The organism is Streptomyces aculeolatus, from assembly GCF_020400605.1.
Lineage (GTDB): Bacteria > Actinomycetota > Actinomycetes > Streptomycetales > Streptomycetaceae > Streptomyces > Streptomyces aculeolatus.
In genome coordinates this window covers 56,301-169,925 of sequence record NZ_JAINRD010000012.1, presented here as the reverse complement: position 1 = coordinate 169,925, position 113,625 = coordinate 56,301, and the positions used below count along the sequence as shown (strand labels likewise).

General features: G+C 71.8%; 104 protein-coding genes, 1 tRNA gene and 3 pseudogenes (2 of these 108 running past the window's edge). 66 read left to right on the top strand and 42 right to left on the bottom strand.

The window, feature by feature from the left end:
• From LG396_RS21110 to LG396_RS21095, 4 genes are all read right to left on the bottom strand, one after another.
• Positions 1-372, bottom strand: the beginning of a protein-coding gene (locus LG396_RS21110; RefSeq protein ID WP_225795934.1) for a TIGR03086 family metal-binding protein. Its footprint begins 669 nt before the window's first position; 372 of the gene's 1,041 nt are visible here — the first part of the coding sequence; its start codon is at positions 370-372; its stop codon lies beyond the left edge, outside the window.
• Positions 369-773, bottom strand: a complete 405-nt coding sequence (locus LG396_RS21105) for an ArsR/SmtB family transcription factor (RefSeq protein WP_225795933.1) — start codon at positions 771-773, stop codon at positions 369-371. Before LG396_RS21105 ends, LG396_RS21110 begins: the two co-directional genes overlap by 4 nt.
• Before the next feature lie 142 nt (positions 774-915).
• A complete protein-coding gene (locus tag LG396_RS21100) occupies positions 916-1,326 on the bottom strand; it encodes a thiol-disulfide oxidoreductase DCC family protein (protein WP_225795932.1) in 411 nt (136 codons plus the stop codon).
• Positions 1,304-2,659 (bottom strand): methyltransferase, encoded by a 1,356-nt coding sequence (locus LG396_RS21095; RefSeq protein ID WP_372483542.1) that lies wholly within the window; start codon positions 2,657-2,659, stop codon positions 1,304-1,306. The genes LG396_RS21100 and LG396_RS21095 overlap by 23 nt, the downstream gene beginning before the upstream one ends.
• A 213-nt stretch (positions 2,660-2,872) precedes the next feature.
• On the opposite strand from LG396_RS21095, the gene LG396_RS21090 reads away from it, so the two are divergent.
• The 3 genes from LG396_RS21090 (at position 2,873) to LG396_RS21080 (ending at position 5,914) form a co-directional block, all read left to right on the top strand.
• Entirely contained in the window at positions 2,873-3,175 is a 303-nt protein-coding gene (locus tag LG396_RS21090; RefSeq protein ID WP_037754226.1) for a hypothetical protein, read from the top strand.
• Between the two features lie 160 nt (positions 3,176-3,335).
• Positions 3,336-5,360 (top strand): alpha/beta fold hydrolase, encoded by a 2,025-nt coding sequence (locus LG396_RS21085; protein WP_225795930.1) that lies wholly within the window; start codon positions 3,336-3,338, stop codon positions 5,358-5,360.
• Positions 5,357-5,914: a hypothetical protein gene (locus LG396_RS21080; protein ID WP_100298860.1), complete on the top strand. Its 558-nt coding sequence runs from the start codon at positions 5,357-5,359 to the stop codon at positions 5,912-5,914. Before LG396_RS21085 ends, LG396_RS21080 begins: the two co-directional genes overlap by 4 nt.
• A 56-nt stretch (positions 5,915-5,970) precedes the next feature.
• Here LG396_RS21080 and LG396_RS21075 read toward each other — a convergent pair whose 3' ends face one another.
• A complete protein-coding gene (locus tag LG396_RS21075; RefSeq protein ID WP_225795929.1) occupies positions 5,971-6,645 on the bottom strand; it encodes a helix-turn-helix transcriptional regulator in 675 nt (224 codons plus the stop codon).
• A gap of 421 nt (positions 6,646-7,066) precedes the next feature.
• Between LG396_RS21075 and LG396_RS21070 the strand changes: the two genes are divergently transcribed.
• The gene (locus LG396_RS21070) at positions 7,067-8,686 is read left to right on the top strand and encodes an amidase (protein WP_225795928.1); all 1,620 of its coding nucleotides are present in this window, start codon (positions 7,067-7,069) and stop codon (positions 8,684-8,686) included.
• A gap of 120 nt (positions 8,687-8,806) precedes the next feature.
• Here LG396_RS21070 and hemC read toward each other — a convergent pair whose 3' ends face one another.
• From hemC to LG396_RS21055, 3 genes are all read right to left on the bottom strand, one after another.
• Positions 8,807-9,739: a hydroxymethylbilane synthase gene (gene hemC, locus LG396_RS21065; RefSeq protein ID WP_026276125.1), complete on the bottom strand. Its 933-nt coding sequence runs from the start codon at positions 9,737-9,739 to the stop codon at positions 8,807-8,809.
• 212 nt (positions 9,740-9,951) lie between these two features.
• The gene (locus LG396_RS21060) at positions 9,952-11,829 is read right to left on the bottom strand and encodes a CocE/NonD family hydrolase (RefSeq protein ID WP_037754214.1); all 1,878 of its coding nucleotides are present in this window, start codon (positions 11,827-11,829) and stop codon (positions 9,952-9,954) included.
• Positions 11,830-12,012: 183 nt separating this feature from the next.
• Positions 12,013-12,990: an ABC transporter permease gene (locus LG396_RS21055; protein ID WP_225795927.1), complete on the bottom strand. Its 978-nt coding sequence runs from the start codon at positions 12,988-12,990 to the stop codon at positions 12,013-12,015.
• Positions 12,991-13,096: 106 nt separating this feature from the next.
• Between LG396_RS21055 and LG396_RS21050 the strand changes: the two genes are divergently transcribed.
• Entirely contained in the window at positions 13,097-13,711 is a 615-nt protein-coding gene (locus tag LG396_RS21050) for a TetR/AcrR family transcriptional regulator (RefSeq protein WP_100298854.1), read from the top strand.
• Between the two features lie 40 nt (positions 13,712-13,751).
• Here LG396_RS21050 and LG396_RS21045 read toward each other — a convergent pair whose 3' ends face one another.
• The 6 genes from LG396_RS21045 to LG396_RS21020 form a co-directional block, all read right to left on the bottom strand.
• Positions 13,752-14,882, bottom strand: coding sequence for a serine hydrolase domain-containing protein (locus LG396_RS21045; RefSeq protein WP_225795926.1), 1,131 nt, complete (start codon positions 14,880-14,882; stop codon positions 13,752-13,754).
• Between the two features lie 216 nt (positions 14,883-15,098).
• Positions 15,099-15,545 carry an SPW repeat protein gene (locus LG396_RS21040; protein WP_018835210.1) on the bottom strand — a complete coding sequence of 149 codons (447 nt, stop codon included), beginning with the start codon at positions 15,543-15,545 and terminating at the stop codon, positions 15,099-15,101.
• A 99-nt stretch (positions 15,546-15,644) separates the two neighbouring features.
• A complete protein-coding gene (locus LG396_RS21035; RefSeq protein ID WP_037754195.1) occupies positions 15,645-16,316 on the bottom strand; it encodes a DNA alkylation repair protein in 672 nt (223 codons plus the stop codon).
• Positions 16,317-16,347: 31 nt separating this feature from the next.
• Positions 16,348-18,357 carry a sulfatase gene (locus tag LG396_RS21030; RefSeq protein ID WP_225795925.1) on the bottom strand — a complete coding sequence of 670 codons (2,010 nt, stop codon included), beginning with the start codon at positions 18,355-18,357 and terminating at the stop codon, positions 16,348-16,350.
• A 145-nt stretch (positions 18,358-18,502) separates the two neighbouring features.
• Positions 18,503-19,252, bottom strand: a complete 750-nt coding sequence (locus LG396_RS21025; protein ID WP_225795924.1) for a class I SAM-dependent methyltransferase — start codon at positions 19,250-19,252, stop codon at positions 18,503-18,505.
• A 10-nt stretch (positions 19,253-19,262) separates the two neighbouring features.
• A complete protein-coding gene (locus LG396_RS21020) occupies positions 19,263-20,216 on the bottom strand; it encodes a class I SAM-dependent methyltransferase (protein WP_225795923.1) in 954 nt (317 codons plus the stop codon).
• Between the two features lie 171 nt (positions 20,217-20,387).
• On the opposite strand from LG396_RS21020, the gene LG396_RS21015 reads away from it, so the two are divergent.
• Positions 20,388-21,848: an aminotransferase class V-fold PLP-dependent enzyme gene (locus LG396_RS21015; protein ID WP_225795922.1), complete on the top strand. Its 1,461-nt coding sequence runs from the start codon at positions 20,388-20,390 to the stop codon at positions 21,846-21,848.
• A gap of 28 nt (positions 21,849-21,876) precedes the next feature.
• Here the strand turns inward: LG396_RS21015 and LG396_RS21010 are convergent, their stop codons facing one another.
• From LG396_RS21010 to LG396_RS21000, 3 genes are all read right to left on the bottom strand, one after another.
• On the bottom strand, positions 21,877-23,724 hold the full coding sequence (locus LG396_RS21010) for an ATP-binding cassette domain-containing protein (protein ID WP_225795971.1): 1,848 nt from the start codon (positions 23,722-23,724) through the stop codon (positions 21,877-21,879).
• 148 nt (positions 23,725-23,872) lie between these two features.
• Positions 23,873-25,525: an ABC-F family ATP-binding cassette domain-containing protein gene (locus tag LG396_RS21005; RefSeq protein WP_225795970.1), complete on the bottom strand. Its 1,653-nt coding sequence runs from the start codon at positions 25,523-25,525 to the stop codon at positions 23,873-23,875.
• 150 nt (positions 25,526-25,675) lie between these two features.
• A complete protein-coding gene (locus LG396_RS21000; protein ID WP_225795921.1) occupies positions 25,676-26,242 on the bottom strand; it encodes a GNAT family N-acetyltransferase in 567 nt (188 codons plus the stop codon).
• 123 nt (positions 26,243-26,365) lie between these two features.
• Here LG396_RS21000 and LG396_RS20995 point away from each other — a divergent pair, with 123 nt between their 5' ends.
• Positions 26,366-26,779: a hypothetical protein gene (locus LG396_RS20995; RefSeq protein WP_225795920.1), complete on the top strand. Its 414-nt coding sequence runs from the start codon at positions 26,366-26,368 to the stop codon at positions 26,777-26,779.
• A gap of 25 nt (positions 26,780-26,804) precedes the next feature.
• Here LG396_RS20995 and LG396_RS20990 read toward each other — a convergent pair whose 3' ends face one another.
• Positions 26,805-27,893 (bottom strand): MerR family transcriptional regulator, encoded by a 1,089-nt coding sequence (locus tag LG396_RS20990; protein ID WP_225795969.1) that lies wholly within the window; start codon positions 27,891-27,893, stop codon positions 26,805-26,807.
• Positions 27,894-27,938: 45 nt separating this feature from the next.
• Positions 27,939-28,910 (bottom strand): helix-turn-helix domain-containing protein, encoded by a 972-nt coding sequence (locus LG396_RS20985; protein WP_225795919.1) that lies wholly within the window; start codon positions 28,908-28,910, stop codon positions 27,939-27,941.
• Between the two features lie 100 nt (positions 28,911-29,010).
• On the opposite strand from LG396_RS20985, the gene LG396_RS20980 reads away from it, so the two are divergent.
• The 8 genes from LG396_RS20980 to LG396_RS20945 all read left to right on the top strand — a co-directional run bounded on the left by LG396_RS20980 (position 29,011) and on the right by LG396_RS20945 (position 36,889).
• Positions 29,011-30,066: a saccharopine dehydrogenase NADP-binding domain-containing protein gene (locus LG396_RS20980; RefSeq protein ID WP_225795918.1), complete on the top strand. Its 1,056-nt coding sequence runs from the start codon at positions 29,011-29,013 to the stop codon at positions 30,064-30,066.
• A 46-nt stretch (positions 30,067-30,112) separates the two neighbouring features.
• Positions 30,113-30,904 carry an SAM-dependent methyltransferase gene (locus LG396_RS20975; protein WP_130457207.1) on the top strand — a complete coding sequence of 264 codons (792 nt, stop codon included), beginning with the start codon at positions 30,113-30,115 and terminating at the stop codon, positions 30,902-30,904.
• A gap of 268 nt (positions 30,905-31,172) precedes the next feature.
• Positions 31,173-31,775 carry a carbonic anhydrase gene (locus LG396_RS20970; protein WP_018835222.1) on the top strand — a complete coding sequence of 201 codons (603 nt, stop codon included), beginning with the start codon at positions 31,173-31,175 and terminating at the stop codon, positions 31,773-31,775.
• A 148-nt stretch (positions 31,776-31,923) separates the two neighbouring features.
• Positions 31,924-33,666 carry a SulP family inorganic anion transporter gene (locus LG396_RS20965; protein ID WP_263979397.1) on the top strand — a complete coding sequence of 581 codons (1,743 nt, stop codon included), beginning with the start codon at positions 31,924-31,926 and terminating at the stop codon, positions 33,664-33,666.
• 16 nt (positions 33,667-33,682) lie between these two features.
• Positions 33,683-33,991 carry a hypothetical protein gene (locus tag LG396_RS20960; protein ID WP_225795916.1) on the top strand — a complete coding sequence of 103 codons (309 nt, stop codon included), beginning with the start codon at positions 33,683-33,685 and terminating at the stop codon, positions 33,989-33,991.
• Positions 33,992-34,269: 278 nt separating this feature from the next.
• Positions 34,270-34,662, top strand: coding sequence for a hypothetical protein (locus LG396_RS20955; RefSeq protein ID WP_225795915.1), 393 nt, complete (start codon positions 34,270-34,272; stop codon positions 34,660-34,662).
• Between the two features lie 48 nt (positions 34,663-34,710).
• Positions 34,711-36,288 carry a sensor histidine kinase gene (locus LG396_RS20950; RefSeq protein WP_225795914.1) on the top strand — a complete coding sequence of 526 codons (1,578 nt, stop codon included), beginning with the start codon at positions 34,711-34,713 and terminating at the stop codon, positions 36,286-36,288.
• Complete coding sequence (locus tag LG396_RS20945) at positions 36,191-36,889, top strand: response regulator transcription factor (protein ID WP_018835226.1); 699 nt, start codon at positions 36,191-36,193, stop codon at positions 36,887-36,889. Before LG396_RS20950 ends, LG396_RS20945 begins: the two co-directional genes overlap by 98 nt.
• Before the next feature lie 139 nt (positions 36,890-37,028).
• Here LG396_RS20945 and LG396_RS20940 read toward each other — a convergent pair whose 3' ends face one another.
• The 3 genes from LG396_RS20940 to LG396_RS20930 form a co-directional block, all read right to left on the bottom strand.
• A complete protein-coding gene (locus tag LG396_RS20940; RefSeq protein ID WP_018835227.1) occupies positions 37,029-37,775 on the bottom strand; it encodes a peptidoglycan recognition protein family protein in 747 nt (248 codons plus the stop codon).
• Complete coding sequence (locus LG396_RS20935; protein WP_225795913.1) at positions 37,772-38,002, bottom strand: hypothetical protein; 231 nt, start codon at positions 38,000-38,002, stop codon at positions 37,772-37,774. Before LG396_RS20935 ends, LG396_RS20940 begins: the two co-directional genes overlap by 4 nt.
• Positions 38,003-38,155: 153 nt before the next feature.
• Positions 38,156-38,713, bottom strand: a complete 558-nt coding sequence (locus LG396_RS20930) for a carboxymuconolactone decarboxylase family protein (protein WP_225795912.1) — start codon at positions 38,711-38,713, stop codon at positions 38,156-38,158.
• Positions 38,714-38,781: 68 nt separating this feature from the next.
• On the opposite strand from LG396_RS20930, the gene LG396_RS20925 reads away from it, so the two are divergent.
• Complete coding sequence (locus tag LG396_RS20925) at positions 38,782-39,129, top strand: winged helix-turn-helix transcriptional regulator (protein ID WP_037754135.1); 348 nt, start codon at positions 38,782-38,784, stop codon at positions 39,127-39,129.
• Positions 39,130-39,171: 42 nt separating this feature from the next.
• Here LG396_RS20925 and LG396_RS20920 read toward each other — a convergent pair whose 3' ends face one another.
• Entirely contained in the window at positions 39,172-39,552 is a 381-nt protein-coding gene (locus LG396_RS20920) for an ArsR/SmtB family transcription factor (protein ID WP_225795911.1), read from the bottom strand.
• 98 nt (positions 39,553-39,650) lie between these two features.
• On the opposite strand from LG396_RS20920, the gene LG396_RS20915 reads away from it, so the two are divergent.
• Both LG396_RS20915 and LG396_RS20910 read left to right on the top strand, forming a co-directional pair.
• Complete coding sequence (locus LG396_RS20915) at positions 39,651-41,603, top strand: heavy metal translocating P-type ATPase (protein ID WP_225795910.1); 1,953 nt, start codon at positions 39,651-39,653, stop codon at positions 41,601-41,603.
• A 161-nt stretch (positions 41,604-41,764) separates the two neighbouring features.
• On the top strand, positions 41,765-42,202 hold the full coding sequence (locus LG396_RS20910) for an ArsR/SmtB family transcription factor (protein WP_225795909.1): 438 nt from the start codon (positions 41,765-41,767) through the stop codon (positions 42,200-42,202).
• 141 nt (positions 42,203-42,343) lie between these two features.
• On the opposite strand, the gene LG396_RS20905 is transcribed toward LG396_RS20910, so the two are convergent.
• The gene (locus tag LG396_RS20905; RefSeq protein WP_504968211.1) at positions 42,344-43,216 is read right to left on the bottom strand and encodes a ScoMcrA-related endonuclease; all 873 of its coding nucleotides are present in this window, start codon (positions 43,214-43,216) and stop codon (positions 42,344-42,346) included.
• A 316-nt stretch (positions 43,217-43,532) separates the two neighbouring features.
• On the opposite strand from LG396_RS20905, the gene LG396_RS20900 reads away from it, so the two are divergent.
• Positions 43,533-44,036, top strand: coding sequence for a hypothetical protein (locus LG396_RS20900; RefSeq protein WP_225795907.1), 504 nt, complete (start codon positions 43,533-43,535; stop codon positions 44,034-44,036).
• 7 nt (positions 44,037-44,043) lie between these two features.
• Here LG396_RS20900 and LG396_RS39765 read toward each other — a convergent pair.
• A pseudogene (locus LG396_RS39765) lies at positions 44,044-44,781 on the bottom strand (helix-turn-helix domain-containing protein).
• Positions 44,782-44,847: 66 nt separating this feature from the next.
• Between LG396_RS39765 and LG396_RS20885 the strand changes: the two are divergent.
• A complete protein-coding gene (locus tag LG396_RS20885; protein ID WP_225795905.1) occupies positions 44,848-45,339 on the top strand; it encodes an SMI1/KNR4 family protein in 492 nt (163 codons plus the stop codon).
• Between the two features lie 102 nt (positions 45,340-45,441).
• Here LG396_RS20885 and LG396_RS39340 read toward each other — a convergent pair whose 3' ends face one another.
• The 3 genes from LG396_RS39340 to LG396_RS20875 form a co-directional block, all read right to left on the bottom strand.
• Positions 45,442-45,570, bottom strand: coding sequence for a hypothetical protein (locus LG396_RS39340; protein WP_263979396.1), 129 nt, complete (start codon positions 45,568-45,570; stop codon positions 45,442-45,444).
• A 12-nt stretch (positions 45,571-45,582) separates the two neighbouring features.
• On the bottom strand, positions 45,583-46,440 hold the full coding sequence (locus tag LG396_RS20880; RefSeq protein ID WP_225795904.1) for a hypothetical protein: 858 nt from the start codon (positions 46,438-46,440) through the stop codon (positions 45,583-45,585).
• A gap of 120 nt (positions 46,441-46,560) precedes the next feature.
• Positions 46,561-47,223, bottom strand: a complete 663-nt coding sequence (locus tag LG396_RS20875; protein ID WP_225795903.1) for a DNA polymerase ligase N-terminal domain-containing protein — start codon at positions 47,221-47,223, stop codon at positions 46,561-46,563.
• 352 nt (positions 47,224-47,575) lie between these two features.
• Between LG396_RS20875 and LG396_RS20870 the strand changes: the two genes are divergently transcribed.
• The 3 genes and pseudogenes from LG396_RS20870 to LG396_RS20860 form a co-directional block, all read left to right on the top strand.
• Positions 47,576-48,775, top strand: coding sequence for a PP2C family protein-serine/threonine phosphatase (locus tag LG396_RS20870; protein WP_225795902.1), 1,200 nt, complete (start codon positions 47,576-47,578; stop codon positions 48,773-48,775).
• 253 nt (positions 48,776-49,028) lie between these two features.
• The gene (locus LG396_RS20865; protein WP_225795901.1) at positions 49,029-49,694 is read left to right on the top strand and encodes an HAD family hydrolase; all 666 of its coding nucleotides are present in this window, start codon (positions 49,029-49,031) and stop codon (positions 49,692-49,694) included.
• Between the two features lie 25 nt (positions 49,695-49,719).
• Positions 49,720-49,944: pseudogene (locus tag LG396_RS20860) on the top strand (cysteine hydrolase); the annotation flags it as partial.
• 99 nt (positions 49,945-50,043) lie between these two features.
• Here LG396_RS20860 and LG396_RS20855 read toward each other — a convergent pair.
• Positions 50,044-50,454, bottom strand: coding sequence for a DUF2795 domain-containing protein (locus LG396_RS20855; protein WP_018840133.1), 411 nt, complete (start codon positions 50,452-50,454; stop codon positions 50,044-50,046).
• A gap of 165 nt (positions 50,455-50,619) precedes the next feature.
• Here LG396_RS20855 and LG396_RS20850 point away from each other — a divergent pair, with 165 nt between their 5' ends.
• From LG396_RS20850 to LG396_RS20840, 3 genes are all read left to right on the top strand, one after another.
• A complete protein-coding gene (locus LG396_RS20850) occupies positions 50,620-51,612 on the top strand; it encodes an iron-containing redox enzyme family protein (protein ID WP_225795900.1) in 993 nt (330 codons plus the stop codon).
• Between the two features lie 101 nt (positions 51,613-51,713).
• Positions 51,714-51,917: a CDGSH iron-sulfur domain-containing protein gene (locus LG396_RS20845; RefSeq protein ID WP_018840131.1), complete on the top strand. Its 204-nt coding sequence runs from the start codon at positions 51,714-51,716 to the stop codon at positions 51,915-51,917.
• A gap of 36 nt (positions 51,918-51,953) precedes the next feature.
• Positions 51,954-52,298, top strand: coding sequence for a DUF8129 domain-containing protein (locus tag LG396_RS20840; protein ID WP_225795899.1), 345 nt, complete (start codon positions 51,954-51,956; stop codon positions 52,296-52,298).
• Between the two features lie 106 nt (positions 52,299-52,404).
• Here LG396_RS20840 and LG396_RS20835 read toward each other — a convergent pair whose 3' ends face one another.
• A complete protein-coding gene (locus tag LG396_RS20835) occupies positions 52,405-53,181 on the bottom strand; it encodes an IclR family transcriptional regulator (RefSeq protein ID WP_225795967.1) in 777 nt (258 codons plus the stop codon).
• A gap of 103 nt (positions 53,182-53,284) precedes the next feature.
• The gene (locus tag LG396_RS20830) at positions 53,285-54,094 is read right to left on the bottom strand and encodes a nucleoside phosphorylase (protein WP_225795898.1); all 810 of its coding nucleotides are present in this window, start codon (positions 54,092-54,094) and stop codon (positions 53,285-53,287) included.
• Positions 54,095-54,508: 414 nt separating this feature from the next.
• Here LG396_RS20830 and LG396_RS20825 point away from each other — a divergent pair, with 414 nt between their 5' ends.
• The 13 genes from LG396_RS20825 (at position 54,509) to LG396_RS20765 (ending at position 68,532) form a co-directional block, all read left to right on the top strand.
• The gene (locus LG396_RS20825; protein WP_018840127.1) at positions 54,509-55,258 is read left to right on the top strand and encodes an ABC transporter ATP-binding protein; all 750 of its coding nucleotides are present in this window, start codon (positions 54,509-54,511) and stop codon (positions 55,256-55,258) included.
• Complete coding sequence (locus LG396_RS39760) at positions 55,255-56,094, top strand: ABC transporter permease (RefSeq protein ID WP_225795897.1); 840 nt, start codon at positions 55,255-55,257, stop codon at positions 56,092-56,094. The genes LG396_RS20825 and LG396_RS39760 overlap by 4 nt, the downstream gene beginning before the upstream one ends.
• 33 nt (positions 56,095-56,127) lie before the next feature.
• Entirely contained in the window at positions 56,128-57,156 is a 1,029-nt protein-coding gene (locus LG396_RS20815; protein WP_100298819.1) for an ABC transporter substrate-binding protein, read from the top strand.
• On the top strand, positions 57,143-57,937 hold the full coding sequence (locus tag LG396_RS20810) for an ABC transporter permease (protein ID WP_018840124.1): 795 nt from the start codon (positions 57,143-57,145) through the stop codon (positions 57,935-57,937). Before LG396_RS20815 ends, LG396_RS20810 begins: the two co-directional genes overlap by 14 nt.
• A gap of 103 nt (positions 57,938-58,040) precedes the next feature.
• Positions 58,041-59,018 (top strand): dihydroorotate dehydrogenase, encoded by a 978-nt coding sequence (locus LG396_RS20805; RefSeq protein ID WP_225795896.1) that lies wholly within the window; start codon positions 58,041-58,043, stop codon positions 59,016-59,018.
• A 78-nt stretch (positions 59,019-59,096) separates the two neighbouring features.
• Positions 59,097-59,681: a hypothetical protein gene (locus tag LG396_RS20800; protein WP_037754041.1), complete on the top strand. Its 585-nt coding sequence runs from the start codon at positions 59,097-59,099 to the stop codon at positions 59,679-59,681.
• The gene (locus tag LG396_RS20795; protein ID WP_225795895.1) at positions 59,678-60,160 is read left to right on the top strand and encodes a hypothetical protein; all 483 of its coding nucleotides are present in this window, start codon (positions 59,678-59,680) and stop codon (positions 60,158-60,160) included. The genes LG396_RS20800 and LG396_RS20795 overlap by 4 nt, the downstream gene beginning before the upstream one ends.
• A complete protein-coding gene (locus tag LG396_RS20790; protein WP_225795894.1) occupies positions 60,157-61,455 on the top strand; it encodes a Zn-dependent hydrolase in 1,299 nt (432 codons plus the stop codon). Before LG396_RS20795 ends, LG396_RS20790 begins: the two co-directional genes overlap by 4 nt.
• The gene (locus LG396_RS20785) at positions 61,452-62,330 is read left to right on the top strand and encodes an iron-sulfur cluster-binding protein (protein WP_225795893.1); all 879 of its coding nucleotides are present in this window, start codon (positions 61,452-61,454) and stop codon (positions 62,328-62,330) included. Before LG396_RS20790 ends, LG396_RS20785 begins: the two co-directional genes overlap by 4 nt.
• Positions 62,327-63,676: a dihydroorotase gene (locus LG396_RS20780; protein ID WP_225795892.1), complete on the top strand. Its 1,350-nt coding sequence runs from the start codon at positions 62,327-62,329 to the stop codon at positions 63,674-63,676. The genes LG396_RS20785 and LG396_RS20780 overlap by 4 nt, the downstream gene beginning before the upstream one ends.
• A gap of 339 nt (positions 63,677-64,015) precedes the next feature.
• Positions 64,016-66,391, top strand: coding sequence for a family 20 glycosylhydrolase (locus tag LG396_RS20775; RefSeq protein WP_225795891.1), 2,376 nt, complete (start codon positions 64,016-64,018; stop codon positions 66,389-66,391).
• 84 nt (positions 66,392-66,475) lie between these two features.
• Positions 66,476-67,597: an IS630 family transposase gene (locus tag LG396_RS20770; protein ID WP_308190116.1), complete on the top strand. Its 1,122-nt coding sequence runs from the start codon at positions 66,476-66,478 to the stop codon at positions 67,595-67,597.
• Between the two features lie 47 nt (positions 67,598-67,644).
• Entirely contained in the window at positions 67,645-68,532 is an 888-nt protein-coding gene (locus LG396_RS20765; RefSeq protein ID WP_225795889.1) for an aminoglycoside phosphotransferase family protein, read from the top strand.
• 609 nt (positions 68,533-69,141) lie between these two features.
• On the opposite strand, the gene LG396_RS20760 is transcribed toward LG396_RS20765, so the two are convergent.
• Both LG396_RS20760 and LG396_RS20755 read right to left on the bottom strand, forming a co-directional pair.
• The gene (locus LG396_RS20760; RefSeq protein WP_225795888.1) at positions 69,142-71,295 is read right to left on the bottom strand and encodes an alpha-galactosidase; all 2,154 of its coding nucleotides are present in this window, start codon (positions 71,293-71,295) and stop codon (positions 69,142-69,144) included.
• Between the two features lie 35 nt (positions 71,296-71,330).
• Complete coding sequence (locus tag LG396_RS20755; protein WP_225795887.1) at positions 71,331-72,542, bottom strand: ROK family transcriptional regulator; 1,212 nt, start codon at positions 72,540-72,542, stop codon at positions 71,331-71,333.
• Positions 72,543-72,874: 332 nt separating this feature from the next.
• Between LG396_RS20755 and LG396_RS20750 the strand changes: the two genes are divergently transcribed.
• Together LG396_RS20750 and LG396_RS20745 are read left to right on the top strand one after the other, a co-directional pair.
• Positions 72,875-74,635 carry an alpha-L-fucosidase gene (locus LG396_RS20750; RefSeq protein WP_225795886.1) on the top strand — a complete coding sequence of 587 codons (1,761 nt, stop codon included), beginning with the start codon at positions 72,875-72,877 and terminating at the stop codon, positions 74,633-74,635.
• Positions 74,636-74,952: 317 nt separating this feature from the next.
• Complete coding sequence (locus tag LG396_RS20745; RefSeq protein WP_225795885.1) at positions 74,953-77,793, top strand: glycosyl hydrolase family 95 catalytic domain-containing protein; 2,841 nt, start codon at positions 74,953-74,955, stop codon at positions 77,791-77,793.
• A 249-nt stretch (positions 77,794-78,042) separates the two neighbouring features.
• Here the strand turns inward: LG396_RS20745 and LG396_RS20740 are convergent, their stop codons facing one another.
• From LG396_RS20740 to LG396_RS39755, 5 genes are all read right to left on the bottom strand, one after another.
• The gene (locus LG396_RS20740) at positions 78,043-80,406 is read right to left on the bottom strand and encodes an Ig domain-containing protein (RefSeq protein ID WP_225795884.1); all 2,364 of its coding nucleotides are present in this window, start codon (positions 80,404-80,406) and stop codon (positions 78,043-78,045) included.
• Between the two features lie 144 nt (positions 80,407-80,550).
• Positions 80,551-81,378, bottom strand: coding sequence for a carbohydrate ABC transporter permease (locus tag LG396_RS20735; protein WP_027742165.1), 828 nt, complete (start codon positions 81,376-81,378; stop codon positions 80,551-80,553).
• Positions 81,375-82,184: a carbohydrate ABC transporter permease gene (locus LG396_RS20730; protein ID WP_225795883.1), complete on the bottom strand. Its 810-nt coding sequence runs from the start codon at positions 82,182-82,184 to the stop codon at positions 81,375-81,377. Before LG396_RS20730 ends, LG396_RS20735 begins: the two co-directional genes overlap by 4 nt.
• Positions 82,185-82,369: 185 nt before the next feature.
• Entirely contained in the window at positions 82,370-83,653 is a 1,284-nt protein-coding gene (locus LG396_RS20725) for an ABC transporter substrate-binding protein (protein WP_225795882.1), read from the bottom strand.
• 563 nt (positions 83,654-84,216) lie between these two features.
• Positions 84,217-84,390, bottom strand: coding sequence for a hypothetical protein (locus LG396_RS39755; RefSeq protein WP_225795881.1), 174 nt, complete (start codon positions 84,388-84,390; stop codon positions 84,217-84,219).
• Between LG396_RS39755 and LG396_RS39750 the strand changes: the two are divergent.
• Positions 84,332-84,514 (top strand): annotated as a pseudogene (locus LG396_RS39750) (alpha-L-fucosidase); the annotation flags it as partial. The gene LG396_RS39755 and the pseudogene LG396_RS39750 sit on opposite strands and share 59 nt — an antisense overlap.
• 143 nt (positions 84,515-84,657) lie before the next feature.
• Here the strand turns inward: LG396_RS39750 and kilB are convergent.
• Positions 84,658-85,125, bottom strand: a complete 468-nt coding sequence (gene kilB, locus LG396_RS20710) for a plasmid transfer protein KilB (protein ID WP_225795880.1) — start codon at positions 85,123-85,125, stop codon at positions 84,658-84,660.
• 239 nt (positions 85,126-85,364) lie between these two features.
• A tRNA-Arg gene (locus LG396_RS20705) sits at positions 85,365-85,436 on the bottom strand.
• A gap of 163 nt (positions 85,437-85,599) precedes the next feature.
• On the opposite strand from LG396_RS20705, the gene LG396_RS20700 reads away from it, so the two are divergent.
• From LG396_RS20700 to LG396_RS20585, 24 genes are all read left to right on the top strand, one after another.
• Positions 85,600-86,052 (top strand): response regulator, encoded by a 453-nt coding sequence (locus LG396_RS20700; RefSeq protein ID WP_181785703.1) that lies wholly within the window; start codon positions 85,600-85,602, stop codon positions 86,050-86,052.
• Positions 86,053-86,115: 63 nt separating this feature from the next.
• A complete protein-coding gene (locus LG396_RS20695; RefSeq protein WP_225795879.1) occupies positions 86,116-87,132 on the top strand; it encodes a DALR anticodon-binding domain-containing protein in 1,017 nt (338 codons plus the stop codon).
• Positions 87,133-87,177: 45 nt separating this feature from the next.
• Positions 87,178-88,566 carry a diaminopimelate decarboxylase gene (gene lysA, locus LG396_RS20690; RefSeq protein WP_037754007.1) on the top strand — a complete coding sequence of 463 codons (1,389 nt, stop codon included), beginning with the start codon at positions 87,178-87,180 and terminating at the stop codon, positions 88,564-88,566.
• 133 nt (positions 88,567-88,699) lie between these two features.
• Positions 88,700-89,992, top strand: a complete 1,293-nt coding sequence (locus LG396_RS20685; protein ID WP_100298809.1) for a homoserine dehydrogenase — start codon at positions 88,700-88,702, stop codon at positions 89,990-89,992.
• Positions 89,993-90,028: 36 nt separating this feature from the next.
• On the top strand, positions 90,029-91,093 hold the full coding sequence (gene thrC / locus LG396_RS20680) for a threonine synthase (RefSeq protein WP_372483541.1): 1,065 nt from the start codon (positions 90,029-90,031) through the stop codon (positions 91,091-91,093).
• A gap of 496 nt (positions 91,094-91,589) precedes the next feature.
• Positions 91,590-92,564: a homoserine kinase gene (gene thrB, locus LG396_RS20675; protein WP_018840098.1), complete on the top strand. Its 975-nt coding sequence runs from the start codon at positions 91,590-91,592 to the stop codon at positions 92,562-92,564.
• A 557-nt stretch (positions 92,565-93,121) separates the two neighbouring features.
• Positions 93,122-95,143, top strand: coding sequence for a transcription termination factor Rho (gene rho, locus LG396_RS20670; RefSeq protein WP_225795877.1), 2,022 nt, complete (start codon positions 93,122-93,124; stop codon positions 95,141-95,143).
• A 208-nt stretch (positions 95,144-95,351) separates the two neighbouring features.
• Positions 95,352-96,500, top strand: coding sequence for an LCP family protein (locus LG396_RS20665; protein ID WP_225795876.1), 1,149 nt, complete (start codon positions 95,352-95,354; stop codon positions 96,498-96,500).
• A gap of 177 nt (positions 96,501-96,677) precedes the next feature.
• Positions 96,678-96,899: a 50S ribosomal protein L31 gene (rpmE, locus tag LG396_RS20660; protein WP_018840095.1), complete on the top strand. Its 222-nt coding sequence runs from the start codon at positions 96,678-96,680 to the stop codon at positions 96,897-96,899.
• A gap of 121 nt (positions 96,900-97,020) precedes the next feature.
• Positions 97,021-98,106, top strand: a complete 1,086-nt coding sequence (gene prfA / locus LG396_RS20655) for a peptide chain release factor 1 (protein WP_037753997.1) — start codon at positions 97,021-97,023, stop codon at positions 98,104-98,106.
• Between the two features lie 37 nt (positions 98,107-98,143).
• The gene (prmC, locus tag LG396_RS20650; protein WP_018840093.1) at positions 98,144-99,001 is read left to right on the top strand and encodes a peptide chain release factor N(5)-glutamine methyltransferase; all 858 of its coding nucleotides are present in this window, start codon (positions 98,144-98,146) and stop codon (positions 98,999-99,001) included.
• A gap of 13 nt (positions 99,002-99,014) precedes the next feature.
• The gene (locus LG396_RS20645) at positions 99,015-99,662 is read left to right on the top strand and encodes an L-threonylcarbamoyladenylate synthase (RefSeq protein ID WP_100298806.1); all 648 of its coding nucleotides are present in this window, start codon (positions 99,015-99,017) and stop codon (positions 99,660-99,662) included.
• Positions 99,659-100,291, top strand: a complete 633-nt coding sequence (locus LG396_RS20640; RefSeq protein ID WP_018840091.1) for an arsenate reductase/protein-tyrosine-phosphatase family protein — start codon at positions 99,659-99,661, stop codon at positions 100,289-100,291. Before LG396_RS20645 ends, LG396_RS20640 begins: the two co-directional genes overlap by 4 nt.
• 149 nt (positions 100,292-100,440) lie before the next feature.
• Positions 100,441-101,814, top strand: coding sequence for an MraY family glycosyltransferase (locus LG396_RS20635; RefSeq protein WP_225795875.1), 1,374 nt, complete (start codon positions 100,441-100,443; stop codon positions 101,812-101,814).
• A 257-nt stretch (positions 101,815-102,071) separates the two neighbouring features.
• Positions 102,072-102,521, top strand: coding sequence for a Cg1360 family ATP-synthase-associated protein (locus tag LG396_RS20630; RefSeq protein ID WP_225795874.1), 450 nt, complete (start codon positions 102,072-102,074; stop codon positions 102,519-102,521).
• A gap of 196 nt (positions 102,522-102,717) precedes the next feature.
• Positions 102,718-103,536, top strand: coding sequence for a F0F1 ATP synthase subunit A (gene atpB, locus LG396_RS20625; protein WP_026276656.1), 819 nt, complete (start codon positions 102,718-102,720; stop codon positions 103,534-103,536).
• An 80-nt stretch (positions 103,537-103,616) separates the two neighbouring features.
• Positions 103,617-103,859: an ATP synthase F0 subunit C gene (gene atpE / locus LG396_RS20620; RefSeq protein ID WP_026276655.1), complete on the top strand. Its 243-nt coding sequence runs from the start codon at positions 103,617-103,619 to the stop codon at positions 103,857-103,859.
• 29 nt (positions 103,860-103,888) lie between these two features.
• A complete protein-coding gene (locus LG396_RS20615; protein WP_018840086.1) occupies positions 103,889-104,455 on the top strand; it encodes a F0F1 ATP synthase subunit B in 567 nt (188 codons plus the stop codon).
• On the top strand, positions 104,452-105,267 hold the full coding sequence (locus LG396_RS20610) for a F0F1 ATP synthase subunit delta (RefSeq protein WP_018840085.1): 816 nt from the start codon (positions 104,452-104,454) through the stop codon (positions 105,265-105,267). The genes LG396_RS20615 and LG396_RS20610 overlap by 4 nt, the downstream gene beginning before the upstream one ends.
• 104 nt (positions 105,268-105,371) lie before the next feature.
• The gene (gene atpA, locus LG396_RS20605) at positions 105,372-106,943 is read left to right on the top strand and encodes a F0F1 ATP synthase subunit alpha (protein ID WP_018840084.1); all 1,572 of its coding nucleotides are present in this window, start codon (positions 105,372-105,374) and stop codon (positions 106,941-106,943) included.
• A 2-nt stretch (positions 106,944-106,945) separates the two neighbouring features.
• The gene (locus LG396_RS20600) at positions 106,946-107,887 is read left to right on the top strand and encodes a F0F1 ATP synthase subunit gamma (RefSeq protein ID WP_018840083.1); all 942 of its coding nucleotides are present in this window, start codon (positions 106,946-106,948) and stop codon (positions 107,885-107,887) included.
• Between the two features lie 2 nt (positions 107,888-107,889).
• Positions 107,890-109,341, top strand: coding sequence for a F0F1 ATP synthase subunit beta (atpD, locus tag LG396_RS20595; RefSeq protein WP_018840082.1), 1,452 nt, complete (start codon positions 107,890-107,892; stop codon positions 109,339-109,341).
• A gap of 110 nt (positions 109,342-109,451) precedes the next feature.
• Entirely contained in the window at positions 109,452-109,832 is a 381-nt protein-coding gene (locus tag LG396_RS20590; RefSeq protein WP_018840081.1) for a F0F1 ATP synthase subunit epsilon, read from the top strand.
• A gap of 36 nt (positions 109,833-109,868) precedes the next feature.
• Positions 109,869-110,309 (top strand): DUF2550 domain-containing protein, encoded by a 441-nt coding sequence (locus tag LG396_RS20585; protein ID WP_018842171.1) that lies wholly within the window; start codon positions 109,869-109,871, stop codon positions 110,307-110,309.
• 297 nt (positions 110,310-110,606) lie between these two features.
• Here the strand turns inward: LG396_RS20585 and LG396_RS20580 are convergent, their stop codons facing one another.
• Complete coding sequence (locus LG396_RS20580) at positions 110,607-112,361, bottom strand: glycoside hydrolase family 18 chitinase (protein ID WP_225795966.1); 1,755 nt, start codon at positions 112,359-112,361, stop codon at positions 110,607-110,609.
• A gap of 328 nt (positions 112,362-112,689) precedes the next feature.
• Positions 112,690-113,625, bottom strand: partial view of a glycoside hydrolase family 18 protein gene (locus LG396_RS20575; RefSeq protein WP_225795873.1) — the 3' portion only. Its footprint extends 318 nt past the window's final position; 936 of the gene's 1,254 nt are visible here — the last part of the coding sequence; its start codon lies beyond the right edge, outside the window; it ends in the stop codon at positions 112,690-112,692.

Here is a 113,625-nt window from a genome sequence, read left to right as displayed (position 1 = left end):
GGTGCGCCCGCCGAGGTCCTCGAAGACGGCGGTCTCCAGGCTGACGCTGTCGGGCATGCCCTCGTAGGTGAAGGTCTGGACGATGCGCTCGGTGGGGCGCACCTCGTGGAACACGCCGTGGAAGGCGTAGTCGTTCCCCTCGTCGTCGGAGTGGACGTAGCGGTACGAGCCGTCGGTGCGGGCGTCGTAGCGCTCGATGGTCATGGTCAGCCCGCGCGGGCCGAGCCACTGGGCGACGAGGTCGGGGTCGGTGTGCGCGCGGAACACCCGCTCGGGCGGGGCCTCGAACTCCCGGGTGATCACGATGGTGGGGAGCACCGGGTCGACGGTGATCCCGGTCTCGTTGCGGTGGCGGGTGGGTGTGGTGCTCATGAGGCGTCTGCTTCCTTCGTCGTTCGGGGCGTCGGCACCGGCGGCGCGTCCTGGGCGTCCATCTGCTCCAGGACGGCGTCCAGGCGGCGGTAGCGGTCCTCCGCCGCGCGCCGGTAGCGCTCGATCCACTTCGTCATGAGGTCGAAGACCCCCGCCTCCAGGTGGCAGGGCCGCCGCTGGGCGTCCCGGGTGCGGCTGACCAGGCCGGCGTCCTCCAGGACGCGGATGTGCTTGGAGACGGCCTGCACGCTGACGTCGTACGGCTCGGCCAGCTCGTTGACGGTGGCGTCGCCCGCGGTGAGGCGGGCCACGATGTCGCGCCTGGTCGGGTCGGCGAGTGCGGAGAAGACCAGGGACAGCCGCTGGTCGGGCTCCGGCACGGGCTGGGGGGCCGAGGTCATGTCACGTCCTCAACTGATCGGTTGAACAACATGCTGGCACGCCGCCTCCGCGTGGTCAACCGATCGGTTGAATGAGCTGGTGGGGCTAGGGTCTGTCGTTTGGGTCTTGCCGCGAGCCCGGCGAAGACCCAAACGACAGACCCTAGGGACGGGTGACGCCGCAGCGGGCGCCCTCGCGGGCGGGGAGGAGGGGGAAGCGCAGGCGGTAGCGGTTGCGGGAGACCAGGCGGTAGAGGGCGGCGGCGGGGCGGCGTACGGGCCGTGCGGCGAGCGCGCGGCCCAGCACCCGGCCGGCGCGGTTCCCGCTGCGGAGCGTCCCGGCGATGGCCATGGCGCCGCCCGGCGGCGGGGCCGCCGCCCGGGGGTCGGCGGGCGCGTGCCCCGCCTCCCCGACGAGCACCACCTCGCGCAGCAGCCGCTCCTCCGGCACCCCGTAGGCCTCCGGGTCCACGGACTGCCACGGCACGATCCGCACCTCGGGCGCGAAGCGCCGGCGCCCGAAGTCGGCCCACCCCGTGCAGAAGCCGCAGTCACCGTCGTACAGCAGCACCATCGCGCGCCTCCCGCGTCCCGTGCTCCGTCCCGTCCGTCCCCTCCAGCATGGAGTGGTGCGGCAGCCCGGGCAAAGCCGGGGGCGCCCCGGGCGGCAGCGCCAGCCCGGCGCGGGCGAAGAGCGCGCGGTACTCGGCCAGGGTGCGTTCCCGCCCGGCCGTCAGCACCATCATCTCCACGTCGCTCAGCGCCACCGCCGTCTCCGCGTCCGGCTGCGTACCGGCCCCGCCGCCCGCCTCCGGCAGGACCAGCGCGGGCACCAGCACCCGCCCGCCGGGCCGCAGTGCCGCCCGGCAGGCGCGCAGCACGCGCACGCAGTCGTCGTCGCCGAAGTTGTGCAGGATGTTCTTCAGCAGGCAGGCGTCGGCCGGACCGCCGCCGCCCACCGGGACCGCGGCGAAGAAGTCGCCCTCCAGCAGCGCGCACCGGTCCGCGACCCCCGCCGCCCGCAGCACCGGCGGCGCCGCGGCAAGGGCCGCGGGGCGCTCCAGCAGGGTGCCGCGCAGGCGCGGGTACGCACGCAGCAGCGCGGCGAGCAGCGTGCCGTCGCCGCCGCCGACGTCCACGAGGTGGCCGATGCCGCCGAAGTCGAAGCCGGACACGACCTGTTCCGTCTGCGCCGCTGTCACCGTGCCCATCGCCCCGGTGAACCGCGCCGCCAGCGGCCCGTCCGTCTCCAGTGCCGTGAAGAGGCCGGTGCCGTGGGCGTGCCGGAAGGCGGACCCGCCGTCGCGTACGGCGTCCTCCAGCGCGCCGTACGCCCGCCACACCGCCGGCTCGCCGTACAGCTCTGCGAGCCGGCGCAGCCGCGGGTCGTCGCGGAACAGCTCGCCGAGCAGGGTCAGTTCGTAGTGCCCGCCGGGCCGTACGGTCAGCAGGCCCAGCGCCGACGCGGCGCGCAGCAGGCGGCGCAGGGAGGGTTCGTGGGTGCCGGTGGCGTGCGCGAGGCGGTCGGCGGGCAGGGCGGTGCCGGCCAGCGCGTCGGGTATGCCGAGGCGGACGAAGGCGCCGGTGACCCGGGAGAGCGCGAAGCCGTAGAGCAGGGTGCCGGTCGCGGCCCGTACGGCGGCGGCCTCCCCGGCGCCCGGCGCGCCGGCCCCGCTCCCGGCTCCGGGCGCCCCGGGCGGCCCGGCGTCCTGCCGCCCGCCGCCGCGCAAGGCGCCCGGCCCGCCCAGCGGTTCCGCGGCGCCGCGGCCTTCCTCCGCGGCGCGCGTCCCCTCCCGCCCCCGCGTACGCTCCCCGCCCCCGTCGTGCGTCGGCTCGCTCATGCCCCGGCCCTCCCGCTCGGCGTCCTCGTGCCCCGGAACGTAGGACCGCCCCCGCCGGCCGCGCATCCGCATTTCGCCGGAGGGGCCGCGGCACACGCGCGGGCTGCGGGGGATTGACAACCCCGGGCCGCCGCGAGACGCCCCCGCACGTAACCGGAACCGGCCGCCGCGTCAATCCTCAGAACTCCTCCGTACCCGCCGCCAAGACGGTGCATTGGCCGGATGCCCGGCCCGACCGCCGCACCTAGCTTCGGAGTCTCCCGACGAAAGGAAGAGGTCATGACCACGACCCTTCAGGCCCCCACGACGGAGGACTCCCGCATCGCCGTCTGGGCGCAGCAGCACGCGGCGGACCACGACGAGCACTTCGTCGCCCCGACCGACCGCGTCGTCCCGGTGCTCTTCACCCCGCTGATCGCGCTGACGGTCGCCGGGGCGGTCGGGTGCGCGCTCGGCCCGGTCACGAGCTTCGTCACCGCCTTCGGCTACCACGACGGCACCTCGCCCGACGCCCCGAACGGCGCCGCGCTCAGGGGGCGTTCGGTCGACCAGCTGACCGGCGGCCACCCGGGCATGGTCTGACGGCCGGCCCGCACCCCCGCCGCCGTACGGCCTGACGCCCCGGCACCGCCCGCACCTCGGTACCGCCCGGCGTCCGGCCGGCCGCGGCGCCCCCGGGCGGACGGCATCCCGCCGCCGCCCGGGGGCGCTCCGCCGTACCGCCCGAAGGGAGACCCCACCCATGACCACCAGCGCGCCACCGCCACCACCTTCCGCAGCCTCCGCCCGCCCGGCGGCCGGCCGGTTCGCCGCCCGGCTGTACCGCGGGCAGGACGACATCGACACCGTGTTCCGCAAGCTGGAGCTGATGACCTCCGTCGGCGCCACCATCGGCGCCGTCGAGCAGCTCGCCACCGCCGACACCCTCGCCGACGACGGCCTGTTCGCCTGGCCCGTGATGCGGCTGCGCGCCCCCCTGTGGTGGCGCAGCATCGGCGAGGAGCGGCTGGAGAAGGTCTTCGGCTACCCCGGCGTCGTCGGCCTGGTGCAGACCCGCGCCCTGACCGGCCTCGGCCTGCTGCTGCCCGGCGCCACCCGCGCGCAGCGCGGGGTGCTGGCCGCGACCATGTGCGGCACCGCCCACGGCCTGCACACCCGCATGGGCGGCTTCGGCCTCGACGGCTCCGACCACCTGACGTTCGTCAACTACGCGGTGTCCGCCGCCGAGAAGGCGTTCGGCCACGACCCGCGGGCCCGCGAGATGCTGGTGCGCTTCCTCGCCGCGCAGGTCTGCATGGCGTACTTCACCTCCGGCGCGGCCAAGCTGATCTCCCCGGTGTGGCGCGACGGCACGGCGATCCCGGAGATCTTCCGTACGAGCACCTTCGGCGACCCGCTGTTCCACCGCGCCGTACGCGACCGGCCGTGGCTGGCCAAGTCGGTGGCATGGGCGACGATCCTCGGCGAGATGGCGTTCCCGCTGGTGCTCGTCGCGCCGCGGCCCGTGGCGCGCGGGATCCTGGCCTCGGGCACGGCGTTCCACCTCGGCAACGCCCGCTTCATGGGCCTCAACCGCTTCGTGTGGTCGTACTGTTCGACCTACCCGGCGCTCGCGCACGTCTCCCGCTCGCTGGGCCCGCGCGCCCGCGCCGCCGCCCCGGCCGCCTCCCCGCGCACGTACGCCACCGCCGCCCGCACGGCCGCCGCCGGCCGGCTGCTCCGCGCCGCCGCCACCCCCCGCGGCGCCGCCGCCGTCACCGCGGGCGCCGGCCTCGCGCTGCTGGCCGGCGCCGCCGTCCGGCAGGCGAACCGGGTACGCGACGCCCGGCTGCGCCGCGACGCACCCGGCGAACTCCTCACCGTCGCCGGCCGGTCCGTCCACGTCCTGCCCCGCAACTCCGCCGCCGGCGGACCGTCCGTCGTCTTCGAGAACGGCCTCGCCGCCCCCGCCACCCAGTGGGGCTGGGTGCAGCGCGGCCTCGGCCCGCGGACGCCGAGCGCCGCGTACGACCGGCCCGGCATCGGCTGGAGCGACGCCGCCGCCCGGCCGCAGGGCCCCGACGAGGCCGCCGACGTCCTCGCCGAGACCCTGCACGCGCTCGGGCTCGACCCCCCGTACGTCCTCGTCGGCCACTCCATCGGCGGCCTGCTGATCCGCACCTTCGCCCGCCGCCACCCCGAAGCCACCGGCGGCCTGGTGTTCGTGGACGCCACCCACCCCGAGCAGTTCGTCCGCTCCCCGCGGCAGCGCGAGGCGCTGCCCTGGATCCGGCAGCGCATGACGACGACGGGGCTGCAGGCGGCGTTCGGGCTGCTGCGCTACTCCGGCCGCCCGCAGCAGATGAGCGGGCTGCCCGAGCCGCTGGGCGAGGCCACGGCGCGGATCGTGCGCCGGCCGCGGCTGTGGCGTACGGCGCGCGAGGAACTGGCCGAGTCGCAGCGCACCTGGTGCTCCGACGCGCGGCTGCCGCTGCCCGCCACCGACACCCCGGTCGCGGTGGTGACCGCGGGCGAGACGGTGCGCAGCGACCCGCTGCACGCCGAGTTCCAGCGCGAGTTGGCGCTGCTGTCGACGGTGTCGAGGCACGACGTGGTCGAGGAGGCGGGACACGAGTCGCTGGTGCTGGACGAGGCGCACGCGGCGCACGTCGTACGGGCCGTGGAGTGGGCGCGTACGCGCGCGGCGAAGGGCGCCGCCCGCGGCGCACCCCCGCAGGCCGCGGCGAAGGACCCGGTCCCCGACGGCGCCCGAGGAGAGAGCGCATGACCACCCCCACCGCCCTCCCGCAGACCGCCGCCCGCTACGGGCTCTACGGGGTGCTCGCCTCCTGGCTGGGCCTCACCGCGGCCAAGCAGTTCCGCAGGACCCCGAAGTTCCTCACCCGCATCGACCCCATCAACACGGCGATCCCCGTGACCACGTTCTTCGCCCCCAACCCCGGCCGCTCCGACATCCACGTGCTGGCGCGCGAGCGGCTGGCGGACGGCACCACCACCGAGTGGTCCGAGTACCCGATGCTGGAGAGGCGCACGATCCGGCACATGCTCTGGCACCCCGGCCGGCGGGTGGAGAAGCTGCTGCCCGACACGGTCTCGGAGCTGACCCAGCTCGCGCTGGACGAGAAGCGCATCGAGGTGCTCCAGCTGACCATCCCCTATCTGGCGCTGCTCACGTTCGTCACGCACCACTGCCCGCACCCGCCGGGCTCCCGGCAGGTGCAGTTCCTCGTGGTGTCCTCCGGCGGCTTCGACGAGGAGGAGGAGCCGCGCACGCTCTTCGCGTCGGACTTCCACGAACTGCCGCAGAACCGCCGCACCTGAAGGCCGTACGCGACGGGCGTACGCCCCGGCTCCGCACCCGGCGTGCCGCGCCTGCCTCAGGCGCGGTGCGCCGGGTGCGCGATCAGCGACTGCCGCAGCGCGGCGATCACCGCCTGCGTCCGGTTCCCGGCCCCCAGCTTGCGCAGGATGTGCCCCACGTGCGTGGACACCGTCGCCGGGCTGATGCACAGCGAGCGGGCGATGGCCCCGTTGGACATGCCCGCGGACATCAGGCTCAGCACCCGCTGCTCGCGCTCGGTCAGCACGTCCACGCCGACGGTCAGCGGCCCGCTGAGCACGTCGCTCAGCCGCCGCGATACCCGGCGCAGCAGCCGCGGCGAGACGAACAGGTCCCGGGAGGCCGCCGCGTACAGACCGGCCGCCGTGTCGAACACCGAGTCGTCCGGCAGCATCACGGCCGACGCGCCCAGCGCCAGCGCCTGCGCCACCTGGCTCTCCTCGCCCCCGCAGACGACGGCCAGCGGCCGCGGCCGGCCCACGCCCCCGGCACCCGCCCCCGCCCCGACGCCGTCGTCCTCTGCCCGGTACTCGCCGGCCACCCGTGGCGGCAGCAGCCGCCGGAACTCCCGTACGGACTCCCCGGTGGCCGCCGCCGGGCGCGCGAGCCAGACGTCCACCCGCCCGGCCTCGGCGCGCGAGACGGCGTCCGCCACCACGGTGCTGCTCAGCACGATGTCGATGTGGAATCTGTCGAGTGCGAGCCCGAGCACGTGCGAAAGGTGCCGGCGGTCAGGCGTCACTATCCCGATGGAAAGCACGCGAACTCACCTCACTGATACGGAAACGGTCGCGCAGTCAACCCGACTGGTCAATGCGCAAGCTACCGCCGTACCGGTGGGTGTCCCGCGCGTGGAACCCGGCGGATCCTGCCCGGTTCGGCCCGTTTCCCCGGCCGCCGACCGGGCCCTGAACGGGCGGGACTTCGCCGCCCGCCCGCCCCGCGGAGCCCGCTTGTGGCGAAAACAGCCCTGTATCGTGGCCGACTTCCGCCCCACGCGCGCCTGGCGTCGCGTACGCGCACGGGCCCGCGGACTCCGGCTGGCCCCCGGTACGGCCGGGGGGTGGCGCCAGGAGCCGGAGGGGTGGCAGCCGGAGGGAACCGGCGCCGCCGCGCCCCTAGCGTTCCGGCGTATGAGAACTCCCGCGCCGCGCCCCTCGCGCCGCTCCCTGCTCGCCGCCGGATCCGCCGCTGCCGCCGCGCCCGTGCTGGCCTCCGCCCCGGCCCACGCGAAGGCGGCCGGGCCCCGGGTCCCCGACGCACCCGGCGAGTTCGACGAGCTGGACATCGCCGAACTGCGCCGCCGCATGGCCGCGGGGCGGCTCGACGCCGTCCGGCTCACCCGCCACTACCTGGAGCGGATCGAGCGCGTCGACCCCCTCCTCCGCTCCGTCATCGAGGTCAACCCCGACGCGCTGCGCGAGGCGCGGAAGCTGGACGCCGAACGGCGGCCCCGCGGCCCGCTGCACGGCATGCCCGTGCTGCTGAAGGACATGTTCGAGACCGCCGACCGGATGCACACCACCGCCGGTTCGTACGCCCTGGAGGGCATGCGGGTCCGAACGGACTCCGCCGTCGCCGCCCGGCTGCGCGCCGCCGGCGCCGTCATCCTGGGCAAGACCAACCTCAGCGAGTGGGCCGGCGGCATGTCGCTGACCCACCACGCCGGGTGGAGCGCCCGCGGCGGGCAGACCGCCAACCCGTACAAGCTGGACCGCTCGCCCAACGAGTCCAGCTCCGGCACGGGCGCCGCCGTCGCCGCGAACCTGTGCGTCGCCGGCATCGGCACCGAGACGAACGGCTCGATCCTCGACCCGTCCTCCGCCAACTGCCTCGTCGGCGTCAAGCCGACCGTCGGGCTCGTCGGCCGCGGCGGGATGATCCCCGGGGTGCCCAGCCAGGACAGCGCCGGCCCGATGGCCCGTACCGTACGGGACGCCGCGGTCATGCTCGGCACCCTCGTCGGCGTCGACCCGCGCGACCCCGCGACCGAGGCGAGCCGCGGCCGCCACCACCGCGACTACACCCGCTTCCTCGACCCCGACGGGCTGCGCGGCGCCCGGATCGGCGTGCCGCGCGACGTCTACTTCGGCTACAGCCACCACGCCGACGAGATCGCCGAGGAGGCGATCGACGCGCTGCGCGCCGCGGGCGCCACGGTCGTCGACCCGGCCGGCATCCCCACCGCCGGCGAGCTGGAGGACCTGCCGGGCCAGGTCGTCGTCCAGGTCCACGAGTTCAAGCGCGAGATCAACGCCTACCTGGCCGGCGCTGCCGGCGACCACCCGCGCAGCCTCGCCGAGCTGATCGAGTTCAACCGCGAACACGCCGACCGCGAGCTGCAGTACGTCCGGCAGGACGGGCTGGAGACCGTGCACCGGCTGGAGTACGGCGAGGACGAGTACCGGGAGGCGCTGGCGGTCAACCACCGGCTGTCGCGCGCCGAGGGCATCGACGCGGTGCTGCGCAGGCACCGCCTCGACGCGCTCGTCATGCCGACCAGCGGGCCGCCGGCCAAGATCGACCTGATCCGCGGCGACTCCTACGGCGGCGGCTCCTCGACCCCGGCCGCGCTCGCCGGCTATCCGGCGGTGAGCGTGCCGGCGGGGTTCGCGTTCGGGCTGCCGGTCGGGCTGACGTTCATGGGGACGGCGTGGAGCGAACCGACGCTGCTGCGGCTGGCGTACGCGTACGAGCGCGCGACCGCCGTGCGCAGGCCGCCACAGTTCCGGGCGCCGGACGTGGGCCTGTGAGGCTCCCGCCCGCCCCCGCTGCGCCGCGCCCGTTCCTCAGTGGACTGACATCATCGCGCGGATGTCAGCGCATAGCTGTCAGCGCATAGCTGTCAGCGCGTGGGTGTCAGCGCGCCGGCGTCAGTGCGCGATGCCGTCGATCAGGTCGCGCGCGCCCTGCCGCAGCAGCGCGAGGGCGACCGACGTGCCGAGGTCCGGCGGGGTGAGCCGGCCCGCGGACTCGCGGGCGTCGAGCACGGTCTTGCCGTCCGAGCTGAACACCCGGCCGCGCAGCCACAGTTCATCGGGCCCGGCGGTGGCGAAGCCGGCGATGGGGCTGTTGCAGTGGCCCTGGAGCACGTGCAGGAACATCCGCTCCGCCATCGCCTCGCGGTACGTCTCCGGGTGGTTGAGGTCGCTGACGACGTCGATGGTCGCCGTGTCGTCCTCGCGGCACTGCAGCGCCAGGATCCCGGCGCCCAGCGGCGGGCACATCGTCTCCACGGACAGCACCTCGGTGATGACGTCGGTGCGGCCGATGCGTTCGAGGCCGGCCACGGCCAGCAGCAGCGCGTCGACCTCCCCGGCGTGCAGCTTCGCGAGCCGCCGGTTGGCGTTGCCGCGGAACGGCACGCACTCCAGGTGCGGGTACGAGGCGCTCAGCTGCGCGACCCGGCGCACGGAGGACGTGCCGACGCGGGTGCCCGCGGGCAGGTCGTCGAGCCCGAGGCCGCCGGGGTGGATCAGGGCGTCGCGGATGTCGTCGCGGCGCAGGAACGCGGCGAACGTCGTCCCGGCCGGCAGCGGCCGGTCCGCGGGCACGTCCTTGACGCAGTGCACCGCGAGGTCCGCGTGGCCGGTGAGCAGCGCGGCGTCGACCTCTTTGGTGAACGCGCCCTTGCCGTCGACCTGGGACAGGTCGCCCAGCCACTTGTCGCCGGTGGTCTTCACCGGCACGACCTCGGTGCGGATGCCGGGGTGCAGCTCGGCCAGGCCGGCGCGGACGCGCTCGACCTGGGCGAGGGCCATGGGGGAGTCGCGCGAGACGATGCGGATGAGCTCGGGCACGGACATGGCGTACACGATAGTCCGTCAGATACGGGCCCTCCTGCCGGGCCCGGGCCCCCGCGGCTGAAGGGCCCCCGACGTGCTGCGGACGTGCGGCGGACGTGCTATGGACACTCGTCGGGCGTGCGGAGCGCTCTTCTCGGAACGGCCGCCGCCCGGGAGCCCGCAGCGGGCTCCCGGGCGGCGGATGTGCCCGGCCGGCGCCGGCCGGCTTCCCGTCAGCCCTTCCTGACGCCGGGGACGGTGAACGACGGCGGGCCCGCGGGGAGCTCCACCGTGTACTGCCGGAGGTACGTGTCCAGGAACGGCGAGCGCTCGCCGCCCGTCGCCACGTCGTCGGCGGTGCCGTCCAGGGCCAGGTTCAGCGTGGCGTTCCTGACCTCGATCGTCTCGCCCGACGGGGTGTCGCGCCACGAGCCCGTCTGGATGGTGCCGATCTCCACGGCCAGCACGTGCCCGGCCGCCAGCCGCCAGTCGGTCGACTTCAGGTCGACGGTGAACCGGCCCCGCTCCAGCAGCGAGACCTGCTCGTCGAACATCACGGCGGTGCCGTCGGGGGCGACGTCGTACAGCTTGAACATGACGTTGCCCGAGCCCTTGGCGTGCAGGGAGACCTGCGGGGTGCCCGTGATGCGGACGTCCCGCTCGATCGGCTTCGACCAGGCGAAGAAGCTCGACGCGACCTCGCCGGCCCGCTGCTGCTTCGCGGCCTCCTTCGCCAGCCCCCGCGGGGCGGCCGGCTCCAGGGCGGGCGCGTTCTCCATGTCCCACGTGCCGGACGGCTGTTCGGGCGTGCCGGGTGCGGCGCGGCCGGAGGCGGTGAGGCCGGCGCGGGCGGACGCGCCGCCGTCGTCGACGTACGAGCCGCCGCCCAGGGAGATGCCCGCGCGCCGCTCGACGACCGGCCAGGTGCTCTGCGCGCGCCAGTCGCCGCTGTTGTCCTCCATGGCGTACTTCGGGTACCGGACGGTCGGCTTCTCGCCCTTCAGGTACTGGTCGAAGAAGGAGAGCGTCTCGTCGTACCAGCCCTCGCGCCCCATCGCCAGCCGGCCGTCGGGCACGCGGTCACCGCCGCGTACGTGGTCCCACTGGCCGAGCCAGCCGCGCTCGGGGCCGCGGTGGTTGCGCAGGTACTCCTCCATCTCCTCGGGCTTGGTGTTGGGCTCGATGAAGCCCTGCGTGATGAAGAGGGGAGTGTCGCTGCCCTTGGCGAGGCGCGCCAGGTCGCGGGACTTCCAGTGCTTGCTGTCCTGGTCGGAGATCCGGTAGCCGGCGGAGTTCTCCGTCAGGCACTCCGGATGCGTCTCCTCCCAGCGGGCGTTGGCCGCGTAGCGGGGGTCGTCGTCGGCCATCGGGGGGATGGTGGCGATGCCGTTGTACGCGTTGGCCGTGCCGGTGACGTTGGGGCGGGGCACGCCGTTGGAGTAGATGTACTGGTACATGTCCCAGACCGGCTCCTGCGACACGACGGCCTTCAGGGCCCGCTGGTCCAGGTTGTTGCCGATCAGCCCGGTCACGCCGTCGTACGACTTGCCGTACATGCCGACCGCGCCGGTCGACCACGGCCGGCTCGCGGCCCAGTCGATCGCCGCTTCCACGTCGGCCTGCTCACCGGGCCCGGCCCAGTCGAGGCAGCCCGTGGAGCCGCCGAAGCCGCGCAGGTCGACCATCACGAAGGCGTAGCCCTCCGCGAAGACGTCCGCGCCCTCGGTGAAGTCCTGGAACCGCGAGGACGGCCCGGTGTGCGACCAGCCCTCGTCGCCGGTCGCCCCGGCGTGCGCGAAGTAGGGCCCGACGGACAGGATGACGGGCACCTCCTCGCCCTTCTCCAGCCCTTCGGGCAGCAGCACGTCGGCGTGCAGCTCGGTACCGGAGTCGTCGGCGGAGGGGAAGTAGTGCTGCGTCCATTCCGCGCCCTCGGGCACGCGGTCGTTCTCGTCGTGTGTGACGGGATCCGTGGCGGTGGCGATACGGGCCTGGTGGCCGGCCGCGTTCGCGTCGGGCGCCGCGGTCGCGGGCCCGGCGAGTGCGCCGGTCGCCGCAAGGGTGGCGGCGAGTGCGGAGGCGGCCCAGGCGGCCGCGTGACGTCTCTTCACATGCTCCTCCGGAATGACGGTACGGAGTTGTGGGGGGACGGCGGCTGGGCGCACCCGGGAAAACCACACGTCGCGGGCGCGACCGGGACCGACGCGTGGAGCGTATGATCACTTCGCGTACACGTCAACGAGCCCGTACGCCCCGCCTGTTGGCCGGGCCGTACGGGCTCGTGCGAGGCGGTGCTACGCCGCGGCGCCCGCGCCGGTCCGGCGCACCGCGGCCGCCGGGGCGGGGCGGCGGTCGAGCAGCGGGCCGAGCGCCAGCAGCGCCAGCCCGGCCAGGGCCCAGCAGGCGAGGACCGCGAGCGGGCCCGCGGCGCCGCTGCCGTCGAAGTAGGCGACGGAGCGGACCAGGGAGCCGCCCGCGCCCGGCGGCAGCAGCCGGCCGAGCGCCCCCACCGGTTCCGGCAGCATCTCGGGGGCCGAGGTGACGCCGGAGAACGGGTTGCCCAGCAGCATCACCAGCAGGCTGCCCACCCCCATCCCGGCGCGGCCGAGCACCGCGGCGAGGCCCGCGACCCCCGCGGCGCCCGCCAGGACCGTCAGGCCCAGCGCGCCGGCCTCGGCCCACCAGTCGCCGGCCAGGGCGCCGAGCCAGCTGTCGGCCACCGCGGCGGCGACGAGCCCGATCGCCGCGGACGCGCCGGCCACGGCGAGCACCGCGCGGCCGCCCCGCAGGCCCAGCAGCGTGACCAGCCCACCGGCCGCGATGCCGGCCAGCGCCAGCGGCAGGACGCTGGAGTTGAGGGCGGAGCCGCGCGGGTCCGCCGCGGGCAGCGGGACCACGTCCTGTGTGGGCACGGGCCGCCCGGCCTGCCGGCCGACGGCCTCGGTGAGCAGCTGCGCCACGCTGGGCCCGGCGGCGGAGGCCACCAGCAGCTCGGGTCCGCCGGGGGTGGCGACGACGGCGCCGTAGACCTCCCGCTCCTCGATGGCGGTGCGGGCGGCGGCCGCGCCGGCGTACCTGTGCACCTCAAAGGCGCCGTCGCGCTCGGCGAGCTGCGCCTCGACCGGCGCCGTCGCCCGGGCCGGACCGGCGACGCCGAGGGGCAGGTCGCGCGGCGCCAGCCTGGCGTTGGGCCAGACGAAGGCCCAGAGGGCGAGGGCGATCAGCGCCGGGACCAGGACGACGACCGCGAGCACGCTGCGGGTGGAGGACATCGGAAGCCTCGATCGTAAAGAGAAGGATCGTTCGTTTTACGAGCCTCACTCTGCGCGGGGGCGTCGGAACTTGTCAAGAAGGAACGTTCGTTTTAAGGTCGGGACCATGGCTCGCGTATCCCAGGCCCACCTGGACGCCCGGCGCCGGCAGATCCTCGACGGCGCGCGCCGCTGCTTCACGCGCAACGGCTTCCACGCCACGTCCATGCAGGACGTCTTCCAGGAGACCGGCCTGTCCTCCGGCGCCGTCTACCGCTACTTCCGCGGCAAGAACGACCTGATCACGGCCGTCGCCGAGGAGGCGTTCGAGCGGATGCGGCTGGCCTTCGAGTCGGCCGGCCGCGAGGCCCCGCTGCGCCCCCTCGACGACGTGATCGACGAGGTGCTGAGCCACGTGCTGGAGGAGCACGAACGCGAGTCGGGGACCGACCGGCCGGGCGCGTTCGCCGAGCTGATCGTGCAGGTGTGGAGCGAGACCCTGCGCGACGGGCAGCTGGCCGCGACGCTGAACGCCGGCTACGACCGGATGCGCGTCATGTGGGCCGAGCTGGTCCGCACCTACCAGGACGCGGGCCGGCTGCGCGCCGACGTCCCCACCGACCACGTGGTGCGCGCCCTGATGGCGCTCGTCCAGGGGTCGATCGTGCAGCGCGCGGTGTTCAAGGACGTCGAGGTCGAACTCCGCAGCGGCCTGCGGGCACTGCTCTCGCCGCACGCCTGAGCCGCCGGCCGGTCTCCCGGTCGGCGGCTCAGGCGTCCGGTCAGCCGCAGAAGGCCTCGTCCAGGAGGGCGTCCACGGAGTCGTCGAGGTCGGCGCTGTGGTCGGGCGTGAGCGCGACGGTGACCTGTCGGCGCAGGTCAGGCGTGGTGAACGACCAGGTCTGGTACGCCATGGCGTCGCCGTCGTTGCCGTACACCGTCGTCCCGCACGCGGTGTCCTTCCAGGCCAGCCCCAGCCCGTACGAGCGGCCCTCGAAGGACGGCGTGCGCATCTCGTCCAGCAGCCGGTCCGGCAGCAGCCGCCCGCCGATCAGTGCGGCGAAGAACCGGTCGAGGTCGCCCGCCGTGGAGATCATCTCGCCGCCCGCGCCGAACAGCGACGGGTTCATCTCCGTGAAGTCGACGAGCCGGATCCCGCCCTCCTGCTCGATCGGGACGTAGCCCCGCGGGTGCGCTCCGCGGATGCGCGGGTACGTCCCGGGCAGCGAGGTGTGGTGCAGGTGCAGCGGCCGGATGATCCGGCGCCCGACCTCCTGGGCGTACGGGCGCCCGGTGGCCTCCTCGATGATCTGACCGAGCAGGACGTAGCCGGTGTTGGAGTACGCGTAGGCGCTGCCCGGCGGCGTCGATGTCGGCGGGTGGGCGACGGCGCGCGCGATCTGCTCCTGCGGGGTCCACGTCCGGTCGCGGTAGTCGAGGAACGCCGGGTCGGGCGGGACGGCCAGGGTGCGCTTGTAGTCGTAGATCCCGCTGGTGTGGCCCAGCAGGTGCCGCACGGTGATGTCGCCGCCGTCCGGGACGACACCCGGCAGCCACTTCTCGACCGGGTCGTCCAGCCGCAGCCGGCCCTCGTCGGCGAGTTGCAGGACGACGGTGGCGACGAACGTCTTCGTGATGCTGCCGATCCGGAACCGGCCGCGCTCCGGGACCGCCCGCTCCGTGTCCCGCTCGGCGACGCCGCTGGTGCCGCGCCACACGCGCCGCCCGTCGCGCACCTCCACGAGCGCGCCCACCGCGCCCTCGGCCACCAGGCCGTCCAGCCGCTCCTGGAGCCCCGCGTGCCGGGGCGGCTCGCCGCCCCGTGCCGGTGCGGCGGCGACAGATCCGGTCGCCACCGCCACCACTGCCGTCGCCGCCGCCAGCACTCTCCGTACCCGCTTCACTCGGTCCACCTGCGCTCTCGTCCTGCCTGTCTCGTACGCAACGAGCCTGCGGCAGACGGGCGTCGGCGGCGATGGGGCTGGTCGGCATCCCGGACCGGGGGTTTTCCCCACCCGGCCCCGGACGCGGACGGGCCCGCGGCCGGACCGCACCCGGTGGCATCCCGGGCCGGCCCGGCCTCGGGCCGTGCCGGCAGGCCGGACCTCGTCCGGCCCTGCCTTCGTGCCCTACCTGCGTGCCTTCTGGCGGAAGGCCACGGTCATCCCCGCGGCCATCAGCCCGAGCAGGGCCGTGGCACCACCGACGAAGCAGTTGCTCCAGATGGCGCCGTTGGGGGCGGTGTTCGCGCTGGTGACCACCCAGGGCGAAATCACCAGCCAGGCGCCGAGGGGCACGGCGAGCCAGGCCAGACCCGACGTCCGCTCGGGGGCGAGCGCCAGCGCGAGTCCGATCAGGCCGATGGTGATGCCGACGATGAGGTTGTTGACGGCAAGGTTGGTGTTCCCCGTGAAGTGCACGACCCAGGGCGAAATCGCGGCAAACAAGCCGGCGAGCAGGATCAGTCCTTCGAGGGCAACCACACCACTTCCGGCCGTCGTGCGATCGAATCGCTCTCGCATCTCGCCCACGTCGGGGTGCGAGGTCATGTCGGTGGTGTGTTGCTGGTGCGACATGGTTGCTGCCTCCTCTCCAGGAAGAGTCGGATGCATCCCCTTAAGCCACAGTACGCCCGTTTGGGTGTCTTATGCCCACTCTTCCAGTCGCCCCGCCGGTCAGCCGCCCCGGCGGCGCACCATCTCGGCGATCCAGACCGGCGCGTACGGGGACGTGCAGCCCGGGGGCGTCGGGTAGTCCTTCAGCACCTCAAGGCGCTCTCCGACGGCCACGGCGCGGGCGCGGTGCGCGGGGAACCCGATGCCGATCTGCGCCAGGCACGTGTTCATCGCCCACTGCAACCGGTCCGGGGCGTCCTTCAGCTCCGCCTCGATCACGTCGAGCAGCCCCGCCGCGTCGACGTCCGCGGGCTTCTTCACCACGCGCTCGGCGGTCAGCGCCCAGCCGGCGCTCGCCACCACCGGATCGGGGTCGGCGAACCAGGCCAGGCGCAGCTCCTCGGCGTGCGGGTTCTTCTTCACCGCGTAGTTCACGAGCCAGTCGTGCACCTTGGGCGTACGCGCCTCGCGCAGCATCGCGTCCAGCTCGTCCCGCCCGTACGCCTTCGGCCGGCAGACCAGCAGCGCCAGCAGCCGCGCCGCGGAGTCGCCGGTCCGCCACAGCTCGCGGGCGAGCGGCTGCTGCGTCTTCAGCCGCTTGGCGAGCGCGCGCAGCTTGCCGAGGTGCACGCCGTGGTCGTCGCCGTGCCGCTCGTTCACCGCGCGCACCTTCGGATCCTCCAGCGCGCCCAGCTCGGCCATCACCTCGGCCAGGTTCGTCGTCTCGGCCACGGCACCCTCCTGTCGGTCAGCCGCAGCCTACTTACCGGCGGCCGGCGGCGTGGAGGCCGTTCAGCGTGATCGTGCCGCGGTCCAGGCGCACACTGGCGGTATAGCGGTACGCGGCCCGTACCTCCGGGTCCGTCAGGTCCAGCACCCCGCCCGCGTCCGCGGTGAACAGGAACTCCCAGCCCGCGCCCTGGTCCACGTACGCGGTGGCGACCTTGCCGCGGGCCACCAGGGCGTAGCGCGAGCCCGGGCGGGAGAGGTCCACGGTGCCGTCGAGGTTGTCCAGCGGCTCCATGCCGACGGTGATCAGCCTGCCGTCGATACGCAGGTCCCAGCCGGCCCGTCGCAGCCCGTTGTGGTGCCGGAACAGCAGGTAGTTGTCCGCGTCCTTGGCGAGGCCCACGAAGACGGTGTCCTGGCCGCCGGTCCCCGCGAAGGTGCCGGTGTCCAGCACCAGCGCGAAGGCGTCGGAGCGCGGCGCGGTGTCGGAGAGGAACAGCATGTGCGTCGGCGCCTGCGTGGTCACCGTCAGCCTGCCGTCGCCCGCCGTCGCGGTGCCCTGGTGCGACCCGCCCGGCACGGACAGCACGGTGAAGTGCGCCAGGTCGGTGTCGAACGGCTCGTCCAGCTCCGCCACCGGGTACGCCCCGGGGTCCGGCGGCGGCGCGAACAGGCCGACGTCCGCGAGGTGGTCGTCGAGCAGGGCGCCCAACCGGCGCAGCTTCGCCGGGTGCCGGCCGGCGAGGTCCTCGGTCTCGCCGGGGTCGCGGCCGACGTGGTACAGCTCGCCGGCGCCGCCGCGGAGCCGGCGTACGAGCTTGAACTCGCCGTGGCGGACGGCCGCGTGCGGGTGGCGGTCCCCGTTGAAGTGCGGGTAGATCCAGAAGAGGGTCTCGCGTCGGAGCCGGCCCCGGCCGGTGAGCAGCGGGGCCAGGCTCGTACCGTCGAAGCTCCCGGCGGCCGGGCCGCCGCCCGCCAGGTCCAGCGCCGTCGGGAGCACGTCGATCGTGGAGACGGGCGTGGCGTCCGTACGCCCCGGGGCCACCCGGCCCGGCCAGTACGCGACCAGCGGCACCCGGATTCCGCCCTCGTACAGCTCGCTCTTGCCGCCGCGCAGCGGCGCGGTCGCGTCCCGGTACGGGCTGCCGTTGTCGGACGTGACGAGGACCAGCGTGCGCTCGGCGAGCCCGTGCTCGTCGAGGGCGGCGACGATCCGGCCGACCTGGTCGTCGATGCTCTCCAGCATCGCGGCCAGCGCGGGCCGGTTCGGCAGCTGCCCGGCGCCCGGCTTCGCCTCGTACTTGGCGAGCAGGTCGGGCTTCGCGGCCAGGGCGGTGTGCACGGCGTAGTTGGAGACGTGCAGGAAGAACGGCTCGTCGCGGTGGCGTGCGACGAAGTCGACGGCCTCGTCCGCGAGCCGGTCGGTGAGGTACTCGCCGGGGGTGCGGGCCGGCAGGTCGGGCATGAAGCGGTACGGGTGGAAGTAGTCGCCGTCCGCGATGTACAGCCGCTCGGAGGCGATCGCCTCGTCCAGCCCGTGCGCGTAGGGGTTGCCGGGCCGCTCGGTGTACTCGCCGCTGTAGGTCTCGGTGAGGTGCCACTTGCCGATGAGCGCGGTGGTGTAGCCGTGCGGGCCGAGGAAGTCGGGGACGGTGGGGATGTCGGGGGAGAGGAACTTGTCGCTCGCCGCCGGCGCCTCGCGGAGGAAGTCGGTGATGCCGGTACGGGCCGGGTAGAGCCCGGTCATCAGCGCGGCGCGGGTGGGCGAGCAGATGGGCGCGGCCGAGTACGCGCGGGTGAAGCGCATCCCCTCGCGCGCCAGCCGGTCGATGTGCGGGGTCTCGTTGAAGGTGTTGCCGTACGCGCCGAACTCGCGCCAGCCGAGGTCGTCGATCGACACGACGACGACGTTGGGCGGCGGCGGGCCGCCGGCGGAGGCGGCGCCGCGGGCGAGCGCGGGGGCGGCGACGGCGGTGAGGCCGACGGCGGAGGCGCCGCGCAGGACGCTGCGGCGCGAGGGACGGCGGAACGTCGACGGGGGCATACGGCTCAGCGTCCGGCGGCCCGCGAGCGGGCGTCAACACCCGGGTGAATTAGTCCGGGCCGGCCGCGCGGGGTGCGTCCGGGCCGGGCTTCCGGGGGTGGCGTGGGGGCGGGGGAGCGGGCGGGGGAGCGGGCCCCGGCGGGGGTCAGTCCGCGGGGCGCAGCAGTACGTGGACGTGGTCGGCGTCCGGCGCCGCGGGGGCGCCGTCGGGGTCGGTGACCCCGACGAGGTCGAGCCCGGCGACGGCCGCCAGGGTCTCGAAGCCGTCGCGGGTGTACCAGTGCAGCACCCATGGGCGTTCGGTGATGCTGCTGCCCGAGGGGTGGTACCGCTCGTAGCGCAGCAGCGTCGTCTGGGTGCGGGTGTGCTCGTCGCGGCTCTCGGCGACGACGCTGACCCGCAGTTCGGCGCCGTCCGGCGCGGTGGCGGTGCGGGCCCGGCCGACGTCCCGCTCGGCGGTGGGCGCGGGCAGGTGCACCGGGATCAGCGCGGTGCCGCCCGGGGCGAGGTGGGCGCGGATGGCGCGCAGCGCGGCCAGCGCGGTGGCGTCGTCGGGCAGCAGGTTGAACGTCGGACCGGCGAGGAAGACGGCCGCGTACCTGCGGGGCAGGTCCAGGGCCTCCATGCGCTGGTGGAACACCCGCACGGGCAGGCCCTCTTCGGCGGCGCGGCGGCGCAGCCGGTCCAGCATGTCCGGTGAGGAGTCGACGCCGTCCACGTCCAGCCCGCGGCGGCGCAGTTCCAGCAGCGGCTCGCCGTCGCCGCAGCCCAGCTCCAGCGCGGGCGTACCGGCCCGTTCGACGAAGGCGGCGTACGGCTCGGGGTCCTGGGCGACGGACTTCAGCGGCCCGTACAGCTCGGCGACGATTCCGGTGTAGAAGTCTGCTGGATCCATGTTCGCCACCCTATGCGGGTGGCGGCGCCCCCTGCGGCAGGGCGTCACGCGTCCCCGGCGGTGCGGCGGCCGCCGCACCGCCGGGCAGGCGGAAGTGCCAGACGATCTCCGCCGGGACGCCGGCGTCGGACGCCGCCGCGGCCTCGGGGACCAGCTCCCTCAGGGACCACGGCCACGCCTCCCACGGCCCCGGGTCCGTCGCCGCCGGCGGCACCTCGGCGTCCTCGGCGGCCGGCACCCCCGGCTCCTCGCAGCCCAGCACCTCGAACCCGGCCGCGAGTGCGGCGCGCACGTAGTCCCCGACCGCGTGCCGGTACGTCTCCACCCGCCCGGGGCTGCCGTCCGGCAGCCGCACCGCGGGCACCGACCCGAGCGCCACCCGCTCCGGGTGCAGGTCCGACGTCACGAGGTGCCCGCCCGGCCGCAGCACCCGCGCGAACTCCGCCAGCACCGGGCCCAGATCGGGCACGTGCGTCAGGGCGAGCGCGCAGACCACCACGTCCGCGGCGCCGTCGGCCACGGGCAGCGCGTCCAGGGCGCCGAGGCGGAAGTCGCCCTCCGGGACCCGCTGCCCGGCCCGCGCCAGCATGTCCGGTGAGCTGTCGACGCCGATGGTGCGGTGGCCCCGCGCGGCGAGCAGGGCCGTCATGCGCCCGGTGCCGCAGGCGGCGTCCAGGGCGACGCCCGCGGGCAGCGGGTCGAGGAGCGCGCCGACGACCGGCTCGTCGAGGTCGAACGCCGAGTTGGGCCCGTCGTACGTCCGCGACCAGATCCGGTACCCCTCGACCGTGGGCACCCGGGCGACGTCCACGCCCGCGTCGGCCAGCGTCGCGTCGTCGAGGAGCCGGCGGATCCCGGCGAGCCGCGCGGCGACGAACGCGCGGTCGTACTCCCCGGTGAACGAACGCAGCAGCGCGACGCCCTCCAGGCCCACCGTGTAGGCCAGCGGATCTTCATACTTCACGCCCGCGACGGTAATGATCCGCCTCGCGCCCGCGCCACCCGATTACGCGTGCGGACGATCAGCAGTTCGGCCGAGAGGTACGGCCGTCGGCCGCGTTGCCGGGGGTCGCCGGGGTCGGTCGGTGTCATCCTGGTATGGCTACCTTTGGCGGATTTCATGCGGAGGGGTCCCATGGGCAGGGCAGACACCACCGGGCACGTACGCGAGCGAGCGGCGGAGGCTCCCGACCTCTTCGCGGAGCTGCGGGAACGGGAGTTCGGTTACCTCGACGAGGGCGGGCACACCTATCTCGACCACACCGGCGCGGGCCTCCCGCCGCGCTCCCTCGTCGCGGGCAGCGCCCGGCGCATCGCCGCCGGGCTGTTCGGCAACCCGCACTCCGAGAGCCCCGCCTCCCGGGCCTCCGGGGACCGGCTCGCCGAGGCCCGCGAGGCGGTGCTGCGGTACTTCAACGCCGACCCCGCCGAGTACGCCGTGATCTTCACGCCCAACGCCACGGGCGCGCTGCGCCTGGTCGGCGAGGCGTACCCGCTCGGGCGCGGCAGCCGCCTCGTCCTCTCGCTCGACAACCACAACTCCGTCAACGGCCTGCGCGAGTACGCGCGGGCGCGCGGCGCGGCCGTCGAGTACGTCCCGCTGCGCGGGCCGGACCTGGGGATCGACGAGGACCGGATGCACGCCGCGCTGTCCGTACGCAACAGGCGGCCCGGCTTCGCCCCCGGGCACGGCCGCCCCCGCGGCCTGCTGGCCTACCCGGCGCAGAGCAACTTCACCGGCGTACAGCACTCCCTGGAGTGGATCGCCACCGCGCAGGCCCACGGCTACGACGTGGTGCTCGACGCGGCCGCGTACATCCCCACCAACGCCCTGGACCTCGGCCGCCACCACCCGGACTTCACCGTCGTCAGCTGGTACAAGCTCTTCGGCCACCCCACCGGCGTCGGCGCCCTCGTCGCCCGCCGGCCGGCGCTCGCGAAGCTGCGGCGCCCGTGGTTCGCGGGCGGCACGATCTACGCCGTCAGCGCGCAGGCGCAGTGGCACGTCCTCGCCGACGACGAGGCCGCGTTCGAGGACGGGACCGTCAACTTCCTCGCCATACCGGACGTCACCGCGGGGCTCGCCTGGATGGAGCGCATCGGCATCGACCGCGTCCACGACCACGTCGAGGCGCTGACGGACCGGCTGCTCGCGGGCCTGCGCACGCTGCGGCACGGCGACGGCTCGCCGCTGGTCCGCGTCTACGGTCCGGACCGGACCGGCGCGGCGCGCGGCGGCACGGTCGCGCTGAACGTCCTGGACGCCGGCGGCCGCGTCGTCGACGAGCGCGTCATCATCCGCGACAGCGCCGCGTACGGCATCTCCCTGCGCACCGGCTGCTTCTGCAACCCGGGTGCCGGCGAGGCGGCCTTCGACCTGTCGCCGCGCCGGCTGCGCCGGGCCGCGCGCAGGCGGCTCGGCTCGCTGGAGGACTACCTGAAGCTGCTGCACCTGCCGTCGGCGGGCGCGGTGCGCGTCTCGTTGGGCGCGGCGTCGCAGCCCGGGGATGTCGAAACGTTTCTGTCGTTCGTGGCGCAGACCTACCGGGACCGCGTCCCGGACGTGGCGGATCTCGCCCCGCGGCTGGGCTGCTGACCCCGCGGGCCCCGGACCCCGGCCCGCGTCAACGCCCCTGCCTGCTCCGCTCGGCGCCGTCCCGGCACTTGCGCACCAGCACCCACCAGGTCAGCGCCAGGAAGAGCACCGTGAAGCCCGCCAGGATCAGCCACCCGCGGCCCGCCGGGTGGGCGAACGACTCACCGTACGCCGCGAGCAGCGGCCGCCCCAGCGGCGAAGCGCCCGTACGCCACAGCGATTCGAGGCCCACCCCGCTGCCCAGCGCCTCGAACGCCCACCGGTTGGTCATCGCCAGGCTGATCAGCTCACCGCCCAGCGTCATCCGCGGCACCGGCACGAACGCGCCCGAGAACAGCACCTGCGGAAAGCACAGCAGCGGCAGCATCAGCGTCGCCTGCCCCGGCTCCGAGACCGCCGCGGAGGCGAGCAGCCCGAGCGCGAGGGCGGCGGCGGAGGCCAGCAGGGCGGTGGCGAACAGCGAGGCGTACGTGTCCCATCCGGCCGGCGGCAGCCGGTCCAGCATCCGGAGCACGGCCAGCAGGACCGCGTCGGCGACGGCGAGGACCGGGAGCATGGTGGTGAGTTTGGAGGCCACGTACGGGCCGAGCCGCAGGCCGGCGAGCCATTCGCGGCGCAGGACGGGCAGTTCGGCGCAGATCTGCAGCAGGCCGTAGGTCAGCCCGAAGAAGAACGCGCCGAAGGCGATCCAGAACATGATCATCGCGGTGGACCCGGGGTCCGGGTCCGCGGGGTCGAAGGTGCCGCCGCGGAAGAGCACGGCGAACATCGCCACGATCATGAGGGGGGAGCCGGCGAGCACGGTGACGGACAGGCGGTTGTGCAGGAGGAGGGCGGTGCCGCGGCGGGTGAGCAGGGCCCACTGCCGCACGGCGCCGACGCGGGCGGCCGCGGGTGCGGGGACGGTGGACCCGGTGGCCCCGGCGGCTCCGGTCCGGGCGGGTTCGGCGAGCCGGACCGAGGCGGCGCCGCCGGTCCCGCCCGGTGCGCCGGTCCCGTCCGCGGTCCCGTTCACCGCCGTCCCGTTCATCGCCGATCCGCCGCCCGCCGTCCCGGTCGCCGCCGTGCCGCCCGCCGGCGTCCCGGTGTCCGCCTGCCCCGGGATGTCGCCGGCGCCCGACCCCGCCGCCCGCGCGCCGGCGGCCACCGCGCCGTACACCTCCTCCGCCGTGTCAACGCCGAACGCCGCGCACAGTCCGCCAGGTTCACCCGCGTAGGCGACCTCGCCGTCGGCCGACAGGAACACCACCTGGTCCCCGCGCGGCAGATCGGCGAGCACGTGCGTGGTCGTCACGACGGTCGTGCCGTCGTCGGCCAGCCCGCGCAGCGTGTGCATCAGCTCCGCGCCGGTGGCCGGGTCGAGGCCCGACGTCGGCTCGTCGAGGAAGAGCACCCTGGGCCGGGTCAGCAGCTCCACCGCGATGCTGGCCCGCTTGCGTTCGCCGCCGCTGAGGGCCCGTACCGGCGTATCGCGCCGCGACGTCAGCCCCAGGACCGCCAGCACCCGGTCGACGGTCGCGGCGACGGCCGGGGCCGGCGTCCCCGGCGGCATCCGCAGGCCGGCCGCGTACACCAGCGTGCGGTGCAGCGGCAGCTCGCGGTGGATGATGTCCTCCTGCGGCACGTACCCGAACTCCGGCCCGGGCGGGCCCGGCGGCACCCCGTCGTGCCACACCTCGCCCTCGCTCGGTGTGCTCAGCCCCGCCAGCGTCTGCAGCAGGACCGTCTTGCCGGCCCCGCTGCTCCCGGCGATCACGGTGAGGGTCCCGGGGGCGACGTCGAGCGACACCCCGCTGAGCACCCGGCCCGCCCCGCGTACGTCCCGGCTCACCCGGTGCGCGCGCAGCCGGAGGCCGCCGTCCGGCGAAACGGACACACCGGCGGGACCACCAGGGGAGACACCCGGGCGCAGGGGCGGCGTCGACATGTGTGCAGCATGCCAAAGGAACGGGGTGCCGCACCCCCGCGGCTCGCGCGTCGTACCAACGATCGGCCGATCCGTCGGCGGCCGTTGCCCGCCCGGGTCAGCGCCTGCGGCCGGCGTGCAGTTCCAGCGGCTCGGCCTCGAAGCGCGCCCGGAAGCCGCGGTCGTGCGAGACCGCGACCACCGCCCCCGGGTACGCCGCCAGCGCCGCCTGGAGGTCCTCGACCAGGTCGAGCGCGATGTGGTTGGTCGGCTCGTCGAGGACGAGGAGGTCCGTGGGCCGGGTCACCAGGGTCGCGAGCTGCAGCCGCCGCCGCTGCCCCACGGACAGCGCGGCGACCGGGACGTGCAGATCCTGTTCGCGGAACAGGCCCAGGGACAGGAGCTGTTCCGCGTACTCGTCCGGCGGCCCGGGCCGTCCGGCGGCGAACGCGGCCAGCAGCGGCAGCCGCGTGGCGCGCGCGGGCAGCTCCTGGGCGAGGTAGCCCGTCCGGGCGGGGCGGCGCGCCGTGCCCGCGTCCGGCTCCAGGTCGCCCGCCAGCACGCGGAGCAGCGTCGACTTGCCCGCGCCGTTCTCGCCGGTGACGAGGAGGCGCCCGCCGGGCGCGACCGCCAGGAGCCCGTCCAGGCGCAGCCGTTCCCCGACCCGTACGCCGTCCAGCTCGGCGAGCGCACCCCGGGCGGGTCCGCCGGCCGCCGCCGTCAGCGCCGCCGTGAACCTGAGCGGCGCCGGCGGCTTCGCCACCGGGTTGCGCCGCAGCCGGTCCAGGCGCTCGCGCACCGCGCGCACCTGCCCGCCGAGCTTCGCCTCGCTGGAGCGGCGGTGCTTGCCGAAGCCCTGTCCGGGGTCGCGGCCGGTGCCGGCCAGCCGCCTGCCGGCGGCGTCCAGCAGCTCCTCCGTGCGGGCCACCTCCTCGACCCAGTCCGCGTACCGCTGCTCCGCTCCGCGCCGGGCGGCGGCCTTCGCGGCGCGGTAGCCCGCCCACCCGTCGCCGTACCGGCGCACGGTGCGCTCGTCCCGGTCGACCTCCAGGACCGCGGTGGCGATGCGCTCCAGGAAGCCGCGGTCGTGGGTGACCGCGACGACGGTGCCGCGGTGCGCGCGCAGGTGTTCCTCCAGCCAGCGCACGGCGGCCGCGTCGAGGTGGTTCGTCGGTTCGTCCAGCAGCAGCAGTTCGGGGGCGGCGGCCAGGACGCAGGCGAGTGCGAGGCGCGACTGCTCGCCGCCGGACAGCGAGCCGAGCGGGCGCCTCCGGGCGATCCGGGCCAGCCCGAGCCCGTGCATGGCGGCCTCCACCCGGGCGTCCGCCTCGTAGCCGCCGCGCTCCTCGTAGGCGATCAACAGCTCGCCGTACGCGGCGAGCTCCTCGCCGGACGCGTCGGCGAGGGACTCCTCCGCCGTACGGAGCATCCGCTCCATGTCGCGGAGTTCGGTCAGGGCGAGGTCCACGGCGTCCTGCACGGTGCGGTCGGCGTCGAGGCCGAGGGTCTGGGCGAGGTGGCCGGTCCCGCCGGGGAAGCGGACGGTGACCTCCCCGGCGTCCGGCGCCTCGGCCCCGGCGAGCAGCCGCAGCAGGGTGGACTTGCCGGATCCGTTCTCGCCGATGACGGCGGCCTTCTCGCCCGGCCGGACGGTGAAGGAGACCTGGTCGAGGACGGTCCGGGTGCCGTACGACCTGGTGACGGACCTGACGGACAGCTGCGCCACGGCGGGGACGGCGGTGGGCAGGGCGGTACGGGCGCGCTCGCGCATGGGGCTTTCCCTGGGCATACGAAGGGTCTACGGGCAGCAGAAACGGCGGCAAGGGCCGTGCCCGGACTCAGACGAAGAAGAGGAAAGCCATGTCCCCAAGGTAACAGCCCGCCCGGACAGGCGAGCGGGCGAAGACCCGGACGACCTGCTCTAGGACTCCGGCGCCGCGGCCGTCCGGTCCGCCGTGGCGGGACGCCAGTCCGCGGCGAGCAGCCCGAGCAGCACCTCGTCCAGGAACTCGCCCAGCACCCACGCCGACGAGCGCAGCACGCCCTCGCGGGCGAAGCCGTTGCGCTCGGCGGCGCGCAGCATGGCGGTGTTGTCCGCCAGCGTCTCGATCTGCAGCCGGTTCAGGCCGCGGACGACGAAGCCGTAGTGGCAGAGCGCGCCGACGATGTCGCTGCCGTAGCCCTTGCCGCGCGCGTGCGGCATGAGCCCCAGCCCGACGTGCGCGGACCGGTGGTGGTTGTCGATGCCCCACAGCGCCGCCGTGCCGACGAGCGCGCCGCCGTCCAGCTCCACCACGGAGAACGGGACGTGCGCCGCCGCCTTGTCGTCGACCAGCAGCGGGTTGTCCTTGGAGTCGGCGGCGATCGGCCGCCACGGCGCGGCCTGGGCCCGTGAGCCGGCGACGACGTCGTCGTACAGGTCGGCCATCAGAACCGGGATGTCGTCCGCGTGCCGGGCTCTGAGCCCGACTTTCGTGCCTCGTAGCATGCCTGCTTCCTAACCGGCCGGACCTGCCCGTGGCAAGCAGGTTTGACCAGGGGCGCAGTGCACGATCGGGGGAACCTCGGCGGAATCCGCCCCGCCGGCCGCCGGCTGTACGACGCTGTCGGCATGTCCATATATCAGGTCTCGTGCCCCGGCAAGGTGCTGTTCCTGGAGTCGGAGATCGCGGAGCTGAACGCGATCTCGGACGGCGGTCTCCGGGTGGAGCCGGCGCTGTGGTGCGAGTTGGAGAAGGGCCACGCCGGCCCGCACTGCACCCTGGCGGTCGGTGCCCGCGCCACGGACGACCTGCCGGCCCGCACGGTCTGGGCCCGCTGGCCCGAGGGCGACGAGTACGGGCCGGGGCGCGAGATCGCCGCGCTGCCCTCGTGCCCGGAGACGTTCCTCGAAGGGTCGGTCTCCTCGGAGTGCTGCGCCCTGCCGAAGGACCACGAGGGCCGGCACGGGTTCGAGTTCGGGCCGCCGATCAGCGAGTCCGACGTGATGCCGGACTGGGTGCTGAGGATGCTGGAGGGGGAGTAGCGCGCGTGCCGGGCCGCGGTGCGCGTCAGGCGATGAGGAGGCGCAGGCCCAGTTCGGCGGCGTCCAGGGCCAGCAGGTCGCGGTTGCGCTCCGCCCAGCGGCCCGACGCGAGGTCGTCGCCGAGTGCGGCCACCGCCCGCCGCTCCGCCTCGGGACCCACGCGGGTCCACACCGACACCGCGCGGCGCACGTGCTCCTCCAGGTACGCCTCGGGGCGGCGCCAGTGCGCCTCGAAGAAGCCGTCCGCGCAGTCCCACGGGATCAGCACCGGCTCGGCGCGGCCGTCGATCGCGCGGGTGAGGTCCGCCAGCGACGGCCAGTCGGTGAGGAGGCCCGCGAACTCCGGCAGGTAGTCCCGGGTGAGCCAGAACCGCTCGCGCCGGCCCGGGTCGCAGGCGTCGTACGTGAACACCACCACCCGCCGCGCCACGCGCCGCATCTCGCGCAGCCCCGCCACCGGGTCCGGCCAGTGGTGCACGGTGCTGACCGCCATGGCCGCGTCGAACGCCCCGTCCGCGAACGGCAGGCGCTCCGCGCCGGCGGCCACGCACCGCGCCGCCCCGGCGGGCCGCTGCGCCCGCATCACCGCCGACGGCTCCACCGCCGTGACCTCGCGGTCCTGCGGCTCGTACGAGCCGGTGCCGGCGCCGACGTTCAGCACCGTGCGGGCGTCCCCGAGCGCGTCCCAGATCCGCTCGGCGATCCGCGGCTCCGTGCGCCGCGTCGCCGGATACGCGGAGCCGATGACCTCGTACAACTGCGGCCCGAACACCTTCAACTGCTCCTCCGACGTGGTCCTGATCCCCATCTCCCGCGCCTCCAGTTCCCTGTCGAGGGCCGTGACCATGGCGGCGGCCCGCTCGCGCTGCGCCAGCAGCAGCCCGCGCAGCCTGCGCAGGTGGGCGACCGCGTCGGTGGCCGGGTCGTCGACCAGCTCCGCGATCTCGCGCAGCCCGAACCCCAGCCGCCGGTACCCGAGCACCTCCCGCAGCCGCTCCACGTCGCCCGCCGCGTACGCCCGGTAGCCGGCCGCGGTCCGGGCGGACGGCCGGACGAGGCCGATCTCGTCGTAGTGGTGCAGCGTGCGCACGCTCACGCCCGCCAGCTCGGCCACGCGCCCCACGGTCAGTTGCTCTGCCACACCCGAGACGATGCGGCATCACGCCGCGTGAGGGTCAAGCGCCGGCTCCCCGTGCACCGCGCGGAAGGTGCGGCGGTACGCGGCCGGGGGCACGCCGACGGTGCGGTGGAAGTGGCGGCGGAGGGTCGCGGCGGTACCCATGCCGGTGGCCTCCGCGATCGCGTCGACGCCGCGGTCCGTGGTCTCCAGCAACTCCTGGGCGCGCCGGATCCGCTGGGTCAGCAGCCACTGCAGCGGAGTGGCACCGGTCGCGGTCCTGAAGTGGCGGGTCAGGTTGCGCGAGCTCATCCCCGCCTGACGGGCCAGGTCCGGCACGGTCAGCGGCTGGTCGATGCGTTCCACGGCCCAGCCGAAGAGCGCGGCGAGCGTCCGGTCGTCCGCGGCCGGCACGGGGGCGGTGACGAACTGGGCCTGCCCGCCGTCCCGGTGCGGCGGCACGACCAGGCGGCGGGCGACGGCGTTGGCGACCGCGGAGCCGCGGTCGAGGCGTACGAGATGCAGGCACAGGTCCAGCGCGGCGGCCTTGCCGGCGGAGGTGAGCACGCTGCCGTTGTCCACGTACAGCACGTCCGGGGCGACCTCCACCTCGGGGTAGCGGGCGGCCAGGGCCCCGGTGTGCGCCCAGTGCGTCGTCGCGCGCCTGCCGTCCAGCAGTCCGGCGGCGGCCAGCACGAACGCGCCCGTGCAGAGGGAGGCGACCCGGGCGCCGGCCGCGTGGGCCGCGCGTACCGCGTCGACGAGATCGGCCGGCGGCTCCGCGTCGACGTCCGCCCAGCCGGGGACGATGACGGTGCCGGCGTGCCGCAGCCGGTCGAGCCCGTGGTCGGGCTCCAGCAGGAACCGCCCGACCCGCACCGCCCGCGTCCCGCAGACCGTGACGTCGTACCAGGGGCCGGCCACCTCGTCCGGGGCGGAGCCGAGCGCCTCGTACGCCACGGAGAGCTCGAAGTGCAGCATTCCTTCGGTGACGGCCAGCGCGACAGTGTCCATGTCCGAAATTGTACGGGCGTTGTCGTTCCGGACACTCGCGGTGGGGTGCCCGCCCTCACCAGGATGTGCGTACCGGATCATTCGAGTGCGGGGAGAAGTCATGGGATCGGGCCAGGCGGTGGCGGTGTTCGGGGCGTACGGGCACACCGGGCGGTTCGTCGTGGCGGAGCTGCGGGACCGCGGGTACGTCCCGGTCCTGTCGGGCCGTGACGCCGGCAGGCTGGCGGCGCTGGCGTCGGCCACCGGCCTCGACGCCCGCCCGGCGACCGCCGCCGACGCGGCGGCGCTCGACTCCGCCCTGGCCGGTGCGGCGGCCGTGATCAACTGCGCGGGCCCCTTCGCCACGACCGCCGCCCCGGTGATCGAGGCCGCGCTGCGGGCCGGGATCCCGTACGTGGACGTGGCCGCCGAGATCGAGGCCAACGCCGACACGTTCGCCCACTTCGCGGACCGCGCCCGCGCCGCCGACGCGGTGGTCGTCCCCGCGATGGCGTTCTTCGGCGGCCTCGGCGACCTGCTGGCCACGGCGGCGATGGGCGACTGGACGGCGGCCGACGAGGCGCACATCGCGTACGGCCTGAGCGACTGGCACCCCACGGCCGGGACGCGGGCCGCGGGCAGGGTCTCCGGCGCCCGGCGCGGCGGCCGGCACGTCCGCTACGCGAACGGCCGGCTGGAATACCACGACGACGAACTCCCCGTCCTGGAGTGGCACTTCCCCGGCCAAGCCGGCCCCCGGCCCGTCATCGGCGACTTCACCATGGCCGACGTCGTCACCCTCCCCAGCCACCTCGGCATCCCGGACGTGCGCACCTACATGGCCGCCGCCGCGGCGAAGGACCTGTCGTCCCCGGACACCCCCGCACCGGCGGCGGCCGACGCGCGCGGCCGGTCCGCGCAGACGTTCCTCGTCGACGTCGTCGTACGCGCCGGCGGCACCGAACGCCGCGCCACCGCCGCCGGCCGGGACATCTACGCCGTGACCGCCCCGCTCGCCGTGGAGGCCGTGCACCGCATCCTCACCGGGCGGACCCGGACCACGGGGGTGGGCTCGGCGGGCGCGATGTTCGACGCACGCGGCTTCCTCGCCGCCCTGGCCGCGCACCTCACGGTCGAGTTGCACCTTCCCGGCGCCGGACGGCCCGCAGTACGTTGAGCGTCGGCGTACCCCGCCACCTCCGCGATCCGCAGGGCGGTCACCCATGGCAGACCAGGTTCCGGGCGCGATCGACACGAGCCGCCCGCACTCGGCGCGTATCTGGAACCACCTGCTCGGCGGCACCGACAACTACCCGGCGGACCGGGCGGCCGCGGAGGCGATCGTCTCGGTCTTCCCCGGGATGGCCGACATCACGCGCCGCTCCCGGCAGTTCACCGGCCGCGCGGTCGGCTGCCTGGTGCGCGAGGCGGGCATCCGCCAGTTCCTGGACGTCGGCAGCGGGCTGCCCACCGCCGACAACACGCATCAGATCGCCCAGCGGATCGCCCCCGGGGCGCGGATCGTCTACGTGGACAACGACCCGCTGGTGCTCGCCCACGCGCGGGCGCTGCTCACCTCCACCCCCGCGGGCCGCTGCCAGTACATCGACGCCGACGCCCGCGACACCGACCGGATCCTCGAAGAGGCGGCGCGCACGCTGGACTTCACCCGGCCGGTCGGGCTGATGCTGATGGGGATCCTCGGGCTCGTCGAGGACTACGACGAGGCGCGTTCGGTCGTACGGCGCCTGCTGGCCGCCCTGCCCGCGGGCAGCCACCTCGCGCTCAACGACGGGACGACCACCGACGACGCCTACGTCGAGGCCCTGCGCCGCCACAACCCGAGGGCTGCGGTCCCGTACACGGCGCGCAGCCCGGAGCAGGTCGCCGGCTACTTCGAGGGCCTGGAGCTGCTGGAGCCGGGGGTGGTCCCCTGCCCGCGGTGGCGGCCGGAGAGCCTTGGGGAGCAGGCGCCGGACGTGGCCGCGTACGGCGGTGTCGGCCTGAAGCCGTAGCCGGTACGGGGGCGCCGGCCGCTGCCCCCGCCGGACCGCGGCCGGCGGATACGGCATGTCCCGCCGCGGCACGTCCGTGCCCCGGCGGCGTGAATTCTCCCGCCTCACCGCGGGCTGCCCGGCGTATTTTCCGCCCCGCCCTCTTCGTACGGAATCCCGTCCGCCGAAGACGGTGAGAACTCTCTCACGGTGGTCCAACGGACGGCTCATCGAGCGCGCGAAAACTACCGCGTACTCATCCGGAGCATCCGACCCAGGAGAGACCGCCGTGAAGGAACTCCTCGAACACGCCCGGACCTTCCAGAACCGTATCGCCCCCGACCGCGAGAGTTTCCGGCGGTTCGGCGACGGACAGAGTCCGGGAACCCTCTTCATCACCTGCTCCGACTCGCGGGTGGTGCCCACCCTCATCACCGGCGCCCGCCCGGGGGAGCTGTTCGAGCTCCGCAACGCGGGCAACGTCGTGCCCCCGTACCAGCACGGGCTGCGGTCCGGCGAGGCGGCCACCATCGAGTACGCCGTGGACGTGCTGCGGGTGCGCGACATCGTCGTGTGCGGGCACTCGCACTGCGGCGCGGTGGGGGCGCTCGCGCGGGACGAGAACCTGGGCGCGCTGCCCAGCGTCGCGGAGTGGCTGTCGCTGGCGCGGCCCGCGCTGGTGCCGCTGCTGGGGACGCCGCCCGACGACGCGGTGCTGCGCAAGTTCGTCCAACTGCACGTCATCGCCCAGCTCGAAGCCCTCCGCACCTACCCCCACGTCGAACGCGCCCTGGCCGAGGGCCGACTGAGCCTGCACGGCTGGTTCTACCGCGTCGACACCGCCGAGGTGCGCGAACTCGACTTCTTCCAGGGGATCTTCCGCCGGCACTGACCCGCACCGCCTCCTCCGTCCCCCCATCAGCGCCGGGCTCCCGGCGTGAGAGAGGAATGCCATGCTCAGTGCACGATCACGGTCGGGAAGGCACGCCCGCAGAGACACCGGCCGCACGGCCGGCCCGGGGACCCTGGGAGCCGATCTCATGGCCTCGCTCGTCGTGTTCCTCGTCGCTCTGCCGCTGTGCATCGGGATCGCGGCGGCGTCCGGCGTCCCCGCGTCGCTCGGCATCATCACCGGCATCGTCGGCGGGATCGTCGTCGGGTTCCTGCCGGGCAGCACCTTCCAGGTCAGCGGGCCTGCCGCCGGACTCGCCGTCCTCGTCATGGAGTTCGTCACCGAGCACGGCGTCGGCATGGTCGGGCCCGTCGTCCTGGCCGCCGGGCTGTGCCAGATCCTGCTCGGTCTGCTGCGGATGGGCCGGCTGTTCCAGTCCATCTCCGTCTCCGTGGTGCAGGGCATGCTCGCCGGCATCGGGGTGCCGCTGATGCTCGGCCAGGCGTACGCGGTCATGGACACCGACCAGCGCGGCTCGGCGATGGAGAACCTCACCGGCCTGCCCGACCTGGTCGGCGACGCCCTCGACGACCCCGGCAAGCGGGCCGCGCTGCTGCTGGGCGTCATGTCCATCGTCCTGTGCTTCCTGTGGAAGAAGGTGCCGGGGCCGCTGGGCAAGATGCCCGCGCCGCTGCTCGTCGTCGTCCTCGGGGCCGCCGTCACCGGCCTGGCCGGCCTCGACGTCAAGACGGTGAAGGTCGGCAACCTGCTGGACTCGGTGCACGTGACCGATCCCGCCGGCTTCGGCGAGCTGGCCGATCCGGCGGTGCTCACCATGGTGGTCACGTTCACGGTCATCGCCTCCGCGGAGAGCCTGTTCAGCGCCGCGGCCGTGGACCGGATGCACACGGGGCCGCGGACGAAGTACAACGCCGAGCTGACCGCCCAGGGCGTCGGCAACACCGTCTGCGGGGTGTTCGGCGCCCTGCCCATGACCGCGGTGATCGTCCGCAGCTCCGCCAACGTCCAGGCCGGCGCCAGGACCAGGCTCTCCCGCATCCTGCACGGCGTCTGGATGCTCGGCTTCGGCCTGCTGCTGCCCGGGCTCCTCGGGATGATCCCCGTGGCCGTGCTGGCCGGCATCCTCGTCCACGCCGGCTGGAAGCTGTTCAACCCCGCCGCCTTCCCCGCGATGTGGCGGAGCGACCGGGGCGAGGCCGTGGTCATGATCGTCACGACGCTGGCCATCGTGCTCACCAACCTCCTCGAAGGCGTGGTGGCGGGGCTGGGCGTCGCCATCGTCCTCGCCGCGCTGCGGATGTCCCGTATCACCATCCGCCGGACCGTCGACGGCGGTTCGGCCCGGCTGGAGCTGAAGGGGAACGCCACCTTCCTGCGGCTGCCGCGGCTCATCGAGGCGCTGGAGTCGATCGCCGACAGGAGCGTGGTCCAGGTGGACGCCACCGGCCTCTCCCACCTCGACCACGCCTGCCGCAGCCAGTTGGAGTCGTGGGCCGAGCAGCAGCGCAAGGCCGGCTCCGACCGTGTCGACCTGTTCCTGCCCGGCGCCGCGCCGGGCGGCGGGAAGGGAGAGGAGGACCCGTCCACCGTCGAGTTGACGCTCCCCGTGCCGCCGGCCACCGCGTCCGAGGGCGTCCGGCCGTACGCGCCGGAGCCGCAGTACTCACATGCGTACGCCGCGGCCGAGGACCCCGCACACCGCGCCCACCCGCACGACCACCCGGGTCACCCCCACGAGCACCCGCACGACCACCCCGGCCACCCCGCGGCCCACAGGCACCACCCCGGACCGGCCGCGCACCCCGGCCACGCGCACGACGCCGGCGTCCACCCGAGCCACCCGGCGACCACGCCGCACGGCCGGCCCTGACGAGGAGGCAACCCCCATGGCCACCGACCCGTACGCGGCGCTGATCGCCCTCATCCGCGCCGACGCTTCCCGCTCCGCGGCCGCCCGCGCCGACGCCCACCGCGTCGACGAAGCGGCCGGCCGGAACGCCGCCCCCGGGAAACCGTCCGACCCGGACGATGCCCACCCCGATGCGGCCGACCCGGACCCGGACGCACCGCGCCAGCACCCCTCGACCCCCGTCCCCGACCGCCGGGAGTCCGGCGAGCCGCAGGCCGGCGACCCGTGCCGCACACGGAATTCCGAGCCGCCGGCCGCAGCGCTCCAGGACCCCCCGGCCGGGTGACCCGCGGGTAATTCCCCCGGGTCACCCCCGGCACCCCCCGCGCTTTTCCCGACCCCCGGAGCGCGGGGGCTGTCGGAGGCCACCCGGAATTCCGAACATTCGCCCCGGCAGGCCATTATTCGCACGACCCACATCCGACGTCCGACGCACGGCTACGGAGCCCGAATCCGGCCCGTGATCAGGTGAGATGAGAATGCTCTCCTTTTTCTCGGCAATGCGGTATCAGGGAGGGCACACTGTCCGGCATGCCTCTGCGCAGAGCTTTAGTGCCGATCACCGTGTCTTTCGCCTTCGCGGCCGCGGGAGCGGCGATAGGCGGCATGTGGGTCGAAAGCGACTCCCCGGGTCTGGGCCCCGCCATTGTCGTCACGGGCGACGACGGCCAGAGGCCCAAGGCGCGCGAGTCGCCCCGGCGGGCCTCGGCCCCGCTGTCGTCCCTGTCGTCGCCCTCGGCGCTGGCGACCTCCTCCCCGGCGGCCACCTCAACCCCCCGCGCCGCCTCGTCCGCCACCACCGCCCGGGAGCGCGGCGGCGCTCCCGTCACCACGCGCCCGCCGCCGCACAGCGGCAGCACCTCAGCCCACCCCGAGCTGATCGGAGGAGCCTGGCAGGGCGACGACGACGGTGACGACGACGACGGACCTGACGACGACGGCGGTGAGTGGGGGTGAGGGATGCCTCGACGGACGTTCAGCGCGCGATCGCGCATCGTCGGCTGGATGCTGTTACTCGTCGGCGCGGCCCTGGCCGCGCCGACGATGGGCATCACGGTGATCTGGCTGGCGGAGATCGACACCCAGGTGGACCAGCAACTGCGCCGGAAGGCCGACGAGCTGCGGCGGTTCGCCAGGACCGCTCAGGACCCGGCGACCGGCCGGCCCTTCACCCGCGGGGCGGATCTGCTCACCCAGTTCATGACGGTGAACCTGCCCACCCGTGAGGAGGCGTACTTCTCCATCGTCGACGGCCGCGCCGACCGGCGCAGCGCCAACGCGGTGCCGGCCAGGCTCGACCGGGACCCGGAGGTCGTCGTGCAGTTGGCCCGGCCCGTCGGCACGGAGGTCGGGTGGCTGGATTCCCGGGCGGGCAAGGTCCGCTACGGGGTCGTCCCCGTCCGCGTGGCGGGGGATCCGAGCGATACGCGCCTGGTGGTGCTGGAGTTTCGCGACCGGCACATGCACGAGGACCGCTGGATCGCCGAGGTGCTGCTGCTCACCGGCGTCCCGGCGTTCCTCCTGGCCGCCGCCGCCGGCTGGGTGCTCGCCGGCCGGGTCCTGGCGCCGGTCCGGCTGGTCCGCAAGACCGCGGAGCGGATCAGCGAGTCCGACCTGACCCAGCGGCTGACGGTCACCGGCGCGGACGACGTCGCCGAACTGGCGCACACGTTCAACCACATGCTGGACCGGCTGGAGAGCGCCTTCACCACCCAGCGGCAGTTCCTCAACGAGGTCGCGCACGAACTGCGTACGCCGATCACCGTGATCCGCGGAAACCTGGAGCTGATGGACGACGACGCGAAGCGGGCGGGCGGCCAGACGTACCCGCTGGTGCTGGACGAACTGCAGCGCATGACCCGCATAGTCGACGACCTGCTCCTGCTGGCCAAGGTGAAGCGGCCGGACTTCCTGACCGTCGGCGAGACCGACCTGACGGACCTGATCATCGACGTGGTGATGAAGGCGCGGGCGCTGGGGGACCGCCAGTGGCGGATCGCGCACGTCGCCGAGGCGACCGTGCTCGTGGACCGGCAGCGGCTCACCCAGGCGCTGATCCAGCTCGCGCTCAACGCCGTCCAGCACACCCGCGAGGGCGACCTCATCGAGATGGGCTCGGTGGTCCGCGCCCGCCACGTCGTGCTGTGGGTCCGGGACACCGGCCCGGGCGTCGCGCCGCAGGAGCGGCTGCGCATCTTCGACCGCTTCGCCCGCGGCAGTGGCACCGGCACCGGCACCGGCACCGGCACCGAGAGCAGTACCGGTACCGGCAGCAGTACCAGCACCGAAAGCGCCGAACACCCCGGCCACGCCCCCCGCTCCGGCACGCCGGACACCCGGGACGCGGGCCTCGGCCTGGGGCTCGCGATCGTCCAGGCGATCGCGCAGGCGCACGGGGGGAGCGCACGGGTGGACGACGCCGACGGCGCCGGTGCCCGTTTCACTATCTTGTTGCCTGCCCGCTTCCCCTGGCAGGGAGGACACCATGCACCGGATACTCATTGCGGAGGACGAAGCCAGAATCGCCGCCTTCGTCGAAAGGGGTCTGCGTACCCATGGCTTCGTCACCTCCGTCGTCACTGACGGGCTCTCCGCGTACGACCACGCCCGTACCGGCGGCTGGGACCTGCTCATCCTGGACCTCGGACTCCCCGCCTGCGACGGCTTCTCCGTCCTGCGCAAGCTGCGCGAGGCCCGGGTCACCATCCCCGTGGTCATCCTCACCGCGCGCAACAGCGTGAGCGACGTGGTCGCGGGCCTGGAGGGCGGCGCCGACGACTACATACCGAAGCCGTTCTCCTTCGAGGAGCTGATGGCCAGGGTCCGCGTCCGCCTGCGGACCGAGCCCTCCTACGAGCCCACGGTGCTGCGCGCCGGCAACATCGCCCTGGACCTGCGCACCCGCCGCGTCCACGTGGACGACCGCATGGCGGAGCTGTCCGCCCGGGAGTTCGCCCTGGCCGAGGTCTTCCTACGCCACCCGGACCAGGTGCTGACCCGCGAGCAACTCCTGAGCAGGGTATGGGGCTTCGACTACGACCCGGGCTCGAACATCGTGGACGTGTACGTCCGCTACCTGCGCCGCAAACTCGGCGCCGACCTGGTGGAGACCATCCGCGGCGTCGGCTACCGCCTCCGCGCCACGGCACCCACACCCCCCGCCCGGCTGAACTCCCGCTCCTGACCCGCACCGCCACCCGCCCCGCGCGCGGCTCCTGCGGCGGCGCCCCGTAAGCCCGCGGGAGCCCGGCCCCGGAGGGAGCGTTCCCTCCGGGCCCGGACTCCGCGCCCCGGCACCGGAGGTGGAGCCGAGGGGCGGTCCGTCAGCCCGGGAAGGTGGCTCCCCAGGTGGCCGGGCCCACGATGCCGTCGACGGTGAGGCCCTTCTTCGACTGGAAGTCGCGGCAGGCGGCGTACGAGTTGGGGCCGTAGGCGCCGTCCGCGGTGAGGCCGTAGCCGTGGGCGGCGTTCATCTGGTTCTGCCACGTGGCCACGCTCGCGTGGCTGAAGGTCGGCGGCTGGCGGAAGTTGACGCCGGGGTGGGGCAGCGGGCCGCCGCCGGGGTTCGTCGCCCCGTTGAGCACGCCGTTCGCGTACAGGTTCCCCGGGCAGCCGGTGCTCAGGTGGTCGCGGTGGCCGCAGATGGCCCGGGCCGCGCCGCCCTGCGTACGCAGCCGGTTGACGGCGTAGCGGAAGGCGTTGATCAGGCCGGTGGTGATGGTGTCGTAGTCGCCGGCGGTCCCGCCGACGAGACCGCAGACGGCGTACCAGTTCTGGTTGCCCGGGTTGGTCCCGTTCGCGGCCGTGCGGCGGTTCTCACCGCGGCCCTGGAACACGTAGTCGTGCACGCATACGAGGTGGCTGTACGCGATGTCCGCCCAGCCGTTGCCGTCCATGTGGTGGTTCTGGATCCCGCGCACCTGGGCGGCGCAGTCGGCGTGGTTCTGGCGGGCGACGTGGACGGCGTCGACGTGGTGGATGGTCACCCCGCCGTTCTGGGGCGTGATGTCGCCGTTGGTGTTCCGCGGGGCGCGGGCACCCCACTGGGACCGGGTGACGAAGGTGGTCACAGGGCCCTCCGTCCGGACAGCGCGCAGTCGACGGTGGCGTTGAGCGGTTCGGTCTGCGCCGACCGCAGGGTGCCGGACGGGTGGATCGCGCCGGGGTGGTCGGGGCGGTTCACGATCGGCAGCTCCCGCGGGTCCGCGGCGAAGGCCTGGCCGGAGCAGATCACGGGTGCGGCGGCCACGGCGGCGGCTACCCCCAGGAAGCCACGGCGGGATGGTCGTTGCGGCATGTCGTCTCCAGACGGTTGTGGGGCTCGTGCGCAGTACTCGCGCGCGGTGCCGTCTTCTCGGGTACGCCAGAGGTACAGGACGCCGGTAGCGCCGCGGTTGCGCCGCGGTACGGCCGCGGTCGTGCGGCGGCGTACGGACCGCGCCGTGGCCGGCTACGCCGGGAACGGAACGGCCCAGTCCTCCTCGTCGAGGAGGAGGCCGTTGGCCAGGTAGCCGATGGTCCGGTACCAGCCGGCGAGCACGAGGAACTCCAGCAGCTGGGCCTCCTCGTAGTGGTCGCGCAGGGCGCTCCACGCCGCGGGCGAGAGGTGGTCCATGTCGTGCAGCTCGTCGACCGCGCGGAGCAGCGCCACGTGCCGCGGCTCCCAGCAGGCGTGGGTTGTGGGATCGGCGTCGGCGGTCGCACGGAGCCGTTCGGGGCCGAGTCCGACCCGCTCGGCGAAGACGGAGGCGTGCACGCCCCACTCGTACGCGCAGCCGGCGCGGGCGGTCACCCGGGCGATGACGATCTCGCGGTCCAGGTCGGCGAGGAGCCCGTGGCCGAGCAGGCCGGCGCCCACGGCGAACATCCGGGAGGCCAGCTCGGGGTTGCGGTGCAGCACCCGGAACAGCACGAGGGGCTCGTGCGCCACCCCGGGCGGCATCCACCTGGCCAGCGCCTGGCCGATCTGCGCGGAGTACGGCGGTTCGAGCGGTTCGATGCGCGGCATGCGTCTCTCCTTGCTTCTGTTTTAGAAGCACTATGATGCTTCTAAAACAGAAGTGCAAGGAGGGTGCCATGCCAGCCAGAACGCCGCGGCCGGGCGTACCGGTACGGGGATCCGCGTCGGGCCGCCCCGTCATGGCCGCACTCGACCTGCTCGGACGGCGCTGGACCCTGCGCATCCTGTGGGAGCTGCACCAGGCGCCGGCGGGCTTCCGCGAACTGCAGCGCCGCTGCGAGCGCATGTCCTCCAGCGTGCTCAGCGCCCGGCTGGGCGAGCTGACGGACAGCCGGCTGATCGCCCTGCACGCCGACGGCTACCGCCTCACCGCACTCGGCGGGGACCTGGTCGACGCACTCCGCCCGCTGGACTCCTGGAGCCACCGCTGGGCAGCCGAGACGGACCCCGGCCCCTCCCGCTGACCCCGCGGGATCCCGGGCCCGGGCGGCGCGGGCGGCGGCCGGTCAGGGGGTGATCGCCGTGTCCGGGGTGTCGGTGACGCCCAGGTGCAGGTGCTCCACGTGGTGGAGGGCCTGGTCCAGGAGTTCGGCGACGTGGTTGTCGTGCAGTGCGTAGACGACCGAGCGGCCCCGGCGGGTGCCGGTGATCAGGCCCAGGGTGCGCAGGACGCGCAGTTGGTGGGAGCAGGCGGACTGCTCCATGCCCACGGCGGCGGCCAGTTCGGTGGCCGCGCAGGGGCCCTCGCGCAGCTTCGCGAGGATCAGCAGCCGCGACGGGGTGGCCAGGGCCTGGAGGGTCTCGGCGACCTTGGGGGCGTTCTGCGGCGTCAGCCGGGTGCGCGAGACGGGGCTGTCGCCTTCGCGGGGGTTCGCTCCGTGGCCCATGGCGCCCAGCTTACCGATTGAACACATGAATGACTGTTCAATCATTCCTGTAGGGTGGTGCGGGTCGCCGTACCGCCGTCCACCGAAGGCCGTTGCCGATGACCTCCACCCTGGCCGCTGCCGCCCCGACCGGGCGCCGCACCGCCGGTGCCGCCCCGCGGCGGCGCACCCCGGTCCTGGCGCTGCCCGAGGCCCGCTGGGCGCTCGCCGCACTCGTGCTGTTCCTCCTCGCGCTCCCGCTCCACCTGCTGAGCGCGCCCGCCTGGACGTGGGGCCCGCTGTTCGCCGCGGTGTACGTCGCCGGCGGCTGGGAGCCGGGCCGGGCGGGGCTGCGGGCGCTGGCGGACAAAACCCTCGACGTGGACCTGCTGATGGTGGTCGCCGCCCTGGGCGCAGCCGCCATCGGCCAGTTCCTGGACGGGGCGCTGCTGATCGTCATCTTCGCCACCTCCGGCGCCCTGGAGGCGATCGCCACCGCCCGTACCGAGGACTCGGTGCGCGGCCTGCTCGACCTCGCCCCGGCCACCGCCACCCGGCTCACCGACGACGGCGAGGAGACAGTCCCGGCCGCCGAACTGGCGGTGGGGGACACCCTCCTGATCCGGCCCGGCGAGCGCGTCGGCGCGGACGGCCTGGTGCTGGCGGGGGCCGGCGAGGTGGACCAGGCCACCATCACGGGCGAGCCGCTGCCGGCCGCGAAGGAGCCGGGGGACGAGGTGTTCGCCGGGACCGTGAACGGCACCGGCGCACTGACCGTCCGGGTGGAGCGGGATCCGGCGGAGTCGGTGATCGCCCGGATCGTGGCCATGGTCGAGGAGGCCTCCGCCACCAAGGCGCCGACGCAGTTGTTCATCGAGAAGGTCGAGCAGCGTTATTCGATCGGCATGGTGTTCGCCACCCTCGCGGTGTTCGCCGTCCCGCTCGCCTTCGGCGGCACGCTGGACGCGGCGCTGCTGCGGGCGATGACCTTCATGATCGTGGCGTCGCCGTGCGCGGTGGTGCTGTCCACCATGCCGCCGCTGCTCTCGGCGATCGCCAACGCGGGCCGGCACGGGGTGCTGGCCAAGTCCGCCGTCGTGATGGAGCGCCTGGGCCAGGTGGACGCGGTGGCGATGGACAAGACCGGCACCCTCACCGAGGGCACCCCGTACGTCGCGGAGGTGCGCCCGCTGCCCGGAAGCGGCCTGGACGAGGGCGGGTTGCTGGCGCTCGCGGCCGCGGTCGAGCACCCCAGCGAGCACCCGCTCGCCCGCGCCGTCGTCGACGCCGCCCGCCGGCGCGGCCTGCCCCTGGCCGACGCCGACGGCTTCTCCTCCGTCCCCGGCCAGGGCGTGTCCGCCACGGTCGGCGGGCACACGGTGGCCGTCGGCTCCCCGTCCCGGCTGCCGGCGGCCGGCGCCGCCGAGGTCCGCGCCGTCGTACGCGAGTTGGAGGAGGCCGGGCGTACCGCCGTGGTGGTGTCGCGGGACCGGGCCCCGGTGGGGGTGCTGGGGATGGGGGACCGGATACGGGCGGACGCCGCCGCCACCGTCGCCGCGCTGACCCGGCTGTCGGGCCGCGCCCCGGTGCTGCTCACCGGCGACAACGAACGCGCCGCCCGCCGCCTGGCCGCCGAGGCCGGCATCACCGACGTACGCGCCGGGCTGCTGCCGCAGGACAAGGCCGCCGCGGTGCGCGACCTGGAACGGCAGGGCAGGCGGGTGCTGGTGGTCGGGGACGGCGTCAACGACGCCCCCGCGCTGGCCGCGGCGCACTCCGGCATCGCGATGGGCAGGGCCGGCTCCGACCTCGCCCTGGAGACCGCCGACGCCGTCGTCGTACGGGACGAACTCGCCGCCGTCCCCGCGGTGGTGGCGCTGTCGCGCACCGCGCACCGCCTGGTGGTCCAGAACCTGGTCGTCGCGGGGGTGTTCATCACCGGCCTGGTGGCCTGGGACCTCATCGGCACCCTGCCGCTGCCGCTCGGCGTCGCCGGCCACGAGGGCTCCACGATCATCGTCGGCCTCAACGGCCTGCGCCTGCTGCGCGACAGCGCGTGGAAAGGGATGTGACGACCCGCTCCCCGCGGGGCCGGGTGAACAGGGCCGGGCGGGTGGTCGGCGTACGCCGCCGCCGGGCCACTGCGAAGTGGTCGGAGGCCGGTGGCCGTAACGTTGCCGAAGGGTGCTGTGCAGCACGTCGACGCACCATTGGCTACCGTTATCATTGTCTTATGTCGATGGTGAGTGAGACTGCGTCCGGGTCGCGGCAGGAGCTCGCGCCGGCCGCAACCATGTTCCGGGGCCTGTCGGACACGACCCGCCTCGCGATCCTGCAGCGGCTCGCCGGTGGCGAGGCGCGGGTCGTGGACCTGACGTCGGCGATGAGTCTCGCGCAGTCCACCGTGTCGGCGCACCTGGCCTGCTTGCGGGACTGCAACCTGGTGACGGCGCGTCCTGAGGGCCGGCAGATGTTCTACTCGCTCGCCCATCCCGAACTCCTGGACCTGCTCGCGTCCGCGGAGACCCTGCTGGAGGCCACCGACAACGCGGTGGCGCTCTGCCCGAAATACAGCGTCCCGGCGGACGGTGAGATGCCGGGTGAGGACGTGCAGTCGAAGACCCGGCCCGCTCGCTCCGCCGCGCGCAGGCGAGCCGCCCGGCAGGTCTGACCGCGCCGAAGCTGTCCGTATTCCCCATCTGTGCGAGCCGCGTTGACCCCGCGGGTATGTCGCACCACGGCGACCTGTGCGCCTTGAGGCGCCCGGGGGCGCACTCCCCCCGTATTTCCGCCGGGACCGAAGCAACCGACCTCAAGCGGCCCGGACCCCCTGCACTGACACAAGGCGGACGCGGGTGCCTGTGCATTTGCGAGTCCGACGCCGGCCACGTACATCTCTACGGTCGAAGTCGAAGTCGCACGCTTCACAGCTCAGCGTTCCACCCTGCTGCAGCACCACCGCGATCTTCTTCTTCCGCAGGGTCCTGTTCCGCTCTCGCGCCATGTGCCGGCGCAGCAGGAGGCGGCCTTCCGGCGCGCTGTAGCCGTCGAGCTCGTTCTCCTCCATGGGCGGAAGGCCCTGGAATTCGCCGTCCGCGATGCCCTGCCGGATCAGCCGGGCAGTCCCGGTCATCACGGCGGTCCTGGTAAGGAAGTCATGCAGCACCTCGCTGTCGAGAGCGCCGCCCTTGGTCATCAGGCCCCGGTAGTCGGGATGCCGGGTGGCGATGTCGTGTGTCTTGCGGGCCACGTCTTCGGGGTTGCGGAACTTCTCGTTGCGCTCGTCCTCGGCGTGGACGGGCAGGAGCTGGAGTAATTCCGACAGCTCGACGACCCGGCGGTCGTGGGCGTCCATGCCCTTCCACCCGTTGTCCATGACGAGCCGGCAGGCAAGGATGAGCTCATCACGCGCCCACTCGGGGCTCTTGGCCGCCCTGACCCGGAAGCCGGCCTGCTTCAGCCAGGCTGCCGCGTGGTCCTGACCACCGCTGAACTCCTCCGCCCGCAGCGCTCTGCCCTGATCCCACCGGTGAGCCACCCCGGCGATGGCCTTGGAGTCGTACTCCCGCCCCTCGTGGACGAGCAGATACGACCGGGCCCGCCCGAAGCCGTAGGTCGACAGGAACTGCTCGCGACTCAACTCGTCGTACTCACCGATGGCTCGGAGCACCGCATCTCGCGTGATCGCTTGCGCATGAGACCAGACTAGAAGGAGCGTCTGACACCGCTGACAAGCCGACGACTCGCGCTCGGCGCGGTCCGAACCGGCCCCCGGCGCCGTCCGGCTGTGCGATCACCGTGCACGCCTCGCCGGGCAGACCCCACACCTCGGTATCGGTCAACGCCTCCTGTAACCCACGAGGTTGCGGACGACCGCGGGCAGATCCTCCACGCTGCTCCGGCTGCCCGGCATCGCTCATCATAGAGGCGGGCTTGCACCGCCGCGCGGGCCTTCGTACCGAGGGTCTTCGTCTGCGGAGACCCTCTCCGGGAACGGTGGGATGACGAACGACTTCCGGCTCAGTTGGGAACTGCGCGACAACGGTTGGGCAACTTGGCTCATCAGAGCAGGCTCGGCCGAGCGGGAGGACTTCGTCAGCTACTGCACGGACGCACTTTCCGACCTGCTCTGCGGTACATCCGGCCTCTTCGGCCCCCTTGCAGTCGAGGGCTTCTCCTTCGACCTCGAACCGGCCGAAGCGAGATGGGTGCTGCGCCGCAGGGGGACGGAAGTCGATGCGTCGATCTACTACTTTGCGGACATGTCCGAGAGCTTCGATATCCCCGATGAGAACGGCGCCCTCGTCTGGCATGCCACGCAACAGCGAGCCGTTCTCGTCCACTCGGTCCTGGAGGCTGCCCAGTCGGTCCTGCGTCTCCATGGTGAGGACGGCTACCTGGCGAAATGGATCCGGCATCCCTTTCCCGTCGCCGCTCTGCAAGACCTCCGCCGTCTGCACCTCCAGCACGACGCATGCACACTCCACCACGACGCGGCCACCTAGTGCCGCATCAAGCAACGTTCGCCCTGTTGACCACGGCGTGAAGGCGCGTGTCGGTGGCGTGCTTGTTTCGCCAGATGATGTAGCGGCGGATCATGCTGCCCTGGGCCTTGTGGTTGGGGGTGGTCCGTGCCGTTGAGGGCGAAGTAGCGCAGTGCGGTGAATTGCGCCTCGATCCGGTTGAGCCAGGAGCTGTTGGTCGGGGTGTAGGCGATCTCGACGTTGTTGGCCTCGGCCCATTTCGCGACGCGGCGGCAGCGTTTGGTGGTCAGGTGCGGGGAGTAGTTGTCGCAGAGGATCGCGATACGCGTGCCAACGGGGCGGAGAGCAGGATGCGCAGGCCCTCGTGGCTGATGTCGTCGACCACCCCCTCAACGACCAGGAAGTCGGCCAGCTTGACCAGGCTCCAGGTCGAGAACGGCAGGCCGTGCTCGACGGGTCTGGACTTGGCGATCTTCTTGATCTCGCGTCGCTCGGGCAGCGTGAACGTCCTCGGCCGGCCGCCCTTGTACTTCGGGTAGAGCGAGGCGAAGCCGTCGGCGTTGAAGTTGTGGACCACGTCCCGGACCCGGTCCGAGCTGGTGAAGGTCACCTCGGCGATCTTCGCGACCGACATACCCTGGGCCGATAAGAGCACCATTTGGGCCCGTCGCCAGGTGACCACGGAACCGGTCCCCCGACGGACGATCCGCAGCAGTCGCAGGCCCTCGTCGTCGTCCACTTCCCGCACCTGCACACGCTCGGCCACTGGGACATTGTGGTGGACGGCCCCGGCGCGGCTTCGTCGGTTGTCGGGCCTCGTAGCATGCCGCCCATGCCCCGCTTCGAGGTTCTTCAGGTCGCTTTCTGGGACGGCTCCTCCAACTACGGCGTGCAGCCGCCGCTGACCGATCAGCTCGTCGACCAGGCCGAACTCACCCTGGAGGTGACTATCCCGGCCTCCCTGGTGGCGCTGCTTCATCAGCAAAACGGCGGACGGGTAGCCGCGGGTCTTCGAGCCTTTCCCACCTCGGTGCCGACGTCCTGGGCGAGCGACCACGTCCCCTTCGAGTACATGATGGGGATCGGGCACCGTACCGGGGCGCCTTCCTTGCTCGACAGCGTCTACCTGATTGGGGAGTGGGACCTGCCGGACTCGCTCATACTCCTCAGCGGCGACGGCCCCTGCTGGATCGGGCTGGACTACCGGACGGGCCCGACCCCCACCGTCGGATGGTTTGACGCCGACTCCGGTCTCGAACTACCCCTGGCCGCGAGCTTTCAGGACTTCGTGGAGGGTCTCACCGACCCTGAAACCTACGGCTGACCCAGCTTGCAGGCGGCATGGCGTTGGCCCCGCCGAAGGGGGCCAACATTGCTTGATGCGGCACTAGTTCGCCCGGTCAGCCGGGTGTGTCCCGGTGGCGCGTCAGCCGAAGTCGCCGGCGGAGGAGATTCGCTCGGCCTCCCGTACAGCCTGGTCGGTCAGCGGCTTCTGCACCCCGTCGTCGCTGTCGGCATCCCAGAACGCGGGCCGCACATCGTCAGGACGAGCCATGGGGGTCTCCCTTTACTTCAAGCCGAGTACGAGGAGGAGGACGGCGATCAGGATCGTGCCGATCGTGGTCTGCAGGAGGAGGAGGAACTGCTGTGCGCCGTCGCGGCGGAGGGCGGTCCGGATCAGTTCCCACCAGGTCGGGCGTATGCCCTTGACGATGAACAGGTCGTGTCCCAGCGCGGAGACGACGCCGGCGGGCGACGAGGGGTCGTCGGCAGAGCCGAGCCAGGACTTGGACAGCATCGCCTCGATGTCCGGGATGACTTCGGCGGCTCCGGCGTCGCGTACGGCCTGCTTGCAGAACGCGCACAGGAACGACGACAGGGCCTTCTGACGTGCGTCGCTGAGCGACGCGGTGACGTCGCACGGGCAGCCCTTGGTGCCCAGGTGCACCGACCCGCGCAGGACGGCGCCGCTGCCGATGGGGGAGACGGTCGTGATGGCCTCCCGGATGGTCAGGGTCAGGGCGAACTCCAGCACGGACGGCGGCGCCATCCACCGTTTCCAGTTGCCCAGCGCGATGACCGAGACGCCGCTGTGGCGGACGGAGTAGAAGTTGTCGTCGAAACGCGCGCCGGTGAGCACCACGATGTGCTCCGGCGGGTCCTCCCGGGTGCCGAAGACCACGGCCTGGTCGCGCAGGTGCGCCATGAGCAGGTTCTTGAAGTGGGCGCAGTCCTCGCGCACGGCCGCCCGGTCGGCCGTCTTCCCGCCGGCCACCTCGCACAGGAACGGGTCCTCCGGATGCGGGGACAGGAACTCGAACTCGAAGCCGCTCTGCAGGGTGTTGAGGTGCAGGAGGAGATAGCGCAGCGCGGCGTCATTGACGCCGTCCAGTAACGAGATGAGTCCGATACGCCTGTACGCCACCGACCGCCGCCTCCCTGGCTGATGCCCCTGGGTGCCACACCCACCGCTTCGTACCAGAAGGTCGCAGTCCGTGGGCGCGGTGGTTGCATCGTGGCGCGATGGCGGTCATGCCGGGGGCTGTCAGCCGCCGGGGTTCCACCGGGGTGCGTCCGGTGACTCGGTGACCTGGCGCAGCGTGCGGCCGCTGCGTGCGGAGCGGGCCCGCCGCGGGTCGGGTGTGCCGGCGTTGCCGTGTCCCGTTCCCGTGCGGACGAGCAGCCACAGCGGCTTCTCGCCGGAGAGGCCGTCTCCGGCACCGCCGCGGAAGCGGGTGAGCGCGTACCGGCCGTGCAGCTTCCGGCCGTGCAGTTCGAAGACGGCGTGCCCGTCGGCGAGGGCCCGGTCGAACGGCACCGGCCGCCTTCGCCTGTCGTGGCTGACCGGTCGATAGGTGCCGTGGTCCCAGACGATGACGGTGCCGCCGCCGTACTCCCCCTCGGGGATCACGCCCTCGAATCCCAGGTACTCCAGGGGGTGGTCCTCGGTGGGGATGGCGAGCCTCTTGTCGCGGGGATCGGCGGAGGGCCCCTTGGGGACCGCCCAGGACTTCAGGACGCCGTCGACCTCCAGGCGGAAGTCGAAGTGCACGGTGCTCGCGTCGTGGATCTGCACCACGAACGCCGCCGGCCCGTCCGCCTCACCGGGTGGGGCTTCGCCGTCCGCGGCGTGCTCGCCGCGCGGCTCGCCCGTCCTGTCGAAGCGCCGCTTCTCGCGGTAGGTCCGCAGTTCGTCCTTCTTGCCCACGAGAGCCCCTCGTGTCGCCTCGCTCGTCCGCGGTACGCGCCGTCCGGGCCATCGTCACCTGCCGTGCGGCGTGGCGCACGCGGTGCCCGCGGTGCGCGGGCCCGTGCCCGGGGCGCCTGCCCGGAGTGCGTCGGGGCGCCCGAGGCATGAGAATGGGCAAGGTGCGGAGGTGAGGCGGATGGCTCGTACGGCCTGGTCGGGAATGACGACGTTCGGGCTGGTCAGCGTTCCCGTCCCGATGGTCGCGGCCGCGATCTCCCCGACGTACACCGCCTGTGCGGCACGCTGGAGGCCACCGGGCGGGCCGGCATCGCCGCCACCGGCGTGGTCGGCCTGACCGCGGTCAGCGACGATGGCACCTGAGCGCATGGGGCTGGCCGGGGTACTGGCCGCGGCGGAGGAGGCCGCGCCGTTCGCCTCCCTCGACGTCGTGTCCGGCAACCTTCGGGAGCGATTCGGCGCACGGGACGTGGCGTTCTTGTTCGTGGACATCGTCGGCCGGAGGCTGGTGCGGGTCGGCGAGCGGACAGTGGCACAAGCCGCCCCGCGGGCCGAGCAGATTCCGCTGGTCGGCAGCGTCTACGACGAGGTCTTGCGCGCCCAGAGGATCACCCGGGCGCCCGGGGGCGGACCGCTGCAGCGGGTGCTGGCCCCGGTCACCAACCGCGGCGACACCATCGGCGTTCTGGAGCTGTCCCTCCCCGACGCCTCCGCGGAGGTACTGGAGCGGGTGGAGGAGGCCGCTCACGCGCTGGCGTACATCGTCGTGACCGACCGCCGCTTCACCGATCTGTATCAGTGGAGCCGGCGCACCACGTCGGTCAGCCTGGCCGCCGAGATCCAGCGCGAGCTCCTGCCCTCCGCCTCGTCCTGCGAGGCGGCAGAGTTCGCCCTGGCGGCGGCGCTGGTGCCCGCCGACAGCGTCGCAGGGGACACCTACGACTACACCCTCGACCACGACAGCTTGCACCTGTCCATCACCGACGCCATGGGCCACGACACGGACGCCGCCCTGACGGCGACCCTGCTGGTCAACGCCTCGCGTGGAGCCCGCCGCGCGGGTGCGGACCTGGCCGAGCAGGCCGGCCGGACCCACCAGGCTCTCCTCGACCACGGCCGCCACACCTTCGGCACCGGTCTGATGCTGCGCATCGCCCTCGACGGCAGCGGGGCCCGGCTGGTCAACGCCGGGCACCCGTGGCCGCTACGGCTTCGCGACGGACGGGTCACCGAGATGCACCTGGACGTCGACATGCCCTTCGGAGTCGTTCACCAGGGCGCGTACCGCGTGCAGGATCTCGATCTGCGCCGCGGTGACCGCCTGGTGCTCTACACCGACGGCATGCAGGAGCGCGAGGCCGAGACCGTGGACCTGCCCGCCCTGATCCGGGACACCGCCGCCGACCACCCCCGTGAAGTCGTACGTGACCTGACCACCGCCGTCGCCGACGCCTGTGCGGGCCACCTGGACGACGACGCCACCGTGCTCTGCCTGGACTGGCGGGGCCCCGGCGCCGGCAAACGGCACGCCCCCGCCGGCGCCGACACGTAGATCCCGCCGTCAGTCCCCTCCATCCCGGCAGCCCCGGCAGCCCCGGCAGCCCCGGCCGTGCCGGCCGGTCGGCGGCGTGGTGCGGTCAGCAGCCGGCCCAGCTCTTCGTGCACGGCGATCGACGAATCCACGTCTCGCGGAGGGACGGCCACCTGGCGCAACCCGGCGCATGACCTGGTCACACGCGGGTACACACACACCTCCGCGAGCCTGCGAAGCCCTCAGCCCCGCTCCCCCCGACCAAGGAGCCCCCGTGCCACGCGCAGCCCTCTTCGACGTCGACGGCACCCTCGTGGACAGCAACTACCTGCACGTCACCGCCTGGTGGGAGGCGCTGCGCCAGAGCGGCCACGACGTCCCGGCGGCCGTCATCCACCACGCCATCGGCCTGGGCTCCACCGACCTGCTCGACCACGTCCTCGGCGAGCACCGCGACCGCGAGCACGACGACACCATCAGCAAGGCCCACAAGACCCTCTACGCCACGCACTTCGAGACGCTGAACCCGCTCCCCGGCGCCGGCGACCTCCTGCGCGCGCTCGACAACCGCGGCTGGCGCATCGGCCTCGTCACCTCCGCGGACGACCGCGAGCTGGCCGCCATGCGGGAGGCCATCGACGCCGACGACGTCATCCGGGACACCGCGAGCTCCGCCGACGTGACCCGCGGCAAACCCGCGCCGGACCCGCTGGCCCACGGGATGGAGCTGGTCGGCTCCGACGCCGCGGGCACCGTCTTCGTGGGCGACTCCGTCTGGGACATGCGGGCTGCCTCCCGCGCACGCGTCACGGCCGTCGCCCTGCTCTCCGGCGGCATCCCGCGCGCCCACCTGGAGCGCGCGGGCGCCCGCGAGGTCTACGAGGACCCGTCCGACCTGCTCGCGCACCTCGACGGCAGTGCCTTCGGCAGGGCGTCGTGACCCCACCGCACTCATCGTCACCGACATGGTCAACACCTACGAGCACGAGGACGCCCACCTGCTCCTGCCGTCCGTGCGCGAGACCCTGCCCGGCATGACGCGGCTCATCGAGCGGGCGCGCCGGGGCGGCACGGAGGTCATCAACGTCAACGACAACTTCGGCCGCTGGCGCTCGCACCACGACGAGCTGCTGGCAGCCGCCTTGCGCGGCCCGCACGGCGACCTGGTCGAGCCGATCCGCCCGGATGAGCGCCGCCATCCGCACGCCGACGCACCCGGCCTCCCGTTCTGACCCGGCCGTGACCGCGCCCTGCCGGATACCGGCCCGCCTCCCGGGCGGCCGCTCCGGTCACGTGCGGCGCTCCTCCCCGCCGAGGCCGAGGGCGTCGGCGATCGCCTGGAGGTTGCCGTACTCCCCGTCGGGGAGTCGCTGCGCAAGCTCCACCACCCGGTCCGGGGCGTTGTTGCGGTGCAGCGTCTTCAGGACCGCATTGCGGTCGGCTGGATAGACGGCGCGACCGAGGTTCCGGCCCAGCTCGCTGCGCAGCTCGACGCCTTCCGGGGTGATCCCCGGGGGCGTACCGCCGACGAGCGTGGTGCCGGGCGCGCGGTCCGTCTCCGGCTGGTCCTCTCCCGGTGGCTGCAGCTCGCGATCCTCCTCCATGCGGGTGGAGCGGTTCGCGCGCAGCTCGCCGCTCATCTCCTTGGCGATCACGTCGTCGCGTATCGCGCTGGTCTTGTTCCTGCCCTGGTCAGCCATATCTGCGTCGCCTCCCTGTGTGCTCGAGGCGTGAGCCATGTGACCCGGGTGCCCAGAGTTGCCCGGACGAACCGGGAAATCCGCGGTGAGGCCGCGCGCGGAAAAGAGGACGACCGCGGGGCCGGGCGCCGGCATGACCGGACGCGGCCTGGATACCCTAAATCCATGCATACCGGGCTATACGAGCCGACCCTGCCGACCGACCGCGGAGAGTTGTCCGCGGCGACGCTCGCCTACCTGCGGCGTGCTTCGGGCTCGCTGCCGCCGGCGGGCGACGCCGAGCGCAGCGACCCGTACGGCGACGACCTGCAACTGGCCCTCTACCTCTGCTACGAGCTGCACTACCGGGGATTCGCCGGCGTGGACGACGAGATGGAGTGGGACGCCGCCCTGCTGGCCTTCCGCCGTGCGCTGGAGGACCGCTTCCTGGCGGCGCTGCGGGATGACGCGCCGCTGCCCGCCGACGTCGATTCGGCCCTGGCGGAGCTGCTGGTCGAACCCGTGCAGGGCGACGGCATCTCGTACCACCTGCGGGACGACGGCACGCTGGGGCAGGTGCGGGAGTACGCCGCGCAGCGCTCCCTGTACCACCTCAAGGAGGCCGACCCGCACGCCTGGGTGCTCCCGCGGCTGCACGGGCGGGCCAAGGCGGGCATGGCGGCGGTGGAGTACGACGAGTTCGGGGCCGGCCGCGGTGAGCGGGTGCACGCCCGCCTGTTCGCCGACCTCATGCGGGACCTTTCGCTCGACACCGGCTACGGGCGCTATCTGGACGCCGCCTGCCCGCAGATGCTGGCCGTCTCGAACCTCATGTCGCTGCTCGGCCTGCACCGCCGCCTGCGCGGTGCGCTGGTCGGCCACTTCGCCGCGGTCGAGATCACCTCCTCCCCGAACTGCCGCCGGCTGGCGCAGGCCATGGAGCGGCTGGGCGCGGGCCCGGCGGCGGAGCACTTCTACCGCGAACACGTGGAGGCCGACGCCGTCCACGAGCAGGTCGTACGGCACGAGGTGGTGGCCGGGCTGCTGGAGGCGGAGCCGCAGCTCGCGGCCGACGTGGCGTTCGGGATCGCGGCCACCGGCCTGGTCGAGGACCGGTTCACCGAGCACCTCCTCGGATCGTGGCGCTCGGAGCGCTCCTCGTTGCGTCACGCCCTGTGAGGCCCCTTCCCGCGGGCCAGACGTTTCAACCGAAATGTTCGGGTACCCGGCAGCCGTGGCCCTCCCCGTGGCAGGAGGGCAAGGAAGGCTGGTGGTGAGCCGTGCACAGCCCGCGAGACGAATCCCCGCGCCGGCTGCGCGTACAGCGCACGGGCCCCCTGCTCGTCGAGGGCCCGGTGGAGGTGACGCTCGACGACGGCACCGTCGCCGTCTCCGACCGCTTCTGCGTCGCCGTCTGCACCTGCCGGCGCAGCCGCACCTACCCGTGGTGCGACACCAGCCACCGCCGCAGAACCGCGGACTGACCCGGCGGTGGCCGACGCCCGAGCGAGAGGAAGCCCATGGCCGGGGAACACCATGACCTGCCCCTTCCCGACTACGACGGGCTGCAGCCCGGCGATCTGGAGGACCGTGTCCGTTCGCTGAGCCGGCAGGAGCTGGAGCAGTTGCTGACGTACGAGCGCGAGCACGCCGACCGCCGGCAGGTGGTCGAACTGCTCCGCTTCCGGCTGCGGCAGGTCGAGGCGGGGGCCAGGCCCGCGTCCGCCGGCCTCGGCGGCGCCTCGGTGGCCCCGCCCCCGCAGGGCACCTCGCCCGTCACCCCCGACACGGCGGCCCCACCGATCCACCCCCCGCCCCACGGCACCCCGCAGCAGCCCGGCCAACCCAAGGGCGACCGCCCCTGAGGAGCCCTCGGACGGAACGCCGCCGACAATGCGTGAGGCAGGAAGAGAACCCGCGGGTCAAGACTTCGGCGACGGTCTGCCCCCGCCGCCAGGGCGGTTGCCGGTGCTATCCGGCGGGTTCGGGTGAGGAGCGGGTTCGGGCGGGGGAGGTGGCGCCGGCGTAGCCCTGTTCCATCGAGAGTGCGCGGGCGGCCCGCAGGGCGGTCTCGGTGGCGCTGGTGCGGGCCAGTGGGTCCCGCATCCGCTGGCCCGCGGCAGCGAGGGTGATGCTGGACGTGGCCTGGCCGGTGGACCTGAACACGGGGGCCGACACCGCCCAGACGTCGTCGTCGAGTTCGTTCTCGCACACGTCGAACCCCTGCATCCGGACCTGGGCGAGATGGGCGGTCACCTGCTCCTCCGTGTGCGGGGTGTCTGCGGTGTAGGCCGTCAGCTCCTGCGCACGCAGCACCGTGGCGACGGTCTCGGGTGTCTGGTACGCGAGGATGCTGCGTGCCGAGGCTGCCGCGTGCGGTGGCATGACCTGGCCCACCCGGACGAACAGACGGAGCGGGTGCACGCCCTCGACCAGGGCCACGCAGAGGAGGCGGGTGCCGGTCAGTTCGGTGAGGAACACGGTCTCGCCGCATTCCCTGGCGGCGTCTCGCATGGGGCGCGGCGGGCTGACCGCCGTGCCCTGGGAGGCGATGGCCATCGTGGACAGCTCGGTGAAGGCCGGTCCGAGGAAGTAGCGGCGGTTGCTGGGGGAGCGGGTGACGTAGCGTTCTTCGACGAGCGCGGCCATCACCCGGTGCAGGCTGCCTATCGGGATACCCAGCTCTTCGTGCAGCTGTTGCAACGACAGACCACGCACGTGGGACGCGATGACTCGCAGGACGCGCAGCGTTCTGGTGTAACTGTCGGTACTCAGCGGTCTGTCCGTTCATCGAGGCCAAAGGACTGCCGGGCGGGGACAGTGGGATCGTACTGATGCGCTGTCGACCTGTTCACGTCGTGACCGCGGTGCCCGCCTGGAGAGGGTCGTCGTCCGAGAGTAGCGCCGCGGCGCGCACCGCCACCCGCAGCATGGCGAGTTGGGCGGGACGGTAGTCCTCCAGCCAGTCGTCGGTGGCGCGGTTGGCGTGCGCGACCAGAACGGCGCCTGCCCGTACGCCGAGGGCCCCGGCCACGGCCAGCACCGTCTCGGTCTCCATCTCCAGTCCGTCGACGCCCAGTCCGCGCAGGACGTCCATCCTCGCGGCCGCGCGTTCTTCGTGTCCGGGAAGCGGTCGTCCCTGCCCGAGGTAGTACGAGTCGACCGTGGCGAGGGTGATCTCGGTGAGCGGTTCGTCCAGGTCGCGTGCCGCACGCCGGACGGCGGTCAGGACGGCCGGATGGGCCGCTGGTCCGGCCGTGTCGGCGGGATAGTGCGAGGCGGCGCCGCTGCCCGGCACCGCCCGGGTGGCCGTGCAGACGGTGCCGGGGGCTATGCGGCTGGTCAGGGCGGCCATGCCGCCGGTGCGCAGCATGCTCCTGACGCCGAGCCGGGCGAGTTCGACGACGGCGATCTCGGTTGAAGGGCCTCCGATGCCGGTCGAGCAGACCGCGATTCGCCGGCCACCGGGCGCGCGGCCGGTACCGATCCTGAACTCCCGGTTCTGGCCGAGGACGTGGAAGTCGTCGAGCACCTCGGCGGCCAGGTCGACTCGCGCGGGGTCTCCCGGGAGCAGGCAGACCGGTGGGAGGGCTTCTGCGGTGCCGACCGGGAGGTGGGGCGGTGCCCCGCTGTGCCATGGATCCTGCGCGCTTCTCGCCATCGGCGACAACCTCCGTATGAGTCCTCAGATTCCATATGTGGAAACAGTGCATCGCGGGGGCGTAACTTTTCGCCGTCCGGGTTGCGGCTCTCGTGGCTGTCCGTGCCGCGAGAGATCGAGTCCACGTCACGGTATACACCGAATTGCCGACCGTATCTAGGGCTTGACTGTGGCCGAAAAAGGGTCCAACCTCTGAACGACATTCTTGGAGGCATATTTTCCAGATACGGAAGTTGTGGTGCGATGCCGTGCCGGTGGTCCGGAACGGTCCCGCTGAGCTCCGTACGGACACCGAGCCGCCGTGACTATTGAGGAGATCTTCATGCCACACCGCTCCATATGCGCCGATCACGGGCGTCACCGTGGCGCGCGCGCCACGGGCCCGGGATGTGCGACTTCGGGAGTGAGGTCCGCATGAACCCCCTTCTGTCGGTGCAGGGCGTCCACAAGGCCTACACCGCTGCCAAGCGCTCGAAGGTGGTGGCTCTGGAGGACGTCGACCTGGATGTGGGCGAGGGCGAGATCGTCGCCCTCATCGGCCCCTCGGGGTGCGGCAAGTCGACCCTGCTGCGGATGATGGCCGGCCTGGACACGGACTTCGAAGGGGACCTGACCTGGAGCGTCCAACCGCGTCCGGGCAAGGACATCGGCTTCGTCTTCCAGGAGCCCGCGCTGCTTCCCTGGCGCACGGTGAGGCGCAACGTCTCCCTGGGGCTGGAGGCGCAGCGCGACACCTCGCAGCAGGGGCGCGACCGGGTGTCGGAACTGCTCGACCTGGTCGGCCTCACCGACTTCGCCGAGTCGTTCCCCAAGGAACTGTCCGGGGGCATGCGCCAGCGCACCGCCATCGCCCGGGCACTGGCCTACAGCCCCCGGATCCTCCTCATGGACGAGCCCTTCGGGGCGCTGGACGCGATCACCAGGGACCGGCTCCACGACGACCTGTTGCGTATCTGGGAATCGACCCACAAGACCATCGTTCTGGTCACCCACAGTGTCGAGGAGGCCACCTACCTCGCCGACCGCGTGGCCGTGATGTCGGCGCGGCCGGGGCGTATCAAGGCCGTGCACACCGTGCCCCTGGGGCGTGAGCGCACCCCCGAGACGAGGCAGCTGCCCGAGTTCGCGAAGTTCGCCGGCATGCTCCGTCGGGAGCTGGTGTGAGCAAGGACACACTCACGCGCCGGGGCCGCCCCGAGCGGGCCGTGAAGCGTCCCGCCGCGTCCGGACTCCGCGACAGCGCCGCCCTCAACAGGGTCGTACGCGTACTGACTCCGCTCGCCTACGTGGCAGCCGTGCTGGCCGCCTGGAGCGCCTACGTCAGGCTGGCCGACGTACCGTCCTACCTGCTGCCCGCTCCCGGCGAGGTGCTGGACGGGGGGCTGAACCTCGTACGGGACGGCACGCTGTGGCCCAACCTCACTTACACCCTGCGCAACATCGTGCTGGGCTTCGTCGGCGGGTCACTGATCGGAATCGCCCTGGGCTGGGTCCTGTGGGCCTCCCGCACCGTCCGGGAGATCCTCGCGCCCTACATGGTGCTGCTCCAGGCGGCTCCCAAGATCGCCGTCGCACCGCTGCTGGTGCTGTGGTTCGGGCTCAGCACGACGTCGCAGTACGGGCTCATCCTGCTGCTGGTCTTCTTCCCGATGGCCATGGCCACGATGCTCGGGCTGAAGGACGTGCCCGCGGACATCAGCTCCCTGGGCCGGCTGCTGCACCTGTCCCGGTGGCAGTACCTGCGGAAGATCCAGCTCCCCGCGGCCCTGCCCGCGCTGCTGGCCGGCGCCAAGATCGCCGTCGTCGACGCGATGACCGGCGCGTTCCTGGCGGAGTACCTCGCCTCCGAACGCGGCCTGGGCTACCTCATGGTGCTCGGCAACACGTCCAGTGACACCCCCCTGCTGATAGCCGCAGTCCTCATCACGGTAGCGGTCGGGCTCCTCGGTTTCGGCCTTGTCTCCCTGGCCGAACGCAGGCTCCTGCGCGGACGCCGCTGAGTTTCCACTCCCACTTCGCCCTAAGGAAAGATCATGAACAGAAGGCCCCTGAAGCTGGTCGGTATCCCCGCCGTCCTGGCCGCCGCCGCTCTCCTCGCCGCCTGCAGCCCCGGCTCCTCCGATTCGGCGGAGACGTCGTCCGACGGCAGCAAGAAGGTCACCATCCAGATCGACGGCGCCGCGGTGCCGTACTACGCCCCGCTGTACGCGGCCAAGGAGCAGGGCTACTTCGCCGACGCGGGCCTGGACGTCGAATTCACCTACGCCCAGGGCTCCGACATCGTGAAGAACGTGGCATCGGGCAACGTCGACTTCGGCTTCCCGAACGGCGACTCGGTCGTCACCGCGTACGGCAAGGGCATCAAGACCAAGGTCGTGCACACCACGTACCAGGAGGGCATCGGCGCCCTGCTGTCGCAGCCTTCGTCGAACATCAAGTCCCCCGCCGACCTGAAGGGCAAGACCGTCGCCGTCACCGACCTCGGCAGCCCGAACTACATCCAGCTCCAGGCGATGCTGGAGGACGCCGGACTGGAGCTGTCCGACGTGAAGGTCCGCACCCTGGGCACCGGCGTCATCGTGGACGCGCTGAAGAACGGTCAGGTCGACGCGATCGTCTTCTCGCGCCTGCGCTACTACGCGCTCCAGTCCGCCGGGGTCGAGGTGAACCAGATCCTGAGCGACAAGTACCTGCCCTCCTTCGGCAACGTGGTCATCGCCGGCGAGGACAAGGTGGAGAACGACCCGGACACGGTCAAGGCGTTCGACAAGGCGCTGAACAGCGGCATCGAGTACACGGTCAAGAACCCGCGCGCCGCGGTCGACATGTCGGTGGAGAAGTACGCCTCCTCCTTCAAGGGCCAGGAGGACGAGATCACCACCATCGTCGAGGACCTCTTCGCCAAGAGCCTGTGGCAGTCGGACAACACCAGGAAGAACGGCCTGGGCTCCCCGGACCTCGCGCGCTGGCAGCAGGCCATCGACTCCCAGGAGCAGTTCGAGCTCCTCGACTCGTCCTTCGACGCGGGTGATCTGGTGGTGAAGCCGAATGACCTCGGCTGAGACGGCCGCTCGCCCCGGCCGGACGGCCGACGCCGTCCGGCCGGTGGTGATAGGCACGTTGTCCCTGCTGGCCGGCGTCGCGCTCTGGTGGCTGGTCACGGCGGCTTTCGGCATACCGGCCTACAAGCTGCCGAGCCCGGCCGCGGTGGCCGATCACGCCTGGCAGCTGGCCCAGGACGACGTGCTCACGGTGCACATCCAGCAGACGCTGGCCGAGGTGGTGCAGGGTGTACTGATCGGCGCGGTGGCAGGGATCGTCCTGGCGATCCTCTTCACCCGCTTGCCGCTTGCCGAACGACTGCTGATGCCCCTCGTCATCGTGGCGCAGGTGACCCCGAAGATCTCGATCGCCCCCCTGATCGTGCTCTGGCTGGGGCTCGGTGTCGGCTCCAAGATCGCCCTCGTGGCCCTGGTGTCGTTCTACCCCGTCATGATCAACATGGTGACGCGGCTGCGGTCCGTGCCCAAGGGGGTCGACGACCTGGCCCGCCTGCTGCGCATCGGACCGGTCGCCCGAGCCCTCAAGATCGACCTGCCGTACAGCCTGCCGGCCATCGCCGTGGGTCTGCGCCTGGGGGTCCTGCAGGCGGTGACGGCAGCGGTCATCGGCGAGTTCATCGGAGCGCAGTCAGGGCTCGGCTACCTGGAAAAGCAGGCCCAGGACAACGACGACATCAAGCTGGTGATCATCTGTCTGGGGCTGCTCTGCCTCATGGCATGGGTCATGTACGCCCTCATCGGCTGGGTCGAGCGCAAGCTCACCGAACGATTCGGCGGCTGACACCCCGCGGCCCGCTGCCCCCGCTCCGCCGTCCCGCATACCGGCCGGCTCGGCGCGCTTCCGCCCACTCTTCCCCGATCCCCTGACGCAGAAGGCAGGCACCATGACGGAGGTCCAAGACCACGATCCCGCGACGTTCGACGACCGCGACCGGCACTTCGCGGACCACACCGCGTTCCGGACCGACCTCGCGGTCTCGCTCGGCCCGCTGCGTCTGGCCAACCCCGTGATGCCCGCGTCGGGCTGCTTCGGCCCTGAACTCGCCGCTCTCCTGCCCGTACACGAGCTGGGCGCCCTGGTCACCAAGACCCTCTTCTCGCAACGGCGCTCCGGCAACCCCTCGCACCGGCTCACCGAGAGCGCGCAGGGCATGCTCAACAGCGTGGGAATCCCCAGCCCCGGCTCGGCGGAGTTCATCCGCACGGTGCTGCCCCGCTACCGGTCGTTCGGGGTACCCGTCGTGGTGAGTGTCGGGGGCCTCGCCCCGGACGAGTACCTGCGGATCACCGAGGAACTCGCCGACGCTCCCTGCGAGGCACTGGAGGTGAACGTCTCCTGCCCGAACCTCGAGCACGGCGGGCTCACCATCGGAACGGACGCGTCGACCGTGGAGCGTGTCGTCTCCGGCGTCGTGGCGCGTACCCCGCTGCCCGTCATCGTCAAACTGACCCCGAACGTGACCTCGATCGGGGACATCGCGCGCGCCTCCGAACAGGCGGGCGCCACCGCCGTGACCGTCGCCAACACCTTCCCCGGCATGGCCATCGACCTGAACGGGCGGAGCGCGGTGCTGGGCAACGGGGTGGGGGGACTGTCCGGACCCGCGGTCCGGCCCATGGTGCTGCGCCTGGTGTGGCAGGCCGCCTCGGCCGTCGCCATACCCGTCATCGGGTGCGGCGGCATCAGCACCGCGCGGGACGTCCTGGAGTTCGTCCTGGCCGGAGCCACCGCCGTACAGATGGGTACCGCGACGTTCACCCGCCCGTACGCCATGACCCAGGTCCTGCGGGACCTCGAGGCCCTCTGCCGCGAACTCGGCATCACCCGTCTCGCCGACGAACGCGGCACGGTGCGGACCTGACTCTCCCGCACGGCCGGCCCCCCGGCGACCCGCTGGCCTCGCACGGTCAGCGAAGGCCGTCCCATCCACGGAGCACACATGAACCTCGACCAAGTCCTCCACACGGCACCAGACACCCCCCGCGCCTTCCAGAGCGCCCAGCAGCGAAGCGCCGAACTGTACGCCGACATACTCGCGGTGGCGCCCCACGGCGACGGCCGGGTCGACATCGAAGCCGTCCAGTGCCGGCCGTCCATCCTGCGCCGCACCGCGGCGCTGCTGGCCGAGGTGCTCCCGCACGGGACCGACCGGCTGGTGTGCACCACCCCCCAGGGCCTCGCCACCACCACCGCCCTGGCCCTGCACACGGGGCTGCCGTTCGCGACGGTGACCGGTACCGGGGACGACGCCCGTCTGACCGGCGAGGCCCACCCGGGCGAACACACCGTCGTCGTCGTGCCGCTCACGGGCACGGCGCAGGACGCCGCGCCGCCGGTGCACGCCGCCCAGAAAGCAGGGATGCGGGTCTCCTGCGTACTGAGCGTGCTCGATCTCGGTGACAGCAGCGTGGTGGACACGCTCCTGGAGCGGTACGGAGTACGGTTCCATGCGCTCTTCCCCGCCACCCCGTCGCCGGCCCCGCCCAGGTCCGCGACCGACACGAAAGAGGAGGGTCCCCGATGACCGAAAGCACCTCCGCGATCCTTTCCGGCGTCCGCGAACTCGGCGCGGCGACCGACGCCTACGGGCTCACCCTGAACACACAGGTGTCCCCGGCCGCGACCGACCTGATCGGCCGCGCCCTCGCCGACGCCGTGCGGCACCTGGAGCCGGACCGCATCTCGGTGTGGGAGAGCAGCGACGAAGCCGTGCTCGCCCACATCGTGGCCCTGGCGACGGACGCCACCGTCCTGCGGGTCACCGACGAGTCCGGAATCACCTCCGCCAGCCCGGCGATCACCCCCGGCGACCGAGTCGTACCCCTGGCGACGGCCTGGGAGCCGCAACCCCTCCAGGTGATGCTCGGCCTGCTGCGCGGCGCCGCCGCCGAAGTGGCCGGGGTGGCCGCTGTCCTGCACACGCCGGCGCTCGCAGCCGTGGATTCCCCGACTGTGGTGTCCCTGCTCTCCGAGGCGGAAGCCTCGTCGGCCGGACTCCGATGACCGCACCGACGCTCGCCGCTCTCCGCCACGCCGACGCGGACCGGCTCCAGACGCACCTGGACACCTTCGCCGGAATGTCGGAGCCCGGCGGGGGCCCGGGCATCACCCGGCTGGCCTACACCCCACTGGAGCGCCAGGCCCACGACGTGTTCGCGGCGCACATGCGCGCGCTCGGCCTGGACGTACGTACGGACACAGCCGGCAACACGCTCGCCGAACTGCCCGGCACGACCCCCGGACTGCCCGGTCTGGGCACCGGCTCCCATCTCGACAGCGTGCCGGGCGCCGGCGCGTACGACGGCATAGCCGGTGTGGTCGCGGCGATGGAGGTGGCACGGCTGTTCGTCTCGGCCGGGATCCGGCTCACCCGGCCGGTCCGCTTCGTGGCGTTCGCCGCCGAGGAGGGAGCCCGCTTCGGGCAGGCCTGCACGGGCAGCCGGATCGCCGCGGGACTGACCGGCCCGGCCGACCTGAAGACCAAGCAGGACGCCGAGGGCGTATCGCTGGCGCAGGCCATGACAGCCGTCGGCCTCGACCCGAACGACACCGGGACGGCCCGCTGGCGCGAAGAGGACTGGGCCGCCTTCCTGGAACTGCACATCGAGCAGGGCTCCCTGCTGCAGTCCGAGTCCGTTCCCCTCGGGCTCGTCGACCTGATCTCGGGCAGTACGCGGCTGCGCCTCGATCTCACCGGACGGGCCTCGCACACCGGGGGGACCCCGATGCGGATGAGGGCCGACGCGATGGCCGCGGCGGCGGAGATCATCCTGATGATCGAGACCCTCGCCAACGACAGCCGTCACCACGGCACCCGCGCGACCGTCGGACGCATGGACGTCTCCCCCGGGTCCCTCACCACGATCGCCGGGAGCACCGAGGTGTATGTCGACGTCCGGGACGTCGACAACGACCGGCAGCGGCTGACCGCGGCGGAGATCGTCGACAGTGCACAGCACATCTGCTCCCGGCGCGGGATCGGGTGCGAATCACGGCTGCTGGCCGACGCCTCTCCCGTCATCCTCCCCAGGTGGCTCCGCGACACCGTCGCCGAGGCCGCGACGGAGGCCGGGATCACGCACCGGGTGATGCCCAGCGGGGCCAGCCACGACGCACAGATGATCAACCATGTGGTGCCCACCGGCATGATCTTCGTCCCCAGTCACAACGGCGGGGTCAGCCACAGTCCCGAGGAGCTGACCTCCCCGGCCGAACTCGCGGTCGGCACCGACATCCTGGCTTCGGGTCTCCTGCGGCTCGATGCCCGGCTGTCCGCACAGGAGGCCCCAGGCGCATGAGCACCCTCGACACGGACGCCGTCATACCGGTCACGGACAGCGTGACACCGCTGCCCGGTTCCGGGACCGACCGGCCCGCCGCGACCTGGCACCGTGCCCCGGTCCTCGCCTCCACGCCGCACGGACGTGGCCACCACTTCCTGCGCCTGGAGGCACCGAGTATCGCCCGGACGTGCCAGGCAGGACAGTTCGTGATGCTGACCGCCGCCCGGGACGATGACACCGGTCCCGTCCTGCCCCGCCCCATGGCCGTATACGCCCGGAATCCGCAGGCCGGCACCATCGACATCCTGCTCGGAGTGGTCGGTGACGGCACCCGCCGCCTGGCCTCCTTCCGGCCGGGCGAGCGCATGCTGGTCGTAGGACCGCTGGGCCAGGGATTCCGGATCGCCCGGGGAACGCGGCGCGTCCTGCTGGTCGGACGGGGCATCGGCACCTGTTCGCTGACCACCGTCGCCCAGGAATGCGCGGGCACCGGGGTCGAGATCGTCGCCGTGGCCAGCGGCAGAAGCGCGGACAGAGTCGTAGGAGCAGACGTCTACCGGGCCGCCGGTGTGACACGACTGCACGAAGTCACCGACGACAGCGGCAGCAGCGAGGTGACCCGGCTCCGGGACATGCTGACCGCAGACCTCGATCAGGCCCCTCCACAGCAGATCATGACGTGCGGTTCGGAGCGGCTGGCCCGGCTCTGCGAGGAACTCGGCCGACGCTGGGCGGCGGACGTACAGGTATCGCTGGAAGCGCACATGGCCTGCGGCCTCGGCTACTGCCACGGCTGCGCCACCGGCACCAGGAGCGGCCCCGAGGAGTCCCCGCTGATCTGCGCGGACGGACCGGTCTTCCGCCTCGCCCACCCGGACGCGGGCAGGTGAACGGCCCCCGGGCCGCCGGCTCCGCCGGCTCCTCCGGCACGACGATCCTGCGGGGGGTCCGCCCCCTCGGCGGCGCACCCCGGGACGTGACCGTACGGGGCAGCCGGATCGCCGCCGTGACGGCCCCTGGGAACGGGGACGGCAGCAGCGCCGCGCACGTGACGACAGCCGACTGCGACGGGCTGATCATGCTGCCGGCCCTGGTGGACCTCCATACCCACCTGCGCGAACCCGGTGACACCGCCTCGGAGACCATCGCCAGCGGCACCAGGGCGGCAGCGCACGGCGGGTACTCCGACGTGCTCGCCATGGCCAACTGCACGCCGGTGACCGACACCCCTGAGCGGGTACGGCACATCATCGAGCGGGCGGCGCGAACGGCATCCTGCCGGGTGCACCCGGTGGGAGCCGTCACCGACGGGCTCGCCGGCCGTGGGCTCGCACCCCTCGACGCCATGGCGGCGGCCGGCGCCCTGATGTTCTCCGACGACGGCGTATGCGTCGACGACCCCGGGCTCCTGCTGCGGGCGCTGGAGGCGGCCCGCCGCACCGGAACCCTCGTCGCCCAACACGCCCAGTGCCCCCGTCTCGTGCAGCGAGGCCAGGTCAACGCCGGCGCGGCGGCACAGGCCACGGGCCTGCCGCCCTGGCCGGCGACGGGCGAGGAAACGATCGTCGCACGTGACGTGGTACTCGCCGGGGCCACCGGCGGACGCCTGCACATCTGTCACGTCTCCACAGCGGGGACCGTCGAGATCGTCAGGTGGGCCAAGTCGCGCGGCTGGCCCGTAACAGCCGAAGTGACCCCCCACCATCTGCTGCTCACCGATCTCATGACCCGCGAAGCCGACCCCCTGCACAAGGTGAACCCGCCTCTGCGCACCGCCGAGGACGTGGCGGCGCTGCGCGCGGCCCTGCGTGACGGAACCATCGACGCCGTCGCCACCGACCACGCTCCGCACACCGCGTCGAGCAAGGACAACCACTGGTGCGAGGCGCCCTTCGGCATGCTGGGCCTGGAGACCGCGCTCCCGGTGGTCGCGGAGGCCCTGGGCGCCGGGGGCACCCCGGACTGGGGCCTCGTGGCCACGGTCATGTCCACACGTCCCGCCCGTATCGCGGGGCTCGCAGATGTGGCGGGCCGCCCGCTGGCCGCGGGGGAGCCCGCGACGTTCACCCTGGTGGACCCCCGGGCCGACTGGCGGGTGGACCGGACCGAGTCGGTCAGCACGTCGGACAACACCCCGTTTCACGGCATGACGTTTCGCCACCGCGTCGTCGCCACCGTGGTCGAGGGCCACGTCACGGCCGACATCGACGGCAGACTGACGGCGAGTTCGGCGTGACGAGTTGAACGACCGGCTGGTGACCGCTATTCGGCAAGCTGAACCCGTCATGACTTGCCCTTGACATGAACCTGACGAGACGGCTACAAAGCTGAAGAGGTGTAGACCACTGTAGGCGTGTCGCAGGGGGACCACCGGCTCTGAGCACCGAATCGGACCCCGGTCCCCCCACGAAGGGGCCGCTCTGCGGAGGGCACCCGCTCGCCGGACCGACTGCTCAGGACGGCCCGTCCACCTGTCGGCAGTCAGCCCCGAACGAGGAGACACGGACGCCATGCAATTCCTCCCCCGTCCAACCGCGGTCATATCCGGCCCGATCGCCGCTCAGAAGGGACCGAGATGAAGGCCTTGCTGACGCTTCCCCGTACCGTGCTCGTCGTTCTCATCGGGCTGGCCGTCACCGTCTCGCTGGTCATCGTTCCGGCAGGCGCGCAGTCCGCGCCCGGCGTCGACCCCAACCCCAAACCCCAGACGATTCCCGCGCTACAGGAGTGGACCGGTGGCAACGGGTCGTTCACCTACTCCGGCGCCACCAGGATCGTCCGCGCCGCCCCGGACGCGAGGGCGCTGAAGACCACCAGTGAGGTTTTCGCCGACGATCTGCGGGAGCTGAACGGCCACGCCGTCACCCAGGTCATCGGCACCAAGGCCGGCCTGCGGGCCGGTGACATCTTCGTGTCCCTCGGCTCCACCGACACCGGCCTCGGGACCGAGGGCTACGCTCTCTCGGTCACGGACAAGGTCGTCATCACCGCCCAGGACGACCGGGGCGCCTTCTACGGCACCCGGACGATCCTGCAACTGCTCAAGCAGGGCCCGTCGATCCCGCAGGGCACGGCCCGGGACTGGCCGCTCAAGCCCGAGCGCGGACTCATGGTGGACGCCGGACGAAAGTACTTCACCCCGCAGTGGCTCAAAGACCACGTGAAGGAACTCGCCTACCTCAAGATGAACTACCTGCACCTGCACCTGTCCGACAACCAGGGCTTCCGGATCGAGAGCACCTCGCACCCGGAGGTCGTGTCCTACGAGCACCTCACCAAGCGGGAGGTCAAGGACATCATCGCGCTGGCCGCCAGGTACAAGATCACTGTTGTCCCGGAGATCGATGCGCCCGGGCACCTTCGCCAGGTCATCAACGTCCACCCCGAACTGCGGCTGGTCACCAGCACCGGCACTCCCCAGCAGGAGTACATCGACCTGAGCAGGCCCGGGACCTACAGGCTGCTCAAGGACCTCTACAAGGAGTACCTGGCGCTTTTCCCCGGCCCGTACTTCCACATCGGCGCCGACGAGTACCGCATCGGCAGCTACAGCCAGTACCCGCATCTGGAGCAGTACGCCAAGGACACCTACGGCCCCGACGCCACCGGCAAGGACGTCTACCTCGGCTTCATGAACTGGGCCAACGAGATCGTCCGCGACGCGGGCAAGACCACCCGCGCGTGGAATGACGGAGTGGGCGGCGGCAGCGCCGTCACGGTCGACCCCGACATCATCCTCGAATTCTGGTACGACCTGGGTCTTTCCCCGCAGCAGCACATCGACAACGGGCACCTCATCTCCAACGAGAGCTGGAACCCGACCTACTACGTTCTCGGCTCGGGCGGACCGAGCGGACCGGCCGCCCAGTGGGGCTATGACACCTGGAACCCCGACCTGTTCCAGGGCAACCAGACCATCACCGACGCCTCGGAGTCCAAGAACCTCGGGACCAGGCTCCACGTCTGGTCCGACCGCGACACCGCCACCCAGGAACGCGTCGCCGGCGACATCAAGAACCCCCTGCGCATGGTGGCCCAGCAGACCTGGGGTTCTCCCAAGCTGGTGACCCCGTGGTCGAGCTTCACCGCTACGATCGACACCGTCGGTCGCAACCCGGCCTGGCCGGCCGACGCCCGGCAGGGCAACGTCGCCGCAGGCAGGCCGGTGACGGTCTCCAGCACCGCGGGCGGAAGCGTCGCAGGCGCGAACGCCGTCGACAGCGACTACACCACCCTCTGGTCCAGCCGCCGCGGCGACAACCAGTCGATCACCGTGGACCTCGGTATCCCCAAGCCGGTCAGCCGCGTGCAGCTGCACTGGGAGGACGCGTACGCCAAGGGCTACCGGATCCAGGTCTCCGACGACGCCACCACGTGGAAGACGGTCCACACGACCACCACGGGTGACGGCGGCACCGACGACCTGACCGGGCTCACAGGCACCGGCCGCTACGTCCGCATGCAGGGCACCGCCGGCGCCACCGGCGACGGCTACGCACTCAACGAGTTCGAGGTCTACGCACCGGTCATCGAGTCCGGAGCCACCTACCAGCTCAAGACCGGTGGCCAAGCCCTGGACATCCCCCTGACCGGTACCGACGGCACCCAGCTCACCGTGGACATCCCGGACTCCGGCGACAACCAGAAGTTCGTCATCACCGCCAACCCGAACAACACGTACACACTCAAGAACGCCCACAGCGGACTCTGCGTCGCCATTTCCACCAACTCGAACACCGGGGGGCAGGCGATCATCCAGACCGCCTGTGCGTCGACCGCCGCCCAGCGCTGGTCGCTCTGGCAGACCTCCGACTCCGGCTACTCCCTGGTGGCGACGACGGCCAGCGCCCAGATGATCACCGCGGAGTCGGCCACCAGCGGCGCCAAGGTCATCTCCCTGGCCATCATGGCCGCACCCCACCAGTCCTGGACCTTCACCAAGGTCGGCTAGTGCTCTGACCACATTGGTTCGCCGGGTTGGTGGTCGGGGCGGTTGGATGTTGTGTGATCGTCCGATCCGAGTGCTGGGGGTGTGGTGGCTGAGCCTGTCCGCGTGCGCAGGTTGACCGACCAGGAGGGGCAGAAGCTGCAGCAGATCGTGCGTCGGGGCAGCACCAGTTCGGTCCGCTTCCGACGCGCGATGATGCTGTTGGCGTCGGCCGGCGGGAACCGGGTCCCGGTGATCGCCCGGCTGGTGCAGGCCGACGAGGACACCGTCCGGGATGTGATCCACCGGTTCAACGAGATCGGCCTGGCCTGTCTGGACCCTCGGTGGGCGGGAGGCCGTCCCCGCCTGCTCAGTCCTGACGACGAGGACTTCGTTGTCCAGACGGCCACCGCCCGCCCGACCAGGCTCGGCCAGCCCTTCACTCGCTGGTCCATCCGCAAACTGCTGGCCCACCTGCGGAACGTCCATGGGCGGGTCATCCGCATCGGCCGCGAGGCGTTACGCCGTCTGCTCGCCCGCCGCGGCGTCACCTTCCAGCGCACCAAGACCTGGAAGGAGTCCCCGGACCCGGAGCGGGAGGCGAAGCTGGACCGGATCGAGGAGGTCCTTGACTGCTTCCCGGACCGGGTCTTCGCGTTCGACGAGTTCGGCCCGCTCGGCATCCGCCCCACCGGCGGTGCGGGCTGGGCCCCGGCCAGTCACCCCGAGCGGCACCCGGCGACCTACCGCCGCACGCATGGCGTCAGGTACTTCCACGGCTGCTATTCGGTCGGTGACGACACGCTCTGGGGCGTCAACCGCCGGAAGAAGGGCGCCGCGAACACGCTGGCCGCGCTCAGATCGGTCCGAGCCGCCCGACCGGACGGCGCCCCCATCTACGTCATCCTGGACAACCTGTCCGCCCACAAGGGCGAGACGATCCGCCGCTGGGCGAAGAAGAACCGCGTCGAGCTGTGCTTCACCCCGACCTACGCCTCCTGGGCGAACCCGATCGAGGCGCACTTCGGGCCGTTGCGGCAGTTCACCATCGCCAACTCCCACCATCCCAACCACACGGTGCAGACCCGGGGCCTGCGCGCCTACCTGCGCTGGCGCAACGCCAACGCCCGCCACCGCGACGTCCTGGCCGCCGAACGCAAGGAACGCACCCGCATCCGCAGCGAGAAAGGCATTCGCTGGGGCGGGCGCCCCCTCAAGACAGCAGCCTGAACCAATCAGGCGAACCAATGCGGTGGTCACGGCCCTAGGTTGGCGGTATGAGCCTCGACATTCCTGACCAGGTCCGCAAGACGGTCATAGCCGACGGGAACGAATCCTGGCTGGACGAGTTGCCAGGCGTGCTCGACTCGCTGGCCCAGGAGTGGTCTCTGATGATCGGGTCCAGCTTCGCGGGCGGTCACGCCGCCCTGGTCGTCGAGGTAACGCTTGTTGACGGGACTCCGGCGGTCCTCAAGATCGGTGTGCCAGGTCGGGACGTCGGGCAGGAGGCCATGGTGTTGCGCCTGGCGAACGGAGGGGGATGCGCCAAGCTGTTGGGCGAAGACGTGGGTCGACAAGCCCTTCTGCTGGAGCGCCTTGGGGCTCCGATGTACGACATCGTCGCCGACCCTGCAAGCCGCCACAACTTGCTGTGCGAAGTGGCGGTTCGCCTGTGGCGTCCGATCGGTCCCGACATTGACCTTCCAACCGGCGCGAAGTTGGCTGAGCAGTACGCCGATCGGCTGCCGAAACTATGGGAGCAGGCGGGGCGACCGTGTTCGCCAGCCACTGTGGCGGACGCGCTGAATTGCATGAATCGTCGTCGCCTTGCCCACGACGATCGGTCCGCGGTTCTGGTCCACGGTGATATCCACGAGATGAACGCCCTGCAGGCGAGCGACGGCAGCTACAAGCTCATCGATCCAGCCGGGCTGCGGGCCGAACCGGCGTGCGATCTCGGCACCATCGTGCGTTGCAACCCGGACCTCGGCGACGACCTCTGGGCACGGACTGAGCAACTGGCTTCTCGCACGGGCGTGGATGCCACCGCCATCTGGGAATGGGGAACTATCCACCGAGTCATCAGCGGCGTCTACGCCTGCAGCATTGACTTTCAGCCCTTTGGCGATCTGCTGCTGGCCGAAGCAGACCGCCTCACGGCGTAGTCACCACACATCCATCCGTCACGACGACCAACCCGGCGAACCTATGCGGCCACAGCACTAGGGCCTGTGTCGAAGGTCCCGTCGTCCGCCCGCAGGGCGGGCGCCGCGGCGTCTGGTGCGGTGCATCGCAAGGCGGAGGGTCGACCGCATACCGGGCTGTATTCGGTCGATCCCGACAACGCGGCGAGGTGCCGTGCCAGGCGTCGCGGCGCAGGCGGGACTTTCGACACAGGCCCTAGGGGATTCCGAGCGGCTCGGAAAGGGCTCCGCGCGGTGTGGTGGTGCCGGCCGGCTTCGGCGTACTCACCGGGCGGCGGAGGAACCGGTAGTGCCCTGTCGGCATCCACTCCCTGCCCGACCGAGTCGGGCAGGGAGTGGATGTGGTCGATCCCTGCCCCCTTCGCGAAGTCGGAAGCCGTCGGGATGCTGCCGGCCTTGAGGCCGCCTACGGTCAGGGGTGGCGCCTTCGCCGCGTGCTGGAGGAGAGCGGCGTCGGCTACCTGGTGGCTGTGCCGGAGTCCCAGCACGTGCATGCCGTCGGCCGCATCGACCGCGCCATCACCCGAGCACCCGATGACGCCTGGAAACGCTGCTCCTGTGCCGGTCGGATCAGTCCGCGCGCAGATGGACCAGCGCCGCGCTCTGGGGTGCCCGCGCAGGGCCCGGCAGCCCCAGTGCTCCCAGCGCCGCACCGGATGCCTGGATGCCGGTGACCTCCCAGGTCACCGATGGGTCCGCCGGGGAGACGAGCGAGGCGCGGTAGGTCCGGCCGGGGTCGAGTCCCGGGATGCGGAGCCGTGGTGGCACGGGCACGATCTCGTCGAGTTGGGCGTACGAGAAGAGCGCCTCCGACCGGTCCCGAGCCACCACTCCGTGCGCGAGCAGGCCGTCGGGCAGCTCGACGCGCGTCAGCCGGCCGGTGTGCAGGAGCGCGCGGTGCCGCTTGTAGAGGCCGATCCAGGACGCGAGGCGGTCCAGCTCGTGGCCGGGCACCTTCGTGAGGTCCCACTGGACGCCGAACTGGCCGAAGAACCCTGTGGCCGCGCGCAGGTCCAGGCTGCTGGTCCGGCCGGTCTGGTGGGAGACCGGTGCGGCGACGTGCGCGCCCAGGTACTCCAGCGGCGCGAGCTGCGCGGTCCAGTGCTGGATCGGCTGGCGGGACAACGGATCGGTGACGTCGGAGGCCCAGACGCTCTGGACCCGTTCGAGTACGTCCAGGTCGATGCGGCCGCCACCCGAAGCACAGCTCTCCCACGAGATGCCGGGATGACGGCGGGTCAGCTCGTCGAGGAGTTCGCGGAAGGCAAGGGTCTGCCGCCGGGACGCGGGCCGCCCGGAACCGCGCGAGTCGCCGCCGTCGATCTGATCGCGGTTGTGGTCCCACTTGACGAAGTCGATCCGGTGCGCCGCCGCCAGCCGGTCGAACGCGCGGACCAGGTGTGCCCGCACGTCGTCCCGGCCGAGATCGAGCAGGTAGCAGTTGCGTTCCAGCACGGGTGACCGGTCACCCGTGCGCAGGATCCAGTCGGGGTGGTCCCGGTAGACCGCGGAGTTCGGGTTGACGGCCTCCGGCTCCCACCACAGCCCGAACTGCATCCCCTTCGCGTGCACCCGGTCCGCAAGCTGTGCCAGCCCGTTCGGCCACACCGCCGGGTCCGGGGTCCAGTCGCCCAGGCCGTCATCGAGGGACTTCCGGCCCGCGAACCATCCGTCGTCGAGCACGAATCGCTCGGCGCCCAGCCCGGCCGAGATCTCGACCAGCGCGGTGAGCTTGTCGGGGTCGTGGTCGAGGTAGACCGCCTCCCACGGATTGAACATCACGGGTGCCGGCGAGGGCGGATGTGCCGCGAGCGACCGGACGTACCGATGGGTCGCGTCCGCCAGGCCGTCGAGTCCGTGCGCGGACGCGGCCACGTGTACCCAGGGCATCGTGTACGTCTCGCCCTCGGCGAGGACCAGCTCGCCCGGGTGCAGCAACTCGCCGGTCCGGACGACGGCGGCACCGGAGCTGAGCTGCTCGACGGCGTACCGGTGGTTGCCGCTCCAGGCGAGGTGTACGCCGAGCACCTCACCGGTGCCGTAGCCGAAGCCGGGGGTACCGACCACCACCAGGCCGGTGCCGTCGAGGCTGCGCATGCCGCGGCGGTGCTCCCGGACCCACTGACCGTCCCCGACGGCACGGCGCTGGGGTTGCCGCTCGCGGGCCCAGCGCCCGGTGAAGTCGAGGATCTCGCCCGCGCCGGGCGGAAGGGGTATGACCACGTCGAGCGCGTCGACCACGTACGGACCGGTGCCGACGTTGGTCAGCAGGTGCCGGAGGCGGAGACTTCCCCCCGGGACGGCCTCGGCCTCGAAGCGCAGTTCGAGTCCTGCCGGCTCGTCGGTGGCCCGGACCACGAGTGAGCCGTCGTCACCTCGCACCTCACCGACGCCGAAGGCGGTGGACCAGGCGCTCCCCGGCCCTTCGGGGCCGATGCGGTGGCCGAGCAGCGCAGGCCGTCCGAGATAGCCGCGTGCGTGCTCCGGGAGCACGCTGATCGGCGAGCCGATCAGCCAGGAGTTCCAGGCCGTGGTCTCGACCGAGGCCGGGCTCGTCAGGAATCGGACGTCCGCCGACGCCAGGGCGAGCCCCATCCACCCGAAGTCGGGCAGGCCGTCCGCCCGCGGCAGCAGGACCATGGTCGTGGTCTCGGCCCCGCCCGGACCGGAGAGGGACACGGGGGCGGTGGGCGCGGGCACGGCGACGCGACCCGGCTCGATCATGTCGGTGACTCCTAGGTTCGGTGAGTGGGGGTGGATCAGGCCTGCACGGCGAGTAGGCGCGCCTTGAAATCGTCGAGGGCCAGCCGGGCGGCGCCGAGAGCGACGGACTCGTCGCCGAGCAGGGACACGCGGAACTCCGGCAAGTCGAGTGAGGTCGCGGCCAAGTGCCGCTGGAACGGGTCGGCGAGTACGTTCCCCGTACGGGACAAACCGCCGCCGAGCACGACGAGGTCGGGATCGACGGCATGGACCAGGGTGGACGCCCCCAGGGCGAGTGCCTCGGCGACGCGGTCGACGGTGCGCACCGCGGTGCGGTCACCGTTTGCCGCCGCCTCGAAGAGGGCCCGGAGATCCTCACCGGTGGACTCCCCGGCGGTCGAGCCCGCGAGCTTGCGGCTCTCGTGGTCGAGTTGCGCCATCGCGTCGGCCCACCCCAGGATCTTCATGGCACCGACGGACGCCGCGAGGCCGCGGCGTCCGTTGTGGATCTGCCCGCCGATGACGATCGCGGCCCCGAGGCGGCGGCCGGCGTGCATGTAGACGAGGTCGCGCGCCTCGGTGGCGGCACCCTTCCACTGCTCGCCTGCCGCCGCGAGGAAAATGTCGTTGGAGATCAGCACGTCGTGCTTGAAGCGCTCCGACACCTCCGACGCCACGTCGATGTCGTCGAAGCCCGGGAGCGAGTAGACGTCGAGGTCTTGCCCCGCAGGAACGGTGCGGAGGTCCCTGACCTCCGCACCGTTGGCGATCACCCCGGTGATGCCGCAGGCCATCGCGCGGATCTGTGCCCAGCTCTTCCCCGACTGCCGGACGGCCGTCTTCACCAGACGTACTGCGGCCCCGATGCGTCCGGTCGGCTCCAGGCTTGAGTCGACGCTGCGTCTGCGCACCGCCACGACGTTTCCACGGAGGTCGCAGATGGCGACGGCGACCTTGTGGGCGCCGATGTCGATCCCGACGACGGTGAAGTCCTCTGCCACGGCTTCGAAGCGCCGGGCCGGCCTTCCCGCGGACCGCTCACCGTCCGGACGTCCGCGCACCTCGCGGACGAAGCCCTCGCTCAGCAACGTGGCCAGCAGTTCCTCGGCGGTGGGCCGGGAGACCCCGACGATCGAGCACACCTCACTGACCGTCAGCGAGGTGTGGTCGAGGAAGGCCCGCACCGTGGCTGCGAGGTTGAGCTTGCGCAGCAGGGGGGCATCTCCGGCGCGGCCGCCGGGAGCCGCGCCGTGCCGGGTTGCACGCATGTCTTGACTCACCACGTCACGGTATCTACATTGTCGCCCCGACAGCAATATTGCTAAGTAACTTACTTATATAAATTATGGGCCGGGCGGCATCCCTGACGGGTTCGACCAGCGAGGAAGGTAGGAGGTGCCCGATGGGCAGGCGGACCAACGGTGTCGCGACTGCCACGGCACCGGGCCTCGTCGCTGCCGATGCGCGACGGGGCCGCCGATGACGCTCCACTCCGGCATGACCGACGAACGCGCCACCCGCCCGGCGACCATGCGGTCGCCGGAGCCCAGGTCCGGCTTCCCGGACACCCCGCGCAGAGCCCGTCACCCCTAGGAGAGCCATGCGTGCTTCCCTCGTTCTGGCAATCACGGCCGCCGCCGTACTCATCGCTCCGCCCGCGCTCGCGGACGCCTCCCATTCGCCCAAGGCGCAGGATGTGAAGATCACCGGTTCGGCCCGGACCAAGGGCGGCCTGGAGGCCCGCTACCGCTTCCAGGACCCCGACGGCGACACCGAGGGTGCGACCCGCTTCCGCTGGCTCGCCGGGCCCACGGAGGACGGCCCGTGGATCCCGCTCACCGGTGTTCTGACCCGCAACACAGGTATTCCACTGAGCTACGGCGGTCAGTACCTCCGTGCCGAGGTCACGCCGGTGGACGAGACAGGGACGACCGGCAGGCCCCGCCTCTCCCCGCCCGTCCTGGTCGAGACCGCCGAGGGCAGCCCCGGCACGGACTGGCTGCACCACGCTCGATACGGCGTCTCCCACCACTTCCTGTCGAACTACCTCAACCGGGTGGCCGCCTCCCCCGAGGAGAAGTGGCAGGACGGCGAGTCCTGGGACGATCTCCTCAAGACCTTCGATGTAAAGGCTTACGCGGACGACATGGAGAAGGCGGGCGCCGGGTTCGCCATCCTCACCCTCGGTCAGAACAGCGGCTACATGCTCGCGCCCAACCATGCGTACGAGCGCATCGCCGGGCTCCAGCCCGGCGAGCGTACCCCCGCCGGGCGCGACCTGCCCATGGAGATCGCCGACGAACTGGCCAAGCGCGGCATCAAGCTGGTCCTCTACATTCCGGCCAACCCGCCACACTCGGCGCACAAGCAATCCGGCGACTACGCGATCACCAAAGCCTTCGGGTACACCCCCGGTACGGATGGCGTGCCTTCCCAGGACACCATGGCCAAGTGGCAGTCGGTCATCAGGGAATACTCCGAGCGCTACGGGACCAAGCTGGCCGGCTGGTGGGTCGACGGGGTGTTCCCCGGGCTGCAGCCCGCCTATCAGGACATGACCAAGCCCTACAACTGGTCCAGCCTGGCCGCGGCGCTCAAGGCAGGCAACCCGGACCGGATCATCACGCTGAACTCCGGCCTGGGCGCGCGCAACCACCAGCCCACCTCGGTCTACGACGACTACACCCCGGGCGAGAGCGGAAACATCGGTGCCATGCCCTCGAACGGTCGATGGGCCGACGCCGAGCAGAGCACCCAGTGGTTCGACTTCACCTACCTGGGGGCAAACGACCCGGGCTGGGCCGGCTGGGGCAACAAAGGCATGTCAAAGGACACCACCTCGCTTGTGCGCTGGGTGAAAGCAGCCACTGACCGCGGCGCCGCCATCGGTCTGGACACCAAGGTCAACAGATACGGCAGGCTGGACCCCGCACAACTCGCCCAGCTCGAGGAGGTCCGCAAGGTCTTGCACGAAGGGGCCCCTGTGCCCGAGCCCGAAGGAGGGCTCTACAACGACACCGACTTCCTGATCAGGTACGTCGGTTCCTGGGCCGGCAGCGGTGGCCGGCCGGGCGATCTGAACGGGGACGTCCACTTCACCCGCACCGACGGCGACTCGGCCGAGTTCACCTTCTCCGGGAGCGGCATCGAGTACATCACGGAGCGGAACACCGACATGGGCGAGGTGGACGTCTACCTGGATGGCACCCTGCAGGAGACCGTCGACTGCTACTCGGCGACCAAACAGACCCAGCAGGTGCTGTTCGAGGCCGACGGGCTCACCGCGGGGCCGCACACGATCAGGGTCGTCAAGAAGTCCGGCACCTACATGCTCGTCGACGCCTTCCGCGTGACTGGATGATCCACTTTCCAGGTCCACTGACCCACATACATCGGAGCTCTCGGCGAGTTCTCCGTGGCGGATCCGTTGACCGTCCTCCTGCGAACATGCATACTCCTGACCCAAGTCGCCGACCGGCCAGCAATTCACCCGATCTCTTCATCCCCAGCTCCCAGTCGCTCAACGACGAGACCACGTGAGGGGAAGGCAGTCGCCAGACGTTGTCGGTGACCGCTTGAACGGGTTCGGGCGGCCTTCAGGGTGGTGGGGCCGTCGCTCCGGCCCAACGGGGCCAAGCGCGTCGGTCATCCCTGATCGCCACTCTGATAGAGGTCGGCATGAACATGCGAAGAAGACTGGTCCTCGTTCTCAGGGCGCTGGTGGTGTTGCCCTTGCTGGCCTCCGCCGTCACGGCCCCGGGCGCTCTTGGGGCGCCCCATGACCAGACGGCGCCCACCGCGCACATCGCGGACTCCAAGGGCAATCCCCTGCGTATGTGGTACACCGCCCCGGTGTCCGACTGGGAGAACCAGGCGCTGGTGCAAGGCAACGGCACCACCGGCCTGATGGCGTTCGGCAACCCGGGGCGAGACCGCCTCCACTTCAACGAGAAGACTCTGTGGGGAGGCGGGCCTGCCAACGGGCGCACCTACCTCGGCGGCAACAAGGCAACAGCGCTCACGCCCCGGCAACTGAACGACTACCGCCTCGCCCTCGACGACAAGTCCACCAACGTCTTCGGCCTCCCGCCCACCGGCGCCGGCGGCGCCAATCAGCAGCTCACCAGCCTGATGTTCGGCAACACCGGTGGAATGGGCATGTACCAGGACTTCGGTGATCTCTACCTGGACTTCGGCGCCACCGGCATCACCGACGCGTCGGCATCGAACTACGTTCGCGACCTGGACATGAGCACCGCCGTCTCGACGGTGAACTTCGACCACGGCGGCGTGCACTACCAGCGCGAGTACTTCGTGAGCTATCCGGACCAGGTCGCCGTGGTGCGCCTGAGCGCCTCCGAGCCGGGCAAGCTCACCTTCACGACGTCAACGGCGGCGGCGAGCGGGCTGACCACCACCGCCACCGCGGATCCCGACGAGAAGCGGATCACCCTCGCCGGCCAGGTGAACGACAACCAGATGCGGGCCGAGATGCAGCTCAAGCTGCAGAACGAGGGCGGAACCGTCTCGAGCAGCGACGGCAGCACGCTGACGGTCACCGCTGCCGACACCGTCACGCTCGTCTACTCGACGGGCACGAACTACAAGAACGATTACCCGACGTACCGCGGTGAGGACCCTCACGACAAACTCACGCAACGCGTGGACTCCGCCACTGCCGGTGGATACCGAGCCCTGCTCGACAGGCACCTGGCGGACTACCAAAAGCTCTTCTCGCGCGTGCAGTTCGATGTGGGTGCAACCGTGCCCGACATCCCCACCGATCAGCTCATGAGGAACTACCGCGCAGGATCCTACGATCTCGCTGTCGATCAGATGGCGTACCAGTTCGGTCGCTACCTCAGCATCGCCGGATCGCGGGCCGGCGACCTTCCCACCAACCTCTGCGGTCTGTGGATGATCGGCAGCGCGGGCGCCTTCTGGGGAGCGGACTACCACTTCAATGTCAACGTCCAGATGAACTACTGGCCGGCGATGATCACCAACCTCGCCGAGACCCAGGTGCCGTTCAACGAGTTCGTCGAGTCGCTCGTGGTTCCGGGGCGACTGACGGCTGAGCGGTCCGCAGCGGTGAAAACCGGGGACTTCGCAAACGCGCCGCTCGGAACCGGCAAGGGATTTCTCATCAACACCCAGGTGAACCCGTTCGGGCACACCGCGCCGATCGGTTCGCAGGAGTACGGCTGGAACATCGGCGGATCGTCGTGGGCGATGCAGAACCTCTACGACTACTACCTCTTCACCGGCGACGAGAACTTCCTGCGTGACACCGCGTACCCCATGCTCAAGGAGATGGCCGCGTTCTGGAACGAGTACCTCTGGTACAGCCCGTACCAGGAGCGGCTCACCGTGGCGCCGGGCGTCTCAGCCGAGCAGGGCCCGACAGCCGTCGGAACCGCATACGACCAGTCCCTGGTGTGGGAGCTCTACCGCATGGCCATCGAGGCCTCCGAGGAACTGGGGGTCGATGCGGACCTGCGCGCGGTGTGGCAGGACAAGCAGTCGCAGCTCGACCCGATCCTGATCGGGCAGCAGGGTCAGGTGAAGGAGTGGTTCGAGGAGACCAGCCTCGGCAAGGCCCGGGCCGGCGATCTCCCCGAGGTGGGCATCTGGAACTTCGGTGCCGGGGGCAGCGCCAACCAAGGCTCTGTGCACCGCCACACGTCGCAGCTCGTCGGGCTCTTCCCCGGCACGCTGATCAGCAAGGACACGCCCGAATGGATGGATGCTGCCACCAAGTCGCTCGAGCAGCGCAGTCTCAACGGCACGGGTTGGTCCAAGGCCATGAAGATCAACATGTACGCCAGGACCGGCCTCGCCGAGGACACCTACTCCATGGTGCGCGCGATGCTCGCCGGGAACCGGAACGGCCTGATGGACAATCTGCTGGACTCCCACCCGCCGTTCCAGATCGATGGCAACTTCGGGCTGACCGCGGGCATGACCGAGATGCTCGTGCAGAGCCAACTGGGCTACACCCAGTTCCTCCCGGCACTTCCCCGTGCGTGGAAGGACGGAAGCGTCGAGGGCCTCGTCGCGCGCGGAAACTTCGTCCTGGACATGAAGTGGGCACACGGCGACGCCACGGAGTTCCGGGTGACGGCTCGCAACGGCGGCACGTTCGTCGGTGACTACCCGGGCATCACGCAGACCACGGTGAAGGACGCGGACGGCAACCTCGTGGCCGCAAAGGCCATCGGCTCGGACAAGATCTCGTTCGACACGGCCAAGGGGCAGACCTACACGATCACCTTCGAGCCCGAAGGTGTTGGGTTCGCCAACGTCTCCTGGCACGTCGATCGTGCCGAGGTGACCGGGGAGCTTGCGAACTCCGCCGCGGAACAGGTCCGGCACCACATCGCGCAGGCAGAGCGCCTTGCCCAATCGCCCGCGTCGAACCGTGCTGTCACCAGGCAGCTCGACAAGGCGGCCCGAAAGGGTGAGGCGAGTGCGAAGTTGGTGGCGGCACTCAGCGCGCTGGCAGCCACCTTCCGCTGAACCACCGGGGCGCGTACCCGACGGCGTCGGTCGCCGGGCACGCGCCCCTCTTGCCGGTTGCGGGCCGAACCGGGGTGTGCTGCTCACGACCGGGGCCGACCGCTGGTCGTGGGGGAGTGTCGGTACGGGCGGACAGCCCAACCATCGGGCAGATGAGTGCCGGCCCGAGAGGGCCGGCACTCATCTGCCGTTCACAAGGTACGGCTCAGCCTCGGATGATCGGTGATCGACCGTCCCTGCCCGCCCGGCTCACTGCTTGACGTCGATCACGTAGTCGCGCTGCGCCGGCGGCTGACCGGAACCCTGGTATGCCGTGATCGTGAACCGCGCGGTCCCGGCCCTGACAGGGGTGCCCACGATCCCTCCGGTGTCGGCGTTGAGCGCGAGCCCCGCGGGCAGGGCTCCCGCGGTCACCGCGTATCGGGTGGTCGCCGGCGTATTGCTCTTCACGACCGCCTCGTACAGGGTGCCCCTGGCCGCCGCGGGCAGCGGTCCGGCGTCGAGCTCCGGGGTCGGCGCGACGACGGCCTGGGGGTCGCCGACCGGGTTCCCGGCAGTGTCCAGCTCCTGCAAGGACCATCGCACGCCCGGCTTGACCACGGTCAGATGCCAGTTCGTCGTCAGGTCGAGGAAGCGCGCCCGCTGCTCCGCAGTGAATGCACCCAGGTTGCGTGCCGTCTCCCATTGCTGGATGGCCTCGAGCAGCCGCTTCGTGTTCTCTCCGCCCGACACGAGACTGGAGACCGAGCTCTGGAAGCCTGCCCCCGCATTCAGACCGGCGCCTCGCGCCAGCTTCCACTCCATGATGAGCAGGCTGTCCGAGCCTTTGAGGCTGATCCAACCGAGCATTCCGGGGAGGTAGTTCGCCTGGAGGTACGTGTTGTTCTTGAGCACTTGCTCCATGGAGGTGCTGCCGACCTCACCCCAGCTGGCCCGGGTCAGCGCGTCCCAGGTGTTCGAGGTCATCCGGCTGGTCTCGGAGATCAACCGGTCCTTGGCATCGGTTCGTGCATACGTCGTGTTCACCAGGTGAGCGATGCCGTAAGCGCCCCAGCCGGACTCCGATGCCGATTCCAGACCGTCCCAGGACATCCCGGTGATACCGGTTGCGTTCCATGCGGTGGACAGCCTGTCGATGATCTCGTCAAGGATGGCATGGTTACCGATCGCGCCGCCGTAGCTGTTGGCCACGGTTCGGGCGGCGCGGACGCCCGCAGGGTGTGAGGCCGCGACCGATCCCCAGCGCGCGCGACGCAGGCCGGTCAACTTCCACTCCTTCCCCACCTGCTCGGCCGCTTCGTAGCTGACGAATTCGTCTCCGATGCGCAAAATGCTGTGGTATACGCCCGAAGCAAGCAGTGTGCCGGAGTCGAGGTACACGGTGGTGTCGCCGGCCGGCAACGGACGGGTGAGCGAGGCGCTGCCCCCGGTCACGAGCCTGTCGTCGGCGGGTGCCGTGACGTAGTCGTCTCGCGGGCTCCAGGCCCAGTCGTAGGCTTCATCGCCGGTGCCGATGAAGTCCGACAGGGTGTGCACGCCGAGCTGTACACCGTCGGCCTTGGCGATGTCCACGGCTGCCGCGGCCCCGGCGTCACTCCCGCCCAGGCTCGCGTCGAACCTGTAGTGACCGCTCGACGCCCACGGGCCGTAGTTGGTGGTGAGTGAGTAGATGCGCTCCATGCCGGCCGCCTGGGCGAATCCTGCGGCCGCCGGAATGTTGTCGGTCCGCAGGTCGCCGAGCACGAGCCAGGACTGGTTGCTCGCCTGGGAGGTCTTCTGCCACTGGCCGTTCAGCCTTGGGTACGGCAGCTTCTCGCCCGCCGCGATGTTGGACAGGATCGTCGGCGTCGCCTCGGGCGAGGCTCCGAAGAGTGCCAGCTTGGAGCCTGCGATCCTTCCGTCGCGGCCGGGCAGCGGCCCGACCGCGATCGGATATCCGTGTACCTCGCGGTGGCGTTCCCTGGTGTAGTCGAAGGTGAAGGCGCGCAGTACGGAGCCCCAGGGAGTCACGCCCGCCGCGCTCCACTCCTCCAGAGAACCCACGCTCACGTGGTCCGGGTCGTGGTCGACCTCGCTCTCCCAGCCCATGTCCTGGTATTCCTGCGGCCAGGCGCCTTCGGTGCGGTCGGTCAGCGGGCGGAGCCCGATGGCGAAATCGTCGTCGCGGACCACGCCCACCGCTGTGCCGATCGTCGAGGAGATCGACGTGGCCAGGGGGCCCCAGAGCAGGGTCTGCACGTCGACGCCCCTCGGCGCGTCGACGGCGACCGCCTCGAACGTGGTGTAGCCGCGCTTGCCGGTCGACTTCACCTGGATCGTCCAGTTTGCCGCACTGTTTCGGAACGTAAGTACCCGGCCGCCGGGCCCGGAGCGGTCCACCCTGGTCGGTCGTTGCTGCTCTCCGTCGACAACCAGGCTGACCAGGGGCGCTGCATGATCGGGCGCGAGGTGGTCGACTCCGGTCCTGCTGTCCACCAGGCCCACGACCGTCCCCGCCCCGTCGAGTTCGAGGTCCAGATAGCCGGCCCGGATCCTGATCGGCGGAGTCGTTCCACGAGAGCCGGCCAGCGCTGGTTGCGTTCCGACCGCAGACAGGGTTCCGGCGGGCAGCATCGTGACTGCCAGCGTTCCGGCTGTTCGGCGAAGTACGGTTCTTCGCGGGGTGTGTTGGCCAGTGGGTGTGGGCTTCGGCGATTGCATGGCGGCTCTCCTGTCACATCTCGGTTTGGTATGTCACGGACCGGACGGTCGTGCCGGTCAGCCCTTCGTGGCACCGCCGGTCAGTCCGCGGACGAAGTGCTTCTGAAGCGCGAGGTAGAAGACGAGGACGGGCAGTGTGGCCAGCAGCATGAAGGCGAACACCGCTCCGAAGTCCTGCTGGTAGGGGCCGATCGAGCGGAAGATCCCGACCGTCACGGTGTTCCCGGCTCCCGGGCCCAGGACGAGCAGGGGTGTCAGGAAGTCGTTCCAGACCCAGACCCCGAGGAAGATGAGCACGCTGGCCGAGGCCGGCCGCAGGAGCGGGAAGACCACCTGCCAGAAGGTCCGGAACCGGCCGGCGCCGTCGACCGCCGCAGCCTCTTCGAGTTCGCGGGGGACCGAGCGGACGAAGCCCATGAACACGAACACCGCGAACGGCAGGTAGTAGCCGACGTCGACCAGCACCGCGCCCGGCATCGTGTGCATCAGGCCGACGGCGTCCAGGATCCGTGTGATCGGAAGTATGATCACCGCGGGCGGGATCATCAGGCCGGCCAGCATGACGCCGAGAACGGCGCGGCTCCACCAGCGGCCCGACCGGACCAGGTGGTACGCCGACATCGCGGCCAGCACGGTGGTGATGAGGATCGTCAGGGTGGTCAGGATGACGGAGTTGGCGAGGCCGTACCAGAACAGCCCGTCCGGCCGGCTGAGCACGTGCTCGATGTTGTCGAGGGCCGGCGGAGCGGGAAGTGCCAGCGGCGATGCGACGACATCGGTGCTGGGTTTGAAGACGTTGACCAGAGCCACGTAGAGCGGCAGGCAGAAGACGGCCGCCACGGCGATGGCGAGCAGTGGGCGGACCCATGACGTTCGGGACTTCACAGGTCCACCTCTCGTCGTTGCAGGAGCTTCAGCGTGGTCACGCTCGCCGCCGCAACCACGACGAGCATGATCCCGGCCATCGCGGACGCCAGTCCGGGGCGTTGCTCGGAGAAGGCGGTGCGGATCACCTCGAAGGCGACGGTGGCCGTGCCGTTGGTGCCGGGGCCGCCGTTGGTGAGCACGGCGATCTGGTCGTAGACCTTGAATGTGCTGATCATCAGCATCACGGTGTTGATCGTCAGCGCGGATGCGAGCATCGGCCAGGTGATCGCGCGGAACTGCTGCCAGGGGCCGGCGCCGTCGAGACTCGCCGCCTCCTCCAGTTCGGCGGGGATTCCCGCGAGCCCGGCGAGGTAGACCACGACGGCGAAGCCGAGCATCTGCCAGACCATGATTCCGGAGACGGAGTAGATCGCGTACGACGGATCCGTGAGCCAGCCCGGCGGGCTCGCGACCCCCATCGAGACGAGCGTGCTGTTCAGCAGGCCGTCGTCGGCCAGGATCGAGCGCCCGATCACCGACACCACCACGGCGGAGAGGATCACCGGTGTGAAGAAGACGCCTCGCAGCAGGCTGTAGAGCCGGCCCTGCCGGCGTAGCAGCAGGGCGATCGCGAGGCCGAGCAGGTTCGTCAGCAGCACCACGATCACGGTGATGACCACGGTGTTCCACATGGAGTGCCGGAACTCCTCGTCCCCGAGGAGGAATCCGTAGTTGTCCAGGGCCACGAACGAGGTCTCCGGGCGGGTGGCGCGTTCGTCGGTCATGCCGGTGTAGAGCGTCCACAGGATGGGGGCGAGGACCATCGCGGTGAAGAGTGTGAGGGTGGGCAGGACGAAGACGGCGAAGGCTCCCGCGGATGACCATGTCCGGGAGCGGTGGCCGCCCGGTCCGCCTGTGCGCCCGGACGGGGTGGGAGTGCGGTGCGGCGGGCCGGGGCGCGAGCGTTCTCCGGCCGTATCCGTCCCCGTCCGGGAGCGCACGGAGTTCGTCACTGCGAGAGCTCCTCGAGTTCTTCGTTGAGTGTGGTGACGAACTGGTCCGGGTCCGCACGGCCGTTGAGGAGGTCGTTGAGTGCGGCGTCGGCTTTGGATATGAAGCCCGACGGCAGGGCCGGGATGCCGGCTTCGTTGCCGAAGCTGGGCGTGACCGTTCCGCTGGACTGGGCCTCGTCGTAGACGTCGAGGGTGGCGTTGTACAGGGGCGGGAGGCCGGCGGGCGGTTTGTAACCCTTGAGGGCGACGAACAGGCCGTCGTACCGTGCCCCGCCGTCGGCGTTGAGCTTGGAGAACTCGATCGCCCACTTCTTCGCCCTGGCGACATCGGCGGCCCGGTCGCTCACCGACAGTCCGCCGCCGGTGTACACGGGCAGGACGAGTGAGCCGTCCTGCGTGGGCATGGGGAAGACGCCGATCTGCTTCTGCTGCGCCTTGTCCGGGGCTGCGGGGAACCACGAGCCCATCGGGTACATGGCCCCTTTGCCGGCGAGGAAGTCGTCCTGGGCCTGTGCGTAGGTGGCCGAGAGGTTGTCGACGTTGTCCTTGTTCGCCAGGGCCTCCATCTTGGTCACCGCGTTGACGAACAGCGGGTCGCTGAAGTCGGTCTTCCCCGCGACCAGTTTGTCGAGCCACTTGGGGTCCTTGGCGTAGACCTCGTCGGCCATCAACTGGGCGAAGGTCCATCGCGGGCCGAGTCCGTCCGGTGCGCCGCCGCCGATGACGAAGGGTGTGATCCCCGCAGCCTTGAGCTTGTCGACCGCGGCGAGCAGGTCGTCCCATCGCTTCGGGGGAGTGCTGATGCCGGCCTTCTCGAAGTCTGCCTTGCGGTAGTAGACCTGCCAGGTCTGCGAGTTGGTGGGCAGCTGGTAGATCTCTCCGTCGAAGCTGTTGGCGGTTGGGCTGACCCAGTCCGCCAGTTCCTTCTCGCTGAACTCGGTGAGCTTGCCCGCCTCCGCCAGCCCGGCGGGGTCGATCGCGACCATGATGTCGGGCAGTGCACCGGTCGAGTCGAGCTGGCGCACGTACTCGTTGCGCTGCTCGGCACTCGGCGCGACGAGCTTCTTGATCTTCACCCCCGGCACCTCGGCATTGGTCCTGGCGATGATGTCGTCCCAGTACTCGGCAGTCAGGTTCGGCGTCTCGAAGGTGAGCAGGCTCAGCGTCACCTCACCCCCCGACCCGTCACCGCCCTCGTCCCCGCCGCCGACGGCACAGCCTGCCAGTGCGACGAGGCCCAGTGCCGTGGCAGTCGCGACACCGTTGGTCCGCTTGCCCATCGGGCACCTCCTACCTTCCTTGCTGGTCGAACCCATCGGAGATGCCGCTCGGCCCACAATTTATATAAGTAAGTTACTTAGCAATATTGCTGTCGGGGCGACAATGTAGATTCCGTGACGTGGTGAGTCAAGACATGCGTGCAACCCGGCACGGCGCGGCTCCCGGCGGCCGTGCCGGGGATGCCGCGGTGCGGGCCTTCCCCGACCACGTCACGTCGCTGACGGTCAGTGAGATGAACTCGGTCGCCGGGGTCTCCCGGCCGCCTCCCGCCGGGGTGCGCGGAGCGCAGCCGTGGCCGAGGACTTCGCCGTCGTCGGGATCGGCATCGGCGCCACAAGGCCGCCGTCGCCGCCGGCTCGGGGGCCGTGACGGCCGCAGTGGCACGGGGGCTACCACGACGCGTGTGCCGTCTCTCCGGGCCACCCCTATCCGGAGGAGCCGGACGCATGTCCAAGAGACCCATCGGCCCACCGGTCACACGCCGACGCGTGTGGCGGCCCGTGATCGCTTCGCTCTGCATGCTCGCGGCGCTCGGCGGCAACGCCGTCGCGGCCGCACCCCCTCAGTCGCCGCCCGTGACGGCGGCGGCGCCGAATCCGGTCGTCGCGATCAGCAGCTCCGACACGAAGGCGCAGATCATAGAGAAGGCCGCGACCGTCACGCCGTCGGCGAGGCAGTTGGCATGGCAGCGGGAAGAGCTGACCGGGTTCCTCCACTTCGGCCCGAACACCTTCACCGGTGGGGAATCGGGGTCGCGACTTGAGGACCCGGACGTCTTCAACCCATCCGGCCTGGACACCGATCAGTGGGCAAGGACGTTCAAGGAAGCGGGCTTCAAGAAGGTCATCCTCACCGCCAAGCACCACGACGGCGACTCGGCCCTCCAGGACGGCGGTCCCGACGTCCGCTGGTCCGGCAACGGGGACGGTCTCACCCGCCGGACGAGCGAATGGCCGCCGCTGCCGTACAACACCGACCGTGGAGTCGGGGGTGAGGTGGGCTGCTACCGAACGTCGTTGGAGGCCAGAGTGATGAAGCGTTCCAAGACGGCCTTGGCCTCGTTGCCCGCCGCGCGCAACTGCGCCTTGTCGGATGCGTCGTGCAGGGTGGACGTCGCGTCGAAGGCGAGCCGAGCTGCTTCGACCACCGTGGGGGAGCCGGCTATGAGCTGGACGCGGAACAGCCCATGCTGGGCGAGCCCCTTGAGTCGGTACGACTCCAGCCGGGCTTCCGTGGCGGCTGAGCCGTCCGGATCTTCGTTCTTGCGGTGCCAGCGGTCGTACTGGCTGCGCCTGTGTTCCGTTACTGCGCCGGCGAAGTCACTGTAGACGCCCATGCGTTCCGTGCGGAGCTGCTGCTGGCGCGTGAAGCCTTCGGTCCGCTCCGCCGATCTGCGCTGGAACAGGTACGTGATCGTGGAGCCCAGCAACGTCCCCAAAACCGCGATGAGAGCCGAGGCAGCGCCATCCATGCGACCAGGACATCACACGTGCGGGAGTGGCATGGTGAGGTGGTCGCTCCTGATGGTGGGAGGTGGATGCCTTGGGCCAAGCACGAGCTGACCTGCGAGGAAGCCTGTCAAGATCATTACGTGGTCACTACGTGATCAGTGACATGGAGCCGCATCCGGCGGCCTTCGGCTGCGCACGCAAGAAGACCCCGTCCTCAGCGCTTGCGCTGGTCACGGGGTCTTGGGCACCTCAAGCGAGGTGCCCCCGGCAGGATTCGAACCTGCGCACACGGCTCCGGAGGCCGTTGCTCTATCCCCTGAGCTACGGGGGCGTGTCTCCGCGTGGTGGTGCGGTGACGGGTAGAACCCTACCAGCTTCGTGGGGGTGGTCGGGTACTGGGTTTTGGGGGTGGGGGGCGGGGTGTGTGTGCAGGTCAGGGGCCGAAGTGTCCAAAAGCCGGACGTAGGGGGGCGGGCGCGCCTACGCTTTTCCCTGTGCCTGGCTTGTCCGGTCGGGTCCTTGTGGTCGATGACAACAAGGTGATCCGGCAGCTGATCAGGGTCAATCTCGAACTTGAAGGTTTCGAGGTCGTGACCGCGGCCGATGGTGCCGAGTGTCTGGAAGCCGTCCATCGGGTGCGTCCCGATGTGGTGACGCTCGACATCGTCATGCCCCGGCTCGACGGGCTGCGTACCGCAGCCCGGTTGCGGGCCGATCCGAGGACGCGGGGGTTGCCGATAGCGGTGGTCAGCGGGTGCAGTGAGCTTGAGGCCGAGGCGGGGCGGGCGGCCGGGGTGGATGCGTTTGTGGCGAAGCCCTTCGAGCCGGTCGATCTGGTGCGGGTCGTGCGGCGGCTTGCCGCGCGGCGGGCTTCGCAGCGGGTCGGGGAGTCCGTCGCCGGGGATGCCGCCGACGACGCGGAGCCCGCCGGGTCTCCGGTGTGCTGAGCCGGGGACGGGTCCGGTAAAAGGGTTCGCCTTCGTACCCCGTGCCTCTCGTACGCTGGTGCCGTGGACCCCGCAGAGCTCACCGGCACCGTCTTGCGCACGGTGCGATCCGCCGCGGTGGGTGAGTTCGGCGCACCCGCGCCGGCGCGCGTCGTCGTGGAGCGGCCGCGGCCCGGGGGGTGCGGGGACTACGCCACCAACGCCGCCCTGCAGCTCGCCCACGCCGCCGGGTGCGATCCCCTCGACGTCGCCGTCCTGCTGCGCGACCGGCTCGCCGCCCAGCCCGGTATCGCCGCCGTGACCGTCACCGGGCCCGGGTTCCTCAACATCACTCTTCGTGCGGACCGCGATCCCGTCGAGGACGCCCTCTCCGCCGGTGCGCTGTACGGGCACGGGGACTTCCTCGGCGGGAACCCCGTCCGCCTTGTCGCGGACGAGCATCCCCGCGCCCTCGTCCTCGCCGATTCCCTCCGGCGGCTCCTCCCCGCCGCCGGCGCCTCCCTCGTCCAGCAGGGCGAGCCGGGCGAGCACGCCGAGGTCGTTCCCGTGCGGGCAGTGGCCTCCCCCTCGGATCTCTCCCTCCTCTTTTCCCCCGCTGCCCTGCGCTGGGCCTTCCTCCGGGCCCCCGCCCGGCAGCGCCCCCGCCTCACCCCCGAGCTCCTCCTCCTGCGCGAGGCCAACCCCCTCTTCCGTATCCAGTACGCCCACTCCCGTACCGCCGCGCTCGCCCGTGCCGCCGCCGACCTGCGCATCGGCGCCCTCGATGACGCACCCGGCGCGCACCCCCGCCGCCCCGTACGGCACACTCGCACCGACGGCGTCCTCCGCGCCGCCATCGGCGAGCTCCCCGCCGTCGTGGAGACCGCCGCCCGCCGTCGCGCGCCCGACCGGCTCGCCCGGCACCTCGACGTCCTGGCCGGCGCCTTCCTCGGCGCCGAGGCGGCCCACCCCGCCCTGCCCAGCGGCGACGAGGAGCCCACCGCCGTGCACCGGGCCCGGCTGCGGCAGGCCGCCGCCGCCGGCGTCGCCCTCCGCAACGGCCTCGGCCTGCTCGGCATACGGGCGCCCGAGTACGTGTGAGCCACCCGTGACGAGAACCCCGCACCACCGAAGGAGTACCCCGCCGTGAGCCGATCCGCCCACCCCGCCGGCCCCCGGCACGGCGACGTGCTGCCCGAAGGGCACTACGCCGCCCCGCCCGCCGACCTCAACGACCTCGACGCCCGCGTGTGGGCCCGTACCGTCGCCCGCGACGGCGACGGCGTCGTCACCGTCGGCGGGCTGCCCGTGACCCGGCTCGCCGAGGAGTTCGGCACCCCCGCCTACTTCCTCGACGAGGAGGACTTCCGCGCCCGCTGCCGCGCCTGGACCGACGCCTTCGAGGGCGCCGACGTCTTCTACGCCGGCAAGGCGTTCCTCTCCCGCGCCGTCGTGCGCTGGCTGCGCGAGGAGGGGCTGAACCTCGACGTGTGCTCCGGCGGCGAGCTGGCGACCGCGCTCGCCGCCGGCATGCCCGCCGACCGGATCGCGATGCACGGCAACAACAAGAGCCCCGCCGAGATCGAACGGGCCGTCGAGGCCGGCGTCGGGCGGATCGTGCTCGACTCGTACCAGGAGATCGTCCGCGTCGCGCACGCCGCCGAGCGGCTCGGCAGGCGCCAGCGCGTGCAGATCCGGGTCACGGTCGGCGTCGAGGCGCACACCCACGAATTCATCGCCACCGCCCACGAGGACCAGAAGTTCGGCCTCGCGCTCGCCGACGGCCAGGCGGCCGAGGCGGTACGGCGCGTGCTGAAGCTCGACTCCCTGGAACTGGTCGGCATCCACAGCCACATCGGCTCGCAGATCTTCGACATGGCCGGCTTCGAGGTCTCCGCCCGCCGCGTCGTCGGGCTGCTCACCGAGATCCGCGACGAGCACGGGGTGGAGCTGCCCGAGATCGACCTCGGCGGCGGCCTCGGCATCGCGTACACCCCCGACGACGACCCGCGCGAGCCGTACGAGATCGCGAAGGCCCTGCGCGACATCGTCTCCCGCGAGTGCACCGCCGCGGGGCTGACCGTGCCGCGGCTGTCCGTCGAGCCGGGCCGCGCGATCGTCGGCCCCACCGCGTTCACGCTGTACGAGGTCGGGACGGTCAAGGAGCTGGAGGGGCTGCGTACGTACGTGAGCGTGGACGGCGGCATGTCGGACAACATCCGCACCGCGCTCTACGACGCGGAGTACTCGGTGGCGCTGGCCTCCCGCGCTTCCACCGCGGAGCCGGTGCTGTCCCGCGTGGTCGGCAAGCACTGCGAGTCCGGCGACATCGTCGTACGGGACGCCTACCTGCCGGCTGACCTGGCCGTCGGCGACCTGCTGGCGGTGCCGGCCACCGGGGCGTACTGCCGGGCCATGGCGAGCAACTACAACCACGTGCTGCGCCCGCCCGTGGTGGCCGTCGCGGACGGGGCGGCGCGGGAGATCGTCCGGCGCGAGACCGAGGAGGACCTGCTGCGGCTCGACGTGGGGTAGCAGCAGCCTCCGCCATATCTCAAGCCGTAAACCGTACGTCTCGGCATCCGGACAAGGCGTCGCAATCGCCCGCCGCTGCGTGAGACTGGAACCGACCCCATCGGTGCACGTGAGGAACGAGGAACGAGGTCGTATGAGCGAGAGGCGTCCGCTGAAGGTGGCGCTCCTGGGCTGCGGGTCCGTCGGCTCCGAGGTCGCGCGCATCATGACGGCGAACGCCGCCGACCTCGCCGCCCGCATCGGCGCCCCCGTCGAGCTGGCGGGCGTCGCGGTGCGGCGCGCGGGGGTGGCGCGGCCCGGGATCCCGGACGAGCTGATCACCACGGACGCCACGGCGCTGGTCAAACGCGGCGACCTCGACGTCGTCATCGAACTGATCGGCGGCGTGGAGCCGGCCCGTACGCTCATCACCACCGCCTTCGAGCACGGCGCCGGCGTCGTCACCGGCAACAAGGCGCTCCTCGCCGAGGACGGCACCAGCCTGCACGCCGCCGCCGCCCGGCACGGCGTCGACCTCTACTACGAGGCCGCCGTCGCCGGCGCCATCCCGCTCGTCCGCCCGCTGCGCGAGTCGCTGGCCGGCGACAAGGTCAACCGGGTGCTCGGCATCCTCAACGGCACCACCAACTTCATCCTCGACCGCATGGAGACCTCCGGCGCCGGCTATGCCGAGGCGCTGGAGGAGGCCACCGCGCTCGGCTATGCCGAGGCCGACCCCACCGCCGACGTCGAGGGCTACGACGCCGCCGCCAAGGCCGCGATCCTCGCCGGCATCGCCTTCCACACCCGCGTCCGCCTCGACGACGTGCACCGCCAGGGCATCACCGAGATCACCGCCGCCGACATGGCGTCGGCGGCCCGCATCGGCTGTACGGTCAAGCTGCTCGCCATCTGCGAGCGCACGCCCGACGGCAAGTCCGTCACCGCGCGGGTGCACCCGGCGATGATCCCGCTCACGCACCCGCTGGCCTCCGTGCGCGAGGCGTACAACGCCGTCTTCGTCGAGGCCAGCGCGGCCGGGCAGCTCATGTTCTACGGCCCGGGCGCCGGCGGCGCACCGACCGCCAGCGCCGTGCTCGGCGACCTGGTCGCCGTCGCGCGGCACCGGCTCAGCGGCGCCAGCGGGCCGGGCGAGAGCGCGTACGCGCAACTGCCGGTGGCGCCGCCCGACGAGGTCGTGACGCGGTACCACATCAGCCTGGACGTGGCCGACCGGGCGGGCGTGCTCGCCCACGTGGCCGCGGTCTTCGCCGAGCACGACGTGTCCATCGACACGGTCAGGCAGCAGGGCAAGGACGGCGAGGCGTCGCTCGTGGTGGTCACGCACCGGGCGACCGACGCCGCGCTCGCGGCCACGGTCGAGGCGCTCCGGCAGCTGGAGACCGTACGCGGCGTGGCGAGCACCATGCGGGTCGAAGGGGAGTGACGTAAGGAAATGAACGCAGTGATCGACGAACCACGAATGTCCGGCACCCGCCAGTGGCGGGGTGTCATCGAGGAGTACCGCGACCGGCTGCCGGTCAGCGGGACGACCCCGGTGGTGACGCTCCGGGAGGGCGGGACCCCGCTGGTGCCGGCCCAGGTGCTCTCCGAGCGCACGGGGTGCAACGTGCACCTGAAGGTGGAGGGCGCCAACCCCACCGGGTCCTTCAAGGACCGCGGCATGACGATGGCGATCTCCGTGGCGAAGGAGTCGGGCGCGCAGGCCGTCATCTGCGCCTCGACCGGCAACACCTCGGCGTCCGCGGCCGCTTACGCGGTACGGGCCGGGCTGACCTGCGCCGTGCTGGTGCCGCAGGGCAAGATCGCGCTGGGCAAGATGGGCCAGGCGCTGGTGCACGGCGCACGGATCCTCCAGGTCGACGGCAACTTCGACGACTGCCTGACGCTGGCCCGCGCGCTCAGCGAGAAGTACCCGGTGGCGCTGGTGAACTCCGTCAACCCGGTGCGCATCGAGGGTCAGAAGACCGCCGCCTTCGAGGTCGTGGACGCGCTCGGGGACGCCCCGGACATCCACGTCCTGCCCGTCGGCAACGCCGGCAACATCACCTCGTACTGGAAGGGCTACCGCGAGTACCGCGCGGACGGCCTGGCCACGCACACCCCCCGGATGTGGGGCTACCAGGCGGCCGGCGCGGCGCCGATCGTGCGCGGCGAGCCGGTGAAGGACCCGAGCACGCTGGCCACCGCCATCCGCATCGGGAACCCCGCCTCGTGGGAGCTGGCCGAGCAGGCGCGCGACGAGTCCGGCGGGCACATCGAGGCGGTCACGGACCGGCAGATCCTGCGGGCGTACAAGCTGCTGGCCGCGCAGGAGGGCGTCTTCGTCGAGCCCGCCTCGGCGGCGAGCGTCGCGGGGCTGCTCCAGGCCACCGAGCTGGGCCTGGTCGACCCCGGCCAGCGGATCGTGTGCACGGTCACGGGCAACGGCCTGAAGGACCCCGACTGGGCGGTCGCCGGCGCCCCGCAGCCCGTCGCCGTGCCGGTCGACGCGGACGCGGCGGCGGAGCGGCTGGGGCTGGCCTGACCGGGGCCCGCCCGCGGCCCGCACCCGGGCCGGGCGCGATACCGGCGTCCGTTCCGGGCCCGGCCGCGCACCGCCCCGGCACCTCCGCGGACGGCCCGGGCATACCTCCGTACGGCGGCGGCGGCCCCGCGTACGGCCCGGGCGCACCGGCGTACGGACCGGGCGGCAGCCCGTACGGCCTGGGCAGACCGCCGTACGCGGCGCCGCCGGGAGCCGCGGCGCACCGGCCGTGCCTCCGTCCGCCGGGGACGTGCGCGGGCCGCGCATCGCGCGCCTCCTGTGCGCCCTATGTCGCAGGGGAACCCACCTTCGATAAGCTTGTGTTGAGCCCGCCGGTCGAGTGTCCCGGGCACCCCCTTCCGTATGCCGCCTGTACCGCTCGTCCGCGCGCGCACGGCGTGCCGCGGAGGCGCCGGTCGGGCACAGTCGTAACCGAGCTGATTTCCCCCACCGCCCGGGAGACCGGGTGAGAGTCACAAGGAGAGTCACGCAAGCGATGGCCGGTCCAGCCTTCCGCGCCGCGCCCGTACGCGTCCGTGTGCCGGCGACCAGCGCCAACCTCGGCCCCGGCTTCGACACGTTCGGACTCGCCCTCGGGCTCTACGACGACGTGGTGGTCCGGGTCGCCGAGTCCGGGCTGCACGTCGACATCGCCGGCGAGGGCGCGGAGAACCTGCCGCGGGACGAGTCCCACCTGCTCGTACGGGCCATGCGCAGCGCCTTCGACGCGCTGGGCGGCCAGCCGCGGGGCCTCGAAGTCGTCTGCGCGAACCGGATTCCGCACGGCCGCGGCCTCGGTTCTTCCGCCGCGGCGATCTGCGCCGGCATCATCGCGGCGCGGGCGGTGACGATAGGCGGCGTGGAGCGCTCGGGCGCCCTCGACGCCCCCGAGCGGGCGGCGCTGCTGGAGCTGGCGACGGAGCTGGAGGGCCACCCCGACAACGTCGCGGCGTGCCTGCTCGGCGGCTTCACCCTGGCCTGGACGGACGACGGCACGGGCGGCGCGGGCGCGGCGCCCGGGGACGCCCCCGCGGCGTCGGTACGGGCCATCCGGCTGGAGCCGGCCGGGGGGGTCGTCCCGGTGGTCTTCGTGCCGGGCAACCCGCTGTCCACCGCGGAGGCCCGCGGCCTGCTGCCCCGTACGGTGCCGCACGCGGACGCGGCGCTGACCGCCGCCCGCGCGGCGCTGTTCGTCGAGGCGCTGACCCGGCGCCCCGAGCTGCTGCTCACGGCCACCGAGGACCGGCTGCACCAGGACTACCGGGCGGCCGCGATGCCGGAGAGCACGGCGCTGGTGGCGCGGCTGCGCGCCGACGGCGTGCCCGCGGTGATCTCCGGCGCGGGGCCGACGGTGCTGGCGTTCGCCGAGGACGGCGCGGCCGAGAAGGTCGCCCGTTCGGCGGGCGACGGCTGGGCGGCGAACCGGCTGGACCTCGACCGGGAGGGGGCGAGCGTGCTGCCGCTGGCCTGACGGCCGGACGGCGGCCGTGCCACGCGACGTACGCGGACACGCGCAGGTCACCGGCCCGCGCACACCGCCCGCACGACGATCCGCGCCACAGGACCCGCACCACGGAACGGACAACACGGAACCGGCCGCCGACGCCGGGAGAGGGGGAATGTCTGCAGGATCCGATAGTGTTAACCTCAAGGCAGCACCAGCGCACTCCAGTCGTAGGTCAGACACGGCCGTGCTGTGTGCTGGGGTCTCTCCGGGCCGCAGGGCCCGGGGGCAGGTCCCACAAGGGGATTTCCCCAGCGGGGCAGCCTTTCTTCCGGGAGCCTTCCACATTGCCTGAGCAGCCTGCCGGTGCAGTGACGCTCCCGAATCGGCACCGCTGTCGTGCGTGACACCCACCCGAGTGCCTCGCGCCACCAGCATGCCGACCCTGCACAGTCTTCACCGCCGCACGGCGGACTACCGCACCGACGCGGACCCGCGGACGCAAACGCACGGGCCGCAGCCGGAGAGCACGACCGGTCGCCGAGCCAGACAGGCCGACGCACCGCTCCAGGGAAGGACCCTTCGTGAGCGACACCACCGATCTGATGGGCGTCAACGCAGAGAACGCCGCCAGCCCAGCTTCTGGGGGTGCCTCCCAGCAGGAGACTGGGGGAGCTCCCGCAACCACCGCCGGTTCGACCAGGCGCCGTCGTGGCGCCGGCCTGGAGGGCATGGTCCTGGCGGAGCTCCAGCAGATCGCATCCGGCCTCGGGATCCGGGGCACCGCTCGGATGCGCAAGAGCCAGCTCATCGAGGTGATCAAGGAGAGGCAGGGCGCCGACGGCGGCAAGCCTGCCGAGGCGAAGGCCGAGAAGGCCGCCGACAAGGCCGGCAAGGAGGCGTCGGACGGCGGCGCGGCGGCGCGGCCGAAGCGGCGGGCCACCTCCCGGGCGCGTACCGGCGAGGCCGAGCAGGCCGACGGCGAGGGCCGCAAGGACGACGGCGACTCGCGGATCGACATTCCCGGCCAGCCCGTCAAGGCGCAGGACTCCGGCGCGGAGCAGGGCGCGGGCGGCGACAAGGCCGAGAAGACCGAGAAGGCTGAGAAGACCGACAAGGCCGAGAAGGCTGAGAAGGCCGACAAGGCGGAGAAGGCTGAGAAGGCCGAGCGGGGCGAGAAGGCCGAGAAGAACGGCGACGGCGGCCGTCAGAAGGGCGACCGCCAGGGCGGCGGCGACCGGCAGGGCGGCGGACGCCGCGACCGGCAGAACCGCCGCAACAAGGGCGAGGACGGCGGCGGCCAGGGCGGTGGCGGCGGCCAGCAGAACCAGGGCGGCGGCGGCCGTCAGCAACAGCAGCAGGACGACGACTTCGACGGCGGCCGGCGCGGCCGCAGGGGCCGCTACCGCGACCGCCGCGGGCGCCGCGGGCGCGACGAGGGCTACAGCGAGCCGCAGATCGCCGAGGACGACGTCCTGATCCCGGTCGCGGGCATCCTCGACATCCTCGACAACTACGCGTTCGTCCGCACCTCCGGCTACCTGCCGGGCCCCAACGACGTGTACGTCTCGCTGGCCCAGGTGCGCAAGAACGGCCTGCGCAAGGGCGACCATGTGACGGGCGCCGTGCGCCAGCCGCGTGACGGCGAGCGCCGGGAGAAGTTCAACGCGCTGGTCCGCCTCGACTCGGTCAACGGCCAGGGGCCGGAACAGAGCCGCGGCCGGGCGGAGTTCGGCAAGCTCACCCCGCTCTACCCGCAGGACAGGCTCCGCCTGGAGAGCGACCCGGGCGCGCTGACGCCGCGGATCATCGACCTGGTCTCGCCAATCGGCAAGGGGCAGCGCGGGCTGATCGTGGCGCCGCCGAAGACCGGCAAGACGATGATCCTGCAGTCGATCGCGAACGCGATCACGACGAACAACCCCGAGTGCCACCTGATGGTCGTCCTCGTCGACGAGCGGCCGGAAGAGGTCACCGACATGCAGCGGTCGGTGAAGGGCGAGGTCATCTCCTCGACCTTCGACCGCCCGGCGGAGGACCACACCACGGTCGCCGAGCTGTCCATCGAGCGGGCCAAGCGGCTCGTCGAGCTGGGCCACGACGTCGTCGTGCTGCTCGACTCGATCACCCGCCTGGGCCGCGCGTACAACCTGGCGGCGCCCGCCTCCGGCCGCATCCTGTCCGGCGGTGTGGACTCCACGGCGCTCTACCCGCCGAAGAAGTTCTTCGGCGCCGCGCGCAACATCGAGGACGGCGGCTCGCTGACCATCCTGGCCACCGCGCTGGTCGAGACCGGCTCGCGGATGGACGAGGTGATCTTCGAGGAGTTCAAGGGCACCGGCAACATGGAGCTGCGGCTCGACCGGAAGCTCTCGGACAAGCGCATCTTCCCCGCGGTCGACGTGGACGCCTCCGGCACCCGCAAGGAGGAGATCCTGATGGGCAGCGACGAGCTGGCCATCGTCTGGAAGCTCCGCAGGGTGCTGCACGCGCTGGACCAGCAGCAGGCGATGGAGCTGCTGCTGGACAAGATGAAGCAGACCAAGAGCAACGCCGAGTTCCTGCTCCAGATCCAGAAGACCACGCCCACGCCCAACGGCGACTGACGCGCAACCCGGCGCCGGTACCACGCGAACCGGTGCAGGTCGGACAGTTTTCGTAGGCAAAAGCCTCCCCTTGGAACGAGGGGAGGCTTTTGCGCGTTCACCAAGACGTGTGTAACCCTTTTAGGTGATCCCTGTCGGGGAATGTGGGGAAAAGTTCGGATCCATCCGGGGGCGAATCAGGAACCTGAGCGGCCGAGGTGAGGAGCCGATGGCGGAACCGTACGCAGCCGGGGATCCCGGCCGCCGACCGCGCAGCCCCCGCCGCAAGGCGGTGCTCGTGCTGGTCTGGACCCTCATCGGGGCCGTGATCCTCGGCGGGGCCGGCCTCACGTACCTCTACTTCCGCCTCAACGGCAACCTGACCAGCGTCGACCTGGACGCCAAGCTGGGCGGCGACCGGCCCGAGGACCTGCCCGGCGGCTCCACGGACATCCTCGTCCTCGGCTCCGACTCGCGGGCCGGCGAGAACGCCGAGTACGGCCGCGACGGGGGCGGCGCCCGCTCCGACACCGCGATGATCGTGCACGTCTACGAGGACCGGAAGCGCGCCAGCGTCGTCAGCATCCCCCGCGACACCCTCGTCGACCGCCCCGAGTGCACGCGCGACGACGGCGGCACCGCGCCCGCCGCGGAGCGCGCGATGTTCAACGAGTCGTACTCCGTCGGCGGCCCGGCCTGCACGGTCAAGACCGTGGAGAAGATGACCGGGGTGCGCATGGACCACTTCGTGGAGGTCGACTTCAGCGGCTTCAAGCGGCTCGTCGACCAGCTCGGCGGGGTCGAGATCACCACCCGCCAGGACATCGACGACCCCGACAGCCGCCTCGACCTCAAGGCCGGCACCCACACCCTCGACGGCGAGCAGGCGCTCGGCCTGGTCCGTACCCGCAAGGGCGTCGGCGACGGCAGCGACCTCGGCCGGATAGAGCTGCAGCAGGTCTTCGTCAAGGCGCTGGTGCAGCAGGTCGGCCAGGTGGACCTGCTGACCAGCCCGGCCAAGCTCATCGGGCTCGCCGACACGGCCACCAAGTCGATCACCACGGACGACGGCCTGGGCTCGGTGGGGGAGCTGCGCCGGCTGGCCGAGAGCCTGGGCGACATAGGCCCGGACGACATGCAGATGGTGACCCTCCCGGTGACGTACGACGAGCAGGACGGCAACCGCGTCGTTCCGCTGGAGAAGGAGTCCGCGCAGGTCTGGAAGGCGCTGCGGGAGGACCGGGCGATACCGGAGTCGGCGCTGAAGGACACCCCGGGCGGGCAGGGGGACCGCGACGTGGTCGCCGCCCCGCCGGCCGCGCCCGAGGACCTGGCGGAGGTCGCCCCCCGCGGCGGCGCACAGGCGGCCACCGGCTGACCCCGGAAAGTGACCGCCCGGGAGGGGCGGGCCGGGGCGCGCGGGCCGTGGAATAAAGCGGGCCCGGCACCCGTTTTGGCGAGCACGACCGGTCCTCGTAGACTGGTACGTCGGCCCCGGTTCACGTGACGCAGCCCGCCGATCGACCCGGAGCCCTCCCGAACCTAGGAGAATCCCTTGAAGCGCGACATCCACCCGGAGTACGTGGAGACGCAGGTCAGCTGCACCTGTGGTAACTCCTTCACCACCCGGAGCACCGTCACCTCCGGCACCATCCGCGCGGACATCTGCTCCGCGTGCCACCCGTTCTACACGGGCAAGCAGAAGATCCTCGACACCGGTGGCCGCGTGGCCCGCTTCGAGGCCCGCTTCGGCAAGCAGGCCGCGGCGAAGAAGTAGCTCGTCCGCGTGCGCCGGGCCGGCCGCCCCGATGGGGGCGGACCGGGCCGGCGCACGTTTTTCGTCCCGTCCGGCCGCCCGCCCCCGGTCCTGCTACTTCCCCCCTACGGAGCGCCCCACGATGTTCGAGGTCGTCAAGGATCTCATCGGCGAGCACGCCACGCTCGAGCAGCAGCTCGCCGACCCCGGCGTGCACGCCGACCAGCGCCGCGCCACCCGGCTCAACAAGCGCTACGCCGAGCTGACCCCGATCATCGCCGCCTACCGCGCCTGGGAGCGCGCCGGTGAGGACGCCGCCGCCGCCCGCGAGCTGTCCGCCGAGGACCCGGACTTCGCCGCCGAGGCCAAGAGCCTGGAGCGGGAGCGCGAGGAGCTGACGGAGCGGCTGCGGCTGCTGCTCGTACCGCGCGATCCGAGCGACGACAAGAACGTCATCCTGGAGGTCAAGGCGGGCGAGGGCGGCGAGGAGTCCGCGCTCTTCGCCGGCGACCTGCTGCGGATGTACCTGCGCTACGCCGAGCGGCAGGGCTGGAAGACCGAGCTGCTGGACGCCAACGAGTCCGACCTCGGCGGCTACAAGGACGTCTCGGTCTCCGTGAAGCTCAAGGGCGGCGCCGCGGCGCCGGCCGAGCCCGGTCAGGGCGTGTGGGCGCGGCTGAAGTACGAGGGCGGGGTGCACCGCGTGCAGCGGGTGCCGGCCACCGAGTCGCAGGGCCGCATCCACACCTCCGCCGCCGGCGTGCTGGTGCTGCCCGAGGCCGAGGACGTCGACGAGGTCGAGATCGGCCCCAACGACCTGCGCATCGACGTCTACCGCTCCTCCGGCCCCGGCGGCCAGTCCGTCAACACGACGGACTCCGCGGTACGCATCACGCACCTGCCCACCGGCATCGTGGTCTCCTGCCAGAACGAGAAGAGCCAGCTGCAGAACAGGGAGCAGGCCATGCGTATCCTGCGGGCGAGGCTGCTCGCCGAGGCGCAGGAGGAGGCGGAGAAGGAGGCGGCGGACGCGCGCCGCAGCCAGGTGCGTACGGTGGACCGGTCGGAGCGCATCCGCACGTACAACTTCCCGGAGAACCGGATCTCCGACCACCGGGTCGGGTTCAAGGCGTACAACCTGGACCAGGTGCTCGACGGGGAGTTGGACGCGGTGATCCAGGCATGCGTGGACGCGGACGCCGCGGCCAAGCTCGCGGACGCCGGCTGAGCACCGCACGGGATACGGCAGAGGGACCGGAGGGAACGTGAACCTGCTGCTCGTCGAAGTGGCACAGGCCACGCGGCGGCTCGCCGACGCCGGCGTGCCCTCCCCGCGGTTCGACGCGGAGGAGCTGGCGGCGTCCGTGCACGGGGTGCCCCGCGGCGAGCTGCACCGCGTCGCCGACGCCGACTTCGACGCCCGCTACTGGGAGGCCGTCGCCCGCCGCGAGGCCCGCGAGCCGCTCCAGCACATCACCGGCGTCGCCTACTTCCGCTATCTGGAACTCCAGGTCGGCCCCGGGGTCTTCGTGCCCCGGCCGGAGACCGAGTCGGTGGTGGACTGGGCCATAGCGGCCGTGCGCGCGATGGACGTCGTCGAGCCGCTGATCGTCGACCTGTGCACCGGCTCCGGCGCCATCGCGCTGGCCATGGCGCAGGAGGTGCCGCGGGCCGCCGTGCACGCCGTCGAGCTGGAGGAGACGGCGCTCAACTGGGCCCGTAAGAACGCCGCACACAACGACGGCGGCGCCCGGGTCGTACTGCACCATGGAGACGCGCGCACCGCGCTGCCCGAGCTGAACGGCCAGGTCGACCTGGTCATCAGCAACCCGCCGTACATCCCGCTGACCGAGTGGGAGCATGTCGCCCCGGAAGCCCGCGACCACGACCCGCAGGCCGCGCTCTTCTCCGGCGAGGACGGCCTCGACCTCATCCGCGGTCTGGAGGTCGCCGCACGGCGGCTGCTGCGCCCCGGCGGGGTGCTGGTCGTCGAGCACGCCGACACCCAGGGCGGCCAGGTGCCGTGGCTCTTCACCGAGGAACGCGGCTGGGCGGACGCCGCCGACCACCCCGACCTCAACAACCGGCCTCGATTCGCGACCGCCCGCAGGGTCCGTACCTGAGAAGGAGAATGACATGGCACGGCGCTACGACTGCAGCGATGCGGCCGATCGCAAGACCGGGCTGCGCGAGGCCGCGTCCGCAGTCCGCCGCGGCGAGCTGGTCGTCCTGCCCACCGACACGGTCTACGGCATCGGTGCCGACGCCTTCGCCGAGGAGGCGGTGGGCTCGCTGCTGGACGCCAAGGGCCGCGGGCGCAACATGCCCACGCCCGTGCTCATCGGCTCGCCGAACACGCTGCACGGGCTGGTCAAGGACCTCAGCGAGGAGGCGTGGGAGCTGATCGACGCCTTCTGGCCGGGCGCGTTGACCGTCGTCGCCCAGCACCAGCCGTCGCTGACCTGGGACCTGGGCGAGACCCGCGGCACGGTGGCGGTGCGGATGCCGCTGCACCCGGTGGCGCTCGAACTGCTCAAGGACGTCGGCCCGATGGCCGTCTCCAGTGCCAACCTCACCGGGCACCCCGCCCCGCAGGACTGCGACGCGGCCCAGGAGATGCTGGGGGAGTCGGTCTCGGTCTACCTCGACGGCGGCACGACGCCGGCCGCGGTGCCGTCCTCGATCGTGGACATCACCGGCCCCACGCCGGTGCTGCTGCGCGAGGGCGCGGTGACCGCGGAGCAGCTGCGCGAGGTCGCAGGCGGGCTCGAGGTCGCCAGTTGACCCCGCCCGAAGGGCGCACGGGGGACATACAGGGATTCCGGATCCTCCACGTCAGCACCGGCAACGTCTGCCGCTCGCCGATCACCGAGCGGCTGACGCGGCATGCCCTCGACGTGCGCCTCGGCCCGCGGCCCGCGGCGGGCATCGCGGTGGAGAGCGCGGGCACCTGGGGGCACGAGGGCGCGCCGATGGAGGCGCACGCGGCGACGGTGCTGCGCGAGTCGGGGGCGGACCCGGACGGGTTCGCCGCCCGGGAGCTGCGCGACGAGCACGTGATCCGGGCGGATCTGGTGCTGACCGCGACCCGGGACCACCGGGCGCAGGTGATCTCCATGGGGCACTCCGCGGGGCTGCGCACGTTCACGCTGAAAGAATTCGCCCGGCTGGTACGGGCCATAGATTCCGCCACGCTGCCGCCGGCCCGCGAGGGCGCGGTGGCGCGGGCGCACGCCCTGGTGCAGGCCGCCGCGGCGCTGCGCGGCTGGCTGCTGGCGCCCAGCCCGGCGGCCGACGAGGTGTACGACCCGTACGGGGCGCCCGTGCCGTACTTCCGCCGGATCGGCGAGGAGATCGGGCAGGCGCTCGACCCGGTGGTGACGGCGCTCACAGGCGTGCCGGCCGCCGCCTGACGATGGCCGGATGCAACCGGTCGGGCGTCCGGAGGGTCTATTCCTGTACGGGCCCGGACGGGCCTTCGCGTCCGTACCAGGAGAACGGAGGCCCGGGAGCGGGCTAATGTGTGTGGCTGAACGGAACAGCGAAACCTCTGGGGCAGCTTGTGCGTGAATACCTGCTGACGCTGTGCATCGCAGCCGCTGTCACGTATCTGCTGACCGGCCCGGTGCGGAAGTTCGCGATCGCGGCCGGCGCGATGCCGGAAATCCGGGACCGTGACGTGCACAGCGAGCCGACGCCGAGACTCGGCGGCATCGCCATGTTCGGCGGCATGTGCGCCGCGCTGCTCGTCGCGTCGCAGTTGCAGGCCTTCGAGCGCGTCTTCGAGCTGAACGAACCCAAGGCGCTGCTGTCCGGCGCCGCGCTGATCTGGCTGATCGGCGTGCTGGACGACAAATGGGGCGTGGACGCCCTGCTCAAGCTCGGCGCGCAGATGATCGCCGCGGGCGTCATGGTGCTCCAGGGCCTGACGATCCTGTGGATCCCGGTCCCGGGCGTGGGCACGGTGGTGCTGACACCGATGCAGGGCACGCTGCTGACGGTCGCACTCGTCGTCATCTCGATCAACGCCGTCAACTTCGTGGACGGCCTCGACGGGCTGGCCGCCGGCATGGTGGGCATCGCCTCCGCGGCGTTCTTCATCTACGCGTACCGCATCTGGTTCGGCTACGGCATCGAGGCCGCCGCCCCCGCCGCGCTCTTCTCCGCCGTGCTGCTGGGCATGTGCGTCGGCTTCCTGCCGCACAACGTGCATCCGGCGCGGATCTTCATGGGCGACTCCGGCTCGATGCTGCTGGGCCTGGTGCTGGCCGCCGGGGCGATCTCCATCACGGGCCAGGTGGATCCGGACGCGCTGAAGGTCTTCGCGGGCAGCGAGAAGCAGGCGGTGCGCTCGACGGTGCCGGTGTTCATCCCGCTGGTGCTGCCGCTGACGATCCTGGCGATCCCGATGCTGGACCTGGTGCTGGCCGTCGTGCGGCGCACGTGGCGGGGCCAGTCGCCGTTCGCGGCCGACCGGGGCCATCTGCACCACCGGCTGCTGGAGATGGGCCACTCGCACATGCGGGCCGTGCTCCTCATGTACTTCTGGTCGGCGCTGGTCGCGTTCGGGATGGTGGCCTTCTCGGTGCAGGCCGACAACGTGTGGGTGGTGCTGGTGGCGGTCGGGTTGAGCGCCGCGGGGCTGGTGCTCCTTCTGCTGCCGCGGTTCTCCCCGAAGACGCCGTCGTGGGCCAACAAGCTGGTACCGCCGCGCTACCGGCGCCCCGGGGGCGCCGGCGACGGGTCCGGCGGCGACGGCCCGGGCGACGGTACGGAGCCGCAGGCCGGCCCGGCGCCGGCGGGCGGCGCGGCGACGAACGGGACGAACGGTGCGAACGGGACGCCGGATTCACAGGGGCACGAGCTGGTGCCCGCGGGTATCAGCGGGTCGACGGCCGTGGGGGAGCGCTCGCGCTGGCGCCGTGCCGGACATTGAGCCCCTTAGCAGGCATATCCCCAGGTGAGCGGAGCGACGCGGCCGACGTAGCCCCTTCGTGTGACGGGCGGCACACTAACCGGGTAAAGCTCGGGTCAAGATGCTTGTGATACCGTTCACGAGAACCCGGTGCAGAGCCGAAGGACCGTAGTGCGACGGTTCTCTGGCGCGATGCCCCTCGATGCGGTGCACCCGCTCCGGGGACATGCTCGTCACCGTCGACCAGTTGCTCCCGACTCCCGCCGGAGACTCCTCATATGCAGGTCAACGACGCCCGGATCCTCCGTGGCGCCGCGATCCCGACCGCCCTCGCCGGCGTCGTGGCAGTGATCGTCAGTTCACTCGCGGCCGGTGTGAAGGGCGGTGTGGGAGCCGCCGCAGCCACCGTGGTGGTCCTTGCCTTCTTCTGTCTCGGCCTCCTCGCACTCCAGCACCTCTCGCGCAAGAACCCCGAGTTGTTCCTCGGGATCGCGCTGATCACCTACACCTCCCAGGTGTTGCTGCTCGCCGTCGTCATGGGCCTGTTCCAGGACACGACGCTCTTCAACACCAAGGCGTTCGGCTTCACCGTGCTCGCCGCGGCGCTGGTGTTCACCGCCGCGATGGGCCGTACCCACTTCCGGCTGAAGCTGCCGTACGTGGAGCCGGAGCGAGAAACCGGAGCGGGTGAACAGCGCTCCGGTACAGCCACCGAGGCCGGGCGATGAGGGGCGCCGCCCGAGCAGTGATCCGCTACTGCTATCGTCCCCCTGCCGCGCCGGTGCGCGCGTGCGCCGTGGGCCGCAGGGCCGCACCGCACCCCGCCGGCCGTTTCCCGTCCTGTCACGTACCGCTCTCCAGCGGTGCACAACGCCGACACATTGAGGTTGCCGTAGCCATGCGTCACGCCGAAGGAGCTCGCCGGTGAGTGCTGCTGATACGACGCTCGCTTTCGACGCGAGTTGCAAGATCTTCGTTGAAGGTGGTTGCGGCTTCCAGTCCCCCGGTCTGCACTCGTTCGTCTTCAAGCCGATGTTCACCGTCGGCGGCTTCGAGTTCAACAAGCCGATCCTGCTGGCGCTGGTGACGACGCTGGTCCTCTGCGTCTTCTTCTGGAAGGCGTTCGCCAGCCCCAAGGTCGTCCCGGGCAAGCTGCAGATGGTCGCCGAGTCCGGTTACGACTTCGTCCGCCGCGGCATCGCGTACGAGACCCTCGGCAAGAAGGAAGGCGAGAAGTGGGTGCCGCTGCTGGTCTCCCTCTTCTTCTTCATCTGGCTGATGAACCTCTGGTCGGTCATTCCGCTCGCGCAGTTCCCGGTGACCTCGATCATCGCCTTCCCCGCCGCCCTCGCGATCCTGGTCTACGTGACCTGGCTGTCGCTGACCTTCAAGCGGCACGGCTTCGTCGGCGGCCTCAAGAACCTCACCGGCTACGACAAGTCGCTGGGCGCGGTGCTGCCGCTGGTCATGCTGATCGAGTTCTTCTCCAACGTGCTCGTGCGGCCCTTCACGCACGCGGTGCGGCTCTTCGCGAACATGTTCGCCGGCCACCTGCTGCTCGTGATGTTCACCATCGCCACCTGGTTCTTCCTGAACAGCTGGGGCTTCGCCTACGCGCCCGTGGCCTTCGTGATGGTCATGGTGATGATCGCCTTCGAGCTGTTCATCCAGGCCGTCCAGGCGTACGTGTTCGTCGTGCTGACCGCCAGCTACATCTCGGGCGCGCTCGAAGAGGCGCACTGAGCCACCGCACCATCCGCACCACCCCGATTCGTCCGGTGGCCAACCCCCACCGGCCCGTAGAAGAGAAGGAAGAAACACCCATGGCTGTCATGGAGACTCTCGCCGCCGTCGAGATCAAGGGCAACCTCGGCGCCATCGGCTACGGCCTCGCCGCGATCGGCCCCGGTGTCGGCATCGGCTACATCTTCGGTAACGGCGTGCAGGCCATGGCCCGCCAGCCCGAGGCCGTCGGCCTGATCCGGCAGAACATGATTCTGGGCTTCGCCTTCTGTGAGGCGCTCGCCCTCATCGGCATCGTCATGCCGTTCGTTTACCCGTCCTGAGCGGACTCCTTCCGACGAAAGGCACCGATGTGAACCTCCTGCAGATCGCGGCTGAAGAGGAGCAGAACCCTCTCATCCCGCCGATGCCGGAACTCGTCATCGGCCTGATCGCCTTCCTCATCGTCTTCGGCCTGCTGGCCAAGAAGCTCCTGCCCCGCATCAACGAGGTGCTGGAGGAGCGCAAGGCGGCCATCGAGGGCGGCATGGAGAAGGCCGAGGCCGCCCAGATCGAGGCGGAGCAGACGCTGGATCAGTACAAGGCCCAGCTCGCCGAGGCCCGGCACGAGGCCAACCGGCTGCGCGAGGAGGCTCGCGAGCAGGGTTCGGCCCTCATCGCCGAGATGCGGGCCGAGGGCCAGCGGCAGCGTGAGGAGATCATCGCTGCCGGTCACGCCCAGGTGGAGGCCGACAAGAAGGCGGCTTCGCTGGCCCTGCGCCAGGACGTCGGCACGCTGGCCACCGAGCTGGCCGGCCGGCTGGTCGGCGAGTCCCTGGAGGACCACGCCCGGCAGAGCCGCGTCGTCGACCGGTTCCTGGACGAGCTGGAGGCCAAGGCCGCCGACCAGTCCGGGACGAAGGCCGAGGCCGGGGCATGAACGGAGCGAGCCGCGAGGCGCTGGCCGCCGCCCGGGAGCAGCTCGACGCGCTGACCGACAACACGTCGGTCGACGCGGCGAAGCTCGCCGAGGAGCTGGCCGCCGTGACCGCGCTGCTGGATCGCGAGGTGACGCTGCGGCGGGCGCTGACCGACCCGGCGCAGCCCGGCGAGGCCAAGGCCGAGCTGGTCGGCCGGATCCTCGGCGGGCAGCTCGGCGGCGAGACCGCCGACCTGGTCGCCGGGATGGTACGGGCCCGCTGGTCGCGGGCGCGTGACCTGGTCGACGTGCTCGAGGAGCTGGCCGACACCGCGGACCTCACCGCCGCGCAGCGCGCGGGGCAGCTGGACGACGTCGAGGACGAGCTGTTCCGGTTCGGCCGGATCGTCGCCGCCGACAAGCAGCTGCGCGGGGCGCTCACCGACCGGGTGGGCACCGGGGCCGCCAAGGCCGGGCTGCTGCACTCGCTGCTGGGCGGCCGGGCGAACCCGGTCACCGAGCGGCTGGTCGTGCGGCTCGTCGAGCGGCCGCGGGGTCGTAGCCTGGAAGGGGGCCTGGAGGCCCTGTCCAAGCTCGCCGCGGAGCGCCGGGACCGGATGGTCGCGGTCGTGTCCACCGCCGTGCCGCTCAGCGACGGGCAGAAGGAGCGCCTGGGCGCCGCGCTGTCCCGGCTGTACGGCCGGGACATGCACCTGAACCTGGACGTGGACCCCGCGGTCCTCGGCGGGATCTCGGTGCGGGTGGGCGACGAGGTCATCAACGGCTCCGTCGCCGACCGCCTCGACGAGGTGAAGCGCGGTATGGCGGGCTGACGGTCACCGACCGTCGCACACCAACTCCAGAGCATCACCAGCGGCCCGAGTTGGGCCGTGGACGCAAGAACTTACGGGCCCAACAAGGAGAGCAGGGAACCCAGATGGCGGAGCTCACGATCCGGCCGGAGGAGATCCGGGACGCGCTGGAGAGCTATGTCCAGTCGTACCAGCCGGACGCGGCCTCGCGCGAAGAGGTCGGCACGGTATCGCAGGCCATGGACGGTATCGCCAAGATCGAGGGGCTGCCCTCGGCGATGGCGAACGAGCTGCTGAAGTTCGAGGACGGCACCCTCGGCCTCGCCCTCAACCTTGAGGAGCGGGAGATCGGTGCGGTCGTCCTCGGCGAGTTCAGGGGCATCGAGGAGGGGCAGTCGGTCACCCGTACCGGCGAGGTCCTCTCCGTGCCGGTCGGCGACGGTTACCTGGGCCGGGTCGTCGACCCCCTGGGCAACGCGGTGGACGGCCTCGGCGAGATCGCGACCGAGGGCCGCCGTGCGCTGGAGCTGCAGGCTCCCACGGTCATGCAGCGCAAGTCGGTGCACGAGCCGATGGAGACCGGCTACAAGGCCGTCGACTCGATGACCCCCATCGGCCGCGGCCAGCGCCAGCTGATCATCGGTGACCGGCAGACGGGCAAGACCGCCCTCGGCATCGACACGATCATCAACCAGCGCGACAACTGGCGCTCCGGCGACCCGAACAAGCAGGTCCGCTGCATCTACGTGGCGATCGGCCAGAAGGGCTCCACCATCGCCGGCGTGCGCGGCGCGCTGGAGGAGGCCGGCGCGCTGGAGTACACCACGATCGTGGCGGCCCCGGCGTCCGACCCGGCGGGCTTCAAGTACCTGGCGCCCTACACCGGCTCGGCCATCGGCCAGCACTGGATGTACCAGGGCAAGCACGTCCTGATCATCTTCGACGACCTGTCCAAGCAGGCCGAGGCGTACCGCGCCGTGTCGCTGCTGCTGCGCCGCCCGCCGGGCCGCGAGGCGTACCCGGGCGACGTCTTCTACCTGCACTCCCGGCTGCTGGAGCGCTGCGCCAAGCTCTCCGACGACCTGGGCGCCGGCTCCATGACCGGCCTGCCGGTCATCGAGACCAAGGCGAACGACGTGTCGGCGTACATCCCGACCAACGTGATCTCCATCACCGACGGCCAGTGCTTCCTGGAGTCCGACCTGTTCAACTCGGGCCAGCGCCCGGCGCTGAACGTCGGTATCTCCGTCTCCCGCGTCGGCGGTGCCGCCCAGCACCGTGCGATCCGGCAGGTCTCCGGCCGGCTGAAGCTGGACCTGGCGCAGTTCCGCGAGCTGGAGGCGTTCGCCGCCTTCGGTTCCGACCTGGACGCCGCCTCCAAGGCGGCCCTGGAGCGGGGCCAGCGGATGATGGAGCTGATGAAGCAGCCGCAGTACGCGCCCTTCCCCACCGAGGACCAGGTCGTGTCCGTGTGGTCCGGCACCAACGGCATCCTGGACGACGTGCCCGTCGCGGACGTCAAGCGGTTCGAGCGCGAGCTGCTGGACCACCTGCACCGGGAGAACAAGGACCTGCTCACGGGCATCCGTGAGGGCGGCAAGATGGCCGACGAGACCGTCGAGGCGCTCCGCGAGGCGGTCGAGTCCTTCAAGCGTCAGTTCGAGACCGCGGACGGCAAGCTGCTGGGCGAGGGCTGAGCATGGGCGCCCAGATGCGGGTCTACAAGAGGCGGATCCGTAGCGTCTCTGCGACCAAGAAGATCACCAGGGCGATGGAGATGATCGCCGCCTCGCGCGTCGTCAAGGCGCAGCGCCAGGTGGCGGCCTCCACGCCGTACGCGACCGAGCTGACCAGCGCCGTCACGGCGGTGGCCGCGGGCTCGGAGACGAAGCACCCGCTGACCACCGAGGTGGAGCGGCCGGTGCGGGCCGCGGTGCTGCTGATCACCAGCGACCGCGGTCTGGCCGGCGGCTACAACTCCAACGCCATCAAGCAGGCGGAGGCGCTGACCACCCGGCTGACCGGCGCGGGCAGGCAGGTCGACCACTTCGTCGTCGGCCGCAAGGGTGTCTCGTACTTCGGCTTCCGCGAGCGGCCGGTGGCGGAGTCGTGGACCGGCTTCACCGACAACCCGACGTACGCGGACGCGAAGAAGGTGGCCGCGCCGCTCATCGAGGCGCTGAGCAAGGAGACCTCGGAGGGCGGCGTGGACGAGATCCACATCGTCTACACCGAGTTCCACTCGATGATGACGCAGACCGCGCGGGACAACCGGCTGCTGCCGATCGTCTTCGAGAAGACCGCCGAGGAGTCGATGGAGGTCTTCGAGGAGGCGCGGAAGAAGGAGCACGACTACCACGCGCTGTACGACTTCGAGCCGTCCGCGGACGGCGTGCTCGACGCGCTGCTGCCGCGGTACGTCGAGAGCCGGATCTACAACGCGCTGCTGCAGTCGGCCGCCTCCAAGCACGCCGCCACCCGCCGTGCGATGAAGTCGGCGACGGACAACGCCGAGGAGCTCATCAAGTCGCTCACGCGGCTTGCCAACCAGGCCCGTCAGGCCGAAATCACCCAGGAAATCAGCGAGATCGTCGGTGGCGCGAACGCCCTCGCCGACGCCTCTGCGGGGAGTGACCGATAATCATGACCACTGCTACGACCACGGAAGCGAAGGCCACGGCGACTGGCCGCGTCGCGCGGGTCATCGGCCCGGTCGTCGACGTGGAGTTCCCCGTCGACGCGATGCCCGACATCTACAACGCGCTGACCGTCGAGGTCTCCGACCCCGCCAACGCGGGCGAGATCAAGGTGCTGACCCTGGAGGTCGCCCAGCACCTCGGTGAGGGCCTGGTACGCGCCATCTCCATGCAGCCCACCGACGGCCTGGTCCGCCAGGCCCCGGTGACCGACACCGGCGAGGGCCTGACCGTCCCCGTCGGCGACGTCACCAAGGGCCGGGTGTTCAACACCCTGGGTGAGATCCTCAACGACGAGGTCGACGAGTCGGAGATCACCGAGCGCTGGGCGATCCACCGCACCGCGCCCCCCTTCGACCAGCTCGAAGCCAAGACCGAGATGTTCGAGACCGGTCTGAAGGTCGTCGACCTGCTCACCCCGTACGTCAAGGGCGGCAAGATCGGCCTGTTCGGCGGCGCGGGCGTGGGCAAGACCGTGCTCATCCAAGAGATGATCATGCGTGTGGCCAAGCTGCACGAGGGCGTCTCCGTGTTCGCCGGCGTCGGCGAGCGCACCCGTGAGGGCAACGACCTCATCGCGGAGATGGCCGAGTCCGGCGTGCTGCCGCAGACCGCGCTGGTCTTCGGGCAGATGGACGAGCCGCCGGGCACCCGGCTGCGCGTCGCCCTGGCCGGCCTGACGATGGCGGAGTACTTCCGCGACGTCCAGAAGCAGGACGTGCTGTTCTTCATCGACAACATCTTCCGCTTCACCCAGGCCGGCTCCGAGGTCTCCACCCTGCTGGGCCGCATGCCCTCCGCGGTGGGCTACCAGCCGAACCTGGCGGACGAGATGGGTCTGCTGCAGGAGCGGATCACCTCGACCCGTGGCCACTCGATCACCTCGATGCAGGCGATCTACGTGCCCGCGGACGACTACACCGACCCGGCCCCGGCGACCACCTTCGCCCACCTCGACGCGACGACGGAGCTTTCCCGTCCGATCTCCGAGAAGGGCATCTACCCCGCGGTGGACCCGCTGGCCTCCACCTCCCGGGTGCTCGACCCGCGCTACATCGCGCAGGAGCACTACGAGTGCGCCACGCGCGTGAAGGCGATCCTGCAGAAGTACAAGGACCTGCAGGACATCATCGCCATTCTGGGTATGGACGAGCTGTCCGAGGAGGACAAGCTCACCGTCTCCCGCGCCCGCCGGATCGAGCGCTTCCTGTCGCAGAACACCCACGCGGCGAAGCAGTTCACCGGTCTCGACGGATCGGACGTGCCGCTGGACGAGTCGATCGCCGCGTTCAACGCGATCGCCGACGGCGAGTACGACCACTTCCCCGAGCAGGCGTTCTTCATGTGCGGTGGCCTGGAGGACCTCAAGGCCAAGGCGAAGGAGCTGGGCGTCTCCTGACGGGTTCGCCCGCGGTTTTCATTGGCTCCGAGCCAATCGGGGGCGGGGTTCGCCCCGCCCCCGGCCCGCAAACCAGTTATTCTCTGCTAAACCCCAGTTGAGGAGCCATCGTGGCCGAGCTGCACGTCGAGTTGGTCGCCGCGGACCGTAGCGTCTGGTCCGGCGAGGCCAGCCGGGTCATCGCGCGCACCCCGTCCGGTGACATCGGCATCATGCCCGGACACCAGCCGCTGCTCACGGTGCTGGAGTCCGGCCCCGTGACGATCCGTACGACGGGCGCCAGCGGGGACGGCACGGTCCTGGCGGCCGTGCACGGCGGCTTCATCTCCTTCGCGGACAACAAGCTCTCGCTGCTCGCCGAGATCGCCGAGCTCTCCGACGAGATCGACGTGGAGCGCGCGGAGCGCGCCCTGGAGCGGGCCAAGGCGGACGCCGACGCGGGAGCGGAGCGACGCGCGGAAGTGCGGCTCCTGGCCGTGGCCGGTCACTGAGGCCACGCGAGAGGAGCGGCGAGGAGGTCTGTGGAGATGTTCCTCGCTTTGCTGCTGGCCGGGGCGGTGGTCGCCCTGCTGCTGCTCGGCCTCTTCCTCTTCGGACTGCGCCGCCGGCTGATCCAGCGCGCCGGCGGCACCTTCGACTGCAGTCTGCGCTGGTCCGCCCGCGCCGACCGGCCCGGGAAGGGCTGGGCGTACGGCGTCGCCCGCTACAGCGGTGACGTCATCGAGTGGTTCCGGGTCTTCTCCTACGCGCCGAGGCCGCGCCGCGTGCTGCGGCGGGACGGCATCGAGGTGCTGGAGCGCCGGGCCCCCGCGGGCGAGGAGGAACTCGCCCTGCTCTCCGACGCCGTCGTGCTGGCCTGCCGGCACGACGAGGACCGGATCGAGCTGGCGATGAGCGAGGACGCGCTCACCGGCTTTCTCGCCTGGCTGGAGGCGGCTCCTCCGGGCCAGCGCGTCAACGTGGCGTAGCCGGCGGGGCCACTCGTCCGGATGACAGGGAAAAGGGCCTGAACCCGGGGCGGGGAGGCGAGCGCACGCCGGAAACCCCGGGCTCAGGCCCGTCCGAGGGCAGGGTCCGTCGTTCGGATCTTCGCCGGGCTCGCGGCGGCTGGCACCGCTCCCCCACAGCGCGCAGAGCGCGCGTGGGCGGTGCCCCCAGCGGCGTTGTCGTCGGTCGACGACGCTCCGCGTCGCCTCCCTCCTCCGCCTTGCGATGCACGGCACCAGCCGCCGCTCGCTGCTCCGGCAAGATCCAAACGACGGACCCTAGCCGAGACCGTTGCTTACTGCGGTCATCAGCTCGCCGTTGGCGGTGTCACCACTGAGTTCCCAGATGAACGCGCCGCCGAGCTTCTGGTTCTTGGCGTAGGTCATCTTCGCGGTGAGTGTCGCCGGGGTGTCGTAGCTCCACCACTGGTTGCCGCAGTGGGCGTACGCCGTGCCCGCGACCGTTCCGGTGACGGGGCACCTGCTCTTGAGCTCCTTGTAGTCGTCGATGCCCTGCTCGTACTTGCCGGGTGCCGGGCCGGTGGCGGTGCCGCCGGGTGCGCTCTGCGTCACGCCCGTCCAGCCGCGGCCGTAGAAGCCGACGCCCAGCAGCAGCTTGGCCGGCGGGATGCCCATGCCCTTCAGCTTCTGGATCGCGGAGTCGGAGTTGAAGGCGGCGATCGGGATGCCGTCGTACGACGTCAGCGGCGAGTGCGGGGCGGTGGGGCCCTGCGCGTCCCAGGCGCCGAAGAAGTCGTACGTCATCACGTTGTACCAGTCGACGTACTGAGCCGCGCCGGCGTAGTCGGCCTTGTCGATCTTCCCGCCGCTGGAGGCGTCCGCCGTGATGGCCGCGGTGAGGAGCTTGTTGCCGAACTTCGCGCGGAACGCCTGCATCATGTTCTTCATCACGGCCGGGCCGCTGCTGTCACAGGTCAGACCGCAGGCGTTGGGGTACTCCCAGTCGAGGTCGATGCCGTCGAACAGGCCCTGCCAGCGCGGGTCGAACACGAGGTCGTAGCAGGACTGGGCGAAGGCGGCCGGGTTCTGCATGGCCTGGGTGAAGCCGCCGGACCAGGTCCAGCCGCCGAAGGACCAGAGGATCTTGATGTGCGGGTGCTTCTTCTTCAGCTTGAGGAGCTGGTTGAAGTTGCCGCGCAGCGGCTGGTCCCAGGTGTCGGCGACGCCGTCGACGCTCTCGCCGGCGCCGTACGCCTTCTCGATCGCGGCGTAGGAGTCACCCATGGTGCAGCGGCCGTTCTGGACGTTGCCGAAGGCGTAGTTGATGGTGTTGATCTTCTGCGCCGTGCCGGAGGTGTCGAGGTTCTTCGCGTGGTAGTTGCGCTGGTAGACGCCCCACTCGGTGAAGTACCCCATCTTGATCTTGTCGCCGCCGGGGCCGCCGCCGCCCGTGGTGGTGACGGTCTGCGAGCCGCTGGAGGGCCCGACCTGGTCCGCCGTGTCGCGGGCGCGGACGCTGTAGGTGTACGGGGTGCCGGCGGTCAGGCCGGTGTCCGTGTACTTGGTGTCGGTGACCGTGGCGACCTTGGTGCTGCCGCGGTACACGTCGTAGTTCTTGATGCCCTTGTCGTCGGTGGCGGCCGTCCAGCTCAGCGCGATGGACGTGTCCGTGACGGTCCCGGCGCTGGGCGTGCCGGGAGCCGAGGGGACGCTGTCGCCGGGGACGCCGCCGCCGTCGCAGGCGTCGCCGTTCAGGGTGCAGTTGGTGACGGTGCCGCCACCGCTGCCGGAGCCGTTGAAGCCGAAGGTGAGGCTGGCGCCCGGGGCGAGGCTGCCGTTGTACGACTTGTTCTTGGCGGTCCAGCGGGTGCCGGTGTTGGAGACGTCCGCGTCCCAGGAGGACGTGACGCTGGTGCCGGCGGGGAAGTCCCAGGAAATGGACCAGGAGGAGAGGGGGGCGGTGCCGGTGTTCTTCACCGTCCACCTGCCCTCGAAGCCGGTGCCCCAGTCTGAGGCCTTCTGGTAGGTCGCGGTCGCTCCCGCCGCCTGGGCGGGGCTGGCGAGTCCGACCATGGCGGCGAGCGGGATGGCCACGGCGGCCACGATGGCCGTGGCGCGTCTCAGCAGGCGACTGCCGGTGGGGGATCTCAAGGTGTGTCTCCCTCGTCGAGTGCCGTTCCGAACAGGTGCGGGCGGCGCGTCCGCGCGTACGGCCGTCCGTCGTACACGAGCCAGGTGTTGTTCATGCCATGACACTCACTCGCCGAGGAGGGTATTGGTACATACCAATGTGGTCAATAGGTCTGGACCAAATGGCAGAAGCCCGGGTCGGTGGGGGCGACTCCACCTTCCCGGGCTCCTGTCGGTGCGGCGGCCGGCTGCGGCGGCCGGCCGAACGGCCTCAGCCGAGGCCGTTGTTGACGGCCGTCATCAGTTCGCCGTCGGCGGTGTCACCGCTCAGCTCCCAGATGAACGCGCCGCCGAGACCCTGCTGCTTGGCGTAGGACATCTTCCCGCCGATGGTCTGCGGGGTGTCGTAGCTCCACCACTGGTTGCCGCAGTGGGCGTACGCGGTGCCGGCGACGGTGCCGGTGGCCGGGCACTTCCCCTTCAGCTCCTTGTAGTCGTCGATGCCCTGTTCGTACTTGCCGGGTGCGGGGCCCGTCGCGGTGCCGCCGGGCTCGGCCTGGGTCACGCCGGTCCAGCCGCGGCCGTAGAAGCCGACGCCGAGCAGCAGCTTGTTGGCCGGGATGCCCATGCCCTTCAGCTTCTGGATCGCGGAGTCGGAGTTGAACGCGGCGATCGGGATGCCGTCGTACGACGTCAGCGGCGAGTGCGGGGCGGTGGGGCCCTGCGCGTCCCAGGCGCCGAAGAAGTCGTACGTCATCACGTTGTACCAGTCGGCGTACTGAGCCGCGCCGGCGTAGTCGGCCTTGTCGATCTTCCCCCCGTCGGAGCCGTCCGCCGTGATGGCGGCGGTGACGAGCTGGTCGCCGAACTTCGCGCGGAACGCCTGCATCATGTTCTTCATCACGGCCGGGCCGCTGCTGTCACAGGACAGGCCGCAGGCGTTGGGGTACTCCCAGTCGAGGTCGATGCCGTCGAACAGGCCCTGCCAGCGCGAGTCGTTCACCAGGTCGTAGCACGACTGCGCGAACGCTTCGGGGTTCTGCATGGCCTGGCCGAAGCCGCCGGACCAGGTCCAGCCGCCGAAGGACCAGAGGATCTTGAGGTTCGGGTGCTTCTTCTTCAGCTTGAGGAGCTGGTTGAAGTTGCCGCGCAGCGGCTGGTCCCAGGTGTCGGCGACGCCGTCGACGCTCTGGTCCGCGGTGTAGCT

Bases quoted from the DNA above. Each gene is read 5' to 3' on its own strand.
- LG396_RS21105 (WP_225795933.1), bottom strand. From the start codon at position 773: ATGACCTCGGCCCCCCAGCCCGTGCCGGAGCCCGACCAGCGGCTGTCC.
- LG396_RS21100 (WP_225795932.1), bottom strand. From the start codon at position 1,326: ATGGTGCTGCTGTACGACGGTGACTGCGGCTTCTGCACGGGGTGGGCC.
- LG396_RS21095 (WP_372483542.1), bottom strand. From the start codon at position 2,659: ATGCGCGGCCGGCGGGGGCGGTCCTACGTTCCGGGGCACGAGGACGCC.
- LG396_RS21090 (WP_037754226.1), top strand. From the start codon at position 2,873: ATGACCACGACCCTTCAGGCCCCCACGACGGAGGACTCCCGCATCGCC.
- LG396_RS21085 (WP_225795930.1), top strand. From the start codon at position 3,336: ATGACCACCAGCGCGCCACCGCCACCACCTTCCGCAGCCTCCGCCCGC.
- LG396_RS21080 (WP_100298860.1), top strand. From the start codon at position 5,357: ATGACCACCCCCACCGCCCTCCCGCAGACCGCCGCCCGCTACGGGCTC.
- LG396_RS21070 (WP_225795928.1), top strand. From the start codon at position 7,067: ATGAGAACTCCCGCGCCGCGCCCCTCGCGCCGCTCCCTGCTCGCCGCC.
- hemC (WP_026276125.1), bottom strand. From the start codon at position 9,739: ATGTCCGTGCCCGAGCTCATCCGCATCGTCTCGCGCGACTCCCCCATG.
- LG396_RS21055 (WP_225795927.1), bottom strand. From the start codon at position 12,990: ATGTCCTCCACCCGCAGCGTGCTCGCGGTCGTCGTCCTGGTCCCGGCG.
- LG396_RS21050 (WP_100298854.1), top strand. From the start codon at position 13,097: ATGGCTCGCGTATCCCAGGCCCACCTGGACGCCCGGCGCCGGCAGATC.
- LG396_RS21040 (WP_018835210.1), bottom strand. From the start codon at position 15,545: ATGTCGCACCAGCAACACACCACCGACATGACCTCGCACCCCGACGTG.
- LG396_RS21030 (WP_225795925.1), bottom strand. From the start codon at position 18,357: ATGCCCCCGTCGACGTTCCGCCGTCCCTCGCGCCGCAGCGTCCTGCGC.
- LG396_RS21025 (WP_225795924.1), bottom strand. From the start codon at position 19,252: ATGGATCCAGCAGACTTCTACACCGGAATCGTCGCCGAGCTGTACGGG.
- LG396_RS21015 (WP_225795922.1), top strand. From the start codon at position 20,388: ATGGGCAGGGCAGACACCACCGGGCACGTACGCGAGCGAGCGGCGGAG.
- LG396_RS21005 (WP_225795970.1), bottom strand. From the start codon at position 25,525: ATGCGCGAGCGCGCCCGTACCGCCCTGCCCACCGCCGTCCCCGCCGTG.
- LG396_RS21000 (WP_225795921.1), bottom strand. From the start codon at position 26,242: ATGCTACGAGGCACGAAAGTCGGGCTCAGAGCCCGGCACGCGGACGAC.
- LG396_RS20995 (WP_225795920.1), top strand. From the start codon at position 26,366: ATGTCCATATATCAGGTCTCGTGCCCCGGCAAGGTGCTGTTCCTGGAG.
- LG396_RS20985 (WP_225795919.1), bottom strand. From the start codon at position 28,910: ATGGACACTGTCGCGCTGGCCGTCACCGAAGGAATGCTGCACTTCGAG.
- LG396_RS20980 (WP_225795918.1), top strand. From the start codon at position 29,011: ATGGGATCGGGCCAGGCGGTGGCGGTGTTCGGGGCGTACGGGCACACC.
- LG396_RS20975 (WP_130457207.1), top strand. From the start codon at position 30,113: ATGGCAGACCAGGTTCCGGGCGCGATCGACACGAGCCGCCCGCACTCG.
- LG396_RS20965 (WP_263979397.1), top strand. From the start codon at position 31,924: ATGGCCTCGCTCGTCGTGTTCCTCGTCGCTCTGCCGCTGTGCATCGGG.
- LG396_RS20960 (WP_225795916.1), top strand. From the start codon at position 33,683: ATGGCCACCGACCCGTACGCGGCGCTGATCGCCCTCATCCGCGCCGAC.
- LG396_RS20950 (WP_225795914.1), top strand. From the start codon at position 34,711: ATGCTGTTACTCGTCGGCGCGGCCCTGGCCGCGCCGACGATGGGCATC.
- LG396_RS20945 (WP_018835226.1), top strand. From the start codon at position 36,191: ATGCACCGGATACTCATTGCGGAGGACGAAGCCAGAATCGCCGCCTTC.
- LG396_RS20935 (WP_225795913.1), bottom strand. From the start codon at position 38,002: ATGCCGCAACGACCATCCCGCCGTGGCTTCCTGGGGGTAGCCGCCGCC.
- LG396_RS20930 (WP_225795912.1), bottom strand. From the start codon at position 38,713: ATGCCGCGCATCGAACCGCTCGAACCGCCGTACTCCGCGCAGATCGGC.
- LG396_RS20925 (WP_037754135.1), top strand. From the start codon at position 38,782: ATGCCAGCCAGAACGCCGCGGCCGGGCGTACCGGTACGGGGATCCGCG.
- LG396_RS20920 (WP_225795911.1), bottom strand. From the start codon at position 39,552: ATGGGCCACGGAGCGAACCCCCGCGAAGGCGACAGCCCCGTCTCGCGC.
- LG396_RS20915 (WP_225795910.1), top strand. From the start codon at position 39,651: ATGACCTCCACCCTGGCCGCTGCCGCCCCGACCGGGCGCCGCACCGCC.
- LG396_RS20910 (WP_225795909.1), top strand. From the start codon at position 41,765: ATGTCGATGGTGAGTGAGACTGCGTCCGGGTCGCGGCAGGAGCTCGCG.
- LG396_RS20900 (WP_225795907.1), top strand. From the start codon at position 43,533: ATGACGAACGACTTCCGGCTCAGTTGGGAACTGCGCGACAACGGTTGG.
- LG396_RS20885 (WP_225795905.1), top strand. From the start codon at position 44,848: ATGCCCCGCTTCGAGGTTCTTCAGGTCGCTTTCTGGGACGGCTCCTCC.
- LG396_RS39340 (WP_263979396.1), bottom strand. From the start codon at position 45,570: ATGGCTCGTCCTGACGATGTGCGGCCCGCGTTCTGGGATGCCGACAGC.
- LG396_RS20870 (WP_225795902.1), top strand. From the start codon at position 47,576: ATGGCACCTGAGCGCATGGGGCTGGCCGGGGTACTGGCCGCGGCGGAG.
- LG396_RS20855 (WP_018840133.1), bottom strand. From the start codon at position 50,454: ATGGCTGACCAGGGCAGGAACAAGACCAGCGCGATACGCGACGACGTG.
- LG396_RS20850 (WP_225795900.1), top strand. From the start codon at position 50,620: ATGCATACCGGGCTATACGAGCCGACCCTGCCGACCGACCGCGGAGAG.
- LG396_RS20840 (WP_225795899.1), top strand. From the start codon at position 51,954: ATGGCCGGGGAACACCATGACCTGCCCCTTCCCGACTACGACGGGCTG.
- LG396_RS20830 (WP_225795898.1), bottom strand. From the start codon at position 54,094: ATGGCGAGAAGCGCGCAGGATCCATGGCACAGCGGGGCACCGCCCCAC.
- LG396_RS20825 (WP_018840127.1), top strand. From the start codon at position 54,509: ATGAACCCCCTTCTGTCGGTGCAGGGCGTCCACAAGGCCTACACCGCT.
- LG396_RS20815 (WP_100298819.1), top strand. From the start codon at position 56,128: ATGAACAGAAGGCCCCTGAAGCTGGTCGGTATCCCCGCCGTCCTGGCC.
- LG396_RS20810 (WP_018840124.1), top strand. From the start codon at position 57,143: ATGACCTCGGCTGAGACGGCCGCTCGCCCCGGCCGGACGGCCGACGCC.
- LG396_RS20805 (WP_225795896.1), top strand. From the start codon at position 58,041: ATGACGGAGGTCCAAGACCACGATCCCGCGACGTTCGACGACCGCGAC.
- LG396_RS20800 (WP_037754041.1), top strand. From the start codon at position 59,097: ATGAACCTCGACCAAGTCCTCCACACGGCACCAGACACCCCCCGCGCC.
- LG396_RS20795 (WP_225795895.1), top strand. From the start codon at position 59,678: ATGACCGAAAGCACCTCCGCGATCCTTTCCGGCGTCCGCGAACTCGGC.
- LG396_RS20790 (WP_225795894.1), top strand. From the start codon at position 60,157: ATGACCGCACCGACGCTCGCCGCTCTCCGCCACGCCGACGCGGACCGG.
- LG396_RS20785 (WP_225795893.1), top strand. From the start codon at position 61,452: ATGAGCACCCTCGACACGGACGCCGTCATACCGGTCACGGACAGCGTG.
- LG396_RS20775 (WP_225795891.1), top strand. From the start codon at position 64,016: ATGAAGGCCTTGCTGACGCTTCCCCGTACCGTGCTCGTCGTTCTCATC.
- LG396_RS20765 (WP_225795889.1), top strand. From the start codon at position 67,645: ATGAGCCTCGACATTCCTGACCAGGTCCGCAAGACGGTCATAGCCGAC.
- LG396_RS20760 (WP_225795888.1), bottom strand. From the start codon at position 71,295: ATGATCGAGCCGGGTCGCGTCGCCGTGCCCGCGCCCACCGCCCCCGTG.
- LG396_RS20755 (WP_225795887.1), bottom strand. From the start codon at position 72,542: ATGCGTGCAACCCGGCACGGCGCGGCTCCCGGCGGCCGCGCCGGAGAT.
- LG396_RS20750 (WP_225795886.1), top strand. From the start codon at position 72,875: ATGCGTGCTTCCCTCGTTCTGGCAATCACGGCCGCCGCCGTACTCATC.
- LG396_RS20745 (WP_225795885.1), top strand. From the start codon at position 74,953: ATGAACATGCGAAGAAGACTGGTCCTCGTTCTCAGGGCGCTGGTGGTG.
- LG396_RS20740 (WP_225795884.1), bottom strand. From the start codon at position 80,406: ATGCTGCCCGCCGGAACCCTGTCTGCGGTCGGAACGCAACCAGCGCTG.
- LG396_RS20730 (WP_225795883.1), bottom strand. From the start codon at position 82,184: ATGGTCCTCGCCCCCATCCTGTGGACGCTCTACACCGGCATGACCGAC.
- LG396_RS20725 (WP_225795882.1), bottom strand. From the start codon at position 83,653: ATGGGCAAGCGGACCAACGGTGTCGCGACTGCCACGGCACTGGGCCTC.
- kilB (WP_225795880.1), bottom strand. From the start codon at position 85,125: ATGGATGGCGCTGCCTCGGCTCTCATCGCGGTTTTGGGGACGTTGCTG.
- LG396_RS20685 (WP_100298809.1), top strand. From the start codon at position 88,700: ATGAGCGAGAGGCGTCCGCTGAAGGTGGCGCTCCTGGGCTGCGGGTCC.
- thrC (WP_372483541.1), top strand. From the start codon at position 90,029: ATGTCCGGCACCCGCCAGTGGCGGGGTGTCATCGAGGAGTACCGCGAC.
- thrB (WP_018840098.1), top strand. From the start codon at position 91,590: ATGGCCGGTCCAGCCTTCCGCGCCGCGCCCGTACGCGTCCGTGTGCCG.
- LG396_RS20665 (WP_225795876.1), top strand. From the start codon at position 95,352: ATGGCGGAACCGTACGCAGCCGGGGATCCCGGCCGCCGACCGCGCAGC.
- prfA (WP_037753997.1), top strand. From the start codon at position 97,021: ATGTTCGAGGTCGTCAAGGATCTCATCGGCGAGCACGCCACGCTCGAG.
- LG396_RS20645 (WP_100298806.1), top strand. From the start codon at position 99,015: ATGGCACGGCGCTACGACTGCAGCGATGCGGCCGATCGCAAGACCGGG.
- LG396_RS20630 (WP_225795874.1), top strand. From the start codon at position 102,072: ATGCAGGTCAACGACGCCCGGATCCTCCGTGGCGCCGCGATCCCGACC.
- atpE (WP_026276655.1), top strand. From the start codon at position 103,617: ATGGCTGTCATGGAGACTCTCGCCGCCGTCGAGATCAAGGGCAACCTC.
- LG396_RS20610 (WP_018840085.1), top strand. From the start codon at position 104,452: ATGAACGGAGCGAGCCGCGAGGCGCTGGCCGCCGCCCGGGAGCAGCTC.
- atpA (WP_018840084.1), top strand. From the start codon at position 105,372: ATGGCGGAGCTCACGATCCGGCCGGAGGAGATCCGGGACGCGCTGGAG.
- LG396_RS20600 (WP_018840083.1), top strand. From the start codon at position 106,946: ATGGGCGCCCAGATGCGGGTCTACAAGAGGCGGATCCGTAGCGTCTCT.
- atpD (WP_018840082.1), top strand. From the start codon at position 107,890: ATGACCACTGCTACGACCACGGAAGCGAAGGCCACGGCGACTGGCCGC.
- LG396_RS20585 (WP_018842171.1), top strand. From the start codon at position 109,869: ATGTTCCTCGCTTTGCTGCTGGCCGGGGCGGTGGTCGCCCTGCTGCTG.
- LG396_RS20580 (WP_225795966.1), bottom strand. From the start codon at position 112,361: ATGGTCGGACTCGCCAGCCCCGCCCAGGCGGCGGGAGCGACCGCGACC.